Annotated in this window: 112 protein-coding genes and 2 pseudogenes (1 of these 114 running past the window's edge); 73 read left to right on the top strand and 41 right to left on the bottom strand. The window is 68.7% G+C overall.

Features of this window, described 5'->3' with window-relative positions; genetic code table 11:
• Together KU893_RS14210 and KU893_RS14205 are read right to left on the bottom strand one after the other, a co-directional pair.
• Positions 1-572, bottom strand: the 5' portion of a protein-coding gene (locus tag KU893_RS14210; protein ID WP_218235022.1) for a cytochrome P450. The gene continues 637 nt to the left of window position 1, outside the view; the window shows 572 of its 1,209 coding nt (coding positions 1-572); the start codon lies at positions 570-572; the stop codon falls past the left edge of the window.
• Positions 569-1,135 carry an MMPL family transporter gene (locus tag KU893_RS14205; protein WP_246592644.1) on the bottom strand — a complete coding sequence of 189 codons (567 nt, stop codon included), beginning with the start codon at positions 1,133-1,135 and terminating at the stop codon, positions 569-571. The genes KU893_RS14210 and KU893_RS14205 overlap by 4 nt, the downstream gene beginning before the upstream one ends.
• A gap of 403 nt (positions 1,136-1,538) precedes the next feature.
• Here KU893_RS14205 and KU893_RS14200 point away from each other — a divergent pair, with 403 nt between their 5' ends.
• The 3 genes and pseudogenes from KU893_RS14200 to KU893_RS22810 all read left to right on the top strand — a co-directional run.
• Entirely contained in the window at positions 1,539-2,162 is a 624-nt protein-coding gene (locus KU893_RS14200; RefSeq protein ID WP_218235021.1) for a TetR/AcrR family transcriptional regulator, read from the top strand.
• The gene (locus tag KU893_RS14195; protein ID WP_218235020.1) at positions 2,159-2,656 is read left to right on the top strand and encodes a PaaI family thioesterase; all 498 of its coding nucleotides are present in this window, start codon (positions 2,159-2,161) and stop codon (positions 2,654-2,656) included. The genes KU893_RS14200 and KU893_RS14195 overlap by 4 nt, the downstream gene beginning before the upstream one ends.
• A gap of 655 nt (positions 2,657-3,311) precedes the next feature.
• A pseudogene (locus tag KU893_RS22810) lies at positions 3,312-3,553 on the top strand (transposase); the annotation flags it as partial.
• A 91-nt stretch (positions 3,554-3,644) separates the two neighbouring features.
• On the opposite strand, the gene KU893_RS14190 reads toward KU893_RS22810, so the two are convergent.
• Positions 3,645-4,721: a helix-turn-helix domain-containing protein gene (locus KU893_RS14190; protein WP_218235019.1), complete on the bottom strand. Its 1,077-nt coding sequence runs from the start codon at positions 4,719-4,721 to the stop codon at positions 3,645-3,647.
• Between the two features lie 107 nt (positions 4,722-4,828).
• On the opposite strand from KU893_RS14190, the gene KU893_RS14185 reads away from it, so the two are divergent.
• From KU893_RS14185 to KU893_RS14065, 24 genes and pseudogenes are all read left to right on the top strand, one after another.
• Positions 4,829-5,149 (top strand): 2Fe-2S iron-sulfur cluster-binding protein, encoded by a 321-nt coding sequence (locus KU893_RS14185; protein WP_218235018.1) that lies wholly within the window; start codon positions 4,829-4,831, stop codon positions 5,147-5,149.
• Between the two features lie 22 nt (positions 5,150-5,171).
• A pseudogene (locus KU893_RS14180) lies at positions 5,172-6,557 on the top strand (cytochrome P450); the annotation flags it as partial.
• A gap of 11 nt (positions 6,558-6,568) precedes the next feature.
• Positions 6,569-7,771: an NAD(P)/FAD-dependent oxidoreductase gene (locus tag KU893_RS14175; RefSeq protein WP_218235016.1), complete on the top strand. Its 1,203-nt coding sequence runs from the start codon at positions 6,569-6,571 to the stop codon at positions 7,769-7,771.
• A gap of 134 nt (positions 7,772-7,905) precedes the next feature.
• On the top strand, positions 7,906-8,238 hold the full coding sequence (locus tag KU893_RS14165) for an oxidoreductase C-terminal domain-containing protein (protein ID WP_257441220.1): 333 nt from the start codon (positions 7,906-7,908) through the stop codon (positions 8,236-8,238).
• 376 nt (positions 8,239-8,614) lie between these two features.
• A complete protein-coding gene (locus tag KU893_RS14160) occupies positions 8,615-9,280 on the top strand; it encodes a TetR/AcrR family transcriptional regulator (RefSeq protein ID WP_246592643.1) in 666 nt (221 codons plus the stop codon).
• Between the two features lie 656 nt (positions 9,281-9,936).
• On the top strand, positions 9,937-10,803 hold the full coding sequence (locus tag KU893_RS14155; protein WP_246592642.1) for an MlaE family ABC transporter permease: 867 nt from the start codon (positions 9,937-9,939) through the stop codon (positions 10,801-10,803).
• A 1-nt stretch (position 10,804) separates the two neighbouring features.
• A complete protein-coding gene (locus KU893_RS14150; RefSeq protein ID WP_218235015.1) occupies positions 10,805-11,629 on the top strand; it encodes an MlaE family ABC transporter permease in 825 nt (274 codons plus the stop codon).
• A gap of 7 nt (positions 11,630-11,636) precedes the next feature.
• The gene (locus KU893_RS14145) at positions 11,637-12,821 is read left to right on the top strand and encodes an MCE family protein (RefSeq protein WP_218235014.1); all 1,185 of its coding nucleotides are present in this window, start codon (positions 11,637-11,639) and stop codon (positions 12,819-12,821) included.
• Positions 12,818-13,861 carry an MCE family protein gene (locus KU893_RS14140; protein WP_218235013.1) on the top strand — a complete coding sequence of 348 codons (1,044 nt, stop codon included), beginning with the start codon at positions 12,818-12,820 and terminating at the stop codon, positions 13,859-13,861. The genes KU893_RS14145 and KU893_RS14140 overlap by 4 nt, the downstream gene beginning before the upstream one ends.
• Positions 13,858-14,850: an MCE family protein gene (locus tag KU893_RS14135; protein ID WP_218235012.1), complete on the top strand. Its 993-nt coding sequence runs from the start codon at positions 13,858-13,860 to the stop codon at positions 14,848-14,850. The genes KU893_RS14140 and KU893_RS14135 overlap by 4 nt, the downstream gene beginning before the upstream one ends.
• Positions 14,847-15,920, top strand: coding sequence for an MCE family protein (locus KU893_RS14130; RefSeq protein ID WP_218235011.1), 1,074 nt, complete (start codon positions 14,847-14,849; stop codon positions 15,918-15,920). Before KU893_RS14135 ends, KU893_RS14130 begins: the two co-directional genes overlap by 4 nt.
• Positions 15,917-17,173 (top strand): MlaD family protein, encoded by a 1,257-nt coding sequence (locus tag KU893_RS14125; protein ID WP_218235010.1) that lies wholly within the window; start codon positions 15,917-15,919, stop codon positions 17,171-17,173. Before KU893_RS14130 ends, KU893_RS14125 begins: the two co-directional genes overlap by 4 nt.
• Positions 17,174-17,181: 8 nt before the next feature.
• Positions 17,182-18,522: an MCE family protein gene (locus tag KU893_RS14120; RefSeq protein ID WP_218235009.1), complete on the top strand. Its 1,341-nt coding sequence runs from the start codon at positions 17,182-17,184 to the stop codon at positions 18,520-18,522.
• A gap of 1 nt (position 18,523) precedes the next feature.
• Positions 18,524-19,054: an Rv1363c family protein gene (locus tag KU893_RS14115; protein ID WP_218235008.1), complete on the top strand. Its 531-nt coding sequence runs from the start codon at positions 18,524-18,526 to the stop codon at positions 19,052-19,054.
• Positions 19,051-19,605, top strand: a complete 555-nt coding sequence (locus tag KU893_RS14110) for an Rv1363c family protein (RefSeq protein WP_218235007.1) — start codon at positions 19,051-19,053, stop codon at positions 19,603-19,605. Before KU893_RS14115 ends, KU893_RS14110 begins: the two co-directional genes overlap by 4 nt.
• A gap of 430 nt (positions 19,606-20,035) precedes the next feature.
• A complete protein-coding gene (locus KU893_RS14105; protein ID WP_218235006.1) occupies positions 20,036-21,496 on the top strand; it encodes a cytochrome P450 in 1,461 nt (486 codons plus the stop codon).
• Positions 21,493-22,218 (top strand): transglutaminase-like domain-containing protein, encoded by a 726-nt coding sequence (locus KU893_RS14100; protein ID WP_218235005.1) that lies wholly within the window; start codon positions 21,493-21,495, stop codon positions 22,216-22,218. The genes KU893_RS14105 and KU893_RS14100 overlap by 4 nt, the downstream gene beginning before the upstream one ends.
• The gene (locus KU893_RS14095; protein ID WP_218235004.1) at positions 22,215-23,744 is read left to right on the top strand and encodes an aldehyde dehydrogenase family protein; all 1,530 of its coding nucleotides are present in this window, start codon (positions 22,215-22,217) and stop codon (positions 23,742-23,744) included. Before KU893_RS14100 ends, KU893_RS14095 begins: the two co-directional genes overlap by 4 nt.
• Positions 23,741-24,577 (top strand): SDR family oxidoreductase, encoded by an 837-nt coding sequence (locus tag KU893_RS14090; RefSeq protein WP_257441212.1) that lies wholly within the window; start codon positions 23,741-23,743, stop codon positions 24,575-24,577. The genes KU893_RS14095 and KU893_RS14090 overlap by 4 nt, the downstream gene beginning before the upstream one ends.
• A gap of 42 nt (positions 24,578-24,619) precedes the next feature.
• Positions 24,620-25,687, top strand: a complete 1,068-nt coding sequence (locus KU893_RS14085; protein ID WP_218235003.1) for a BtrH N-terminal domain-containing protein — start codon at positions 24,620-24,622, stop codon at positions 25,685-25,687.
• 76 nt (positions 25,688-25,763) lie between these two features.
• On the top strand, positions 25,764-27,395 hold the full coding sequence (locus KU893_RS14080; RefSeq protein WP_218235002.1) for a long-chain fatty acid--CoA ligase: 1,632 nt from the start codon (positions 25,764-25,766) through the stop codon (positions 27,393-27,395).
• Positions 27,396-27,452: 57 nt separating this feature from the next.
• Entirely contained in the window at positions 27,453-28,028 is a 576-nt protein-coding gene (locus KU893_RS14075) for a PaaI family thioesterase (RefSeq protein ID WP_257441207.1), read from the top strand.
• A gap of 396 nt (positions 28,029-28,424) precedes the next feature.
• Entirely contained in the window at positions 28,425-29,042 is a 618-nt protein-coding gene (locus tag KU893_RS14070; RefSeq protein ID WP_257441205.1) for a lysophospholipid acyltransferase family protein, read from the top strand.
• A 222-nt stretch (positions 29,043-29,264) separates the two neighbouring features.
• Positions 29,265-30,092 carry an adenylate/guanylate cyclase domain-containing protein gene (locus tag KU893_RS14065; RefSeq protein WP_218235001.1) on the top strand — a complete coding sequence of 276 codons (828 nt, stop codon included), beginning with the start codon at positions 29,265-29,267 and terminating at the stop codon, positions 30,090-30,092.
• A gap of 145 nt (positions 30,093-30,237) precedes the next feature.
• Here KU893_RS14065 and KU893_RS14060 read toward each other — a convergent pair whose 3' ends face one another.
• Positions 30,238-31,395, bottom strand: a complete 1,158-nt coding sequence (locus KU893_RS14060; protein ID WP_218235000.1) for an acyl-CoA dehydrogenase family protein — start codon at positions 31,393-31,395, stop codon at positions 30,238-30,240.
• 95 nt (positions 31,396-31,490) lie between these two features.
• On the opposite strand from KU893_RS14060, the gene KU893_RS14055 reads away from it, so the two are divergent.
• The 31 genes from KU893_RS14055 to KU893_RS13905 all read left to right on the top strand — a co-directional run bounded on the left by KU893_RS14055 (position 31,491) and on the right by KU893_RS13905 (position 62,299).
• Positions 31,491-32,162 carry a TetR/AcrR family transcriptional regulator gene (locus tag KU893_RS14055; RefSeq protein ID WP_218234999.1) on the top strand — a complete coding sequence of 224 codons (672 nt, stop codon included), beginning with the start codon at positions 31,491-31,493 and terminating at the stop codon, positions 32,160-32,162.
• Between the two features lie 285 nt (positions 32,163-32,447).
• On the top strand, positions 32,448-32,894 hold the full coding sequence (locus tag KU893_RS23795) for a helix-turn-helix domain-containing protein (protein ID WP_218234998.1): 447 nt from the start codon (positions 32,448-32,450) through the stop codon (positions 32,892-32,894).
• A 368-nt stretch (positions 32,895-33,262) separates the two neighbouring features.
• Positions 33,263-33,892 carry an SAF domain-containing protein gene (locus KU893_RS14045; protein WP_246592639.1) on the top strand — a complete coding sequence of 210 codons (630 nt, stop codon included), beginning with the start codon at positions 33,263-33,265 and terminating at the stop codon, positions 33,890-33,892.
• Between the two features lie 3 nt (positions 33,893-33,895).
• On the top strand, positions 33,896-34,735 hold the full coding sequence (locus KU893_RS14040) for a MinD/ParA family ATP-binding protein (RefSeq protein WP_218234996.1): 840 nt from the start codon (positions 33,896-33,898) through the stop codon (positions 34,733-34,735).
• Complete coding sequence (locus tag KU893_RS14035) at positions 34,732-36,411, top strand: TadA family conjugal transfer-associated ATPase (RefSeq protein WP_218234995.1); 1,680 nt, start codon at positions 34,732-34,734, stop codon at positions 36,409-36,411. Before KU893_RS14040 ends, KU893_RS14035 begins: the two co-directional genes overlap by 4 nt.
• Positions 36,408-37,349, top strand: a complete 942-nt coding sequence (locus tag KU893_RS14030; RefSeq protein ID WP_218234994.1) for a type II secretion system F family protein — start codon at positions 36,408-36,410, stop codon at positions 37,347-37,349. The genes KU893_RS14035 and KU893_RS14030 overlap by 4 nt, the downstream gene beginning before the upstream one ends.
• Positions 37,346-38,257 (top strand): type II secretion system F family protein, encoded by a 912-nt coding sequence (locus KU893_RS14025; protein WP_218234993.1) that lies wholly within the window; start codon positions 37,346-37,348, stop codon positions 38,255-38,257. Before KU893_RS14030 ends, KU893_RS14025 begins: the two co-directional genes overlap by 4 nt.
• A gap of 78 nt (positions 38,258-38,335) precedes the next feature.
• Positions 38,336-38,539, top strand: a complete 204-nt coding sequence (locus KU893_RS14020) for a hypothetical protein (RefSeq protein WP_218234992.1) — start codon at positions 38,336-38,338, stop codon at positions 38,537-38,539.
• A 17-nt stretch (positions 38,540-38,556) separates the two neighbouring features.
• Positions 38,557-38,952: a TadE/TadG family type IV pilus assembly protein gene (locus KU893_RS14015; protein ID WP_179530381.1), complete on the top strand. Its 396-nt coding sequence runs from the start codon at positions 38,557-38,559 to the stop codon at positions 38,950-38,952.
• The gene (locus KU893_RS14010; protein WP_218234991.1) at positions 38,949-39,410 is read left to right on the top strand and encodes a TadE/TadG family type IV pilus assembly protein; all 462 of its coding nucleotides are present in this window, start codon (positions 38,949-38,951) and stop codon (positions 39,408-39,410) included. The genes KU893_RS14015 and KU893_RS14010 overlap by 4 nt, the downstream gene beginning before the upstream one ends.
• Positions 39,407-39,856, top strand: a complete 450-nt coding sequence (locus tag KU893_RS14005) for a TadE/TadG family type IV pilus assembly protein (protein WP_218234990.1) — start codon at positions 39,407-39,409, stop codon at positions 39,854-39,856. The genes KU893_RS14010 and KU893_RS14005 overlap by 4 nt, the downstream gene beginning before the upstream one ends.
• Complete coding sequence (locus KU893_RS14000; RefSeq protein WP_218234989.1) at positions 39,853-43,113, top strand: LysM peptidoglycan-binding domain-containing protein; 3,261 nt, start codon at positions 39,853-39,855, stop codon at positions 43,111-43,113. The genes KU893_RS14005 and KU893_RS14000 overlap by 4 nt, the downstream gene beginning before the upstream one ends.
• A 22-nt stretch (positions 43,114-43,135) precedes the next feature.
• The gene (locus KU893_RS13995; protein ID WP_218234988.1) at positions 43,136-43,408 is read left to right on the top strand and encodes a hypothetical protein; all 273 of its coding nucleotides are present in this window, start codon (positions 43,136-43,138) and stop codon (positions 43,406-43,408) included.
• The gene (locus tag KU893_RS13990; protein ID WP_218234987.1) at positions 43,405-43,968 is read left to right on the top strand and encodes a hypothetical protein; all 564 of its coding nucleotides are present in this window, start codon (positions 43,405-43,407) and stop codon (positions 43,966-43,968) included. Before KU893_RS13995 ends, KU893_RS13990 begins: the two co-directional genes overlap by 4 nt.
• An 83-nt stretch (positions 43,969-44,051) precedes the next feature.
• Complete coding sequence (locus KU893_RS13985) at positions 44,052-44,846, top strand: hypothetical protein (RefSeq protein ID WP_218234986.1); 795 nt, start codon at positions 44,052-44,054, stop codon at positions 44,844-44,846.
• Positions 44,846-45,337, top strand: a complete 492-nt coding sequence (locus KU893_RS13980; RefSeq protein ID WP_218234985.1) for a hypothetical protein — start codon at positions 44,846-44,848, stop codon at positions 45,335-45,337. Before KU893_RS13985 ends, KU893_RS13980 begins: the two co-directional genes overlap by 1 nt.
• Before the next feature lie 444 nt (positions 45,338-45,781).
• A complete protein-coding gene (locus KU893_RS13975; protein WP_218234984.1) occupies positions 45,782-46,735 on the top strand; it encodes a hypothetical protein in 954 nt (317 codons plus the stop codon).
• Positions 46,736-46,796: 61 nt separating this feature from the next.
• A complete protein-coding gene (locus KU893_RS13970; RefSeq protein WP_218234983.1) occupies positions 46,797-46,955 on the top strand; it encodes a hypothetical protein in 159 nt (52 codons plus the stop codon).
• Positions 46,952-47,803, top strand: coding sequence for a P-loop NTPase family protein (locus tag KU893_RS13965; RefSeq protein WP_218234982.1), 852 nt, complete (start codon positions 46,952-46,954; stop codon positions 47,801-47,803). The genes KU893_RS13970 and KU893_RS13965 overlap by 4 nt, the downstream gene beginning before the upstream one ends.
• A 38-nt stretch (positions 47,804-47,841) precedes the next feature.
• A complete protein-coding gene (locus KU893_RS13960; RefSeq protein WP_203048687.1) occupies positions 47,842-48,135 on the top strand; it encodes a hypothetical protein in 294 nt (97 codons plus the stop codon).
• Positions 48,135-49,016 carry a hypothetical protein gene (locus KU893_RS13955; protein ID WP_218234981.1) on the top strand — a complete coding sequence of 294 codons (882 nt, stop codon included), beginning with the start codon at positions 48,135-48,137 and terminating at the stop codon, positions 49,014-49,016. Before KU893_RS13960 ends, KU893_RS13955 begins: the two co-directional genes overlap by 1 nt.
• 13 nt (positions 49,017-49,029) lie before the next feature.
• On the top strand, positions 49,030-49,827 hold the full coding sequence (locus tag KU893_RS13950) for a hypothetical protein (RefSeq protein WP_218234980.1): 798 nt from the start codon (positions 49,030-49,032) through the stop codon (positions 49,825-49,827).
• Between the two features lie 20 nt (positions 49,828-49,847).
• The gene (locus KU893_RS13945; RefSeq protein WP_218234979.1) at positions 49,848-51,827 is read left to right on the top strand and encodes a type IV secretion system protein; all 1,980 of its coding nucleotides are present in this window, start codon (positions 49,848-49,850) and stop codon (positions 51,825-51,827) included.
• Positions 51,828-51,912: 85 nt separating this feature from the next.
• Positions 51,913-53,418, top strand: a complete 1,506-nt coding sequence (locus tag KU893_RS13940) for an SCO6880 family protein (protein ID WP_218234978.1) — start codon at positions 51,913-51,915, stop codon at positions 53,416-53,418.
• Positions 53,418-54,962 (top strand): putative type IV secretion/conjugal transfer ATPase, encoded by a 1,545-nt coding sequence (locus KU893_RS13935; RefSeq protein ID WP_218234977.1) that lies wholly within the window; start codon positions 53,418-53,420, stop codon positions 54,960-54,962. Before KU893_RS13940 ends, KU893_RS13935 begins: the two co-directional genes overlap by 1 nt.
• A gap of 21 nt (positions 54,963-54,983) precedes the next feature.
• The gene (locus KU893_RS13930) at positions 54,984-58,139 is read left to right on the top strand and encodes a VldE C-terminal domain-containing protein (RefSeq protein ID WP_218234976.1); all 3,156 of its coding nucleotides are present in this window, start codon (positions 54,984-54,986) and stop codon (positions 58,137-58,139) included.
• A gap of 63 nt (positions 58,140-58,202) precedes the next feature.
• Positions 58,203-58,805, top strand: coding sequence for a hypothetical protein (locus KU893_RS13925; RefSeq protein ID WP_218234975.1), 603 nt, complete (start codon positions 58,203-58,205; stop codon positions 58,803-58,805).
• Positions 58,802-60,265 carry a type IV secretory system conjugative DNA transfer family protein gene (locus KU893_RS13920; RefSeq protein WP_257441184.1) on the top strand — a complete coding sequence of 488 codons (1,464 nt, stop codon included), beginning with the start codon at positions 58,802-58,804 and terminating at the stop codon, positions 60,263-60,265. Before KU893_RS13925 ends, KU893_RS13920 begins: the two co-directional genes overlap by 4 nt.
• Positions 60,262-60,960, top strand: coding sequence for a hypothetical protein (locus KU893_RS13915; RefSeq protein WP_257441182.1), 699 nt, complete (start codon positions 60,262-60,264; stop codon positions 60,958-60,960). Before KU893_RS13920 ends, KU893_RS13915 begins: the two co-directional genes overlap by 4 nt.
• Entirely contained in the window at positions 60,957-61,328 is a 372-nt protein-coding gene (locus KU893_RS13910) for a hypothetical protein (protein ID WP_218234973.1), read from the top strand. The genes KU893_RS13915 and KU893_RS13910 overlap by 4 nt, the downstream gene beginning before the upstream one ends.
• A 146-nt stretch (positions 61,329-61,474) precedes the next feature.
• On the top strand, positions 61,475-62,299 hold the full coding sequence (locus KU893_RS13905; RefSeq protein ID WP_218234972.1) for a M48 family metalloprotease: 825 nt from the start codon (positions 61,475-61,477) through the stop codon (positions 62,297-62,299).
• Positions 62,300-62,351: 52 nt separating this feature from the next.
• On the opposite strand, the gene KU893_RS13900 is transcribed toward KU893_RS13905, so the two are convergent.
• The 6 genes from KU893_RS13900 to KU893_RS13875 form a co-directional block, all read right to left on the bottom strand.
• On the bottom strand, positions 62,352-62,567 hold the full coding sequence (locus KU893_RS13900; protein ID WP_218234971.1) for a helix-turn-helix transcriptional regulator: 216 nt from the start codon (positions 62,565-62,567) through the stop codon (positions 62,352-62,354).
• The gene (locus tag KU893_RS13895; protein WP_218234970.1) at positions 62,564-65,683 is read right to left on the bottom strand and encodes a type I restriction endonuclease subunit R; all 3,120 of its coding nucleotides are present in this window, start codon (positions 65,681-65,683) and stop codon (positions 62,564-62,566) included. The genes KU893_RS13900 and KU893_RS13895 overlap by 4 nt, the downstream gene beginning before the upstream one ends.
• The gene (locus KU893_RS13890; protein ID WP_218234969.1) at positions 65,680-66,897 is read right to left on the bottom strand and encodes a restriction endonuclease subunit S domain-containing protein; all 1,218 of its coding nucleotides are present in this window, start codon (positions 66,895-66,897) and stop codon (positions 65,680-65,682) included. Before KU893_RS13890 ends, KU893_RS13895 begins: the two co-directional genes overlap by 4 nt.
• A complete protein-coding gene (locus tag KU893_RS13885) occupies positions 66,894-68,837 on the bottom strand; it encodes a type I restriction-modification system subunit M (protein WP_218234968.1) in 1,944 nt (647 codons plus the stop codon). Before KU893_RS13885 ends, KU893_RS13890 begins: the two co-directional genes overlap by 4 nt.
• A 145-nt stretch (positions 68,838-68,982) precedes the next feature.
• A complete protein-coding gene (gene mobF / locus KU893_RS13880) occupies positions 68,983-74,889 on the bottom strand; it encodes a MobF family relaxase (RefSeq protein ID WP_218234967.1) in 5,907 nt (1,968 codons plus the stop codon).
• Between the two features lie 216 nt (positions 74,890-75,105).
• Positions 75,106-76,242, bottom strand: a complete 1,137-nt coding sequence (locus KU893_RS13875) for an IS110 family RNA-guided transposase (RefSeq protein ID WP_218234966.1) — start codon at positions 76,240-76,242, stop codon at positions 75,106-75,108.
• Positions 76,243-76,746: 504 nt separating this feature from the next.
• On the opposite strand from KU893_RS13875, the gene KU893_RS13870 reads away from it, so the two are divergent.
• Positions 76,747-77,136, top strand: coding sequence for a hypothetical protein (locus KU893_RS13870; RefSeq protein ID WP_218234965.1), 390 nt, complete (start codon positions 76,747-76,749; stop codon positions 77,134-77,136).
• Positions 77,102-77,641, top strand: a complete 540-nt coding sequence (locus KU893_RS13865) for a hypothetical protein (protein WP_257441175.1) — start codon at positions 77,102-77,104, stop codon at positions 77,639-77,641. The genes KU893_RS13870 and KU893_RS13865 overlap by 35 nt, the downstream gene beginning before the upstream one ends.
• A gap of 63 nt (positions 77,642-77,704) precedes the next feature.
• Here KU893_RS13865 and KU893_RS13860 read toward each other — a convergent pair whose 3' ends face one another.
• The 5 genes from KU893_RS13860 to KU893_RS13840 all read right to left on the bottom strand — a co-directional run bounded on the left by KU893_RS13860 (position 77,705) and on the right by KU893_RS13840 (position 80,187).
• Positions 77,705-78,079: a hypothetical protein gene (locus KU893_RS13860; protein WP_218234964.1), complete on the bottom strand. Its 375-nt coding sequence runs from the start codon at positions 78,077-78,079 to the stop codon at positions 77,705-77,707.
• The gene (locus tag KU893_RS13855; RefSeq protein ID WP_218234963.1) at positions 78,076-78,327 is read right to left on the bottom strand and encodes a hypothetical protein; all 252 of its coding nucleotides are present in this window, start codon (positions 78,325-78,327) and stop codon (positions 78,076-78,078) included. The genes KU893_RS13860 and KU893_RS13855 overlap by 4 nt, the downstream gene beginning before the upstream one ends.
• Complete coding sequence (locus KU893_RS13850) at positions 78,324-78,629, bottom strand: hypothetical protein (RefSeq protein ID WP_218234962.1); 306 nt, start codon at positions 78,627-78,629, stop codon at positions 78,324-78,326. Before KU893_RS13850 ends, KU893_RS13855 begins: the two co-directional genes overlap by 4 nt.
• Entirely contained in the window at positions 78,629-79,090 is a 462-nt protein-coding gene (locus KU893_RS13845) for a hypothetical protein (RefSeq protein ID WP_218234961.1), read from the bottom strand. The genes KU893_RS13850 and KU893_RS13845 overlap by 1 nt, the downstream gene beginning before the upstream one ends.
• A gap of 80 nt (positions 79,091-79,170) precedes the next feature.
• The gene (locus tag KU893_RS13840) at positions 79,171-80,187 is read right to left on the bottom strand and encodes a DUF932 domain-containing protein (protein ID WP_218234960.1); all 1,017 of its coding nucleotides are present in this window, start codon (positions 80,185-80,187) and stop codon (positions 79,171-79,173) included.
• A 253-nt stretch (positions 80,188-80,440) separates the two neighbouring features.
• Here KU893_RS13840 and KU893_RS13835 point away from each other — a divergent pair, with 253 nt between their 5' ends.
• The 5 genes from KU893_RS13835 (at position 80,441) to KU893_RS23295 (ending at position 84,564) form a co-directional block, all read left to right on the top strand.
• On the top strand, positions 80,441-81,577 hold the full coding sequence (locus tag KU893_RS13835) for a hypothetical protein (protein ID WP_218234959.1): 1,137 nt from the start codon (positions 80,441-80,443) through the stop codon (positions 81,575-81,577).
• A 211-nt stretch (positions 81,578-81,788) separates the two neighbouring features.
• On the top strand, positions 81,789-83,465 hold the full coding sequence (locus tag KU893_RS13830) for a hypothetical protein (RefSeq protein WP_218234958.1): 1,677 nt from the start codon (positions 81,789-81,791) through the stop codon (positions 83,463-83,465).
• Positions 83,466-83,574: 109 nt separating this feature from the next.
• Entirely contained in the window at positions 83,575-83,874 is a 300-nt protein-coding gene (locus KU893_RS13825; protein ID WP_218234957.1) for a hypothetical protein, read from the top strand.
• Complete coding sequence (locus tag KU893_RS23790) at positions 83,846-84,106, top strand: protein kinase family protein (RefSeq protein WP_218234956.1); 261 nt, start codon at positions 83,846-83,848, stop codon at positions 84,104-84,106. The genes KU893_RS13825 and KU893_RS23790 overlap by 29 nt, the downstream gene beginning before the upstream one ends.
• Positions 84,103-84,564 (top strand): phosphotransferase, encoded by a 462-nt coding sequence (locus KU893_RS23295; RefSeq protein ID WP_218234955.1) that lies wholly within the window; start codon positions 84,103-84,105, stop codon positions 84,562-84,564. Before KU893_RS23790 ends, KU893_RS23295 begins: the two co-directional genes overlap by 4 nt.
• Before the next feature lie 103 nt (positions 84,565-84,667).
• Here the strand turns inward: KU893_RS23295 and KU893_RS13810 are convergent, their stop codons facing one another.
• The 6 genes from KU893_RS13810 to KU893_RS13785 form a co-directional block, all read right to left on the bottom strand.
• Positions 84,668-85,510, bottom strand: coding sequence for a hypothetical protein (locus tag KU893_RS13810; protein WP_218234954.1), 843 nt, complete (start codon positions 85,508-85,510; stop codon positions 84,668-84,670).
• A gap of 403 nt (positions 85,511-85,913) precedes the next feature.
• Complete coding sequence (locus KU893_RS13805) at positions 85,914-86,513, bottom strand: cadmium resistance transporter (RefSeq protein WP_203048836.1); 600 nt, start codon at positions 86,511-86,513, stop codon at positions 85,914-85,916.
• Positions 86,510-86,869 (bottom strand): Cd(II)/Pb(II)-sensing metalloregulatory transcriptional regulator CmtR, encoded by a 360-nt coding sequence (gene cmtR / locus KU893_RS13800; RefSeq protein WP_218234953.1) that lies wholly within the window; start codon positions 86,867-86,869, stop codon positions 86,510-86,512. Before cmtR ends, KU893_RS13805 begins: the two co-directional genes overlap by 4 nt.
• Before the next feature lie 183 nt (positions 86,870-87,052).
• Positions 87,053-89,149, bottom strand: coding sequence for a tyrosine-type recombinase/integrase (locus tag KU893_RS23635; protein WP_203048837.1), 2,097 nt, complete (start codon positions 89,147-89,149; stop codon positions 87,053-87,055).
• Complete coding sequence (locus tag KU893_RS13790) at positions 89,146-90,273, bottom strand: tyrosine-type recombinase/integrase (RefSeq protein ID WP_218234952.1); 1,128 nt, start codon at positions 90,271-90,273, stop codon at positions 89,146-89,148. Before KU893_RS13790 ends, KU893_RS23635 begins: the two co-directional genes overlap by 4 nt.
• A gap of 29 nt (positions 90,274-90,302) precedes the next feature.
• Positions 90,303-90,920 (bottom strand): ParB/RepB/Spo0J family partition protein, encoded by a 618-nt coding sequence (locus tag KU893_RS13785; protein WP_246592637.1) that lies wholly within the window; start codon positions 90,918-90,920, stop codon positions 90,303-90,305.
• Positions 90,921-91,253: 333 nt separating this feature from the next.
• Here KU893_RS13785 and KU893_RS13780 point away from each other — a divergent pair, with 333 nt between their 5' ends.
• The 6 genes from KU893_RS13780 to KU893_RS13755 all read left to right on the top strand — a co-directional run bounded on the left by KU893_RS13780 (position 91,254) and on the right by KU893_RS13755 (position 95,931).
• Positions 91,254-91,709, top strand: coding sequence for a hypothetical protein (locus KU893_RS13780; protein WP_218234951.1), 456 nt, complete (start codon positions 91,254-91,256; stop codon positions 91,707-91,709).
• Positions 91,710-91,952: 243 nt separating this feature from the next.
• The gene (locus tag KU893_RS13775; protein WP_218234950.1) at positions 91,953-92,342 is read left to right on the top strand and encodes a single-stranded DNA-binding protein; all 390 of its coding nucleotides are present in this window, start codon (positions 91,953-91,955) and stop codon (positions 92,340-92,342) included.
• Between the two features lie 21 nt (positions 92,343-92,363).
• The gene (locus tag KU893_RS13770; RefSeq protein ID WP_218234949.1) at positions 92,364-93,392 is read left to right on the top strand and encodes a DUF4192 domain-containing protein; all 1,029 of its coding nucleotides are present in this window, start codon (positions 92,364-92,366) and stop codon (positions 93,390-93,392) included.
• Positions 93,393-93,406: 14 nt separating this feature from the next.
• On the top strand, positions 93,407-93,571 hold the full coding sequence (locus KU893_RS13765) for a hypothetical protein (RefSeq protein WP_218234948.1): 165 nt from the start codon (positions 93,407-93,409) through the stop codon (positions 93,569-93,571).
• The gene (dprA, locus tag KU893_RS13760; RefSeq protein WP_218234947.1) at positions 93,568-94,605 is read left to right on the top strand and encodes a DNA-processing protein DprA; all 1,038 of its coding nucleotides are present in this window, start codon (positions 93,568-93,570) and stop codon (positions 94,603-94,605) included. Before KU893_RS13765 ends, dprA begins: the two co-directional genes overlap by 4 nt.
• 300 nt (positions 94,606-94,905) lie before the next feature.
• The gene (locus tag KU893_RS13755) at positions 94,906-95,931 is read left to right on the top strand and encodes a hypothetical protein (protein WP_218234946.1); all 1,026 of its coding nucleotides are present in this window, start codon (positions 94,906-94,908) and stop codon (positions 95,929-95,931) included.
• Positions 95,932-96,081: 150 nt separating this feature from the next.
• On the opposite strand, the gene KU893_RS13750 is transcribed toward KU893_RS13755, so the two are convergent.
• Positions 96,082-97,605, bottom strand: coding sequence for a hypothetical protein (locus KU893_RS13750; protein ID WP_218234945.1), 1,524 nt, complete (start codon positions 97,603-97,605; stop codon positions 96,082-96,084).
• On the bottom strand, positions 97,595-97,960 hold the full coding sequence (locus KU893_RS13745) for a hypothetical protein (RefSeq protein ID WP_218234944.1): 366 nt from the start codon (positions 97,958-97,960) through the stop codon (positions 97,595-97,597). The genes KU893_RS13750 and KU893_RS13745 overlap by 11 nt, the downstream gene beginning before the upstream one ends.
• A 234-nt stretch (positions 97,961-98,194) precedes the next feature.
• On the opposite strand from KU893_RS13745, the gene KU893_RS13740 reads away from it, so the two are divergent.
• Complete coding sequence (locus KU893_RS13740; RefSeq protein ID WP_218234943.1) at positions 98,195-99,049, top strand: hypothetical protein; 855 nt, start codon at positions 98,195-98,197, stop codon at positions 99,047-99,049.
• 211 nt (positions 99,050-99,260) lie between these two features.
• Here KU893_RS13740 and KU893_RS13735 read toward each other — a convergent pair whose 3' ends face one another.
• The 14 genes from KU893_RS13735 to KU893_RS13670 all read right to left on the bottom strand — a co-directional run bounded on the left by KU893_RS13735 (position 99,261) and on the right by KU893_RS13670 (position 111,589).
• The gene (locus KU893_RS13735) at positions 99,261-99,491 is read right to left on the bottom strand and encodes a hypothetical protein (protein ID WP_218234942.1); all 231 of its coding nucleotides are present in this window, start codon (positions 99,489-99,491) and stop codon (positions 99,261-99,263) included.
• Between the two features lie 119 nt (positions 99,492-99,610).
• Positions 99,611-100,018 (bottom strand): hypothetical protein, encoded by a 408-nt coding sequence (locus KU893_RS13730; protein ID WP_218234941.1) that lies wholly within the window; start codon positions 100,016-100,018, stop codon positions 99,611-99,613.
• A 25-nt stretch (positions 100,019-100,043) separates the two neighbouring features.
• Positions 100,044-100,601, bottom strand: coding sequence for a thermonuclease family protein (locus KU893_RS13725; protein WP_218234940.1), 558 nt, complete (start codon positions 100,599-100,601; stop codon positions 100,044-100,046).
• Positions 100,598-100,918 (bottom strand): helix-turn-helix domain-containing protein, encoded by a 321-nt coding sequence (locus KU893_RS13720; RefSeq protein WP_257441161.1) that lies wholly within the window; start codon positions 100,916-100,918, stop codon positions 100,598-100,600. The genes KU893_RS13725 and KU893_RS13720 overlap by 4 nt, the downstream gene beginning before the upstream one ends.
• Positions 100,888-101,451 carry a hypothetical protein gene (locus KU893_RS13715; protein WP_218234938.1) on the bottom strand — a complete coding sequence of 188 codons (564 nt, stop codon included), beginning with the start codon at positions 101,449-101,451 and terminating at the stop codon, positions 100,888-100,890. Before KU893_RS13715 ends, KU893_RS13720 begins: the two co-directional genes overlap by 31 nt.
• An 8-nt stretch (positions 101,452-101,459) precedes the next feature.
• On the bottom strand, positions 101,460-102,173 hold the full coding sequence (locus KU893_RS13710) for a hypothetical protein (RefSeq protein ID WP_218234937.1): 714 nt from the start codon (positions 102,171-102,173) through the stop codon (positions 101,460-101,462).
• Between the two features lie 678 nt (positions 102,174-102,851).
• Positions 102,852-104,201 (bottom strand): ATP-binding protein, encoded by a 1,350-nt coding sequence (locus KU893_RS13705; protein ID WP_218234936.1) that lies wholly within the window; start codon positions 104,199-104,201, stop codon positions 102,852-102,854.
• A gap of 98 nt (positions 104,202-104,299) precedes the next feature.
• The gene (locus tag KU893_RS13700; protein ID WP_218234935.1) at positions 104,300-104,614 is read right to left on the bottom strand and encodes a hypothetical protein; all 315 of its coding nucleotides are present in this window, start codon (positions 104,612-104,614) and stop codon (positions 104,300-104,302) included.
• Between the two features lie 172 nt (positions 104,615-104,786).
• Positions 104,787-104,984 (bottom strand): hypothetical protein, encoded by a 198-nt coding sequence (locus KU893_RS13695; RefSeq protein WP_218234934.1) that lies wholly within the window; start codon positions 104,982-104,984, stop codon positions 104,787-104,789.
• The gene (locus KU893_RS13690) at positions 104,981-105,550 is read right to left on the bottom strand and encodes a hypothetical protein (protein WP_218234933.1); all 570 of its coding nucleotides are present in this window, start codon (positions 105,548-105,550) and stop codon (positions 104,981-104,983) included. The genes KU893_RS13695 and KU893_RS13690 overlap by 4 nt, the downstream gene beginning before the upstream one ends.
• Before the next feature lie 144 nt (positions 105,551-105,694).
• Positions 105,695-107,002 (bottom strand): tyrosine-type recombinase/integrase, encoded by a 1,308-nt coding sequence (locus tag KU893_RS13685; RefSeq protein WP_246592636.1) that lies wholly within the window; start codon positions 107,000-107,002, stop codon positions 105,695-105,697.
• A gap of 105 nt (positions 107,003-107,107) precedes the next feature.
• Positions 107,108-107,383, bottom strand: coding sequence for a helix-turn-helix transcriptional regulator (locus tag KU893_RS13680; protein ID WP_218234932.1), 276 nt, complete (start codon positions 107,381-107,383; stop codon positions 107,108-107,110).
• 392 nt (positions 107,384-107,775) lie between these two features.
• The gene (gene glnA, locus KU893_RS13675) at positions 107,776-109,197 is read right to left on the bottom strand and encodes a type I glutamate--ammonia ligase (RefSeq protein WP_218234931.1); all 1,422 of its coding nucleotides are present in this window, start codon (positions 109,195-109,197) and stop codon (positions 107,776-107,778) included.
• 214 nt (positions 109,198-109,411) lie between these two features.
• Positions 109,412-111,589, bottom strand: a complete 2,178-nt coding sequence (locus tag KU893_RS13670; protein ID WP_218234930.1) for a glutamine synthetase III family protein — start codon at positions 111,587-111,589, stop codon at positions 109,412-109,414.
• A 163-nt stretch (positions 111,590-111,752) separates the two neighbouring features.
• Here KU893_RS13670 and KU893_RS13665 point away from each other — a divergent pair, with 163 nt between their 5' ends.
• Complete coding sequence (locus tag KU893_RS13665; RefSeq protein WP_218234929.1) at positions 111,753-112,148, top strand: RDD family protein; 396 nt, start codon at positions 111,753-111,755, stop codon at positions 112,146-112,148.
• Between the two features lie 91 nt (positions 112,149-112,239).
• Here KU893_RS13665 and KU893_RS13660 read toward each other — a convergent pair whose 3' ends face one another.
• The 4 genes from KU893_RS13660 to KU893_RS13645 form a co-directional block, all read right to left on the bottom strand.
• Entirely contained in the window at positions 112,240-112,740 is a 501-nt protein-coding gene (locus KU893_RS13660; RefSeq protein WP_218234928.1) for a PKD domain-containing protein, read from the bottom strand.
• Positions 112,741-112,973: 233 nt separating this feature from the next.
• Positions 112,974-113,561, bottom strand: coding sequence for a DUF6318 family protein (locus tag KU893_RS13655; protein WP_218234927.1), 588 nt, complete (start codon positions 113,559-113,561; stop codon positions 112,974-112,976).
• A 105-nt stretch (positions 113,562-113,666) separates the two neighbouring features.
• Positions 113,667-114,383 carry a DUF4191 domain-containing protein gene (locus tag KU893_RS13650; RefSeq protein WP_218234926.1) on the bottom strand — a complete coding sequence of 239 codons (717 nt, stop codon included), beginning with the start codon at positions 114,381-114,383 and terminating at the stop codon, positions 113,667-113,669.
• Between the two features lie 36 nt (positions 114,384-114,419).
• Positions 114,420-114,908 (bottom strand): lipoyl synthase (locus KU893_RS13645; protein WP_218234925.1); only part of this gene is annotated, 489 nt, incomplete at its 5' end.

Here is a 114,908-nt window from a genome sequence, read left to right as displayed (position 1 = left end):
GCGAAGTACTCGTAGAGCGCTGAGGCGGCGTCCAGCCCGGGGCCGAACTCTCCGCGGATGGGGCTGGACTGGATGAGGGTGGTGGACCAGGTTCGGAACCGGTCGCGATCGTTGCGCGGCACACCGAGCATGTCGGCGATGACGATGGCCGGGAGCGGTCCGGCGAACCCGGAGACGAAGTCCCAGGTCCCGGTGTCGGGAGCCTGGTCGAGGAGGTCGTCGACGAGGGCTTGGATGCGCGTCTCGAGTCCGGCGATGCGGCGCGGGGTGAAGGCCTTGCTGATGAGGCGGCGAAGCTGGGTGTGCCGGGGTGGGTCGCTCATGATGAGCATGGGCAGGAACAGCTCGGTCATGTCGACCCCGGGTGGGGTGGGGAAGATCCCGGACGCCGAGGAGTATGTCTCCGGGTCGAGCAGGGCCGCGGAGACGTCGTCGTAGCGGCTCAGCACCCAGGTGCTCGCCGCTGGCGACCAGAAGAGGGGAGCGTTCTCGCGCAACTCGCGGTAGACAGGGTAGGGGTCTTCGATCACCGCCGGGTCAAAGGGGCTGTAGGTCAGCTGTTGCTGGTTCATCGGGGGGTCCCCTCGGTTGTTGAGCTCGATGCCGGTGCGTCGGCCGTGTCGGCTGGTTGCGGTCTCGTGCCTGTTGTTGTCGGGTTCCGGTGTGGCCACCAGCTGCGTTCCTCGAACAGGGCGGCGCAGGCGGGGACGACCAGGGTGCGGACGATGAAGGTGTCCAGTAGCAGTCCTGATGCGACGGCGAACCCGGTCTGGGTGAGTGCCTCGACCGGTGAGAACAGCAGCGCCACGAAGGTGGAGGCGAAGATGACGCCGGCGGCGGTGATGACGGTGCCGGTGGCGGTGACTGCGCGGGCGACCTCGCTACGGGTCAGGGCGAGCCCGCTTTCGCGCATCCGGCTCATCAGCAGGATGTTGTAGTCGGCTCCCACCGCGACCAGCAGCACGAACGTGATGACCGGCACGGTGAAGTGGATGTCCTGCCCGAGGAGGTGCTGGAAGACCAGTGTGGTCAGGCCGAGCGCGGCCGCACAGGAGACAACGACCGAGGGCGAGCAGGTACAGCGGGGCCGCGAGTGCGCGCAGGGTGAGGATGAGGATGAGGAGGACTGCGGCAAGGACCACGATGAGGACGAGGACGGCGACCCAGATCGGACCCGAACCGGATGTAGCCAAGCGTGTGGCCCAACAACGGCAGACCCTGGTCGCCCCGCACCGCTGCCAGACCGCTGCCGGCCGGCGCCTCGGCCAGCGGCCGGACCGGCCAGGACCGACTCAGCGTGCGCAGCCCCTGATCCACTCGACCGGGCAGTCGCGTCAGCACGACCGAGGAAGTACGGCGCCGCAGGGGGCCTCGCAAGGGGGTGAGCAACGCGTTCATCGAGTAGCTCCAGACGTCCGTGGGTCGTGCGCTCAATGGCCGGACTCAGAGTTTGTACTGAGAGTTCAAGATAGAATTCTGATCCAGCAAAGGAATGACGTCAACCGTGGGTCTCAGAGGCCGAGGGAAGGGGAAGCGAAGTGCGACAGGTACCTGCCAAGCTGGCCAGCAAGCTCTACGGGGCGGCGGAGCTCATCGCCGAGCGCGGCCTGGCTGACGCCAAGGTCGACGAGATCGCCGACGCAGCCGGCATCCCGAAGGCCACGCTGTACTACTACTTCAGCGGCAAGGACGAGGTCCTGGCGTTCCTGCTGGCCGACATGCTCGAGCTGATCGCCGGCGAAGGCGGAACTGCGGCGTCGGCCCCCGGCAGCGCTCGGGATCGCCTTGAGTCGGCGGTCGAGGCACAGCTCGCAGTGATGCTCGATCATCCGGCCGTCTGCCGAGCCCTCGTCGGCGACCTGGGTCGCGCTACGCGCCTTCCGGAGCTCGCCGCAGCGTTACAGGAGGCATTCCACCGGCCCATCGCGAGCCTGCTTGCCGAAGGCGTCAGCGACGGCACCCTGCGGCCGGTGGAGGACCCGGGTGCAGTCGCGCTGAGCATCTTCGGTGCGATCACCGTGACCGGCCTCAGCGTCGCGGTCGAAGGATCGTCGAACGACTCGGCCACGGACGCTGCGCGCATCGCTGCTTCCATCTGCGACCTCATGCTCAACGGCCTCGCCACGACTCCTGCGAACACAGGCCTGGAAGGGGACCGATGAACAGCATCCTTGGGAGCTGGGCGGACAAGTTCCGGCCGCACCCGGACGGCACCAAGCTTCCACCACACCACGGCCACTGCCTCGGCTGCGGACCCGACAACCCCCACGGGCACCACCTCGTGGTCCAACGCCGCGGCGAGGAGGTGCACGCCGTATACCGGTTCAGCGAACGCCACATGGGCGCTCCGGGCATCGCACACGGCGGCGCAGTGGCCACCGTCCTCGACGACCTGTTCGGCTTCCTGCTCTACCTGACCGGGACGCCGGCGGTAACCCGGCAGCTTGAAGTGCGCTACGACGCCCCCGTCATCCTCGGCACCGCCTACGAGCTTGCAGCGCGCGTCGTACGCGACGACGGCCGCAAGCTGTTCGTCGAAGCCGAGATGGCAGAGGCCGGCGGCACCGTGGTCGCCACTGCGTCAGCGCTGTTCCTCAAAGTGGACATAGCCCACTTCGACCGCGGCGCGCCGCCGGCCCCGGTCGACCCCGACTGAAGATACGAGCGGTCAAGGAACGGCGTTGGCCGCGAATGCTACAGGAGCCTCGCACGCTCCCACACACCTGATCGAGGCTGGCCGCGATTCCGCCCACCGGACCGCCCTCATCTGTTCCGCTCACGCGTCGCGTGCGTCCCTCTAGGAGCCAGCCCGCGTACCGCATGGCGGCACCCGTCAGCGGGAGGCCGCACTGAAGGATCCACCGCGAGTGATGCGGCTGCCCGGTCCAAGCCAGATTCGATCGGGGTCCATCTAGTGGCCAGATTGCGGCCGTCCCACTCGTCACTGGACGGGTATCCTGAGACAACGGAAGCGAGGGCGAATCCCTCACTACACCGATCGAATCGGTAGCTTTCGGTACTCCGTAGTTGTCGCAGGTGCCCCGATCTCGTCCAGAGGTCGCAGGTGCAAATCCTGCCCCCGCTACAAATGTGATGTCTCAGGACATCGCGGACACCCGGACCCACGGAAACGTGGGTCCGGGTGTTCTTCATTTGGGTGTTCGTGGCTGGTAGGCGGGCGGGATCCGCGAAGGAGCGTCCGCTGGGGTGGTGGGTTTGAGGGTCGACGGCGGGGCTGCGTGACGTAGGCGGCCATCGGCGGGATCTTCGGTGTGAAACGGCGAAGAGACACACTGAAGGAGACCCGGCCGATGGCCTTGTCCCAGTCTGCCCTCTCCGGGCTGCTCGATGCGTTCGTGCCGGTGATGGCGTGGATCTGGTCCGTGAGCCGGTCCGGGTGGTAATGCAGGAGCTGATTGAAGCCGATGCCGCCGAGCGGATCGGCGCCGATCCCTACGTGCGCACCGAGACCCGCACGACCGAACGCAACGGGCACCGGCCGCGGCTGGTGACCACCCAGGCCGGCGATGTGCAGCTGCGGATCCCGACGCTCAGCGATTGTCGGCCGTCCATGGCTTCAGTTGCCACGGGTGTCCAGCGCGACGCCGCGCTGCGTTGCGATGAGGTCGACGCTGTCCACGGTCTTAAAGGTTGCGGTTGCCACTGGCGTGCGTCAGAGGTGGGTGACCACTCGCCTCCGCATCCGTCTGGATGCGGCTACCCGCTCGGCGGAAGGCGACCGGTGACTGCCCTGTCCAGCGTTTGAAGGCATGAGAGAAGTTGGCCAAGTCGCTGTAACCGAGGTCGATGGCGATCTGGCTGATGGGAAGCGACGGGTCAAGGAGGCGCACGATGGCACGTTCGCGGAGAACCGCCTCTCGCAACTCACGAAAAGTCGTGCCCTCGGCGTCAAGGCGCCGCTTCACTGTGCTGACCGACATGCCCAGCATGGCCGCGACCTCGTCGCGGCCACTGTGAGCAGGGTTCTCCTCGATCGCCCGCCTGATGGTCTCGGAGATGCTGGTGGGTTCCCTATCCCGCTCGAGCGTGCGGCGCAGCTCAGTGATGGCGAGGCGATAGGCGACCGGGTCCGGGAATCGGCAAGGTGCTGAGAGGGACTCGAGGGGCACATCGATGAACGACGTGTGTGCGCCGAAGACCAAGCGTCCGGCCACGGCGTCGGGCCCCAGCGCCGGAGTCCTGGGGGCCTCCCAGGCGAGATGCAGCGTCACGGCGGGTAGTTCTCCGGCCAGCATGTCGAGCAGCCGTAGCAGTGCTGCTCCACCGTATGCGATGACGAGGCAGTTGAGAGCGGGGTCGTCGGTCTGCCCGGTGAGACCCACTGTCAAGCTTGTCGGACTCTGGTGGAAGTGAGGCCGAAGGCTTCCCGAGATGACCGGTAGATAGCCGAGGAGGTCGAAGACTTCAGCCACGGAAGCGGCACTGATCAGGGGCAGGCTCAGGGGGCCAAAGGACGTCAGCTGCGCCTGTTCGGCGAAGGCGAGCCCGAAGCGGGTCGCGCTGTCGGGATCGAGGTCGGCGAACACCTCGCGAAACCATCGGATCGGCACCTGCCGGTCGCGCCTGACCAGTTCGAGTTCCGACCAGCCCTCGCGGCGCACGAGACGTCGGAACTGCGCGACCGCATCGGGTTGGAGGGCATCGCTGTTCAGCAGTTGGACAAACGCGAGGGGAGGGACACCGGCTTCCTCTTGCCTCAACTACGTCTCCTGAGCCGAATTCACAAAAAGCTGACGCGGGTGACCATAGCCACTGGGCCGAATCGACGACAACACTTGGGACCCAGTTTCGAGTGAGGAGTTACGCGATGTCAGTAGTCACCTTCATCTCTCACGACGGAGAGAAGCACGAGGCCCCGCTGGAGGATGGCGAATCCCTCATGCAGATCGCCGTGAGCAACATGGTCCCCGGCATCGACGGCGACTGCGGCGGGGAGGCGGCATGCGGCACCTGCCACGTTATCGTTGACGACTCGTGGGCCGACGCGGTCGGACGGGCGACCTCCGTCGAGGAGGAGATGCTGGCGATGAACCCTGAGCGCGAGCCGACCTCGCGGCTGTCCTGCCAGATGACGATGAGCGAGAACTGTGACGGCTTGGTGGTCCGGCTCCCAGAATTCCAGATGTGATCAGCGAAAGGACATCGACACCATGGCGACACTGACGGTCGTGACCGACGCCCTGACCGAGCGAGCGCAATCATTGGTCCCGATGGAGCTGCAGATCCGCGGCGCCCACCTGTACGACAGGGCCCGCCGCTTCGTGACGCGGACCAACGGGCAGAAGATCTTCGTCGAGCGGCCCATCCCGCCCGTGGAGGAGGTCGCTCTAGCCGACATCGACCTGAGCAACCCGTTCCTATACCGGCAGGGCAAGTGGCAGTCGTACTTCGAGCGGGTGCGGAACGAGGCGCCCGTCCACTTTCAGGCCAACAGCCCATTCGGTCAGTTCTGGTCGGTGACTCGACACGCGGACATCATCGCGGTCGACAAGGACCACGAGACCTTCTCGGCTGAGCCGTTCATCATCATCGGTGAACCTCCGCGGTTCATGGACGTGGCCATGTTCATCGCCATGGATCCGCCCAAGCACGACAGGCAGCGTGCAGCCGTGCAAGGCGTCGTGGCTCCCAAGAACCTCCGCGAGATGGAGACGCTGATCCGATCGCGCGTCAGGGAGGTCCTCGACGACCTTCCCGTGGGCGAGCCTTTCAACTGGGTGGATCTCGTCTCCGTCGAGCTGACGGCGCGGATGCTGGCGACGCTGCTGGACTTCCCCTACGAACAGCGACGCAAGCTCGTGGAGTGGTCAGACCTTGCCAGCTCCATGGAGCAGGCCAACGGTGGACCCTCCGACAACGACACGATCTTCCGAGGCTTCGTCGACGCGGCGCGCGGCCTCAGCGCCCTGTGGCGCGACAAGGAGGCGCGCCTCGCTGCCGGCGAAGAGCCAGGCTTCGACCTGATCACGATGCTGCAGAGCAACGAGGACACCAAGGACCTGATCGACCGCCCGATGGAGTTCCTCGGCAACCTCGTCCTGCTGATCGTGGGAGGCAATGACACCACGAGGAACTCCATGAGCGGCGGGGTGCTCGCGCTGAACCAGTTCCCGGACCAGTTCGAGAAGCTCAAGGCGAACCCCGAACTCATCCCGAACGCGGTCTCGGAGATCATCCGGTGGCAGACCCCGCTCGCCTACATGCGCCGAGTGGCCAAGAAGGACACGATCCTCAACGGCCAGTTCATCCGCAAAGGTGACAAGGTCATCATGTGGTACGCCTCGGGCAACCGGGACGAGCGCGTCTTCGACCGACCCGATGACCTCATCATCGACCGCAGCAACGCACGCAACCACATCTCCTTCGGATTCGGTGTCCACCGGTGCATGGGCAATCGGCTCGCAGAGATGCAGCTGCGCATCCTCTGGGAGGAGCTGCTCCCTCGCTTCGAGAAGATCGAGGTCGTTGGCGAGCCTGAGTACGTCCAGTCCAACTTCGTGCGCGGGATCAGCAAGTTGATGGTCGAGCTGACGCCCAAGACCGTCGGGTGACCCGGGGCAGGGCTCTCGTCGTGGGAGCCAGTCACGCGGGCGCCCAGGTGGCGGCCAGCCTGCGGCAGGAGGGCTGGGACGGAGAGGTCGTCCTGGTCGGGGACGAAGCGGCGCTGCCCTACCAGCGCCCTCCGCTCTCCAAGGCGTACCTCGTAGGCAGGAGCAGCCGGGAGGAGCTCGCGATTCGCAAGACGGAGTTCTACGCCAAGCAGGAGATCCGACTGGTGCGAGCAACCGTCACCAGCATCGATCGTGCCGCCGGATGCGTCGTGACGAGCGAGGGCGAGACACTGGCGTACGACGGTCTGGCGCTGTGCACGGGCGGCCGCGCACGCAGGCTGTTCCTGCCCGGCAGCGACCTTCCGGGGATTCACTACCTCCGGACCTTTGCCGACGTCGAGACGATCCGCGAATCGGCCTTGCCCGGTCGCCACGCCGTCATCATCGGCGGCGGCTACATCGGTTTGGAGACAGCCGCGTCCCTGCGGGCGCTGGGCCTGGAAGTGACCGTCCTGGAGGCTGCCGAACGCGTGCTCGAGAGGGTCACTGCACCCGAGGTGTCGACCTTCTACGAGCGGGTGCACAGAGAGGCAGGTGTAGACATCCGGACGCGTGCTCTCGTGGAGAGTCTGGTCGGCGACCTGCGCGTCAGAGAGGCGATCCTGGCCGGGGGTGAGCGGATCCCGACCGATCTCGTGATCGTGGGCGTCGGACTGGTCCCCAGCACCGAGCTCGCTGTCGACGCGGGACTGGAGGTGGAGGACGGGATCGTCATCGACGACCACGCTCGCACCAGCGACGGCCGGATCGTGGCCGCGGGGGACTGTGCCAGCCATCGGATGGCTCGCTACGACCGACTCGTCAGGCTGGAATCCGTGCCGAGCGCCGCCGAGCAGGCAAAAACTGCGGCGGCCACGCTGTGTGGCCGAGAACGACCCATCGCGGCCCTGCCCTGGTTCTGGTCCGACCAGTACGATCTCAAGCTGCAGATCGCCGGCTTGAACACCGGGTACGACGAGGTCGTGATCAACGGCGACCCAGCCGGTGACCGCGACTTCTCCTGCTACTACCTCCAGCGGGGCCGGTTGATCGCCGCGGACTGCGTGAACCGGCCTCGAGACTTCGTGTGGGCCAAGCAAGCGCTCAGCAAGGGGCTCGAGGTCGACCGAGAGCAGCTTGAAGATCTCGTTGCGTCCTGATCCGTCTCGCAGCACACGCGTCGTGTGAGCGAATCCTCCCTCCTCACCGTTGCCCGCCCACCCAGTCGAAGGAAGCTCTATGCGCAGCACCATGATGACCGTCCCCTTCACGACCGCAGCGATCCTCAGGCACGGTGAGCGGGCGCACCCGACGGCCGGTGTGCGCACTCTGCAGCCAGACGGTTCGGTTGGAACACGCGCTGCGCGCGTGCGGGATCAACAGCGACGAGCGGGTCGCGACGCTGATGTGGAACAACCAGGAGCACGACATCAAGCTCCAGATCGCCGGAATCAACACAGTGCATGACGAAGTGGTCCTCAGCGGCGATCCGAGCCGGGACCGCGACTTCACCTGCTTCTACGTCCGCCAAGGCCAGTTGATCGCCCCGGACTGTGTCAACCGCCCCCGCGACTTCATGTTCAGCAAGCTGGTCCTTAATCCAACGAACCCCGGTCGTGCGGGCTGAGCTCAGTCTCACCACTACGAGTTGACCTGAAGGCGCAGTGGCGGCCGCATCAAACCCCCGGCTTGATTCAACCGGCGCAGGATGTCCGGAAAACTCCGGCTCTTCAGCACGTCGGGTGGACCACTGGGCTCCCGGCCGAAGAGGGGTTGCGGTGGCTGGTGCCAATGCGGTGGCGTTCCGCAATGGGCGGTTCGGCGACCAGATTCGCCACGGTCCCTTGCACTTGTTGGTCGGAAGGTCCAGATCCTCGGCGACCCTCGCGACCGTGAGCAGATCGAGTCTCGGCGACCCCGGGGGACTCGGCTAGGTCTGCACGGGCCCGACAATACCTGACGGTGACACTGTCGCAGTCGCGACAATCGGATAGAGTTTGTCCATGGCCACCGCGTTGAGGGAGTCCTATCGAGCTCACCTGCGTCAGCGGGCATTGGAGGCCGCATACGCCGAGACCGTTGAGAAGGGGTGGGACAAGGTCAGGGTAGGACACATCGCCACCTCGATTGGGGCCCCGCGCGCCATGCTCTACAAAGAGTTTGGAGACAAGCAGGGCTTGGGTGAGGCGTTGGTCCTTCACGAGGCCGAACGATTCCTGGCAGGAATCCAGAAAGTCCTCACCCACTTTCCCGCGGATGCCGCAGGCGGGATCCAGGCGTCGGTTCGCTATACCCTGGCCGAAGCCGAAAAGAGCCCGTTGCTGCGGGCGGTGCTGGTGTCGCACCGGGACCCGGCGCTCGACACAGCGGTGCTCGGCACGCCCACTGGCATGCTGCCCCTGATCACCACCTCCAGACGGCTCCTCGACGTCGCAAGTGAGACCTTGGCGGCATGGCTGCACGAACAGTTCCCCGAACTCGATGGTGCGGATGTCCAGGACGCCACAGACGCCCTTGTCCGCCTCGCTGTCAGCCATCTCGCGCTCCCCGGCGCCGACGCCGACACCACCGGCAGGCGGATCTCCGAGATGGCTCTGAGGTACCTGGGACTTCGCGGGGTCAAGTGCCGCGACACCGAACCTGCTGCACGCCTCGCCCGCCGACGCTAGGCGGCGGAATTTGGTTCAGGACGGCCCACCAGTGGGTCCGTGTCTCGTTCGTCGCGGATCGGGCGACGTCCCCTCCGCCCGCAGACAACACGGCGGGTTCGTAGCGTAGCAGCGGGGAGCGTTCCAGCGAGTGTGCCGTTGCTTGTCGTCTGGAAGGCCCGCTCGATGGACCAGCGCGCCTTTGTAGATATGCGTGTCCGTGGATGGGCGGCAGTCGACCCATCCACTGCGCCGGGCGGATGCCGGACAGCGCTCAAGGCGTTCGAGGCCGTCGTCGGCCCAAATGGGCGTGATGCGGCCCGGAGAGACGCACGCCCGCGTCCCACGGTCGACAATGACCGCCTCCCGGCATGATCACGAGCGCAGATTCTGTTCTTCTGTTGACATTCAGATCCAAAATGTCGCACCCTGCACAAGGCGTCACCTTCTGTTACCCCGAGGATGGTTCCGCCGCCTCCCCATTGGACGCAGTGGAGGTCGACGAGGCCAGATGCGGCCTCGTGCGGGAGGACGCCGGCTCGCGGCGCGGCACACCCTGCGGCCGCCCTTAGGGCAGGTAAGACGACTCGCGACCGTGCGATGCCACAGCGGCGGACTCGTGGTGCTCGCCCGGACGAGAAATGGCCGGATATCCAGCGGATGACAGAGGTCAAAGTATGAGTACTGCTCCCGAGCTCACCCCAGCAGCGCCGTTACGCAGGCCCGGCCCGGCAGGCATGTCGGCGGGGTCGCGGAAGATCGCGAACGAAGCGCTTCGCGGCTCGGTGGCCTTCAAGGCCTTGTCGACCTTCGGCGACTTCTACACCTTCGTCGGGAAGGTGTTCCGGACCATGTTCACCACGCGGTTCCGGTTTCGCGAGTTCGTCTCGCAGGCGTGGTTCATCACCACCGTGTCATTCGGGCCGGCACTGCTCGTGGCGATCCCGTTTTGCGTTGTGATCATCTTCCAGGTCAACCAGCTGCTGATCCAGATCGGTGCGGTCGATCTCGCCGGTGCCGGCGCCGCGGTCGCGGTGGTGCGCGAGATCGGTCCGATCGTGAGCGTGTTGGTCGTCGCCGGCGCGGGGGCGACCGCGATCTGTGCCGACCTTGGATCGCGGAAGATCAGGGAGGAGATCGACGCGTTGGTGACATTGGGGATCGATCCGATCGAGCGGCTCGTCGTCCCACGGGTAGTTGCCTCGATGCTGGTCGGCCTGGCACTCAACGGGATGGTGACGGTGGTCGGTCTTGTCGGCGGCTACTTCTTCTCCGTCGTGCTCCAGGGCGCGACTCCAGGGCTCTATCTTTCCGACCTGACCCTTCTGGTGGGTTTGCCGGACTTCCTCGCTTCGGAAGCCAAGGCTGCGATCTTCGGCCTGCTCGCCGGCCTTACCGCCTGCTACCTCGGTCTCAACGCCAAGGGCGGCCCGAAGGGCGTGGGCGAGGCCGTGAACCAGACGGTGGTGTTCGCCTTCATGCTGCTCTTCGCGGCTAACAGCGTCATCAGTGCCCTCTTCCTGCAGATCAAGTTGGGAGCCTGAGATGCCCCAGATCGCCAAGCAAGTCGCCAAGCCCGCAGCATCGCTGCGTAGCTTGGGTGACCAGCTCAGTTTCCACGGCAACGCGTACTCGCGCATACCGCGGGTGCTCAGGCAGTACCCGAAGGAGGTCGTCCGTCTGCTAGCGGAGGTGTCCCTGGGCACGGGCGCCCTGGCGCTCATCGGTGGGACGGTCCTGGTCATCGGCTTCCTCACCGCGGCGTCTGGTATCGAGGTGGGACTGCAGGCCTACACCTCGTTCGACAACATCGGCGTGTCAACGCTCTCGGGGTTCTTCTCCGCCTACTTCAACACCCGCGAGGTCGCCCCGATCATCGCCGGCATCGCCCTCACCGCCACGGTCGGGGCTGGTTTCACCGCCCAGATCGGCGCCATGCGGGTCAGCGAAGAGATCGACGCCCTCGAGGTGATGGCGGTCCACCCGGTTCCCTACCTGGTCACTACTCGGATCATCGCCGGACTGATTGCCGTCGTACCGCTGTTCGCCATTGCGCTGATGATGTGCTGGCTGGCCACTTACCTCGTCGTCACCGTCGGCTATGACCAGGCGCCCGGCACCTACCAGCACTACTTCGACACCTTCCTGATCCCCAGTGACCTGTTCCTGGCGATGGTCAAGGTGGTGCTGATGGCGCTCGTCATCGTGTCCATCTGCTGTTACCACGGGTTCCGTGCCTCGGGCGGCCCCGCGGGCGTGGGCAATGCAGTCGGCAAGGCGGTGAGGTCCGCACTGATCTCGACGATGTTCATCGACCTGATCTTCGCCATCGCTGTCTGGGGTGGACCCTCGGTCCACATCGCGGGGTGACTGGCCGATGACGACTACCCACTCGCACCGGATCGACCGTCAGGTCGTATACGGCTTCGTCTTCCTCGCGCTGATGGTGACGCTGGTCGCGGGCACGATCGCGAAGTACCGCGGTGCCTTCGAGGACACCGTCGAGGTCACCGTCGAGGCCGACCGGGCCGGTCTCACCCTCGCGTCGGGCGCACCGATCAAGCTCCGCGGCGTCGAGATCGGGACCGTCGGCGACGTCGCCACAGATGGCAAGCAGGTGACCATCACCTTGGAGATCGACAGCGACAAGGTCGAGCGGGTCCCGGCCGACGTCACTGCCCAGATCGTGCCTCCGACAGCGTTCGGCGCGAAGTACGTTCAGCTCACGCCGGTGGGAGACGGCAGCGGCGAACGTATCCAGGCCGGGGCCGTGATCCCGGCCGACAAGGTCACCGTCGAGGTCGACGAGGCGTTCGAGAACCTCACCCAGGTGCTCGACGCGGCCCGCCCAGCCGAGGTCAACGCCGCCCTCACCGCAGTCGCGGGCGCAGTCGACGAGCGCGGCCGGCTCATCGGCGACCTGATCTCGCAGACCGATATCTACTTGCGGTCCTTCAACCCCTCGCTACGAACGCTGAGTGCCGACCTTCGCGTCGCCGACGACGTCGCCGACGTCTACGACATCGCCCGCCCCGACCTGGTCGCCTCCCTCGTCCAGACCGGGACCGTCTCCCAGACCCTGGTACGCCAGCAAGCGTCGCTGCGCGCGTTCGAGGAGAGTCTCACCGGCTTCAGCGTCGAGGCGGACACCCTGCTGCGCAATTCCGAGCAGGGACTCGTTACCAGCCTCGACCTGCTGAGCCCGGTCACCAAGGTGCTCGAGCGGTACTCACCCGAACTGCCCTGTGTCCTTCTCGGCCTGGCTTCGGCCAACAAGCTCGCCGAGGACGCAGTCGGCGGCACCCACCCGGGTATCACCACCATTACCCGCGTCATCCCGCCCCGTGATCCCTACACCTATGGGGAGAACCTCCCGATCGTCGGAGACGACCGGGGTCCACGCTGCTACGGGCTGCCCTACGTCGACGCACAAGAGGCTGAGCAGCAGGTTCCGGACTTCCAGACAGGTGCCAACCCCTACACCGGGCCCCAGCCCACGCCCGACCAGGCTGTCTTGGACACCCTTCTCGGCCTCATCAAGGGAGGGACACAGCTCCGATGAGCCTCAGTCCTCAAAAGCGCACGGAACGCGCCGACCTGATCAAGTTCAGCGCCTTCTTGACGATCGCGGCGGTGTTCACCGTCTGGGTCGCCGCCGTGACCGGCGAGATCCGGCCCGGTGACCACGACGCGTACAAGGCGGTCTTCGACGACGTCTCCGGCCTCGCGGCCGGCGACGAGGTCCGGATCGCCGGCGTCGACGTCGGCAAGGTCACAGAAATCGACGTCCAAGCCGACAACACGGTCCTGGTCACCTTCACCGTCGACAAGGGGCAACAACTGACCACAGGGACCTACGCCACGATCCAATACCGCAACCTGATCGGCGACCGGGTCATCCAGCTCACCCGTGACGAGAAGACGCCTGGCGAAACGATGGCTCTCGGCGGCACGATCCCAGCGACCCAGACCGCATCTGCCCTCGACCTTGACACGCTACTCAACGGTTTCAAGCCTCTCTTCGCGGGCCTCAACCCGACGCAGGTCAACGAACTATCCGGGCAGCTGATCCAGGTACTTCAGGGCCAGCAGTCCTCGGTAGCGACGCTGGTCAACCACGTCGCCTCGTTCACCACGACCATCGGCAGCCGTGAGGAGTTGATCGGAGAGGTCATCCGCAACCTCAACAGCGTGCTCGGCACGTTTAACGACCGCAAGGAGACCGTCGGGTTGATGATCGACAGGCTCGACGCCTTGCTGACCGGTCTCGACAAGCAAGACACACAGATCCTCGACGCCGCCGCGCAAATCGGCGCATTCGCTGACCGGACCTCAATCCTGGCAACCCGCGCCCGTGGTGACCTCCGCGCTGATCTTCAGGGGCTTGCGGTCACGGCCCGCGGAGTGAACAAGAACGCAGACACCCTCGATGCAGTCCTCGACAAGCTCCCCATCCACTACGACAAGCTCCAGAACACCTCGTCCTACGGCAACTTCTTCAACTTCTTCCTGTGCGGCGTCAGGGTGCAAACCGGTCTGAGTAGCGAGCAACCGATCCAGACGCCGTGGGTCTACTCCGACGCGCCGAGGTGCAAGCGATGAGCAGAGCAATCAGTCCGGACCGCCTCGCGATCCGCGGCCTCACGGGCACGCTGATGCTCGTAGCGGTGGTCATGGCGGCGATGAACCTCAACACGCTGCCGCTCGTCGGCAACAACGACGTCATCAAGGTCGAGTTCGCCGAGGCCGGCGGTCTCAAGGGCGGTGACGCCGTAATGATCTCGGGCGCGAAGGTCGGCAGCGTCCGCGAGGTCGGAATTGATGGCGACCACGTCGTCGCGAACATTGTCCTCACCGATGAGTCAGTCACATTGGGCGAGCTCACCGAAGCGCGGATCATCACCATCACGCTGCTCGGGCGAGCTGCGGTGGAGCTCGAGCCACGCGGCACAGGTGAGCTCAACGCGGGCGACACCATTCCAAAGGAACGAACATCCTCGCCGTACAACCTGACCGCGACGCTCAACGAGCTGACCGACACCACCGCGGCCATCGATAAGACGCAACTGGCCGCCGCCCTCGACCAGGCATCCACAACCCTCAACGCCTCAAGCCCAGACCTAGGTCCGGCGCTGGAAGGCATCACGGCGCTCTCACGGGCAATCTCCTCCAACGACGGCGAACTGCGCTCCCTCCTCGCCCGAGCCAACGGGGTGACCGACGTGCTCGCCAGCCGCGACGAGCAGATCGCGTCACTGCTCGGGTCGGGTCGCTCACTGCTCGCCGAGCTCGATGCCCGTCAGCGGGTCGTTACCAGCCTCCTCGCGAGCGCGCGTGAACTCTCCGTGCAGTTGCGCCTGTTGTTGAGGGACACCGACGACGTGCTCGGTCCGGCCCTTGATGAACTCGACAGGGTGGTCGACCTTCTCAACAGGAACCGGAGGAACCTTCAGGCCAGCATCACTGGGCTCCTCGGCTACGCGACCGGCTTCAACGAGGCCGTCGCCACCGGACCTTGGTTCGACGCCTACATCCAGAACCTCACCTCACCGTCCACGTTGGCCCCGATCCTCTCCGGAGTGACCCCATGAGAAGTCTCGTTTCTGGGCGCAGGGTCCTCACCCTGCTGATCGTCGCAGCGTTGGTGCTCAGCGTCTTCCTGTGGAACCGCGACTCCAGCAGCACCAGCCTGCACGCCTACTTCTCCAGTGCGGAGGGCCTCAACATCGGTGATGACGTCAAGGTGCTCGGTGTGCGGGTCGGCGAGATCACGGACATCAAGAACACGCCCGATGGCGTCTACGTCTCCATGACGGTCGACTCCGACCAGCCGATTCCAGCCGACGCGAGCGCCGCGATCGTGTCGCCCAGCCTCGTGAGCGGCCGGTTCGTGCAGTTCGAGCCCGTCTACACCGGTGGCAAAAGACTCGAGGACGGCGCCACCATCTCGCTTGAGGACACCGCCGTCCCGGTCACCTTCGACGACGTCAAGCAGCAGCTGACCGACCTCGCCACCACCCTCGGCCCGAACAATGGCAACCAGAACGGCGCCTTGTCCGAGGCGATCACCGCGATCGAGAAGGGATTGCGCAACGGCAACTCGACCGACCTGCGCGAGGCGATCACCGAGCTGCAGAGCGCTGCGACCGCTCTGTCCGATGGCCGTTCCGACTTGTTCAGCACGATCGAGAACCTCAACACATTCACGAAGAATCTAGCCCTCAACGACGCGGCGCTACGTGGCTTCACCACCGAGCTCGACGATGTCAGCGGCGTCCTGGCGGAGAACCGCAGCAACCTCACCGGGGCTATCCGCGACCTCGCCACCGTCTTGAACTCGGTGGACAAATACTTCACGAAGCACCGCGGCCGGATCAAGGCGTCAGTGGCCGACCTCAACGTCCTCGCTGCCACCCTTGCCGACCGCTCCAACGAACTCGCCGGCATTCTCCACGTCGCGCCCTTCCCCATCGTCGGCCTCAGCAACACGCTCCAGAACGAAGCCATCACCGGACGGGCCACACTCAGCGGCCTCGACAACGTCGCCCAACTTGTTTGCGGCGCCATCCTCGGAGCTGGCGGCACCAGCGAGCAATGCACCACCGCGCTCCAACCGCTGCTCGGATTGCTCGGCCTCAGCACGATCGGAGGCACTCAGTGACCACACGCCCCTTCGCGACCCCATCGCGCTGGTTCGCCATCACGCTCTTGGCTGCCGCACTGCTCAGCTCTGGCTGCGCCCTCCAGCCGAACGACAACACCCTGCCCGGCCAGGTCGCCGTCGGCGACGACGGCTATGAGATCAAGGTGCACTTCAACCAGATCGAGAACCTGGTCCCGAACTCGACCGTCCAAAGGGACAACGTCGTGATCGGCACCGTCGGTCAGATCGATGTCGAGGGCTGGGAGGCCGTTGTCGATATGCACCTCCTCAAGAGCGTTCCGCTGCCCACCGACGTCACCTTCTCAATCGGCCAGAAGACCCTCCTCGGCGCCCAGTACGTCGAAGTCTCGGTCCCCGATAGCAGCGACTCCAGCGAAACCGGTGGGACCGAGCAGGTCACCCGCGCCGCGGCTCGCCCGCGGGGCGCCATGCTGGAGGAAGGAGACGTCATCGGCGTCGACCAGACCGGCACGTACCCGGCGACCGAGCAGATCCTTGGCGCTGTCGCCCTGCTGCTCAACAACGGCGGCCTCTCGCAGATCAGCACTATCACCGGCGAGCTCTCCACAGCACTCCGGAACAAGGTCCCCGACACCCGTGGCCTGATCCGCCACGCAAACGAGCTGCTCGCGGTGCTCGACTCCAACCGGGGCGAGATCGTCGCCGCTTTGGAGTCACTCAACAACCTGTCCAGCGGGCTGCGCGAAGACCAGAGGTCGATCGCCACGGCCATCGACCGGATCACACCCGGGCTCAAGGTGCTCGAGACCGAACGGACCCGCCTAGTCAGCGCACTAACCCACGCCGGGCGCGCCGGCGACCGCGCGGTCCGGGTGATCCGCGTCAGCGAGACCGCGCTACTGGCGAACCTCGACTCCCTCGGCCCGATCCTGACCAACCTCGGACGCGTCAGCGAGTCCCTCCCCGAGGCACTCAAGATCGCAGCCACCATCCCATTCCCGGCGATGACGACGACGAACATCCTCGCAGGCGACTACGCCAACCTGTTCGCCACGATCGACCTCGGTACGACCGCACTCGCCGAGAGCTGGCTCGGTGGCCTTCCCCCAGCCCTACAAGCCGGTGACCCGATCGAGAACCCCCTCGCGCCGGCACCCAACCCAGGGGCCGGCGACGACGTCGGGTCTGCGGACTCGGACACGTCCGACGACGACGGCGAACCCACCACACCGACGCCGACCGAGGAACCGACGTCCGGCTGCCTGCTCAAACTCTTGGGACTCTGTTAGGAACGCGGATGCTGCTCACACCACTGATCAAGCGCCAACTGCAAGTCTTCGCAGTCCTCGCGACCGTCGCGCTCGGGTACGCATTCATCCACTACGCACGGGTTCCCGCGATGCTGGGCGTCGGGGTCTACAACGTCACCGTCGACTTCGAGGACGCCAGCGGGCTCTACCCCAGGGCCGCCGTCACCTACCGTGGCGTCAACGTCGGTGTCGTCTCCGAGCTCGACGTCACCGGCGACGGCGCGATCGCCACCCTGCGCATCGACAGCGGCACGGACATCCCTGCCGGAGTCTCAGCCGAACTGCACAGCACTTCAGCCATCGGCGAGCAATACATCGACCTCGTCGACCCGGTCGGCAGCGACACCAGCGGCAAGGGAGGCTACCTGGCCGAGGGCGCCGCGATCCCGCAGGAGCGGGCCGTGGAAATGCCGCAGATCACTCCAGTCCTCGACTCGGTCAACCGACTGCTGAAGTCGATCCCGAAGGAGAAGACCAAGGCCGTCCTGTCCCAGCTCGACGAGGGCCTCGGCGGCTCGGGGACGGAGCTCAACGAACTCGTCGACTCCTCCGGCAAGCTGCTGACCGAGGCCCAATCGCAGATCGATGCGACGACGTCGCTGATCGCCGCGCTGCGGCCGGTGCTGGGTACCCAAGCTGAGCTGGCGCCGGAGACGCAGTCGTACGCCGACGCGCTCAACGACGTCACCAGCGCGTTGGCAAGGAATGACAGCGCGGAGCTCAAGACGCTGCTGAACAATGCCCCCGAGGGCCTCGATGCCGCCACCGCCACCGTCGCTGACCTCCAGCAGGTGCTGCCGATGATGCTGGCCAACCTGACCACGAATGCCGAAGTGCTCAACACCTACCTGCCCAACGTCAAGCAGATCCTCGTTCTCTACCCATCCCTCGTAGCCCGGCTCCAAGCGGCAGTGAATCCCCGCGCGGGCCTGGGTGACGTTCAACTGGATTTGCGGGCAGGGGTCAACAACCCCCCGACCTGCCAGACGGGCTACCTGCCGGCCAATGAGCGCCGTAGCCCGGGGATCACGACCACACGCGACGTGAATCGGCTCGCACACTGCGAGATTGCACCCGACAACCCGACCGCCGTACGCGGTGGCCGCAACCTGCCCTGCCCGCACTCAAGCACCCGCGGTCCTCTGCCAGCGACGTGCGGCATCACCTTCCGCGGCGGGATCTGGCCCGACTCGAGCGGCACCGTCGCCTACGACATAGCCGTCGGACGCGGCGACGACGCGGCGGCCAGTGACGTGACACCGGACCAGCAGGCCGACGATGAGGATCTCTGGAAGGTCCTCGTGCTGGTACCCCTGGAGAGGAGCTGACATGGGCGAGCGACCGAGACTGTCCCTTGGGGGCGGTATGAAGGGCCTCGATGTACGGATCACGCTGCGGGTTGCGGTGGTGGCTGTGACAGTGCTGGGCCTGCTCGGCTTCGCGGGCGAACGGGAGCTGGCTTGGCGAGACGCGCGGAACCAGCTCGCCGATGAGAAGTCGGCGGCCGCCGCGGCGAGCGCCGAGGTCGAGGGGCTGATCGACATCAGCGGCTCATCGTCTGAGAAGGACATGGCCCGGTTGCTCGACGGCGCAACCGCCGACTTCCGCTCCGAGCTCGAGGGCCAGGCCGATCGGCTACAGAAGGCGCTGGCCGACAACAAGGTCAAGGCCACCGGCGAGGTGGTCTCGACCGGCGTCGTGAAGTTCGCGGATGACAAGGCAACAGTCATTGTTGCCGCCACAGGGACGGTGCAGAACAGCAGCACGAAGGAGGCCGAGCCGCGCAGCTACCGGCTCAAGGTCGATCTCCTCAGGAGCGATGGCAAGTGGCTCGTCTCGGGATTGGAGTTCGTGGCATGAGTGCCGACGTCGAGCAGGAGGTCAGGGACATAGCCGATGAGAGGGGAACGGGCACTGCTGGGGGGACGGCGACCAGCGCGGGAGGAGGGACTCGCCTGGTCGCCGTTGGGCTGGTCTTGTTGGCGGCGGTGGCCGCGGTGTTATTCGGGTTCCAGGCGCACCGTGCGGCGGCCGACGCCGACGCCCGGAGCGACGCACTGGCTGCCGCGCAGGAGCGGGTGCCGGAACTGCTCAGCTACGACACCGCTACGCTCGACGAGGATCTTGCGAACGCACGGGCGCAGACGACGGGCGACTTCACCGCTGACTACGGCGAGATCCTTGAAGCGGTCGTAAAGCCGCAGGCGAAGGCACGCAAGATCAGCACCGTCGCCACGGTCAGCGCCGCCGGCGTGGTCCGGGGTGACACCGACGAGGTCGTCGTCCTGCTCTTCCTCACCCAGACCACGACCTCCGGCAAGGAAGGCACGACCGTCGCCGGCAGCCGGGTTGAGGTCACCATGACGCCGGTCGACGGCGACTGGAAGATCGCCAGCCTCAAGCCAGTATGAGCCCGCGGCCCACACCCTGGGCGGTCATCGCCTGCGGCTGGGCTTCGGACCGCAGCCACCTCGCCTGATTTGAGCACGTCCAGATCGGTGCGGCGCCCGACGTTCCTATCCCGCGCCCGAACCTGCTTGGCGACACTGGCAGGCCGGACGACAGCGGGACCTCCGCATGGTCGTGCGAACGCTGCTCGACGACTCGGTGCAGACACTGGGACTCTCGAGGCCTACAAAAAAACAGAACTGTCTATGCATTGACAAAAGCGACGAGAATGTCTCATTCTTGTGGATGTCGCCGTGACTGCCAAGGCAGGCCGAGCTGAGGCAAAACGGCACACGGAGCCAAAGGCCTGACCAAACTCCCGGTCCCTGAACGCACGAGTCCTGCTCCGCGGCAAGGGAACGTCGAGCTGGCCGCTCATGGAAAGGGAATTCAATGACGAACCTCCTCTCGTCGGCGTTGCCGAAGCGGCGCGATCGACTCTCGTCAGTGCTCCTGGCGCCGCTACCGGTTCGGGTGGACGCGGCCCTGCGTGGGCTCAGCGACCAGTGGCCGATCCATGAACTCGCCCCGGCTCCGGCCGGTTCCGGCCTCAAGCCGGTTCAAGGGACCGCCGGCCTTCCTCTTCTCGGCCACACCTTGGATTACATCCGGTTCGGATCGGACTTCACGCGTGCCAGGTACGAGCGACTTGGCCCGGTCTCCTGGATGGGCGCCTTCGGCACCAAGATGGTGGTCGTAGCCGGCCCGGATGCCACACAGGAGGCGCTGACCACCAAGGCGAAGTCCCTTTCCCAGGACGGGTGGACCTATCTCATCGACGCCTTCTTCCACCGAGGCCTGATGCTGATGAGCTTCGACGAACACAAGATGCACCGACGCATCATGCAGGAGGCGTTCACCCGTGATCGGCTCGCCGGATACGTCAACCAACTCGGACCGACGCTGGAGGCCAACATCCCCGCGTGGACCACAGGCAAGTCCACGCGCATCTACCCGCTGCTGAAGAGTCTGACTCTCGACATCGCCACCGAGGTCTTCATGGCAGGGCGGGGCGGGAGCGAGGACACCGACGCCATCAACGCCGCCTTCGTGGCCACCGTCCGCGCAGCGAGCTCGATCGTCCGCGTCCCGCTGCCGGGGACCCGCTGGCGAGCCGGGGTCCGTGGGCGGGCCTTGCTGGAGGCCTACTTTGCACGGCACTTGCCCGCGGCCCGCAACGGCCAAGGCGGTGACCTGTTTGCCGGCCTGTGTCATGCGCGGACGGCTGAAGGCGACGCCTTCACCGACGAAGACGTCATCAACCACATGATCTTCTTGATGATGGCGGCCCACGACACCTCGACCATCACCACTGCGGCCGCCGCCTACTTCCTCGCCAAGCACCCGGCGTGGCAGGAACGGGCTCGGGCCGAGTCTGACCAACTCGGCGAGCGTACGCCGAACATCGATGACCTGGAGTCTCTGGCGACTCTCGACCTGGTGATCAAGGAGACCCTGCGCCTGGTCGCGCCAGTGCCGATCGTGATGCGCAAGACGGTCGAGGACGTCGAGATCGCAGGACACCACATTCCGGCGGACACCCTGGTGGCCGTGGCTCCGGCGGTCAATCACTTCGACGAGTCGTACTGGACCGACCCCGACACCTTTGACCCTGCCCGCTTCAGCGAGCCGCGGCGTGAGGACCAGCAGCACCGCTTCGGGTGGATCCCGTTCGGCGGCGGGGTGCACAAGTGCATCGGTCTTCACTTCGGAACCCTTGAGGTCAAGGCAATCCTCCACCAGATGCTGCGCAACTACACCTGGACGGTTCCGGACGACTACGAAGCAAGGTGGGACAACACCTCGCTACCGATTCCCGTCGATGGGCTGCCGATCACACTGGAGCGCAGGTGAGTCAGGCGCCGGTGTCGTTCCTGGAGGCGACCGAGTTCCTCGACATCGAGCATGATGCCGTCCGCACGTTCGCCGCGGCCGCGATCGGTGATGCGAGTACCGACAAGGAGAAGGCGATACGGCTCTTCACCGCCGTACGCGACCGAGTCTGGTACGACCCGTACTCCGTTTCGGACGATCCGGCCCATTACCGGGCGAGCTTCGTCCTCCAGGCCGGCCGCGCCTACTGCGTTCCGAAGGCGGTGCTATTGACCGCGGTTTGCCGTTCGGCAGGGATTCCGGCGCGGCTGGGCTTCGCCGATGTCCGCAATCATTTGCAGACCGACGCATTGCGAGCGCGCATGGGCGGCACCGACCTCTTCGTCTATCACGGATACAGCAGTATCTGTGTCGACGGCACGTGGCTCAAGGCGACACCGGCGTTCAACACCGAGTTGTGTGCGCGTTTCGGTGTTCCTCCAGTGGAATTCGACGGCGAACACGACGCACTGATGCACGCCTTCACTGCGGACGGCACCCAACACATGGAGTACATCCGCGAGCGTGGTGTCTTCGACGACCTGCCCTTGGCCGCCATCCTGGCCGAACTTCGGGACACGTATGGACCGATGGTGGATACCTCCGCGCATCCGGTCGATGACGCCTTCGCCACGCAACCCATAAGCCAGACCGGGCCCGATGGAGCTTCCCGCGGGTCCCACTGCCCCCAGGAGGCCCGATGAGCACGACGACCACAGCAGCCACCCTGGAGGTGCGGAACCCCTCCGACGGCCGGCTGGTCAGAACCGTCCCTGTGGACGATCGGGAGACCGTGAACCGTATCGCGGCCGAGCTCCGCCTCGCCCAACGCGCATGGGCCGAGGCTGGGCCGCGGCAGCGTGCGCGGTGGATGCGTCGGTGGCGCGACTGGATCCTGGCTCACACCGATGAGCTCACCGATTTGTTGCAGGCCGAGACGGGCAAGGTGCGCCCTGACGCACTCGTGGAGACCACTGCGTCGTGCGAATTCATCACCTACTACGCCGACCATGCCGCGGACTTTCTCGCCGATGAGAAGGTCCGGTCCTCGGGTCTGCTGAGCCTGCCGAAGCGGCTGTCCAAGACCTACCAGCCCTACCCCCTCGTCGGCCTTGTCACCCCGTGGAACTTTCCGATCACCCTCTTCCTCATGGACGCAGCACCCGCCTTGGCTGCCGGCTGTGCAGTCCTGGCTAAGTCCTCGGAAGAGACTCCGCTGACCTGCGCGCGGGTCATCGAGGGTTGGCAAGAGATCGGCGCCCCACCGGTTCTGGCACATGTCGTGGGCGCCGGCGATACCGGTGCAGCGGTGGTCGACGCCGCTGACTTTGTGCAGTTCACCGGTTCCACTGTCACTGGTCGTGCGGTCGCCGTCCGCTGTGCTGAGCAGTTGAAGCCGCTAAGTCTGGAGCTGGGCGGCAAGGACCCGGCGATCGTGCTCGAGGACGCCGATCTTGCTCGTGCGGTGGAGGGTGTCGCGTGGGGCGGCCTGTTCAACGCAGGGCAGGTCTGCATCTCCGTCGAGCGGGTCTACGTGGTGGCAGAGATCTACGACGAGTTCGTGTCTCGCCTGGCCCAGCGGGTGCAAGCCCTGACCCAAGGTGCGACGCCAGGAGACGACGTCGGCGCGATGGTCACCGCGAGGCAGGTCGACATCGCGGATCGCCACGTCAGCGAGGCAGTCGCGGCCGGTGCCAAGGTCCTGGCCGGCGGCATCCGGGGCGCGGCCGGGAACTACTACGCGCCGACCGTCCTGGTCGACGTGGATCACACGATGGACTGCATGACCGAGGAGACCTTCGGCCCCACGATCCCGGTGATGTGCGTCGCCGACGAAGACGAAGCCATCCGACTGGCCAACGACTCGCCCTACGGATTGTCGGCGACGGTGTGGACGCGCGACCACGCCCGCGGGCGGCGCGTCGCACGACGCTTGGATGCGGGTGCGGTCAACATCAACGACGTCTTCAGCAACCTCTTCGCCATGACGCTGCCCCACAGTGGCTGGAAGGCCTCGGGGATCGGCGCCCGGCTCGGAGGAGCCTACGGGCTGCACAAGTATTGCCGGGTCCGAGCGGTGACCGAGCCGCGGCTCCCCGTGCTGGCACGAGAACTCACGTGGTACCCGTACTCCTCCCGGCGTACGGCCATCGCCGGAAAGGTGTTGCGCGCGGCCGCCGGGCGCGGCTTGCGTCAGCGCCTCGGCATGAACAAGGAGCACAGCAAGTGACGACGCCCACCACACCTATGGCAGCCAAGACGATCGCGATCACCGGCGGAGCCCGCGGCATTGGGTACCAGACCGCTAAGGAGCTGATCCGACGAGGCCACCGTGTCGCGATCGGTGACGTCGACGAGGCACGCGCAAAGGAGGCCGCAGCCGAACTCGGGGTGACCGTCGTCACTCGTCTCGACGTGACCGACCCCGACTCGTTCCGGACCTTCCTCGACACGGTCGAGAAGCAGCTCGGTCCTCTCGACGTGCTGATCAACAACGCGGGCATCATGCCCACCGGGCACGCACACGAGGAGGACGACGCCGTCACTCGCCGCCAAGTGGAGATCAACGTGCTCGGAGTGATCTTCGGAACCAAGCTCGCCTTGCAACGGATGCTGCCCCGCCGTACCGGACACATCATCAACACCGCGTCGCTGGCCGGTGAGCTCTCGGTGCCGGGCCTTGCAACCTACTGTGGCACCAAGTTCGCAGTCATCGGATTCACCGAGGCCGCCCGGCAGGAATATCGCAAGTCCGGGGTCCAGCTGTCCACCGTTCGACCTACCTTCACCAACACCGAGCTCGTCGCCGGAACGGCCGGAGCCAAGGGACTGCGCAACGCCGAACCCCAGGAGATCGCTCGGGCGACGGCCGACCTGATCGAGCGCCCTCGCCCGTTCGTACGCGTCACCCGCCTCGCCGGCGGCATGGTTGCGGCGATGAAGTTCGTGCCTGGACGGGTGGCAGCCGGGCTTGGCTCGGCCCTGGGCACGGACTCGGTGTTCCTCGACGACGTCGACATGGGTGCCCGCCAGGCCTACCTGGATCGAATCCGGAACAACTAACCCCCATCTCCGAACCATCCGGCCACACGAGAAGGACATCACATGCACCAAAGGACCCTGATCCAGGACTACCCCCATCGGATGGGGGGGCACTGCGGTTCGGGTGCGATGCGGGATCTTCTGCACTGGCACGGTCTGGGGTGGGACGGACCGCCCGATGAGGGCCTGGTGTTCGCGCTCGGCGGCGCATTGGGGCTGTCCTACCTCCGATCGAGCGACCTCGTTCCCCCGCTGTATCTGGTGGGACGAGGCGCTGACTTCGAAGTCGACTTGCCTGTACGCCTCGGCGGGCTGGTGCAGGTTCTCACCACCGACGATCCCGATGAGGGATGGTCGTGGGTTCGCGACGAAGTCGACGCCGGCCGACCCAGCCTCGTGTGGGGTGACATCTCCGAACTGCCGTACCTGCGGGTCCAGCTCCAAATGAGCCGCCACGACATTGTGGTGATCGGCTACGACGAGGCCACGAATGTCGCCTTCGTCGTCGACAACGACCGTGCCGAGGTGCAGGAGGTTCCACTCGAAGCGTTGGCTCGGGCACGGGCCTCGGTGGCTTTCCCGCAGCCGACGCGCCACTGCACGTACCGCATCACCTGGCCCCGCTCGCTCCCCGCGATTGAGCGTGTGGCCGCAGGCGCGTTCAGTCAGTCTGCGGTCAACATGCGCGATCCGTCGCAGCACGGCATCGCCGATCCCACGACGGCGGCGGTCGGCGCCGAGGGTTTGGCAGCGGTCGCTGAGTTGGCGGACGACGTCGAGACCTGGGGCGACCTTCCCGACGACGAACTTGAGATCCTCCTGTTCAGCCTCGGCGCGTTCATCGAGAAGGCAGGCACCGGTGGCGGGCTGTTCCGGCGCCTGCTCGCCGATGGGTGCGCGGACGTCGCTCGGCTGACCGGCGACCCCGCGACCGCAGAGCTTGCGGTCGCCGCCGCGCGTTGTGCGCAGACCTGGACCGCCACCGCACGCGCCGCGATCCAACGCGAAGCCCCTATTCGAGCTCGGGTCGACACGGTGGCCTCGATGGCGAGTCAGCTGCCGGAGGTCGAATTGCGTCTGGTCGAGTCCCTGGAACGTGCCGCACGTTCGTTGAACACCACAGATCGCTGATCGGCGCTGTTTCCGGACGCGTAGCGAACGCTCCGAATCGCTGTCCGTTCGAATGTACTCACGATGAAGGAATGTCATGCAGAGCACGATGATGAATGTCCCGTTGACGACCACGGCGATTCTGCGCCACGGCTCGAGCGTCCATGGCTCAGCGACCGTGCGGACCCTGCAGCCCGACGGGTCCGTGAGGGTGGGCACGTTCGCTGAGGTCGGCCGCAGGGCTGCACAGTTGGCCAACGCGTTGCGAGGCTGTGGGATCACGGGCGATGAGCGCATCGCGACCTTCATGTGGAACAACCAGGAGCACGCGGAGGCCTACTTGGCGGTGCCCTCCATGGGAGCGGTGCTGCACACCTTGAACCTTCGCCTCACCTCGGAGCAACTCGTCTATATCGGCAACCACGCCCAGGATCAGGTCGTGATCGTCGATGGCAGTCTGGTGCCCCTGCTGGCTCCCGTGTTGCCACAGATCAGCAGCGTGCACACCGTAGTGGTGACCGGTGGCGCCGATCTCGCCCCTCTGCGCCGCGAGGGGGTCACCGTCGTGGGCTACGAGGAGTTCATCGCTGCTCAGCCCGAGACCTTTGACTGGCCAGACCTCGATGAGCATTCGGCAGCGGCCATGTGCTACACCTCCGGCACCACCGGCAACCCCAAGGGCGTGGCCTACAGCCACCGGTCGACCTACCTGCACTCTATGGCGGCCTGCGCCGCCGACGGCCTCGGAATCGGCTGTGGTGACCGGATCCTCGCGATCGTGCCAATGTTCCACGCCAACGCCTGGGGCCTGGTTTACGCGGCATTCATGGCAGGTGCCGACCTGCTGATGCCTGAGCGGTTCTTGCAGGCCGAACCGCTGGTGCGACTGATCGATGCAGAGCGGCCGACGATCGCCGGTGCGGTCCCGACGATCTGGAACGACGTCTTGAACTACCTGGAATCGAACCCGGGCCACGACGTTTCTTCGCTCGACCTGGTTGCCTGCGGTGGCTCAGCGGTGCCTCTGCACCTGATGCAGAGCTTCGAGGAAAAGTACGGGGTCCAGATCCTCCAGGCGTGGGGGATGACCGAGACCTCGCCGTTGGCCGCCGTTGCGCGACCTTCTGCGTCCCTCGACGAGCAGGAGCGGTGGCGTCTGCGTGCCACCCAGGGCCGTCCGGTGGCTGGGGTGGAGTTGAGGATTGTCGACGACGCCGGCCATGAGCTTCCTCACGACGGCGAGGCGGTGGGGGAGCTGCAGGTGCGCGGGCCGTGGATCACCGGTGCCTATTTTGGTGAGGAGGACGACGGGGAGAAGTTCCACGACGGCTGGCTCCGCACCGGTGATGTCGGTCGCATCGATTCACGGAGCTTCGTCACGCTGACCGACCGGACTAAGGATGTGATCAAGTCCGGTGGAGAGTGGATCTCCTCTGTTGAGCTCGAGTTGCTGCTTGCCGGCCATCCTGACGTTCTGGAGGCTTCCGTGATCGGGGTCCCGGACGTGAAGTGGCAAGAACGGCCCCTGGCTGTGGTCGTCGTCCGCGAGGGCAGAGAGCCCACGCCGAGTCAGCTCCGCGAGTTCCTCGAGGACAAGGTGGCCAAGTGGTGGCTGCCCGAACGCTGGTGCTTCGTCGCCGAGGTGCCCAAGACCTCGGTCGGCAAGTTCGACAAGAAGCGCCTGCGCTCCCTGCATGCCGACGGCGAGCTGGCCGTCATCGAGATCTGAGAAACCTTGGCCCATTCGGAGAGCGCGAGACTGGACGGCAGAAGAGGAGTGATATGCGTGGCGGCAGTGTTCGACAATGGCGACCGGCAGGTGCCCGCCGGCGGCGGCGAAGGGAATCTGCCCGGTGACGTGGGAGTGATCTCGCGGTGGACGGAGCACCTCGCAGGTCAGGACACGGTGGAGATCGGCCAGAGGCTGCCACCCCATTCCCCGGACTGCGCCGGGTGCGGGCCCCGCAATCCCGCCGGCCTGGATCTGCAGGTCGTGCGCACCGCGACGGGCGTCGAGGCGGTCCACCGCTTCTCCGATGCTCAAGTGGGTGCCCCTGGCATTGCGCACGGCGGAGCGGTCGCCCTCGCTTTTGACGACCTCTTCGGATTCGCCCTCTACACGGTCGGTTCGCTCGCCGTCACGCGCAGCCTCACCATCGAGTACCACGCCCCGTTCCGGCTACACCGTCCCTACACATTCTCCGCACAGGTCGCCCAGCGCGAAGGACGTCGACTGCTACTCCATGCTGACGCCTGGGACGACGCCGGCCAGAAGGCGGGGTCGGCCGCGGCCACCTTCGTGGTGGTCGGTCCTGGACATTTTGCCGCGGGCGCCGAACAAGGGATGGGTCGGAGCGATTGAGGATCGTTGAGGCGACATCCCGAGGTTCGCGGGGCTATGCCGGCTGGTCATCTGCGCTGAGGACCGATCGCGAACGCCACCGCGAGTTCGCGGAGGACGGCTGGCGGATGCGACTGGGAGAGCGCCGCCCGTGCGGTACGGCTACTGCGGCCGGGATTGGCATCGAGGAGCGGGGGCTGACCGACTCAGGTCTGCACTCATTCCCGAGGGCAGGCTCTTGTGCAGGATTTGCGGTGCGCCGCATGACGGCGACATCGGAGATGATCACATGACCGGCACCGACGTGAGCACCGACTACCTCTGGACCCAGCCCATGGCGGGAATTCGGTGATGTCGCCGGGAACGCGACCTGACTGGGGCGTGGCGTGGTGGGTGGCCTTCTTGGTCTGCAAGCCCGTGCTGATTCTGGTGCGACGTCGGGACTGGCGTGGACTTGACCAGATCCCACCAAGCGGCGGGGTGGTGCTTGCCGCGAACCACGTGTCTCATGTGGACCCATTGCTCATCGCCGAGATGGTGCTCGCGCAAGGCAGGACGCCGGCATTTCTGGCCAAGAGCAGTCTGTTCGGAGAGGGCATTGTCGGGCGGTGGTTCCGAGCCGCCGGGCACGTGGAGGTGGATCGCTCGCATGGCGGCGACGGATTCGGCGCCGCCTTGACTGCGCTTCGCGGCGGTGCACTTCTCGTGGTCTATCCCGAAGGATCGATCACGAAAGACCGTGACGGCCGCCTGCTGAATCTGAAGACAGGAGCTGTGCGGCTGGCGCTCGAGTCCGGGGCACCACTCATTCCGGTGGCGCAGCGAGGTGCCCAGGACATCCTGCCCGCCTATAGCCGGCGCCCGCGGCTGCTCAAGCGGCCCACTGTCACCATCAACGTCGGTCGCCCCCTAAACCTGACCGACCTAAGGCAGCGCGGACTTGAGCCGGAGGCGGTCCGCGATGGTACACGACGACTCGCCGACACTCTGGGGCAGATGGTTGAGGAGCTGGAAGGCGGGCAGCGTGCGGACTGATCGCCAGGCGTCGGTTTCGGCGCGATGGGTCATGGGGTACCGACGAGCGCGGGATAACTCGCCACGGGCAGCAGTTGCGATATCAGGATGCGACGCGGGCGTGGTTGGCCGCCTCTTCGTCGAGCCGACCGGCAGTCGGTCAGTGCGAACGCCGGCCGCGGCCGGACTTCGGGTCACGATCCTGGCCCGGCACAGCCGCCCCCGTGGGGATCGGTGAGTACCGTGCCCGTCGAGCTTGCCGCCATCGTCGGTCTAACCGGGCTGCTGACGCTGACACTCCTCTCCCTAGTTGTATCGCGGCTACAACTGCGAAGGGCCCGAGGCCGGGTTGCCGAGCTTGAGAGCGAACTCGTAGGGAGCACCGGGTCACGCAGCCGCCGGGTCACCGGGATGGCGGTGAAGGCGGTGGTTGAGACTGCGACCCGTGTCCGCGAAGGCGGAATCAGCGGTCTTCTCGTCTCCTCAATCGAGGACATCACCCGGTGGGTGACCGAGGACCGTGCGACGATCCTGCGTAACGCGGCACCCGACGGCACCGTCACGATCTTCTTCTCCGACATCGAGGACTCGACCCTTCACAACGAGCGGCTTGGTGACGATGAGTGGGTGCGGCTGCTCGGGGATCACGACCGCATCGTTCGCGAGCAGATACGTCGTCACCGTGGCCACGTTGTCAAGACGCAGGGCGACGGCTTCATGGTCGTCTTCCGCGGACCGGTCGACGGTGTGCGAGCAGCGATCGACATCCAGCGCAGGCTCGACTCGTTGACGGCGAGCGAACTGCGGCATACGCAGGTCAAGGACCGAATCGGTCTCCACGTCGGCGCGGTAGTGGCCAGGGGCGGCGACTACTTTGGCCGCAACGTGGCGATGGCTGCCCGGGTGGCGGGACACGCCGCAGGCGGCCAAGTCGTCGTGTCGGACGACTTGCGGCGCTGCCTGGGCGAGGTCGCGGATTCCGACTTGGAGTTCGACCTAGAGCCGGGACCCCGGACCGACCTCAAGGGCCTGTCCGGGGTCCATCAACTGTGGTGGGTGCGCTGCGCTTGAGGCCCGAAAACTCGGGCTTTCGCTGGCCGACCAAGGCTGGCAAACACCCCCCGCACGTCCACTCACCATTCTCTTGCGCCACCGACGCGGCAAACACCGTCCGATCCCAGGTGAGGCGTTGCGAACGCGCGAGTCGAGACCCAAGTCAGCTGGGCTTGGGCAGAGACCGGGCGATGATCTCCTTCATGATCTCGGTGGTACCGGCGTAGATCTGACTGATCCGCAGGTCGGTCCACGCTCGCGCAATCGGGTACTCCTCCATGTAGCCGTAGCCGCCGTGGAGTTGCAGGCACGTGTCGGCCACCTGTTGAGCACGCTCCGAAGCCCAATACTTCGCCATTGCAGCGGTCGGGATGTCGAGCCCACCCTGCACATGAAGGGAGATGCATTCGTCGACGAAGGCGCGTGTCACGCGGGCCTCGGTGGCAACCTCGGCAAGCTTGAACTTCGTGTTTTGAAACCCGAAGATCGGCTTGCCGAACGCCTCGCGCGACAACGTGTACTCATGCGTGAGATCGAGCATCAGATCCATCGATGCGGCGCAACTGACGGCGACGAGGAGGCGCTCCTGAGGGAGCTGCATCATGAGCTGAATGAAGCCCTGACCCTCCTCGGCGCCCAGCAGGTTGCTGGCCGGGACGCGCACGTCGTCGAAGAACAGCTCGCAGGTGTCTTGTCCCTTGAGGCCAATCTTGTCCAGCACCCGGCCGCGCCGAAAGCCCTCGGAGCTGGTCGGCACGATGACCAGCGAGACGCCGGCCGCGGCCTCGTCAGGATTGGTCTTGCAGGCCAGCAGAACCATATCCGCGTGGTAGCCATTGGTAATGAACGTCTTGGCGCCATTGATGACGTAGTCATCGCCATCGCGAATGGCACGGGTCTTGATTCCCTGCAGATCCGACCCAGTGCCGGGCTCGGTCATCGCGATAGCGGTGACGACCTCGCCGGATGCCATCTTGGGAAGCCACTCCTGCTGCTGCTCCTCGGTGCCGTAGTGCAGCAGGTAGTGCGCGACGATGCCACTGTGCAGCGACGCGCCCCAACTGCTGTCGCCGACGCGCGCCTGCTCCTCGATCAGAATCGCCTCGTGATAGAAGTTGCCGCCGCCGCCGCCGTACTCCTCCGGAATGGACGTGCACAGCAGACCGAGCTTGCCCGCTTGTGTCCAGAGCTCGCGGTCGACGCGCTTGTTCTTGATGAAGCGGTCGATGTTGGGCTTGATCTCCTTCTCGCAGAAGGTTCGGGCGAGATCGCGGAAGTCGTCGAGGTCCTGGGTCATCCAGGGCGAGCGGCGGCCGGGCATGGGTCCTCCAAGGGGGTCGTGGGTGCGGGTACAACCTGTACCACCCTACGGGTACAGGTTGTACCGGCGCTAGTGCGATGGGTTAGATTGCGGCCGTGGATGTCGCGAAGTGGGTGGACACGGCGGTCGTGCGTCGATCGACTGCGCACGACTCCCACCGCGCCCCACGACGCGAGCAGATCGTGGTCGCTGCGGCTGGTGCGATCGAGCAATATGGCGCAGGGGTAGGCACCGCCCAGATTGCCGAGCGAGCCGGGGTGGCGAGACCTCACGTTTATCGCCACTTCGACAGCAAGGACGACCTCGAGAGCGAGGTGCTGCGATTTGCCGCTACCCAGCTAATCGAGACCGTGCGTCCCGCGATGCGGCACAGCGGCACCGCGCCAGCGATCATTGAAGGTGTGATCGCGGCCGCTGTGAGGTGGGCTGCAGAGAATCCGAACCTGTATCGATTCATGGCCGCTCGCCAGCAGACCAAGGCAACTCATCGGGCTCGGCTGGGGCGCACGCGATTCCTGGGAGAGGTGGTGGCCGCAGCTTCGGCGTACTTGCGCACCCCTGACGTCCAGGTTGAACCGCCCGACGGCGTCATGGCGGGGCTGATGGGCATGGTCGATGCGGGCATCATTTGGTGGCTCGACCACCACGACGAGTCCCAGGATGAGGTCGTCACCCGTATCGCCCACCAAGTTTGGTTGGTCATGCGCGACCTCGCCCAGAGTGTCGGGCTCGCGATCGACAACGACAGTTTGCTCACCGTCCCTTGAGGACCGAAGCCTTTCGCCTTGCCCATCGACTTCGCGGGCCCGTCAGAAGTTGGGTGTAGAGCGGGGGAGCATGTGTTCTGTTGAGAAGTCCTGGAGGGCGAGCCAGGCGGTCCCGGCGTTGGCCCCGGTGCTTCTGCGCGCCTTCAGGGACGCACGTCCTGCAGCCGACCCCGATGATTCGCATGACGACACGGCTTGCGGAGACGGGCGGACTCGGGGGTCGTTCAACGATGAGGAGATTCGCGGCGGCGGCTCCCCGCATGCTGCGACTAGTGTCTGTCAGCGATGGTTTCCGGACTCGACCCCTCAGTGCTGCGCGCCGCCCGCGAGAAGGCAGGCTTGACCCAGCATGAGTTGGCGCGTCTCGTTGGTGCCGCCGGTGGGGAGCGCATATCTCGATGGGAGCTGGGCGCGTCGGTCCCTAGGCCGGATTTCTTGGTGAAGCTTGCTCGAGCCCTCGACATCCCGACCCTTCGTCTCATTCACCTAGACGGTGAGGTTCCTGATCTCAGGGCACTGCGTTTGAACGCCGGGCTGACGGTGCCCGAGCTGGCTGCGGCCGTCAACGTGGCTGTGCCGACCTACTACGCCTGGGAGCAAGGCCGTTGGACCCGACTCCCAGCAGCCACGCAGCTTGAGAGCCTCGCGCGTGGGTTAGCGGACACTGTTGACGTCGTCGCCACGGCCTTCCAAGAAGCCCGGCAGCAGCGCCTTCGGCGCGGGCAGGTCTAGCGACCCACACGAGCGGGTGGCTCCTGAGTTTGTCCGTAATCCACAAGTGGAAATTCCTACCGGAAAGTCCGCATGATCTGTGGTCCCATGGACCTGGGCGTTCGGTGCGTGCAAGCGCTCAGTCCCATCGGGGGGACTGAGCCACGCAACCAGTCCCGTCAGGACTCGGGCGATGACATCTCGGAATCGGTCAGTTGTGGATGACGATCCGGTCGATAGAAATGCACTAGTGTTTTTCTATCGAGTCGGGTTGGCGATGACCGCTCCCGGCACGTCTTGACACGTAGGTGATCGAGACAGGAGAGGACTCGGGATCCGTGTCGATGAACACTGCTCAACAACCACGGGACGAGAAGCGCGCCAGTATCATGGCACCTCCCGACCACAACCACTTCCCACGGCTGAGGCGCCGCCGCAGTCGTTGGGTCCTGGCACTCTGCGCGGCCCTTGTTGCTGCCGGCGGCCTGGGGACCGCGTTCGCGTTCACCTCGGTCAACGACACCCAAGAGGTCCTCGTCGTCAGCAGCGACATCAAGCGCGGCGAGACCATCGAGGCCGGCGACCTCGCCGTCGTGCGGGTCAGCGTCGACCCGGCGCTGACCCCGGTTCCCGGCAGTCAGAAGGCCGAGCTCGAGGGCAGCCGCGCGGCCGTCGACCTGTGGGCCGGCACCCTGCTCACCGAGCAGGCAGTCACCGACAGCCTGGTGCCGGGGGAGGGGGAGTCCCTGGTGGGCATCAGCCTCACGCCCGCCCAGATGCCTTCAGAGCCCCTCTACAGCGGCGACGAGGTCCGGATCGTCACCACGCCCGGCGACCAGGGCGAGGTGACCGACGAGGAGCCGGTCACCATCGAGGCCACCGTGGTCGGTGTTAGCCGGATCGTGGAGACGGGGGAGACCGTCGTCGACGTCTCGGTGCCCGAGCGCGAGGCCGCCGACCTGGCCGCCCGCGCCGCCACCGGACGCGTGGCGCTCGTCCTGGACGCCCGGGAGCGCTGAGCCATGGCGCTGATCGTCCTGGCCTCCGCGAGCGGCTCGCCCGGCGTCTCCACCACCGCGCTCGGGCTCACCCTCAACTGGCACCGCCCCGTCCTCCTGGTCGACGCCGACCCGACCGGATCGTCCGCGGTGTTCGCCGGCTACTTCCACGGCACCCAGGAGCCAACCGGCGGGCTGATCAACCTCGCGCTGTCCCTGCGCGAGGGGACGCTGGCCGACGCCCTGCCCCGCGAGACGCTGCTGCTGGACCCTGAGGCGCCGGCCGAGCGGTCGGCGTGGTTCCTGCCCGGCATCCGGGCCCACGAGCAGGCCCCCAGCCTGCTGCCGCTGTGGGATCCGCTCATCGAGCAGCTGCGGGCGCTGGAGAGCAACGGCCAAGACGTCATCGTCGACGCCGGCCGGCTCGGCCTCGCCGGATGGCCCCAGCCGCTCATCGCGGCTGCCGACCTGACCCTGCTCGTCACCCGCAACTCTCTGCCGGCACTGGCCGGTGCGACCAGCTGGGCCAAGACCCTGCGGGCCCAGTTCGCCGCGGTCGGTGGCCTCTCCCGCCTCGGAGTCCTCCTCGTCGACGAGGACCGCCGCTGGCCCACGGTGCCCACCGGAGCCCGAGTCCGGCCCTACACCGCACGCCACATCGCCAAGGCCCTGCAGATCCCCGTGGTCTCCTCGGTCGACTGGGAGCCCGAAGCCGCGGAGGTCTACTCCCACGGCGCCCGCAAGCCCCGCAAGTTCGAGTCCTCCGGCCTGCTGCGCGGCTACCGGGCCAGCGCCGCGGCCATCCAGTCCATCCTCGCCGCCAACCAAGCCGCCCTCGCCCCCACGAACGGAGGCCGAGCATGAGCACCAACGGCACCAACGGACACCAGCCCGGGACCAACGGCCGCGACCCGCTGCGCGCCGACGAGTGGCTCGAGGCACGTCACGCCGCGACCAGCGACCGCACCTCACCATTCGCCCGCGGCCGCAACATCCAGCCGCCCCCGCCCCCGCCGGCCACGGAGGACCACGACCCGACCTCGCTGCCGATCTTCGCCTCCGCCTGGACCAGCGAGGAGCAGCTGCCGGGGCGGGCTCGGTCGGAGTTCAGCCTGCGGCCTCTCGTCGCGCATACCCCGGAGGAGCACCACCACACCCAGGGAGCGGAGGGCGAGGTCGAGCTGGACTGGGAGCTGATCGCGCAGTACCGCGCCGAGATCTCCTCGCGCCTGACCGCCCGGCTCGACAAGGAAGGCGGCCGCGTCACCGAGGAGGACCGCGAGCAGATGGGCCTCGACGTGATCGAGGAGCTCATCAAGTCCGAGGCCGAAACGCTCGTCTCCACCGGCCGCCCGGCGTGGACCAAGGACCAGGAGAAGGCACTCAAGACCGCCCTCAAGGCCGCGCTGTTCGGCCTGGGGCGGCTGCAGCCGCTGGTCGAGCGCACGGACGTGGAGAACATCATCGTCATCGCCCGCGGCCCGGTGGTCTCGGTGTGGCTCGAGCTGGTCGACGGCACCCTGGTCGAGGCTGACCCGATCGCCGACTCCGAGGACGAGCTGCGCGAGTTCCTCGCCGACCTCGGCTCTCGGCAGAACCGGCCCTTCACTGAGGCCCGTCCGCACCTGGACCTTCGGCTGCCCGGGGGAGCGCGGCTCGCGGCCGGCTCCTGGGTGATGGCCTACACCTCGGTGGTGATCCGCCGCCACGGCATGCGCGAGGTGTCGATGGACGAGATGGTCTACGACCGCAAGGCCTGCGGCGCGGTGCTGGCCGACTTCCTCGCCGCCTGCGTGCGAGCCGGCAAGAGCATCGTCGTCTCGGGCGTCCAGGGCTCGGGTAAGACCACCTGGGTCCGCGCCCTGTGCTCGTGCATCCCGCCGTGGGAGATGATCGGCACCTTCGAGACCGAGTTCGAGCTGCACCTGCACGAGCTGGTCGACCGGCACAAGATCGTCCATGCCTGGGAGCATCGGCCCGGCTCCGGTGAGGTCGGCCTCGACGGCCGCCAGGCCGGTGAGTTCAGCCTCGAGGAGGCCATCCACCACTCCTTCCGGTTCAACCTCGCTCGCCAGATCGTCGGCGAGGTCCGCGGCCCGGAGGTCTGGAACATGCTCAAGGCGATGGAGTCCGGCCCGGGCTCGATCAGCACCACCCACGCCCGCAGCGCCGAGCACACCATCGAGAAGCTCGTCTCCTGTGCGATGGAGAAGGGCCCGCAGGTCACCCGCGAGCTGGCGATCAGCAAGCTGGCCGCCGCGATCGACATCGTGATGTACCTGCGCTCGGAGGTCGTCCCGAACGACGACGGCACCTTCCGCAAGCAGCGTTGGGTCGAGGAGGTCCTGGTCGTCCAGCCCAGCATCGACGCGGCCCGCGGGTACGCGACCACCCCGATCTTCGCCCCCAACCAGCTCGGCCATGCCGTGGCCACCGGGAAGCTCGACAACTTCCTCGCCCAGGAGCTGGCGCGGCACGGGTTCGACCTCGAGGCGTACAAGGCCGAGTCCCAGGCCAACCCGGGGGTGGCCACGTCATGAGCACCACATCGTCGGCGTTCCTGCCCGCGGTCTTCGGCGCCTGCATCGTCATCGGCCTGATCGGCATGGCCTACGCGCTGATCCCGGCGCCTCCTAAGCCGCCGCGGCCCGTGCGGACCGTCACGCCGTTCGGCCGGCTGGGCAGCAGGTTCGGCCGGCTCGACCGCCGTATTCGGCTGCTGGTGGTCGGCGGCGCCGTGACCGGTCTCCTGGTGGCGCTGGTGACCGGCTGGGTGATCGCGATCGTGCTCGTGCCGGCCGCGATCGTCGGTATCCCGGTGCTGCTGACGCCCCCGCCGGCGGCCGCGAGCATCGAGAAGCTCGAGGCGCTCGAGGAGTGGACCCGTTCCCTGTCGGGCAAGTTGACCGCCGGCCAGTCCCTGCGCTCTGCGCTCATCAAGTCGCTGCAGTCGACGCCGGAGCCGATCGAGCGCGAGGTCGGGCTGATGGTCTCCCGGCTGTGGAACAACACCTCCTCCACCGAGGACGTGCTGCGCGCCTTCGCCGAGGACCTCAGCGACTCCACCGGCGATGTCGTGGTCAGCCAGTTGATCCTCGCCGCCAGCGGCCGCGGTCAGGCGGGTCTGTCGAAGGCTTTGGACGCCCTCGCTGAGACCGTCGCGGCCGATGTGCGCGCACGTCGCCAGATCGCCGCCGATCAGGCCAAGCCCCGCACCACTGCACGCACCGTCACCGTGATCACCCTCGGTGTGCTGGGCATCCTCGCGTTCACCGGCGACTACATCGAGCCGTACGGCACCCCGCTGGGGCAGGTCGTGCTCGCGGTTCTGCTGGCGGCCTACGTGGCGACGCTGCTGTGGATGCGCCGGATGGCTGTCGCCAAGCCGCTCCCGCGGTTCCTCGACCTCGACGCCCGCACCGCGCACCGCGCCGCCCAGCGCACAGCATCGGGCGAGAAGGAAGGAGCGCTCGCATGACCGGGCTGCAGATTGCGCTCGCCAGCGGCACGCTCCTCGGGCTGGCCCTCGCTCTGCTCGTGTGGCGTCTCGCTCCGTCGGACCCTGATCTGGTCGACGCGCTGGACCGTCTCTCGCCGGACCACGTCGTGTCGCGCCGCTCCGCCGGCCTCGACGACGCCGGCGCCGACGCCGGATCGGCGGTCGACCGGATCGGCTTGTGGGCGATGAAGAACCTGCCCGGGGGAGCCTGGGCGCACACGCCGCGCAAGGACCTGGCCATCCTGCAGATCAGCGAGGCCCGGTTCTACGGCGAGAAGGTCGTCTGGGCGATGCTCGGCCTGATCATGCCGCCGCTGCTGGCCGGTTTCTTCACGATGATCGGGCTCCCGCTGCCGTTCGCGATCCCCACGCTCGGCTCGCTGGCCCTGGCCGTCCTGTTCTGGTTCATGCCCAACTACAACGCCACCGACGAGGCCAAGAAGGCGCGCATCGAGTTCAACCGCGCCCTCGGCGCCTACATCGACATGGTCGCCACCGGCGTCCGCGACGGCTCCAGCGGCCAGCAGGCGCTGCGCTCGGCCGCCGAGGTCGGCGACACGTGGGTGTTCAAGCGGATCGAGAGCGAGCTGCGCCGCGCCCGCTACATGACGCGAGCACCGTGGGACTCCCTGCACGGCCTGGCGGACGAGCTCGGCGTCCCCGAGCTCGACGACCTCGCCGACATCATGCAGCAGTCCGGCCAGGACGGAGCGCAGATCTACAACAACCTCCGCGCCCGGGCCGCTGCCCTCCGCTCGGCGATGCTCAGCGCCGAGCTCGGCAAGGCCAACGCGGCCTCCGAGCGCATGTACATCCCCGCCAGCCTGCTCGGCATCGTCTTCATGGCGATCCTCGTCACCCCCTCGATGCTCCGATTCGCCACCTGACGCCCCTAACACCGACCCCACCCACCGGCACGGGTCGCCCAAGACCGCAAACCGAACGACCAAGGAAGGAACAACCCGATGTTGAAGCTCTTCATCGCCCTCCAGCTCGCGGTGCTCACCGTGCGCGATGCCCTCGAGGACCGGGCCCGGATTCAGCGCGACGAGCGCGGCTCCGTCACGATTCAGGAGGTGCTCTGGGCAGTGGCGGCCATCGCCATCGTCGGCATCGTCGTCGCCGCCATCAGGGCCTTCGTGACCAGCGAGTCCGGCAAGATCAAGTAGGCCGGAGCCAGTTCGTCATGTCCGCCACCTCTCAGCGCCGTCGCCGGGACGAGCGCGGGTCGGTGACCATCCAGATGGTCTTCTTGATGCCCGCCCTCTTCCTGCTGATGTTCCTCGGCCTCCAGGGCGCGCTGTACTACCACGCGAAGCAGGTAGCGCTCGCGGCCGCGCAGGAGGGCGCCCGCGAGGCGGGCAGCGAGACCGGCACCCGAGAGTCCGGTCTGGCAACGGCGAACACCTTCCTCAACCATGCCGGCGGCTCCGACGTGATGACGTCGACCAGCGTCTCGGGGTCACGCACTACGACCACCGCCACGATCACGGTCACGGGCAAGTCCCTGAGCGTGATTCCGGGGTGGCACGTCACGGTCTCCCAGAGCGCCAGCGTGCCGGTCGAGAGGCTCACCGAATGACCAGCCAACTCCACGGGTGGACCCGGTGGCGGCGCAGGCGCCGGGACGAGCGAGGATCGGTGGCGATCGAGGCCGCGATCGGCGTCCCGGCGTTCGGCCTGTTCATCGCGATGATCATCCTCGGCGGCCGCGTGGAGATCGCCAAGCAGTCGGTGGAGGCAGCCGCCTACGAAGCAGCTCGCGCCGCCTCGATCGAGCGGACGCAGAGCGAGGCGATCAGCTCCGGCAAGTCCGCGGCCACCAGCAGCCTGCACGACCAGGGCCTGCAGTGCGCGACGACCAGCGTCACGGTCAACGCCGCCGCGTTCAACGCGCCACTGGGCACCACCGCTCAAGTGACCGCAACGGTGACCTGCAAGGTCGACGTCGCCGACCTTGCCATCCCCGGTGTGCCGGGGACCAGGACGATCACCGCGACCGCCAGCAGCCCCGTCGATGCCTACCGGGAGCGCCGATGATCAGCCAGCTGTGCCGCCTCCTGGCGGGTCGCACCCGTGACGAGCGGGGCTCCATCAGCGTGTGGTTCGCCACCGCCTCGTTCGCGATGATCATCCTCGTCGGGATGGCCGTCGACCTCGGCGGCAAGGTCCACACCCAGCAGCAGGCCCGCAGCGCCGCCGCCCAGGCCGCCCGCACCGGCGCCCAGGAGGTCCAGGGCTCGACCGCCGTGCGCGGCGAGGACCTCCGCGTCGACATCAACGCCGCCAAGGCGGCCGCGATGGACTACCTCCACGCCGCCGGCGTGGAAGGCAACGCGCGCGTCGTCGACGGCGACACCCTGATCGTGACCACCACCGACACCTACACCAGCAAGTTCCTCGGGATCATCGGCCTGGACACCATGCAGGTCACCGGGGAGGCGTCTGCGCGGCTCATCCGCGCCGAAGGAGGCATCGAAAGATGACCACGCCCACCCACTCCACTCTGGGCCAGCGGCTCACCGGCCTCGCGGCCTCGGTCGCCGTGCTCGGCATCCTCGTCGGGCTCCCTGCCCTGTTCGTCGCCATCGGCGCCAGCCCGATCCCCGACCAGGTCCCGACCCTGGACAGCATCAAGGACGCGCTCTTGGCGCCCGACGACGGCACCCTCGTGCTCGGCCTGTTCAAGGTGATCGGCTGGGCCGCGTGGGCCTTCATGGCGCTCAGCCTCGTCGTGGAGGCCATCGCGCGGCTCCGCAACATCCAGGCACCCCAGCTGCCGGGCCTCCGGCTCCCGCAGGCCGGCGCCCGCAACCTGATCGGGCTCGCGGCCCTGTTGTTCATCGCCGCACCCATCGCGACGCAGGCAGCCACCGCCGCTCCGGCCGCTGCCGCCCCGGCCGCGGTGGGTCATGTCCACGCCAGCGCCGTCGACCAGGCGCCCGCTCCGCAGGGCGTCACGGTCGAGACGAAGCAGGAGCGCCAGGCGCCCAAGACCGTCGACCACGCCGTGAAGCCGGGGGAGAGCCTCTGGTCGATCGCCGCGGACCACTTCGGCGACGGAGCCAGGTACAAGGAGATCGCCGAGCTCAACCGCGACCTGCTCGGCACGCAGCCGAACTTCCTCGAGCCCGGCTGGGTGCTCAAGCTCCCCGCGCACCAGGTCAAGGACGCCCCCGCACACCAGTACGGCGTCCAGGCCGGCGACACCCTCAGCGAGATCGCACACGAGCAGCTCGGCGACGCCGACCGGTGGCCGGAGATCTACCAGGCGTCGGCCGGCATCGCCCAGCCCGGCGGAGTGCAGCTGACCGACCCCGACGTCATCGACGTCGGCTGGACCCTCAACATCCCCGGCGCCGAAGACCAGCAGCAGCCACGTGAGGTCGAGCCCGAAGACCCCGCCAGCCCCGAGGACCAGCAGCCCGTCGACCCGCCGGCCGAGGAGAAGCCGCCGGTCGTCCAGGAGCCCGACGTGCCTGAGGTGTCAGAGACTGCGGCGCCTGAGACTGAGGCGCCCGAGGTCGCGCCGCCCCAGGCCGCGGAGCCGGCGGCGGCCGCTGCCGATGTCGACCAGGTCGACGACAGCGACGACTCGATCCTTGAGGCACCCTGGGTCCTCGCCGGTCTCACCGGCGGGGGCGTGCTGCTGTCCGGGGCCCTGCTGATGGCCCTGCGCTCGCGCCGACGCGCCGCGTTCCGCAACCGGCCGCCCGGCCGTGCGATCGCCGCCCCGTCGCCGGAGTTCGCGCCGGTGGAGATGACCCTGAACGCCACCGGCGCCGCCGCGGCCGCCACCGTGGAGTTCGCCGACGAGGCGCTGCGTCGCCTCGCGGCCGCCGTCGGCGCCCAGGGCACCACGATGCCGCCCCTCGCCGCGGTGGAGCTCGGGCACGGCAAGCTGACCCTGCACCTCAGCGCCCCGGCCACCGTCCCCGCGCCCTGGGTGGGCAGCCCCGACCAGACCCACTGGCACGTCACCACGGACACCGACGTCGACCAGCTCGGTCCCGACACCGACAACGTCGAGCCGCCCTACCCGCTGCTGGCCACCATCGGGATGAGCGACACCGGCGAGACGTGGCTGCTGAACTGCGAGGAGCTGTCGACCCTCACCATCAGCGGAGACCCCACCTACGGTCGCGACTTCGCCCGCCACCTCGCCGCCCAGCTGGCCGTGAACCCCTGGTCGCGGCGGGTGCAGGTCGACTGCATCGGCGTGGCCGAGGAGACCGTCGCCATGGACGAGCGGATCAGCTTCTACCCGACCGGAGCAGCCGGGTCGCCGGCAACCGCGGAGATCCTCGCGGCCGCGGTCACCACCGTCGACCGGGCCAAGCGCCACGACACCGACGTTTCCACGGCCCGCACCGGCAGCGTCGACGACGACACCTGGCCGGCCCGGATGCTCCTGGTCGACGCTGCAGCCGGTGATCCAGAGGACATCGAGCAGCTGCTGCAACTGGTCAACGACCACGTCGGGCAGTCGGCAACCTCCATCGTCGTCGCTGGCGAACGCCCCAACACCCCGGGCGCGGTGCTGCACATGACCAACACCGGCCGCGTCGTCCTCGAGCACGCCGGCCTCAACCTCATCGCCGTCGGACTCACCAGCGACGAGGCCCGCGGCTGCGCCCTGGTCTACGCCCAGAGCGAGACCCCGGAGTACGTCGACACCCCGGTGGACGAGACCGCCACCGACGGTTGGGAGGCCTACACCGACTCCTCCGGGGCGCTGCGCCGCGAGTACACGCTGCCGCGCAACACCCCCGAGGACGCCGTCGACGAGCCGATGTCCTCCCTCCTCGAGGGTCAGGACGAGGAGTACATCCGCGAGAGCGCGATCGTGCAGGAGGACCTCGAGGCGCTCGCGCCCAAGGTGCCGGCTCACGTTCGCGCCGAGGTCGAGGAGAAGGACCCCGACCTGGACCAGGACGTCGCCGACTGGTTCTCACCCAGTTGCGACCGGCCCCGGCTCACCCTGCTCGGTCCGGTCGCAGCCCGGGCCTACGGCAAGGCGCTGGCCAAGCGCAAGCCGTACTTCACCGAGCTGCTGGCGTTCCTCGCGCTGCACCGCAAGCACGGCGCTTCCCGCGAGCAGATCCGCGAGGCGTTCTCGATCTCCGACGGCAAGGTGCGCGACTACACCAACATCGTCCGCGACTGGCTCAGCACCAACCCTCGAACCGGCGAGGACCACCTTCCCTACGCTGACAAGGCACCGGCCGCGAGGGTCACCGGCGTCAACGTCTACCAGGTCGACGACGGCCTGCTCGTCGACCTGGACCTGTTCCTCCGGCTCCGCAAGCGCGGCCAGGCCCGAGGGGGCGCCGAAGGCGTCGCGGACCTGTGCACCGCGCTCGAGCTGGTCGGGGAGGCCCAGCCGTTCAGCCAGCTGCGCGAGGAGGGATGGTCCTGGCTGGCCAACGAGCCCGACCGCGTCGACCTCATGGCCGCCGGGTGGATCGCCGACGTCGCGCTCATCGTCGTCACCGAGGCACTTGCGGCCGGCGACCTGGTCAAGGCCCGCTCTGCGGCCTACGTCGCCAACCGGGCCGATCCCGACGGCGAGAGCACCCGCCTGTGCCTGGCGCATGTCATGAAGGCCGAGGGCGACCAGCTCGAGGCCGACCGGATCCTCCGCGAGGAGATCTGCAACCGCAGCGACGACGGTGATGCGCCTATGGAACTGTCGGAGCGCACGAAGACCATCATCCGTACGCACGGCTGGCTCGCGAGCTGACTCGGGAAGGGAGCGCCAGCGCATGACAACGTTCGATCAGGAGCTCACCGGCCGCTACGTCGCGGCCGGCGGAGACCGTCCCGACCCGGACGCCCGCCGTATCGCCCGGGCCGTGTTCGTGCGAGACACCATCCGGACCCTCTACAACGCCGACAAGAAGTTCGGCATCGACCCGGCCGACAACGGCTCGCTCGCCGAGCTTGTCGACGCCGCAGAAGAGCACCTCGAGCACATCGCCAACGACGTCAGCAGATCAGTCACGACGCTGCCCAACACAGGAGGAGACACCGCATGAGGAAGCACCACTCCGTACTCGGGGGAGTGGCCCTCGCGCTCGCCTTGGCCCTCAGCGGTTGCGGCGGCGACGACACTGACCCCGAGGTCAAGGAGACCCCCAGCGAGTCGCCCTCGCCGACGCCCACCAGCACGCCGACCCCGATGACCCCGGAGGAGAAGGCCGCGGCCCAGCTGGAGGCCTACCTCGAGGTGAGAGACATCGCCTACCGAAAGCGGACGATCGACTTCAAGACTCTGAACCCGGTCGCGACCGGCGATGAGTTCCTGCAGCTGCAGCACGCGGTGGCGAGCATGAGCCTGAAAAAGGTCACGGTCGAGGGCGAGTACACGCACACGCTCGACGAACCGCGGAACCGGGGGAAGGAGATGCTGATAATCGACTGCGAGGACCGCACGGGCGTGACGTGGAAGAACGATGGGGCGGTTCGGCAGCCCGATTTCACTGATCCGAAGGGGAAGCCGCTTCGCAACCCGGCGCCGGTGGAGTACACGCTGGTGAAGGACAAGGGCGTGTGGAAGGTCTCCGACTCGGACCTGCTCTGGGACCAGCCATGCTGAGGCGCGTCGTAGCGCTCATCGTTGCGTTGGCGGGATCGGTCGTAATCGTGTTCGCAACCGCGTCGATCGCCAGCGCTGACTGCGTGGCAGATCCGGTCACCGGCGAGGTTCACTGCGAAGAGGGCGAGGGTGGCAACAACGGCGGCGGCAACGGGAACACCGGCGGCTCGTCGACCTGCAAGTACGACGGGAAGGAGATCCCGTGCACGGGCCCGGGCGGGTCGGTCTGGAGCAGCAAGTATGCGTGCTGGATCGGCGAGCGCGGTCCGGACGCCATGGTCCCCCCGGATGGTCAGACCAAGGAGGACGGGTGGTGGCATGTCTGCTACTTCCCGCCGCCGGGCTCATCGTGGGAGTACATGTGGATCGAGGCCGGCGAGGTTGGAATCGACCCGGTGGTCCTCGCCGAGCGTGCGATCGCCTCGATGGACCTGGACCCGATCGAGATCGGCATCGTTCCCGAGTCCGGCGCGAACCGTGCCGGCCTGGTCGGCTTGCCGGTGTGGATGTGGGTCGACAGCCCGACTGAGGACACGTTCGGTCCGATCACCCGCTCCGCCAGCGAGGGATCGGTTTCGGTGAGCGCGACGGCCAGCGTCTCCAACATCGTGTGGAACATGGGCGACGGCACCAAGGTGACCTGCACGGGCAAGGGCACGCCGTACGCAGATCACTACGGGAAGCAGCCCTCGCCGACCTGCGGCCACCGCTACGCGAAGATGTCGTCGGACCAGCCCGACGGCGCCTACCAGGTCACCGCCACGAGCCACTGGGTGGTGGAGTGGACCGGCGGCGGCCAGTCCGGAACCATCGAGTTCGACCTGACCACCGACCCGCTGCCCATCCGCATCGGGGAGGCCCAGGTGCTCACGCAGTGATGGGCGTAGACGTGGAGAACGTGTGGGCGCGGCTCACTGTGCTGCCGAGCATGCCGCCCCGGATGGGCCTGTTCACGAGCCTGTCCGAGTGGCTGAACCGGGGGATCGACCCGCGGCCGCAGATGTACGACATGGCCCCCACCTGGCGGGCCTTCAAGGCCGGCCTGCTCCAGCCCGGGAACCCGGTTCAGTACCCCCGGCTGACCGGGTGGGCGCTGGACGTCGGCCGAGCTCGTGACGTCAGGATCATCGAGGCCCCGGAAGGTCGGTTCGTCGCCGAGCCCCCGGTCGTCGTGGAGGGCGAGCTCGTCGACGACCACCCGGCGGCGTGGATCGAGCGCCTGGCCAGAGACGGCGAGGCGATCGTCGCGGTGGGGGAGCAGGGACCGGATGCGTTCTCGAGCTTCGCCGAGTGGAGCGGGACCTGGCACATGGGCGTCATCACCGTGGCGACTTACATGAGTCCACGAGGGGTCGGCGTCACCCCGTAGAGTACCGATCACAAGAAGCAGGTCCCCGTCCTCGAGCAGGACGGGGACCTGTTTTGTTCCCCCGGCCGTGGTCTGCTGCTGGACGCGAAAGAGCCCCAGGCGTCTCGGGTCACCTGGGGCTCTTGGGCCAAGTAGAGCACGCACCCTGCGGGCGGCGCCGGGGAATCGGAAATCGCGGGCAGGGTCTCTGCGGCCCGGGCCGCGAGGCCGACGCCGAGGCCGCGACAGCCTCCCGCGCCCGGTCGATCGCCGCCCGCAATCGGGGCGCGCAAGGAGGTCGGCCGAAACTTCTTGAACTTTCGGGGGGACGCCCTCTGACCTGCGGAAACGCGCGTCCCCCCTCAGCGTCCCCCCTCCAAATCAGGGCTTTGGGGGGACGGATGCGGGGACGCCCGCTCGCGACCTTTCTGCCGTGCTCAGCCACGGACGAAAGGAGCGAGTGCGATGAGTGTGGGCGACCAGCTCGGCCTCGACGACAACAGCGAACTGCTCGACCAGGCCCGCCAGAAGTGGCCGGCCTGGGTGGCAGCGGATCCCCGGCTCGGGGTCGTCGAGAAGTTCGACGACCTGCGTGCCTGGCTGCCCTCGGTGGACAGCTCAGCCTCTGACGAAGTCCTCCTGGCGCTGGCCATGCTCGCGGCCCCCGACGGCGGTGACGACATCGCCGCGGCGGCCGCGCTCGCCAAGTGCCTGCTGCCCGGTGCGTGCCGGCTCGCCGGCTGGCTGAGCACCCTGCCTCCCCGCGAGGTCTTCCGGGACAGCCAGCCCGTCGCCGCCGGCTCCTGGTCAGCCGTCGAGCGGATCGACGAGCTCGTGGCCTCCCAGCTGTGGATCGAGGTGCGGACCTTCAAGTGGCGCCGTCTGCGCAAGGTCGCCGCGAACATCCTGATCAACACCCGGGTCGGGGTGCTCCGCGAGGTCGGCGACTTCTTCCACGTCTCCCGCGCAGACCGCACCTGGGCGAACACCACCCTCGTCGAGTCGTTCTCGACCGGCGACCTGGACGCCTCGGACGGGGCAGCGTGGAGCAAGGGCGAGCTGCCGACCGAGCCGGTCGCCGGCGCACTGTTCCACCGGCCCGAGATCCTCGCCGACGCCGGTCCCGAGCAGGAGGAGCCGTCGGCCACCGAGGAGCTGCTGGAGCTGCTGGCGTGGGCCTGCGAGAACCAGGTGATCAGCGCGGCCGACCGCTACCTGCTGCTGTGCCTGGTCGACGAAGCCGACCGGATCGAGACCCGCAACCTGACCCGCGGCTACGGCGGCCTACTCAGCAACGAGGTGTCCAGCCGCGTCGCACCCCGCATCGGGGTCTCGGAGGCAACCGTCCGTCGCCACGGATCGCGCACCGTGCGCGCCCTCGCCGCGGCCGCTCCGAGGAAGTTCGGCCATGACGAATGAGCGCAATCGTGATCGCTCCCACCGCCCCGCGACACATAGGCGACTGGAGGTGGTGAAGCCCATGACAAACACCCAGGACGCCGGCGAGAGCCGGACGCCGGAGCAGATCGCCCAGCTGCACGAGGTGCAGGCCGCCAAGGCCCAGCTGGCCAGCCTCACCCCGGCTGAGGTTCGCGCCGCGCTCGAGTACCGCCGCGGCGGCATCGGGGAGGCCCAGTGAGCACCCAGACCTCGAGCCGCCCGGTCGGCGTCGACGAGCTCAAGCGGGCCTGGAACGCGGTGAGCGCCGGCGAGTTCCGGACCGGCCCGGGCGCCGGCAAGGGACCCCGCGGCCGCGGCACCGCTGCCGCCGACAACTGGACCCCGTCCGCCGGCGAGCACACCATCGCCGTGATCGGCTGCGCCGGTTCGGTCGGGGCCAGCACCGTCGCCCTGGCCGCCGGCCTGGCGGCCGCCAGCCCGGTGCGGGTCATCGAGTGCTGCTCGGTCACCGCATCCGGTCTCGCCGCGGCCAGCACCGCCGAGCTCGGCCTGCACCCGACCGACTGGCGCCAGGGCAAGCGCGACCACGTCCTGCTCGAGCGCGCCAGCGAGGTCCTCGCCGGCGTCGACGAGGTCCCGCTGCCCACCGACGCCGAGCACGAGACCCAGCTGACCATCCTCGACATTGGCTGGGAGGCCGGCCAACTGCTGGCCACCGACTGCTGGCTCGCCGAGGCCGTCCGCACCGCCGACCAGATCGTCCTGGTGACCACCGCCACCGTCCCCGGGATGCGCCGCGCCTCAGTCGCGCTCGAGCTGCTGGCCAACCACTGGCAGCCCGAGCAGATCACCCTCGCCGTACGCGGTCCGCGCCGCAAAAAGTGGCCCCGGGGCCTCGAGCACGCCGGCGGCCCCGCCGTACGGCGCGCCCTGGTCGCAGACCGGTGCGTGGAGATCCCCGAGGACCGCGAGCTCGCGGTCAACGGCCTGGACTCCCGGCCCGTCCCGGCCCCCCTGATCTCGGCAGCCCGCCAACTGCTCGAGCCCGCACACCTGCCCACCACCGACACAAGCGAAAGCGCCTGACCCACCGGGGGTCAGCAACCCAGAAAGGAAGTCCACCCATGGACGTCATGACCGCTGTTCTCCCGATGGCCGCCCAGGTCTGCCCGAAGGCACCCCCGGGTGCTGTCGGACCCACCAACGAGATCACCAGCTACGTGCTGTGGGGCGTCATCGTCCTGTTCGGTCTCGGCATCATCATCGCCATCGGCGCGATCATCGCCGGCCGAGTGTTCTCCCTGCCGCACGCCTCCAAGGTCGGCGTGATCTCGGTGGTCGTCGTGTTCGCCTGCGCGATCGCCTACCTGGTCCTGCCCGGCATGCTCAACGGGATCCTCGGCAAGGGCTGCATCTGATGCGGCGCGCAGCCACGAAGAAGGCCGAGGCCACCACCGAGTGGGGCCGGCGCCGGCTGCTCGGCGCCGCCGCCGCCGTCGCCGTGGCTGTGCTCCTGCTGGTCGGCCTCGTCTACGCGGTGTACCTGGCGATCGCCGGTATCGGGGACGAGGCGAACGCGAACACCGGCGTGGCCACCGGCGAGACCGACCACTCGACGGTGGCCCGCGGTGCCGCACACCGCGACGACATCGCGGCCGAGCCGATGCTCAGCGTTCCGGAGAGTGCGGCCTTCCCCCCTGCAGATCCTGGGACCGCCAGCACCAAGGCCCCGGAGATCAAGATCCCGGCCGGCGCCGGCGTCAACGGACCCGCTTTCGTGATGACTGGGTTCCCGCAGACCCCCGAGGGCGCGATCGGACAGCTCGCCCAGATCGACCTCGCGGTGCTGCAGTCGATGAGCCTGACCACCGCCGAGGAGGTCTACAACGCCTGGGCGCTGCCCGGCGGCGTCCGCGCGGAGGACTGGTGGATCACCGCCAGCGTCCGGGCCTTCCTGTCCAGCACCGGCATGGGCGAGGTCAAGGACCCCAGCGCCTCGGTCTCCCTCGAGCCGGCCGGCGCGCTGATCAAGGGAACCGACGGCCCCGACTGGGCCACCGTCTGCGTGCTGATGAAGGTCAGCGCGACCTACAAGTCCGAGGGCCAGATCGCCTTCGCGCACTGCGAGCGCATGCAGTGGGTCGGCGGCCGCTGGATGGTCGCCCCCGGCACTCCGCCGGCACCCGCACCCGCCACCTGGCCCGGCACCCAGCTGGCCCACGAGGCCGGCTGGCGCACCTGGTCCACCGACCACACCACCGAACCCACCAACCCCGGCGACCACGAAGGGGAGCACTGAGATGCGCAACGAGATGAGCGACCGAATCAACGGCCCGATGGGGGAGTCCCGCACCACCTTGCTGCGTGTGGGCGTCCTGGTGGTGATCGCCGCCCTGGTGGCCACCGCCGTGTGGCTCGGAGCTCGAGGACGCGCCGACGACAACGGCGGGACCGACACCGCCTCCGGCGGCTCGAGCCAGTCCAAGGGGCAGAACGTCTCGGTCGAGCAGGTGGCCCCGGACACCGCTCCCGCGGACGGCGTGGTGATCCCGACCGGCGCCGAGGTGGTCGACGGCCACCCCGTCCGGTTCCCGGCCACGGACCTCGGTGCGGTCGCGCTGCAGGTCGAGGTCGCCAAGGCACAGCTCGGGTTCGACTACGACCAGGCCGCCGCCGTGGCCGGCCTGTACGCCGCCCCCGAGGACAAGGCGGTCTTCGAGCAGCGGGCCCGCGACGCCGTCGCGCTGCGCCGCCAGCAGGCCGGCGTCCCGAAGGAGGGCGACGTCCCGCCGCCCGCGTCGTACGCCGTGACACCGATCGCCTACACCCTCGAAGAGCTCGCCGCTGACGACGGGGGCTACTACGCGGTGAACCTGCTCAGCTACGTCACCCTCACCACCGCCAACGGCAAGGTCAGCGATCGCCTCTACGCCGGCACCCAGCTGATGCGCTGGACCGAGGTCGACGGAGTAGGGGACTGGCGCCTGGTCCAGGGCAGCGATGAGGACATCGACCACCTGGTCTCCACCGGCCAGCCACAGGCGGTCGCGCCGGGCACCCCGGAGTACAAGCAGGCCGGCTGGATCCCGATCAACGGAGCGCCCCAGTGACCGCCGCTGTCGTCGACCGAGTGACCAGGCTGGGCCACGTCGCTCGAGCCGCGCTGGCCGTCCTCGTCCTCACCACGCTCCTGGGTGCCGCCACCGCGCTGCAGCCGCCCGCCGCGGCCGCGGCCAGCGAGCCGGCCGCCAGCTCGGCGAACCTCGCCCCGGTCGCGACGACCGGCCAGCTGCCGGCCCGCAACGTCAAGATGGGCTGCCCCGGGCCCGACGCGCTGTGCGACCTCGGCGGCGACGCCGTCGACTGCGCCAAGGACCCGATCGATTGCGGCAAGGACGCCGCCGACGACGTCAAGAACGGCGCTGGCAATGTGCTCGACGGCGCGGGCAACGTGGTCGACGGCGCCGGCGATCTGCTCCCGGACGGCTGCGGGATCCTCGACGCGATCTGCGGCAACATCGGCGGACTGCCCGGGCTTCCGGGCGTCCCCGGCCTGCCCGGAATCCCCGGTCTGCCCAACGTCGGCGACCTCTTCGGCGGTGGCATCCCCGGGCTGGGCGACATTCCCAACCCGTTCGAGGCCATCGGCGACGTCATCGCCAAGGCCGCGGCCGACGCCTGGACCGCGGCCATGCTCGCGATCTGGAACTCCGGCCTGTTCGTGCTGCGCATCGTGCTCACGTTCAGCGAGCTGTTCTTGACCCCCGACCTGAGCGCCGACGGACCGGGCAAGGACGTCTACGCCTTCACCCTGTGGCTGGCGCTGGCCCTGGTGGTCATCTTGGCGATGATCCAGCTCGGCGCCGCGGCCTTCAAACGCGAGGGCAAGAGCCTTGCTCGGGCGTTCATCGGCGCCGGCCAGTTCGTCGTGGTCTGCGCCTGCTGGTTCGGCTACTGCGTGATGATCGTCGCCGCCTGCGGCGCCATCACCAAGGCGCTGATGAAGTCGCTGCTCAAGGTGCAGACCTGGCCCGACTGGGACCCGCTCGGGGGACTCGGCATCGACGACATCACCGACGCCGGCGTGGCCACCGCGCTGGCCTTCCTCGGGATCTTCCTGTGGCTGGCAGCGATCGGGCACGTCCTGGTCTACCTCGCCCGCGCCGCGTCGCTGCTGGTGCTGACCGCCACCGGCCCGCTCTCGGCGGCCGGGCTGGTCTCCGACTTCACCCGCTCCTGGTTCTGGAAGTCGCTGCGCTGGTTCCACGCCGCGGCGTTCACCCCGGTGCTGATGGTGATGGTCCTGGGCATCGGCGTGCAGTTCGCCGACGGCGTCGCGGCGCACCTGGCCGAGGACGCGGCCAAGGCGTTCGGCACCGCGCTGCCGGCAGTGATGACGATCCTGATCAGCGTCGTGGCGCCGCTGGCGCTGTTCAAGCTCCTGGCCTTCGTCGACCCGGGCACCCCCAGCGGAGCGTCGTTCCGCCAGGGCATGGCAATTCAGGGCGGCCTCCAAGGCCTGCTCGGCGGCGGTGCCGCCGGCGGAGGCTCCTCGGCCGCGTCGACCACGGACGCCAACGGCCGGTCTTCGGGTGAGCAGAGCGCCGAGGCCTCGACCGGTGACCGGTTCAACAAGTCGACCCAGGGCCTCCTCGGCAGCTTCGGCCCGGTCGGCCAGGCGCTGTCGACCGGCATGGGCTGGATCAACTCCGCCGGCGCCAAGGCGACCTCGCTGATGTCGGACGAGACCAACCAGGCCGGCGTCGGGCAGAGCACCTACGGCCCGGACTTCAGCGGCATGGGAGGCCGCCAGTCCGGCGGCCAGTCCGGCGACCAGAGCAGCGGAACACACCCCGGTTCGCAGAGCGGCGGGGACCCCAGTGACACGGACCCGCAGATGCCGACTCCGCCCATGCCGCCTGCTCCGCCGACACCTCCGACGCTGCCCACCGGCGGTGCACCTGGTGGCGGCTCGGGTGGCGGCCAGGGCGGCGCCGGTGGAGCCGGAGCAGCTCCCAAGACCCCAGCCGCCGGTGGCGGTGGGGGAGCGGCGGGCGGCGCCGGTGGTGCCGGCGCGGCCGCCGGCGGAATCCCCCCGGTGGCGGTGTAGCGATGCGCCGCCCGATCCGCCTCACCCCCCTGCCGACCAACCCCGACCTCACTGACATCCAGATTGACCCGGAAGGAAGCCGACGATGACCATCTACGCCGACTACCAGCGCGACCGCATCGGCTGGTTCTTCGGCCTCTCCGGAGGCCAACTGATGTTCCTGGCGCTGGCCAGCCTGCCGGCGTTCTGGGCGATCAGCCGCGGGGCGTGGTTCTCCGCGTTCCTGTTCGCCCTGGTCTGGCTGTTCCTGCTGGCCATCACCGTCATCCCGGTCCGGGGCCGCTCGGCCACCGGCTGGGTGTTCGCCTCGACGGCGTACGCCGTGGGTGGGCTGCTGGGCTGGACCTCGTTCAGGGCCAAGGCCACCCAGGGCCGCGGCGATGACCTCGACACCCCGGACCTACCCGGGGTGCTGCAGGGGGTCCAGATCCACGACGGCCCGCCGCACGGCTCGCAGCTGCAGCGCGTCGCGGTGATCCAGGACCACGCCACCAAGACGTGGGCGGTCACCGCCGCGATCGTGCACCCCGGCATCGGCATGAAGGACGTCGAGGAGCGCAACCGCTACGGCGAGGCGCTCGCCGGCCTGCTCGACGTCGCCGGGCGCACCGAGAAGGTCGACGAGATCCTCTTCATGGTTCGCACCGTCCCCGAGGACGGTGCCGAGCGCGATCTGTGGGTCACCAAGCACCGCCGCGCCAACGCCCCGGAGCTGGCCGAGGTCGTCAACAGCGACCTGGCCCACGGCCTCACCCAGGCGTCGGTGCGCACCGAGACGTTCGTGACGATCGTCGTCCCCGAGACCCGGATCGCCCGGTCGGCCAAGGAGTCCGGCGGCGGCTTCGAGGGACGCTGTCGCGAGATCTACCTGCTCATGGCCGAGATCGAGGCACAGCTGCGCGGCCCGATGGGCATGACCTCGGTCCGGTGGCTCACCTCGCCCGAGCTGGCGCTTGCCTGCCGGACCGGGTTCGCCCCCGGCGATCGCGCCGGCATCGTCGAGGCCCTGGCGATGCGGGAGAAGGAGCCGGGCGTGAACGCCGACGTCCCGTGGGCGATGGCCGGCCCGTCCGGTGCCGACGCCACGGTGCGGCACTACAGCCACGACGCCTGGAACTCGATCAGCGCCACCATCAAGCTGCCGACCCGCGGTGTGGCGATGGGCGCACTCGCGCCGATCCTCACCCCGAGCGAGTCCGGCGAGCGGCGCTCGTTCGTTGTCGCCTACCCGATCGTGTCCCAGTCCAAGGCCGACCGGCAGTCGGGCAACGCCGAGTGGGCCGCCGACCTGGCCGAGGGCATGAACGAGAAGCTCGGCCGCAAGACCCGCGCCAAGCAGCGCGACGAGGCCCACAAGGCCCGCGGACTGGACGCCAAGCTGGCCCGCGGCAACTCGCTGACCCGCCCCTACGCGGTGTGCACGGTCACGGTTCCCAAGACGCTGCGGATCACGGAGTTCGGCCGACGCCTGGACGCATCGGTCCGCCGCGCCGGGTTCGCGCCGCTGCGCCTCGACCTCGCCCAGGACACGGGGTTCGCCGCCTCGACCATCCCGCTCGGAACGAGCCTGACCCGGAGCGGAGACGCCTGATGACCACCTCTCGCCGCAACCGCCGCAACCGCCGCGGCGGCCGCGACATGGCCGCCCTGCTGTCGGACTTCGGTCACGACCTGCCCACGATCCCCGCCCTCGAGCCCGAGGCCAGGGAGCCCCGGATCTTCAAGTACACCCCGCGCCGCGGCGCAGCTCGTGGCGGCCGCGGCTGGGCGGCCGCCACGGCGCCGGCGTCGGCCTGGTGCATGACCAGCGACCAGGCGCCGGTGTTCTGGCCGTTCGTCTCCGCGCCCGCCCTGCCTCCGACCGGCGCGCAGATGGGCGTCGACCAGCTCTCGGGCGGCTCGTTCTACTGCGACCCGTTCGGGTGGGTGCTGCGCGATGACGTGCCGGCGACCAACCCCAACATCTTTCAGTTCGCCAAGCCCGGCAGTGGCAAGTCCGGCACCACCAAGGCGTTCTGCACCCGGATGATGCCCTTCGGCTACCGCACCCTGGTCACCGGCGACGTCAAGGACGAGTACGAGTCCCTGTGCCGCGCGCTCGGGGTCGAGCCCTTCGTCATCGCCCCCGGTTTCTGGGCCCGGGTCAACCCGCTGGACATGGGCCCGCTCGGCGACGGCTGGAAGGACCTCTCCGCCGAGGAACAGCAGCGCCGCGCCACGATCATCTTCAAGCGCTGGCTGGTCCTGGTCCGCGGCCTCGTCGGATCCATGAAGATCGACGACGAGCGCCGGGTCCCGTTCGGTCCCGACGAGAGCGACGTCGTTCGCAACGCACTGCAGATCCTCACCGGCTACGCCGCCGGCAACACCGTCCTCAAGGAGACGACCATCCCGCGTCTGTGGGACCTGCTGCGCAAACCCACCGAGGAGCTCGTCCGGGCCTGCGAGTACGCGAACACCCGCGTGTTCCTCGACGACACCCGGCTGCTGCGCAACGCACTCGGCGAGCTGGTCACCGGCACCCTGGCCGGCCTCTTCGACGACTTCACCAACATCGAGGTCGACTGGCGCGCCCCGATCCAGTCGTTCAGCCTCTCCCGGCTCGACGGCCTGGGCGATGAGGCGGTCGGCATCGCGCTGCTGTGCATGAACTCCTGGGGCCGCGGCCTGCGGGAGATCGCCGAGCCCGGCGACCTGCGCATCGTCGTGCGCGACGAGGTCTGGAAGCAGATGCGTCTCGGAACCGCCGCGGTGGCCAGCTTCGACGCCGACCTGCGGCTCTCCCGCGGCATGGCCGGCAAGGGCGGCGACATCCAGTTCTGCAACCTCCACAAGCCCTCCGACCTGCTCTCGGTCGGCGACGCCGACTCCCAGGCCGCGATGATCGCCAAGGACCTCCTCGAGCTGGCCGACATCAAGATCCTCGGCGCGCAGAAGCCGCGCGTCGCCCGCGAGCTCGACTCGATGCTCGGGCTCGGCCCGATCGCCCAGGACCTCGTCTCCGGGTGGGCGATGCAGGACAAGGGCCGCGCGCTGTGGTGCATCGGCGACGCCACCTACAAGGTCCAGACCGTGCTGCATCCGCTGGAGAAGAAGCTCTACTACACCAACGAGGCCATCGAGACAGCGGCCTGAGCCGTCCGGGACTGACCTGTCGTGAAGAAGCTGCTGCTCGCCGGACTGCCGGTCCTGATCGTCTTCATGGGGCTGCCGTTCGTCGTGACCCTGATGGTCGTCATGACCACCACGGCGGCCGCCGAGTGTCGTACCCAGACCACCCAGTCAGCACCCACCCAGCTCGGCAACCTCGGTGCCATCGACGGCCCCGTGGGCGGCCCCGTCAAGGGCAAGATCACCATGGCCCAGGCCAACATCCCGCGCCGCTCCGGCCTCGACGGGTTCCGGGCCTCCATGCCCAAGGTGCTGTCCAAGAACCCCGACTTCGTCACCCTGAACGAGGCCGGCGGCTGGAGCCTTGCCCAGATCGAGGCGGCAGCCCCGGGCTACGACGCCTTCCGAGTGTCGACACCGTCGGAGTCCGGTGCCGGTGCCGAGCAGGCCATGGGCAACGTCGTGCTCTGGAAGCGGTCGACCTGGACCAAGGCCAACGGCGGCCGCGTCCAGCTCGTCGACGACGACAAGACCTTCTACGACGGTCGGCCGGTCACCTGGGACCGGTTCGCGACCTGGGTGATCCTCGAACGCGCCGACGGCCACGGTGGTCGAGAGGTGGTGTCGGTGGTCTCCACCCACCACATGACCAACCCGCACCGCTGGCCGAAGCAGCACGGCAACCCGCCGCTGACCCGCCCCCAGCAGTACGGCGCCGGGATGGACATCCTGCTGCAGCTGCGCAACTCGCTCGCCGCGCACGGCCCGGTGCTCGTCGGTGGCGACATGAACACCCAGGCCTCCTACACCGACCTGCCGTGGGCGGCCGCGGCGAAGATGAAGGGCGCCGGCTACGCCTGGCACAACCACGGCGTCGACTTCATCTTCTTCCCCCAGCACCAGGGCGTCCGGCTCGAGCAGGGCTGGGACGGGACCATGGTGTCGGACCACCACTGGCTCTCCGCGCGCATCGCCATGAACGGCGCCGGCCCCGAGAGCGCCCCCGAGCCCGCGGCCACCACCGACGGTGTCGTGAACGTTGCCCACACCTCGAGGACGTCCGCCGAGCCGCCGGCCGGCGACGTACTCGCCCAGCTGATGCGGCTGCGGTTCGCCTCTGGCTACCCGACCATGACGAGCGAGCAGGCCCGCAACGCGATCACCATCGCCCAGGTCGCCCGCGACCTCCAGATTCCCCGCCGCGGCCTGCAGATCGCGATCGCCACGGCGATCCAGGAGTCCAAGCTGGTCAACCTGAACAGCGGCGACCGTGACTCCCTCGGCCTGTTCCAGCAGCGCCCGTCCACTGGGTGGGGGAGCCGAGCCGAGATCACCAACCCGGTGCTCGCCGCCCGCGCGTTCTTCGGCGAGGCCCAGCACACCGGGAACCCGGGCCTGCTCGACATCCCCGGCTGGCAGAACATGACCCTCACCCGGGCCGCGCAGGCCGTGCAGCGCTCCGGGTTCCCCGACGCCTACGCGCAGTGGGAGGACGTCGCCGGCGACATCACCGGCCTGCTCGGTGGCGACCTGCCCGACCTTCCCGACGACGGCTCCACCACGAACGTGGCCAACTGCCAGGGCGACACCGTCAACCCGATCACCGTCGGCACCCTCAACCTGCTCGGAGCCGGCCACACCGATCAGGCCGGCGAGCGGCCGGGCTACGACACCTGGGACAAGCGACTGCCCGGCGCCATGCGGACCATCGAGAACGCCGGCGTCTCGATCGCCGGCCTCCAGGAGGTCCACCCGCCCCAGGCCAAGGCCCTGGCCGACCAGTACGCCGCCAAGTGGGGCATGTACCCGGCCACCGGGAAGGCCCAGAACCGGGTGGTCTGGGACCGCAACGAGTGGGAGCAGACCGACGCCCGTCTCGTGGACATCCCCTACTTCGGCGGCAAGGACACCGGCATGCCGCTGGTGCAGCTCACCGGCACACCGGGCGGCCCCAGCGCCGGGCAGGTGATCTGGGTCTGGAGCATCCACAACCCGGCCGACACCCAGGGGAACGCCGCGGGGCACCGCAAGGAGGCGCTCCGCCGCCAGCTGGCCACGATGACCGAGCTCTCCGGTACCGGCGTCCCGGCGGTGATCCTGGGTGACTTCAACGACGGCAAGGACGGCAACGACTCCTCGCATTGCGCCCTGACCCCTGAGCTGACGAACGCGTTCGGCGGGTCTGCCGAGCCCTGCAAGAAGCCCAAGCAGGACGCACCTATCGACCACGTCTACGGCACCAACCTCACCTGGGCCAGCGCCGAGGTCGACAACAGCACCAAGGCCAGCAAGCTCGCCGACCACCCGCTCGTGACCGCCACCACGGCCGGGAGCAGCGCCGGGTGCGCCGTCGCCACCGAGACCAACTACAACCTCGGGCCGGTCAAGCCCCAGCTGACCCAGCTGGTCAACATCCTCGGCCCCATGTTCGGCATCAAGACCGTCGGCGGCTACCGCGCGAGCGCCACCGACCCCAACGGCCACCCCGCCGGCCTCGCTGCCGACTTCATGGTCCCCCTCACGCCCGCCGGCAAGGCCCAAGGGGACGCGCTCGTGGCGTACGCCCAGGCCCACGCTCGTGAGCTCGGGATCGACTACATCATCTGGTACCAGCGCATCTGGTCGGTCGCGCGCGCCGACGAGGGCTGGCGGCGGATGGAGGACCGAGGCTCGGCCACCGCGAACCACATGGACCACCCGCACATCAACGTGCTGCCCGACGCCAAGGTCACCCCGATCGGGCTCGATGGCGCGTCCTGCGACGAGGTGGTCTACCCGGTTCCCGCGCAGTACATCGGAACGGACCGGAAGAACTGGCACGCCACCGGGCCCTACTGGTCCAACTGGCACACCGGGACCGACTTCTCCGCGCCTTGCGGCACGACGGTCTACGCCGCGCACGCGGGCACCATCGAGATCGACACCAGCCAGGGCTGGGCCGGCCCGCAGCTGGTCAAGGTCACCACCGGCCCCGGCTCGCTGACCACCTGGTACGCGCACATGCAGAGCGTCAGCGTCAGCCGCGGCCAGACGGTCGCCGCCGGCGAGCCGATCGGCCAGGTCGGCAAGGAGGGCAACGGGAGTGGCTGCCACCTCCACTTCGAGGTCCACCTCAAGAACGGCTCGATCTACGGCCCCGACAACGTCGACCCCTCGGCCTGGCTGGCTGAGAACGCCTCAAAGCCGACCCGCGCCGTGTGATCGCTGCCGGGCACTCCCGGCACATAGGTGACCAGCCAGAAGTTCCGACCACGAGGTGAATCCATGCAGAGAGAGCGCCGACGCGACCCGTACCCCTGGACCTGGGAGATCCCTGTTGCCGTCGCCCTGGCGACGCTGTTCGTCATCGTCATCGGCATCCAGCTCGGCCGATCGGTCGCGAACCTGCTCGCCGGCGCCGGGTGGACCTGGCCGGACGCCAACGCCGGCGCGTTCCCCTCGCCGATCGGGACCGCCTTCTGGACCAGCCTCCCCGGCGTGCTCGGCGGCCACGCCGACGCCGGCCTGCCCGCTCCCACCCCCGACGGACTGGCTGGTCGTGGCCTGGTGTGGGTCAGCCTCGCGCTCACGGAGGCCGCGCTGCTGACCGCCACGATCTGGGTCGGCGTCTGGGCCTACCAGCGCTGGGGCCCGGGACGCATGCGCGGCATGGCCACCGCCGCCGAGGCCGAGAAGCTCCTGGGCGTCACCCGGCTGCGCAAGGTCGCCGGCATCGTCCGCCCCGACATCTACGGCAAGCACGCCACCGCCACGGCGGCGCCCGTCCTGCGCACCGCCGGCGACCTCACCGAACAACCCGGGCCACAGCTCGGCCACGGGCTCAGCCCGTGGCTGCTGGACGGCCGCCGCACGAAGGAGGAGCGGTGAAGCTGAGGTTCAACCCGCTGGACGTGGGCTGGCGCATCGGCGACGCGCACGAGCCGCGTGGCGGCGAGCTGTGGGTGCCGTGGGACCGCACCGCCGGCGTGATCGGCCCGCAGGGCTCCGGTAAGACCCTCGACCTGCTCACCCCGGCGCTGCTCGGCGCCCCGGGCGCTGCCCTGGTGACTCTGACGAAGGTCGAGGACCTGCTACTCAGCCTGACCGAACGTTCCCGCGACGACCGGCCGTGCGTGGTCCTGGACCCGTTCGGGCTGGCCGAGGGCGTCGTCGACGAGCTGATCTGGGATCCGATCGCCGGCTGTGTCGACCCGAAGGTCGCCGAGCGGCGAGCCAAGGCCTTCACGGCCGGCACGGTCAAGGGTGCGATCACCGGCGGCACCGGTGACGATGCTGCCCGGTTCTACGCCGCGGAGTCCGCGAAGGTGCTGCAGGGCTACTTCCACGCCGCGGCGCTGACCGGGAAGACCCTCGAGGACGTCCTGCAGTGGGTTGCGAACCCGACCGCGGCCACCCAGCCGATGGAGATCCTGCGCCGTCACCCTCACGCCGAGCCGTTCTGGCACGGCCTGCTGCACGGTGCACTCAACGGTGACGACCGCACCGCCGGCAACACCGTCACCACGGTGCAGCAGGCGGTGTCGCTGTTCTTCCAGGCCGACATTCGTCGCCGCTGCGTACCCAGCCCGGGGCACCCGGCCACCGACCTGGCCGATGTCATCCGCCGCCGCGGCACCATCTACCTGCTGGGCCGCGAAGACCCCTACGCCTCGGCCAGCCCGCTCATGACCGCGGTGGCCGAGCACGTCCTGGACACCGGGCTGTTGCTGGCCAACAACTCCCCGTGGGGTGGCCGGCTGTGTCCGCCGCTGGTCTCGGTGCTCGACGAGCTCCCGTCGACCGCGCCGCTGCCTACCTTGCGGACCCGCATGGCCAACGAGCGCGCCCTGGGGCTGTCGTTCATCTGGGCTGCCCAGATCCGGCCCCAGCTGACCAGCATCTTCGGTGAGCACGAGGCCCGGGCGCTGCTCGGCCTCACCAACACCCTGGTCATGTTCGGTGGATCCAAGGACGTCGCCTTCAACCAGGAGATCTCCGACCTCCTCGGCCAGGTCCGGATCGGCCGGCGCACGCACCGCGGAGGTGGCAGCGGTTACGAGGGTGACGACATCGCGATCATGCGGCCGGAGGAGGTCCGCCAGCTCCCCGAGCGGCGTGCCCTGGTGATCGCTGAGAACGGCAAGCCGATCATCGCCAAGCTGCACCGATGCGTGGAGGGCAAGGCCGGCGAGAGGTTGCTGGCCGACCAGCGGGCGCTGCGTGCGCGGTTGACGACCGACCGTCGCATGGTCATCACCCCGGAGGCCCGGGCGACCGCTGCTCTCGTCGAGGCGCGTCGCCTCGGCTTCGTCGACGACGAGACCGAATCGACAAGGAGTGAGCTGTGACGACCGAGCAGGCCCGACGGGCCGCACCCACCCCGATGGTCTACGCGTTCCCCGTGCCGGGGGAGCACGTCCGGCTGGCCTACCGCGAGCTCCACATCGCCATCAACGGCACCGAGGAGCAGAAGAAGGCCCTGGGCAACCACGCCCTGCTGCCCCGGCCGTGGGAGCCGGCCACGTGCCTGGACGCCGAGCTGCGTCACCAGCTGTGGGAGTGGCTCGAGGACGTCGTGATCTGGCTCAACCGCGAGTACACCTGGGACGTCTCCGGACTGATTCCCAGCTGCTGGCCCGTGCACCCGCACCTGGTACACGAGATCGCGGTCCTGGCCGACCAGCGCCGCCGCGCCGGACTCGCGATGACCAGCGACGCCCTCGAGGAGTGGCACCGCTACTGCCTGCCGGCGTTCGCCGACCGCATGCGCAACCGGCTGCGGACCCACTGCGACGACGAGCACAAGAGCTGGCCGGCCAAGCCGCGGCATAACGAGCACCTGGGCGAGGCCAGCACCCAGCGGCGTGAGAACGCCTTCGCCCACGACGTCGACGCGCTGCCCGTCAACCGACGGGCCTACGAGCAGCCCGAGCCGACTGGTCGACCACGCCTGGTCGAGGTCGACCTGGACACCGGCGAGATCAAGGAAGACCCGCTCGGTGCGCAGCCGCGCACCCGAACTGAGAAGGGACCATGCGAATGAGCGAGGCGACGATGCAGATGAAGGAGCGGTCGGAGGCCATCGGGCGCGCACAGCGCGCTCTCAAGGCCCTCGGCGAGCACCCACGCTCGAGCAAGAAGGAACTCGGGCACGCGCGCGAGCACCTCAACGCCTGCTACTCCCACGGCTCCGGCGAGTACGTGTGGAACGCCGTTGCGCAGGTCGAGGCGATGGCCGAGCGACGCTACGGCGTCCCCAGCACCGAGGAGCACCGCCGGCTGGTCGACGCAGCCGGCGACCTCGAGGAGCCTGCTACAGCCGCCCGGGGCCGCGAGGCCCAGGACCGTGCCGTCGCGCCGGCGACATCGTCGGCACCCGATGTGGGACTCGCGCCCACCGCGTCGAGATGACGCCGAAGGCCCCGCTCGAAGCGCGAATCGGGCTCAGAACGCCGCTGAGCGACCGGAAACCGGGTCTGATGAGCGCCGTGGAGCGGCCGCGTTGTGTCAGAACGATTCTGAGCGGGCTCGCCATCGCAGCCAGCAAGGCGTAGACCATGTCCGGCACGGTGGCCTACGCACTCCTGATCGTCGTGGCGATCGCCTACCTGGGCGGCGCGGTCCTGGTGGTCGCGGCGCTGGCCAAGGTCATGGCCACCTGGTCGCAGGGCTGGCGCACCCGCCGTGCCGCCGAGCCGGTCGACCAGGCGCTGCAAGAGCGGGCCGCGGCAGCGATGGCGGCCGTCGCGGAGCGCGCGAACGCGGCAGCGCCCGCCACCGACGTCGTCGCGATCCTCGGTGCGCCCACCGGTGCCGCCGACCGTGGCGTGGGTGACGGCGGGCTGGCCGTGACCCGCTTCCGCGCAGGACACACGGCCACCGTGGTGTTCGCGCAGGTCGCACTCACCGGGCTCAGCTGCGCCGCAGTGCAGAGCCTGGCTGCTCACGAGCTCGCTCACGTCATCCGACGGGCTCGGACCTCGGCCGCGGCGCGCTACGCGTGGGTGCTCGGCTACCTGGCGCTCGTGCTCGCCGGCGCCGGCCTCACTGTCACCGCGGTCGTGGCCGCACCGCAGCTGGCAGGGCCCGCGATGCTGGCCACGATGACTGCCGCCGTGGCGTTCCTGGCGTTGCGCGTCGCTTTCGATCGCCGAGAGGAGATCGCGGCCGACCTGTTCGCCGTCGATCTGATGCGCGACCTGGACGCGGCAGCCGAGTTGATGCGGTTCTACGAGGACAACGTCGTCCGCCAACTACCCGAAGGTGTGCTCGGCCGCGTGTGGGCACGCCTTGAGCGGCGCTGGTTCGCCAGCCACCCTGAGCCGCGGGCGCGGCTCGCCGCCATGCAGCGCCACTTGGCCAGCGAGGCAACCGACAGGTAGTCGCCGACAGGCTCGGCGTCCCGTATGAGGGGGGCATTTCCAGCCGAGGGCGTCAGCCCCGGTCGGTCAGCTCGAGGGTAAGCCCAAGCGCTCGGGCGATCTTGCTGATGGTGGCGGTAGTGACGTCGCTGTCCGCTTCGACCCGTGCGATCGTCGGGCGTGAGAGCCCGGCGGCCTGCCCGAGCTCCTGCTGCGACCACCCGCGCTTCTTGCGGGCCTCCCGGATGATCTCGCCGAATAGCGGGCGGACGGGCTCATCGGCGCTCATGACTGCGATCCGTTCGACTCGCCCCCGGCAGATCCGCCGTGGTGGCGGGAGTGCAACGCATCCGCCGCAATGTTCGAGATCTCGGCGATGAACGCCGGGTCGGTCATGTAGGACTGGATCTCCTGCGACTCCTGGCAGGTCTTCAGCACGGCCAGGCCGACGGCGTTGCTGAAGCCCTGGGACGCCTTCAACTGGGCCACGGTGTTGTTCTTCGCCATGGCCACGGCCTCCTCGTTGGCATCCAGGAATCCCCAGAAGGTTGTGATGAAGCCCGCGACGCTGCCGGGATTCACCTCGACGCCCTTGGCCTTGAACATCTCGTTGACCCGCTCGATGGCCTCGTCCAGCGGGCCCTTGACGGGCGCGGCCGATCCTCTGCGCTCGCCTTCGAACTCGGGGAGCTTGATCCCGTCTGTGCTGCCCTGGGCCAGCGAGTGATCCTCGTTGATCGCCGACGGCACGAGCTTCACGCCAGACAGCTGGACGCCCTCGAGGTAGCTGTCGTCGCCCTCGTTCCCGTCGACATGCAGGTTGCGCGCGAGCAGCGTCGCCAGGATCGCCCTGCGGTGCAGCTCGGGGTCCTGGTAGTCGACGATCTGGCTCAGGAACTGCCAGGCGTTGCGGTAGGCGAGCACGTCGGCGCGGAACTGCTCGAGCGCCTCGCGCTTGACCTTGTCCTTCGACAGCCGGGCCTCGCGCCACTGCGTCGTCCAGTTGTGCTTCACCGGCGCGAGCGCTTTGGCGATGGCCTCGCCGCCGGCATCGGCTAGGAACGCGTCGGCGACCGCGGTCATGTCGCCCTGGCCGTAAAGCCCGGCCGCGTCCATGCGCTCGCCGAGCGTGTACAGCGCGTTCGGGTCGACGTCGCCGTCGACGTGGGCGTCGGAGTAGTAGAGCTGGAAGTCCTTCTGGACGCTGGCCGGGGTGTTGCGGAAGTCGACCACCATCGGCGCTGTCTTGCCCGGGTGGATCCGGTTTAGCCGCGACAGCGTCTGCACCGTGGCGACGCCGGTCAGTTTCTTGTCGACGTACATCGCCATGAGCCGCGGCTCATCGAAGCCGGTCTGGAACTTGTTCGCGACGATGAGGACCTTGTAGACCCCCTCCTCCCGGAACGCCCGGGCGACGTCGCTGTGGCCGTTCACCGAGATCTCGGTGACGTCCTCGCCGGACTCGTCCTTCAGCGTCCCGGAGAACGCCACGAGGGTGCTCATGTCGTCGTAGCCCTTGGACGCGATGTAGTCGTCAATCTTCCGCGACCAGTTCAGCGCCTCCATCCGCGAGCTCGTGACGACCATGGCCTTGGCCTGGCCGCCGAGCATCCCCATGACGTTGCGCCGGAAGTGTTCGACGACGACGACCACCTTCTGCGCGATGGCGGTCGGGTGCAGTACCGCGAACCTGACGATCCTTGAGACGGCCTCGCCGGTGTTGACCTGGATCTCCTCGCCCTCGCCGCCCTCGAGCGTGTTCTTCACCCGCAGGAACATGTCGTAGGTCGAGTAGTTGGTCAGCACGTCGAGGATGAAGCCCTCCTCGATCGCCTGGGCCATCGTGTAGGTGTCGAAAGCCTCCCAGCGCCCGTCCCGCTCGGTGCCGAACAGTCGCAGGGTCTTCGCCTTCGGCGTGGCCGTCAGCGCCACGAAGGTGATGTTGCTCGACGCCGCGATCGCCGAGTCCTTGGCGGCCAGCAGGTCGTCGGCGCTGATGTCCTCGTCGTCGTCCAGCTCGACGTCGGCCAGGAGCTCCTTCAGCTGTCGCGCGGCCGACCCGGACTGCGACGAGTGGGCCTCGTCGGCCACAACCGCCCAGCGGCGGCCCCGCAGCTCCTCGGTGTCCTCGATCAGCTTCATGACCTCGGGGAAGGTCTGCAGCGTGCAGGTGACGATGTGGTCGCCGTCCAGGAGCGCCTTCTTGAGTTGCGGCGACTTCGCCTGCGACTTCTTCTCCCCAACCGTCACCACCAGGCCCTGGCTGGACTGGACGAGGTTCATGTCGTGGCGGATGTTCTCGTCGAGCACGGTGCGGTCGGTGACGACGATGACCGAGTCGAAGGTCGACTTCGAGTCGGCACTCATGTGCCGAATCAACCGGTGGCTCAGCCACGCGATCGTCTTGGTCTTACCCGAGCCGGCAGAGTGCCAGACCAGGTAGCGCCGCCCGGTGCCGTGGGCCTCGATGTCGGCGACGATGCGCTCGACCGCGCGCAGCTGGTGGAATCGCGGGAAGACGAGGCGGCCCCCGTCCTTCTTGCCTGTCTTGCTCGGCTCGAACAGCGCGAAGTCCTTGAGGATGCGCATGAACATTGGCCGGGCGAGGATCTCGCGCCACAGGTAGTTCGTCGACGAGCCCGTCGCCGAAGGCGGGTTGCCCTCGTGGCCGTCGTTGCCCTGGTTGAAGGGCAGGAAGACCGTGTCGCCTCCCTCGAGCTTGGTGGTCATGTAGACGAGGTCGTTGGACACCGCGAAGTGCACGAGCGCCCGTCCCGGTGTCAGCAGCGGACGGTTCTTGCCGGGCTTGCGGTCCTCGCGGTACTGCCGGATCGCGTGCCGCACCGTCTGCGTGTTGTCGGTCTTGAGCTCCAGCGTCACCACCGGGATGCCGTTGGCGGTGAGGACGACGTCGATCGTGTCGTTGCTGGTCGTGTCGAACCGGACCTGGCGCAGGATCCGCAGCCGCACGGCATCCGCGGCCTCGACGACCTCGGTGAGGTTCGGGTTGGCTGGCGGGAACTCCATCATCGGGCCGAACTTGGCGGCGGGGCGGCCAACCTGGGCGTAGGCGAAGCCCTTGCGCAGCACGCCGAGCAGACCGCCGACGGGGTGACCCGTCGTGGCGTCCATCTTGGTCGCCTTCGCCAGCTCCTTGGTGACGTGCAGTAGCAGCTTCTTCTCGGCGTCGGTCTTCTGGCCGTTGACTAGATCCGCCGGCACGGCCTTTTCGTACTCGTCGGGGTACTGGGTGCTGAGCCAGTGCAGGACGTCCTCGGGCACCATCGCAAGGCCGACGTCCCAGCCGGTCGGCTTGCCGTCGTCCTCGTACAGCCAGCCGCGCTCCGACAGCTCTGTGCAGAGGTTGGTCTCGAACTCGAGTTCCATCAACTGTGCGTGGCTCACGCGACTTCCTTCCGTCCGGTCACGACGTCAATGAGGAACGCGGATGAGCGCTCGATGAGGACCTCCCGCAACCGCGCCACCTTCGCGAGCATGTCGTCGACACGCCTCGCGACTTCATCGAGGTGATCAGCGATGCGTCGCTGCTCACCCATGGGCGGCACGGGCATGGGCATCATGTCGAGCGTCGTCTTCGTGACCCGCTGGGCATTCGGGCGTACGCCGGTTCCGATGCTGCCGAAGTAGTCGACGTAGCGAGGGCTGCGGAGAAGGTGGTGGACATAGCGCGGGTAGAACCGAGGCGAGATCCAGAAGGCCTTGTAGTCCGGGCTGATGTAGCCGGTGAGTGACGAGACGCCGAGACCGCCGTGGTTCAGCCACATCATGTTGGCGGCCAACTGGTCCGGCCGAACAACCCGATAATTGGACACGTCCGACGACGCCTGCTGGCCGTCGGTTCGATTGTTGATCTCGACGCCCCGGTACTCCGAGATCGAGAGCAGCGGCCCCGGCGGGCTGTCGCCATTTCGCTCCGTGCTCTCCATGAAATCGTGTCCGAACTTCGTACGATTCCAGTGGTCAGGGATGCCGGACAACGGGGAGTGAGCATCTTCTGCGTGCCCCGGATGGCCCTCCGCGAGCCCGAAGATCAAGGCCGTATCCGTCGACCGCTGCCGGAGGACTTCGGCGAGCTCGTCGAGCTTCTTGACCATCCTCTCGGCTTCGTTCAGTCGCTCAGCGATGCGATGCTGGACTTCCAGCGGCGGCAACGGCACCCGGATGCGGGACATGCGGGTGAAGTTCGTGGACCACAGGTCGTCGACAATCCCAGTGCCCCAGCGGAAGAACTCGTCCTGGAACGCCGTGCTGCGCAGCAGGTGGTGCCCGTACTCCGCTAGCAGGAGACCTGGTTTGGGCGTCATGACCGTGTAGACCGGGGAAACGGCGCCATCCAGTCGAGACAGCCCAGAAGCCCCTCGGCGGTCTGAACGGGAGTTGATGACCAGGTCGCCGGCGCGCACCAGTTTGCGCTCTCCCTCGGCCTGGGTCTTCGCGACTCCAGCGAGCTGCGGCGTCACCCCGAGCTTGCCCACCGACAGCGGCGGGAAGTCGGTTTCACTGACCTTCTCGGTGCGCTCGACGACGATCGACCCGAAGGGCACGAGCGGGAACGTCGACGCCTCGAGCGGCGACTCATGGACGGCCTGCGCGGTCATTGGTCGCTCACTGCGCTGAACATTTCGCTGAGCTCACTCATGAGCTTCTCCACCTCCGCGTCAATCTCACTCAGAGGTCGGGGCTCGGTGGGAACGTAGAAGATTCGGGTGAACGGGATTTCGTTGCCGCGCTTGGCCTTGCTCGCATCCCACATCGCGTCGGGGGAGAACGGGAGTACCTCGTGCTTCATGTGCTCCGCCAGATCTTCGCTAAGCGGAACGCGCTCCGTCATCTTCCAACCGCTGGCCGGGACCGGTTGACCCTTTCGGTCGATCGCTAGGGGTGCGGCCTCGTCGGGCACCGCCATCGCCTTCATGACGGCGTCGACGAGCCCGACCGGGCTCTTCAGGCCGGCGGCCTTCGCCGCCGTGGCGAAGGTTGTGGGCAGGTCGTTCCACGGCGTGCCGTCGAGCTGTTTGAGGAGATCGACGTGCTCGGCGGTTGAGTCCTTGCGGCTACGAAGAGCTTCCACGACGTCTTCGGTGAAGCAGGCGGCGAGTCGGGCCTGCCTGACGACCGGAACGTCCTGGAACATGAAGTCCTCGGGCGTCATAACCCGGGAGATGGTCGGGTCTGCGTGCTCGAACGCCTGATAGGCCTCGACGATCGTCTTGCGATGATCGCGCCGTAGCTCGCGCCGCTTCTCGCCCATCGGCCTCCGCAGGAGCGCCCATTGTCCAGAGCCGTCGATCAGCTGGACCTTGCCCACGCGCTCTTGGTCCTTGTTCGTGTCGAGAATCCACACGTAGGTCGGGATGCCGGTGCCGTAGAACATGTGCGGCGGAAGAGCGATGATCGCGTCGATCAGGTCCTCCTCGAGCAGCCACTGCCGGATGGCGGTCGGTCCGTTGTCGCCGTTGAACAGCGGCGAGGCGTTCGAGACCACCGCGGCGCGGCCGCCCTGTCCGTTTCGTGACGCGGGGGTGAGCTTCGAGGCGCAGTGGGCTAGGAACAGCATCTGGCCATCCGTGGTGCTCGGCAGGCCGTGGCTGAACCGGGAGCCCGGCACCTTGGCCTGGTCGCGCACGGACTTCTCGTCGGCCGACCAGTCGGTTCCGAACGGCGGGTTCGACAGGACGTAGTCGAAGGTCTGTCCCTCGTAGAGGTCTTCGACCAGCGTGTTGCCCTGCTTGATCGCGTCCGGCCTCCCGCCCTGGATCAGCAGGTCGGCCTTGCCGAGGCCGAACGCCGAAGGCATCAACTCCTGGCCGTACAGCGTGACGTCGATCTTGTCGTTCATCCGCCGCAGGGCCTCCTGCGCGACGAGCAGCATGCCGCCGGATCCGGCGGTGGGGTCGTAGATCGAGCGGAGCGCGCTGTCGCCGGCGAGCGTCTCATCGTCGTTGGTGATCAGGATGTCAACCATCAGCTTGATCGCGTCGCGGGGCGTGTAGAAGTTGCCGGCTGCCTTCCCCTTCTTGTTGAAGGCGCGGTACATGACGTCCTCGAAGACGTCGCCCATCGCGGTGTTCGGCAGGCTGCCCGGCGACAGGTCCAGCACCGAGAAGTGTTTGACGACGGCGTGGAGGCGGTTCGAGTCGGCGAGGATCTTCGCGCGACGGTTGAAGTCGAAGGCGACCCAGATGTCCGCGATGTTGTTGGAGAAGCCGTCGATGTAGGACTTCAGCGACTTCGCGACGTTGTCGTCGACCGAGGCGATCGTCCTCAGGTCAAGGGGCGAGACGTTGTAGAAGCTGAGGTCGAACCGGTCCTTGACCGCGATGTCGATGAGGTGCGGCGGCATCTCTCCCAGCGACGCGACGAACTTGGTGACCTCGTCCTTGGTGTCGGCCAGCATGCACTCGAGCCTGCGCAGCACGGTGAACGGCAGGATGAAGTCGCCGTAGTCCTCCTCGTCGACGACGTTGCGCAGGAACTTGTCCGCGGTGTCCCAGACGATACGTGCCGTCGTGGTCGTCGATGCCGCCGGTTTTGCCATGCTCAACTGTTCCTCGATTCCGCGCTCGTGTATCAGGAACATTACACAGATCGATGTATCAGGAACGTGGCATTTCGGAGATCCTTCGGGCACCTTTGATTTTCGGCGACCAAGGCCACTGACCGCCGCTTGGGCAGCCGGGCCATCAGCGCCGAGGAGTGCCGCGGCTCGGCGGCCGCGGACTGTTGATGTCCTGCCGGTCGCGCGCTGCTCCCGGCGCCGTGGTCGGCGCCGGCGTGCCCTCGCCGGTGTCGATCGGGATCTCGAGACGGGAGACGATCCGGTACCGCAGATCGCGGGCGGGACTATCACCCAGAGGCTTCTCGGTGACGATCGCACGGGTGGCGGCACCGACGTCGTGACCCTGCTCGTGGGCCTGCTGCAGCATCGCTGCGGTGGCCGGCCAGTCGCCCTGCTCGAGCAGGCGCGGGTCGAGCTCGCGGGCCAGCGGCGCCCACCGCTCGGCCGGGCTCTGCTCGGCCGCGGCCGCGAGCCGTGCGCGGACGTCGCTGCTCTTGTGCAGCTCGGCCAGAGCCGCCTTCCGCGGGTCGGCATCCCACGTCTTGACCGCGTCGCGCAGGTCGCGGCGGGCCTGCATTTGGGAGAGCTGCAGCCGAGCCCGCACCTGGTTCACGCCCGGCTCCCAAGCGCGGCTGGGACGGGCCGACAGGATCCGCATGGCGGCCACCCTCGCCTGCTCGGGGGCGAGGTTGTCGAGCCGCTCGGTGAGCAGATGGTCTCCCAGCGATCGGAAGGCCGGCTGGCCGCTGGCCACCGCGGCGGTGAGCGCGGCCGGCCCGCGCTGGGCCAGCAGGTCGGCAGGGTCCAGGCCGTCAGGGAACCGGGCGAAGCCGGGGTCCAGTCCGTGCGGAGTGAGCATCCAGAAGTCGCGCTCGGCCGCGACCTGGCCAGCCAAGTCGGCGTCGGTGGCCACGATCGGGTCACGCCCAATGGAGGCCAGCTGGGCGGCCTGCTCGTCGGTCAGCGACGTGCCCAGCGGGGCCACGCCGACGTAGAGGCCGGCGCTGGCGATCGTCACGGCCACTGCGTCCATCGGGCCCTCGACGATCACCGGGACGGCACCCTCGGCGAGCAGCTCGTCGACGACGCCGAACAGCTGCGCGCCCTTGTGGAACAGCGGGGTGTCGGCGGTGTTGAGGTACTTCGGTCCGGCCTTGTCTGCGTCGGTGAGGTCGGGTCGGCGGCGGCCGACGAAGCCGAGCACCTCGCCCTGATGGATCACGGGGAACATCACCCGGTCACGGAACCGGTCGATCAGACGGCCGGTGCTGGCCTCGGTCGCCACCCCGGTGGCCAGCATCTCGGCATCGCTGACGCCGCGGCCGCGCAGGTGGTCGACCAGGTTGGTCCACCCCGCCGGCGCCTGCCCGGGACGGAACCGCTCGTCGCCGGCGAGGTCGACCCCGAACCGGCCGGTGAGGTAGTCGCGACCCCACGAGTCGGCGAACCGGGCCTCGAAGAACGCCTGCGCCATGTCGTTGATCTCGACCATTCGCTCACGCGAGACGGGGGAGGACTGCCACTCCTCGGCCCGCTGGTACATGAGCCGGATGTCGGCCTCGGTGGGCTCCAGACGGGTGCCGCCCAGATCGCGGAGGTAGGCCGCCAGCGTGAGGTCGGGTTCGACGTACTGATCCTCGTCGGCCGCCTCGAGCGCGTTGACCAGGTGCTCGTCGTACTGGCCCTCGTCGACCGGCTCGTGCTCCGGGCCGGGGTCCTCCGTCAGCGGCCACGGGACGTCGTCGGGGTGGTCGACGAGCGCAGCCGGGTCGGGATCCACGCCCTCCCACAGGTCGGCCGGCGGCTCATCGAAGTGGACCTCGTGCCCGTGCTCGTCAGGGGCAGTCTCCAGCGCGATCGAGGTCCGCCAGACCAGCGCCTGGCACTCGTCGACGCCCTCCCAGCCGTCGCTCGGCATCGCCCGCCCGGCACCCAGCAGGGCGTCGACCTGCCAGCCGCGCTGAACGCCGTGGTCCACGTTGGAGACAAGAGCGGGCCACCAGGTGCTGGCCTGGATGCTCGCGGCGCGCTCGGGACCGAACAACTCCACGAGGCGCGGAGTCCACTCGGTGGTGACGCTCTCGCCGTGGGAACCGTCACCGATCTGGGCGGCGACGGCCGGGGTCAGCTGACGGGCCATGCGCCACCACACGGCCGCCGCGGCGTGCTCGTCGGGCAGCGGGCCGGCCGGGTGGTCGGCGGCAGTGGCGGTGCGCAGCAGTTCGTGGGCGGTGACGCCGGCGCGCGACATCGCGGCCAGCCGCTCGGCCAAGAGCGGGGTGAACTCGTCGTCGCGGACCTGCGGGGCCAGCGAGTAGAGCAGCTGGCGCCATTCCTTGAGCGCCGGCGTGTGATCGCCAGTGACGGCCCGGTTGAGGCGCCGCTGGTAGGTGGAGGAGATCTTCTGCAGCTGCGGAGCTCCGGTCGGTCGCCGGTCGTCGACGGGTACCTGCATGGCTGCGCGCCAAACCTCGACGTCGGCCACCGTGGCAGCCTCGGGACGGATGCCGTTCTGCGCCCACACCGGCAGCGCACCCTTGTCGGCCTGCTCGGTCGCGCGGGTGCTCACCTGGTCGGCGAGCTCGGTGACCAGGTGAGCACGCTGGGCGAGGTAGGCACCCCAGTGCGGGTCCTCGGCGAGGCGGGCCGGGACCGCGGGCATCCAGGGCAGCGGGCCGGCACCGGCGTTGCGTAGCCCGGAGGCGTCCAGGCGCCAGTCCAGGACCGCGGCGCGGTCGTGCGCGGTCTCCAGCTCGCGGTCGCCGGCGGCGGCCCGGAGCGCGTCGACGGGGTTCTCTCCGGCGGCGCCGAGCAACAGCAGGTGGGCCCGCAGGGTCGGCCACGCCGCCTCCTCCGAGAGCCCCGGGACGAGCGTCTCGACGGCGCTGTCGAGCGCGTCGACCACGTTGAGCGTCGTCCCGTCGGCCGCGGTGATGGTCTCGTGGCGCAGCAGGTCCTCGGCGGCGACGTAGAGGCTGTCGAGGTAGCGCTGGGCGGCCTCGCCCAGCCTGGTGGCCGGGTCGGCCTGCTCGCGGATCAGGCTCGTCGCGGACCGCTGGGCGTCGTCGCGGGCCAGCATCGACTCGAGGATGTCGGTGGGGGTGAGCGGCCGAACCAGCGTCGGATGGATCACCGAGTGCGGGTCACCGTCGCCCACGACCTCGAGGTAGACGTGGTTGGCGTGCGCGCCGCGGGTCATCATCGTGTAGAGCTGCTGACGCGACTCGGCGCCGGTGGCCAGGCCGTGCATCGTGTCGGCGGTGACGCCCTGGGCCGTGTGCACGGTGCACGCGTAGCCGAGCTCGGTGGAGCGGGCGACGTAGTCGGCCGGCAGCCGCACGGTGCGGCCGTGCTGGGTGTGCTGGACGGTCAGGTCGCCACCATCGTGGATCTCCAGGACGGTCCAGCGATCGCCGTTCTTCACCCAGTCGGTGGCCGAGGTGCGCAGCCGGCGGTCGTTCTCACGGGTGATGATCAGCTCGCCGATCGAGGCCTCGTTTCCGTCGCCCAGCCGGCGCACCGGGCCGCTGGCGGCAACGTCGGCCGGGTCGATCCCGTCGAGCCGGTGCGCGCGGGCCTGCTGGTTCAGCTCGCTGACCAGGTCGCGGGTCGGGGCGAGCATGATCGAGTCGAGCCCGGCGGCGCGGTCGGCCTGCCAGGCGGCGAAGACGTCCTCGGTCATGGTGGCCAGGTCGCCGACGTGGACCCGGTCGCGGTCGAGGTAGAAGCCGAGCGCCTCTGCCTTGCCCTCACGCAGCGCGAGTGAGGCGGCGCCCTCGGCGGGGTCCTTGAACCGGACGAGCTCGGTCAGCTGCAGCGCCCCGTGGGTGGCGCGGATGTCGCGCAGCACGCCGCCGGCGCCGATCGCGGAGAGCTGCTGGTCGTCGCCGATCAGCCGAACGCTGCCGCCACGCTCGAGGATGTAGGACACCGCAGCATCCAGGGAGAGGGTGTCGGCCATGCCGGCCTCGTCGATGACCACGAGCGTGGAGGAGTCGATGCCGGCAACCCACGCGGGAATCGCGGCTCCGGTCTCTCGGGCCTGCTCGAGGGAGTGGGTGAGCTTGGCCAGGGTGTCGGTCTGGGTGTCGATCTGCGAGCGCAGCGCGTCCGCGGCCGCGGCCGACGGTGCGAGGCCGATGATCGTGCCGCCGCCGTCCGCCCACGCGCTGGCGAGCGCCCGCATCGCGGTGGTCTTGCCCGATCCGGCGGGCGCGATCGCCAACTGGAGCCGTGCCCCGGAGGTGGCCATCTCCTTGACGAGGGTGGCCTGACCGGCGTTTAGGGTGATGCCGTTGGCGGTCGACTCGAGCAGCGCCAGGTCGACCGAGGATTCCTCGACGGCGTAGCCGTCGTGGCGGCCGGCGGCCGCGACCAGGCGCTTCTCGGCGCCCAGCACCTTGCTCGAGGTGAACAGCTCGGCGCCGCTTTGGGTGTAGACCGAGGCGCCGTCGGCTCGGCGCAGCTCGGCCGGCTCGCTGATGGTGTCCCACGGGCGGGCCATGCTCACCGAGCGTCCGTCGAGGACCTCGCTGACCAGCAGGTCGACCACCTGGGAGACCTGGTTGGTCGGCACGTGGGCGCCCCGGACCTGCCGCTGGGCCTCGGCGTAGACGTGCCAGTACTGCCACGTGCTGCGGCCGCCCTCCATCGTCGCCACGATGCGATCGGTGGTCTTGGCGAACCACGCGGAGTCGGCCAGGGACCGGGCCGCTGCCTTCGGGTTGAGGGCGCCGTGGACCATCTGCTTGACCCGCTGCGGGGCGCCGAGGACCTCGACGGCCTCGCGGTGCCACGCCTCGCGCTGCTCGGCCAGCGAGCGCGGCTCGTGCTTGGCCTCGCGGGTCTCCAGCGTCGCCTGCTGGGACAGCTGGATCGTCTCCACCGGCGTCGGCGGCCGCCCGTGGGTGGCCTGGAACGCGGCCGCGAGGACCTTGCGGCGGTCCTCGACGCTGGCGCGGCGCTTGGAGAACCGGCGGTTCAGCTCGGGGTCGACGCCGACGATCTCGCGCACCGGCCGCTTGCGGGCGTCCTCGTTCGGGCGCTCCTCGAAACGCATGCCGAGGGCGTCGACCAGGTGCCGCTCGAGCGCGGTGTTGTAGGTCTCCGAGGCCGAGACAACTGCCTTGTGCAGCGGCCGGCCGTCGATCGCCAGCCACTTGCCGTCGAGGGTCTGGACCTTGTTGGCCACCGCGACGTGGGTGTGCAGGTCGGGGTCGCCGGCACGGGAGTCGCGGTGGGTGAACGCGGTGGCGACCAGGCCGCGGACGTCGACCTGGCGCACGCCGTTGGTGCCGCGGCGGGTGAACAGCGCCTTGGACTCGATGAAGTCCAGGGCGTCCTTGATCGCCGCCTGGTGGGACCGCTCGATCACCGCGGCGGTCTTCGGGTCGGAGATCGCCCACAGCACCGAGACGCTCTTGACCGGCGAGAAGGTCAGGTCGTAGCCGGCCACCGCGTTGGTCTTGGGGCGGGAGTGCTTGGCGATCGTGGCGGCCAGCTCGCGGGCGTCGGCGGGTTCCCGGCCGTGCTCGGCACGGAAGAACTCAGCCGCGACCTCGGTGCGGACCTTGGCCCGATCGGCCGCGGGGACCGGCCAGTCGCCCGGCAGGCCGGCGGCCTCGTTGAGGGCGGCGATGCGCTTGGCGACCTCGATCCGGAACGGGCTGATGTCGTTCTCATAGACCTTGTACGGCGTGCCGAGCTGGCGGGCGGTCTTGTAGTCCGCCTCGGTCGGCCGGTCGACTCCCTCGCGGCCGATGCGTAGGTCCAGATCCTTGGTCCGCTGCGTGGCCAGCGGGTGGTGACCGGAGCCGAACAGGCTCTGCATGTGGTCGGCGGTGACGATGTCGCCGGCGTCGAGGCCCTCCAGGCCCTCCATGCCCGAGCCGACCCACACCCCGGGGGTTTCGCCCTTCTCGGTGTAGTAGCTCGCCAGCCCGGTGTGGCCCTTGTCGGTGGCGTCCAGCGCTGCGACCTGGCGGGTCAGGTAGTCGTACCCGGACCCCGCCGTCAGCTTGTGGAGGCTCATCGTCACGGTCCCCTACGTGCGCGCGGGCGCGCGGTGCGATCACTTCCGGCCGGATTTCTGGTGTGTTCTTTCTATTCGGCGAACCGAGAATGGGCCTCTATGTCCAGCGTTCTTCGAGGGGTGTTTCCGGAGTAGCCTCGATTGCAGGTGGATGCGGGGCGAACGCCTCAGCGAAGAGCAGGATCGGGGCTGGAAGTTCTGCCACGCCGCTGGCTGCTAGGCCGTTAGTCGTGCCTCGTTTGCGTCGCCCGCATCCACCGCCAGCGGCTCCCGTTGTTGCCCGTTGAGACCTACCGATGCCCATTGGTCCACGTTGTTCATCCCGGCGGCGTCGTTGCGCATGCGGCGGTAGACGACGTCGGAGAGCCGCCGCTTGAGGCAGCGCAGTGCTTCGCGTCGGGTCTTGCCCTGGGCTCGTTTGGTTTCGTAGTAGCGGCGGCCTTCGGTGTCGGCGCGGATCTGGGTGATCGCGATCGTGTAGAGCGCCCGGTTGAGTTGCCGGTTCCCGCCGGGGTTGAACCGGTGTCGCACGGTGCGCCCTGAAGATGCTGGGATCGGGGCGGTGCCGTTGGCGGCGGCGAAGGTGTCGCGGTTGGGGTAGCGGCGTACGTCGACGACTTCGGCGATGAATCGAGCCGCGATGAGCGGCCCGATCCCGTACTCCTCGGTCAGCGTTGTTCCGGTGTCCTCGACCAGATCGGCGATGGTCTTGCGGAGCTGGCTGGCTTCGGTGTCGATGGCCACGATCCGCTCAAGACGTCGACGGGCGAGGTCGGCACGGACGGCGCCGTGGCCTGCGATCTGGGCGAGCAGCTCGGTGGCGCGGTCGATCCGGGCTCTGGTGGTCAGGGAGCCGATCTGGTGCTGGTAGCCGGGCAGCAGGCCGGCGAGCTCGGCGTGGACGCGGTTGGCCAGGGCGGTGCGTTCGGCGATCAGTTCGTCGCGGTAGTCGAGCAGGGCGCGCATGTCTGCGGCCGGCCCGACAGTGAGTCGCACCGGTGGCAGTGCGGGTTCGCGGGCGGTGATTCGGGCGATCGCGAGGGCGTCGACGGGGTCGGTCTTACCCTGTCCGGGCTTGCTTCGTCGCTCCCGGGAGGTCATCAGGGTGGGCACTTCGACGACGTTGAGTTGCTCGTCGGGGTGCTCGAGAGCGAGGTGGACCGCGACAGCGCGACCGTAGGCGCCGGAGCCTTCGATGCCGACCCGTTGGACCTGATGGTCGCTGAGGAGGCGGGTCAGTTCGGTGAAGCCGGAGGTGGTGTTCGGGAACTGATGGGAAGCAACGAGCAGTCCCGTTGGGTCGGTAACGGCGACCGCGAGGGTGTCCTTGTGGGTGTCGATGCCGGCGTACAAGTGCGGTGCCTTTCGCTAGCGGTGTGCCTGGGGTCCGCGGGGTCGGCGACGCGCAAGCATCTGCTGAACAACCGTGCTGCTGGTGGTCCTTCATGCCTCTATCGGGCGTCACCGCCGACCCGGGGGACGCCGCCGGGAGGCAGCCATTCTCAGAGCCTCGGCCCCAGCTTTGGGCGGGGGAGGGGCAGCAAGAGGTAGAGCCTTCCCGGCGGCGCTGCGGCCCCGCAGGGCGTTTATGACGGACGAAACTCTGCCGCAGATGCAAGAGGTGTGTGGCACTTGGGAGGTCGCGGAAATCTGGGGGGACGCTGGGAGGCGTCGGTGACGGCGAGGTCGTCGGGTTCGGGCTGGCTGAGTTGGACGGGTCGGGCTGGGTTCTGGCTGGGCTGATTCGGGGTCGAGGTCGTCGGGTTCGGAAGTTTCTTGGCCGGTGGTGATCGCACGGGCACCGGGACTTGTCGTAGGTGACTGTCAGAGTCCATGTCGACACGGAGTGAGGACCGGATGAGTCAGCAGACGATCAAGCAGCAGGCGCGGCGTACGGCGCGGGAGATGGCCGAGAAGCGGCGCAAGGAGCGTGAGGAGCGCGAGCGCCGGGTGACCGACCTGGCCGAACAGGTCATGGTTGCGATCGGTCAGCGGGACGCGGCGGTGACCGAGACCGAGAAGCGCGCCGGTGAGGCGCTGCGGGAGTTGACCGAGGTCGAGGGGCTGTCCCTGGGCGAGGCCGTGGAGTGGTGCGGCGAGACGGTCACCGTGCGGGAGGCGACGCGGCTGCGGCGGCTCGCGGTCCCGATGCTGGACGAGGTCGCGGGTACGCCGGACTTCCGGCCTGCGGCGGCGGCAGCCTTGGCTGAGAGTGAGGGAGCGGGTGCCGGTACGTCGGCTGGATGACGCCGGTCTCGCGGCGGTCGCGGCAGCGATCGCGGACCCGGCGGTGCTCACGCGCTACCGGGCGAAGGTCGCCACGGTGCCGGGCAGTGAGTGTCTGTGGTGGACCGGGGCGGTGGCCGGTCGCTCCGAGCGGGAGCGCACGAACGGCGGTGGCCATGGCCGGTTCTGGTACGCGCCGGGGCGGGTGATCATCGCCCACCGGTTCGCGTACGCAGTCATGCACGGCGTTGACGCGCTCGCGGAGGCGCGGCTGCTTGGGCACCGCTGTCACAACCCGCTGTGCCAGCGGATCGCGCCGGACCACGTCGTGGTGTCGAGCGCGGCGCAGAACCGCCGTGAGTGGTCGGTACAGCGGCGGCTGCCGTACAGCCCGCTGGCCGACCCGCGCGGCCCGCGTAAACGTGCGCGGGAACTGCGCGACCTGGCGCGTGAGGACCCGCAGCTCGTAGCCGACGACCTCGCTCGGCTCCAGGAGCTGCTGGGCGAGCAGCTGACCTTGTGGTGACGCGCCACCCAGAAGGACGCCCGCAGCGATGAGCGCTGCGGGCGTCCTTGCGGTCGGCGTGGGTCAGCCGGGTTCGCCGTCGAGGAGCCGACCGAGCGTCTCCCACAGGTCGAGGTAGCCGTCCGCGTCCTCGGGTGCCTGCTCGCCCCACCGGGCGTGAAGGTCGCGGATGCGGTCGAGCCGGTCCAGGCGGTCGGGCAGCGCGGTGCGGGCAGCGGCCATGAACTCCACGTCGGGCGCGTGCTCGAGGACGTCGCCTCCGCGTGGGTATGTCTTGAACCCGAGCCGCTGCCAGTGAGCACCGGCGTAGGCGACGAGGATGTTGTCCGGGATCAGGGCGTCGGCGGCGGTGGCGCGGATCTTGTCGCCGTTCGGAGTCCAGGGGCCGGGGGGTCGCGCGGCCTCCAGCGCACGCAGCGCGGCGTCGTCGGCGCTCATGCTGGCTGGTCCTGCCGGGCGGTCGCGGCGGCGAGGTCGAGCCGTCCAGCGGCGGCGGTAGCCGCGGCGGTGATCCGGGCGGCGAGCGCCCGCAACTCGGCGGGCGTGCCCTGGATCGCCACCACGTCGTCCCAGGCCAGCGTCAGGACCGGCTGGCGGTGCTCCCCGGCTCCCACCCAGTCGTCGCCGGGGGTGAATACCTGGACGCTGGTCTCGCGGGCGGCAAGCCACTCGATGTGCGCGCTCACGGGGTCACCTCGGCGGGTGCGGTGCCGATGAGGCGGCGGAACGCCTCCACGTCGGCCTCGAGGGAGAACAGACGGCGGCGGTGCTGGTCGTTCTCCGTGCCGACCTCGGTCAGGACCCCGGCGAGGCCGTCGAGGAACGCCACGACGGCATCGGCGGTGACCGTCTCGCCCATCGCGGTCCACGGCTTCGGGACGCGGCTGCTGGCGGCGTACGGCATCTTCATCATGGCGGCGACGATGCGGCGCTGGTCGCGCTCGCTGATCACGGTGCCGGTCGGGTCCGGCTGGGTCTGCTCGGTCATCACTGCTCCTGTTCGGTGGTGCGGGTGGCGTACTCGGCGTGCAGGGCGTCCAGCGCCGTGGCGACGCTTGACAGGGCCGCGTCCAGGTGGGCGCGGGCGGTCTCGGGGGTCCACCGGCCCACGTCGCGCAGCCGGTGCTCGATGACGATCAGGTCGCAGGCCGTCTCGCTGAGGTTGTGCCGGTCTGTGGCGGTGTTCGCCTCGACGTCGGAGGCAGCGCCAGTCGGCACGTTGTCCCGCTTCGCGATGGTGACGAACTGGTTGAGCGGCAGGGTGCGGGCGCCGAGGACCAAGGCTGCGATGTGGACCTCGCGCCCGGCGCGGCCGGGTTCGTCCACGGTCACCGTGATGATGGGGAACGCGACTCCGGTGTCGGGGTCGACCAGAGTGTCGGTGGGTCGGAGATCCCACGCGCGGACCTGCTCGGTGGCGAGGTCAGTGTGGGTGGTCGTGTCGGCCATGGGCTCCTCCTTCGTTTGGGCCGGTGGCGGGCCGGACTCGGGGTCTCAGCCCGCCACCGGAGGACTTGCGGGACGGACGGTCAGGCGGTGGCCAGCGCGGTCCAGGCGCGGCGCTTGATCCGGTCGGGGTCGTCGCTGGTGAGGACGCGGGTGGCGCGGGCGGTGTTCTCGTCGCCTCCGTGGTTCTTGGCGGTGCGGACCGGTGCGTAGTGGTCGACGTACTCCGCGACGGCCTGGTAGCCGGCCCACGCGGTGTCGCGGATGCCGGCCTGGGTGTCGGCGTCGGCGAAGAGCCAGTGCAGCCGGGAGCGGCGACGGCGCTCGGTCTCGCGCACGCGCTTGGTCGCGTGGGCCTCGGCCTTGCCGAACGTGGCGTCGATCAGGGCGTCGAAAGCGGCGTCGGTCATGGTCTGCTGGATCAGCCGCTCGGCCTCGACCTGGAACGCGTCGACGTAGGTGAAGGTCAGGCCGAGCGCGTCGCGGGCGGCCTGCACGGCGGCCTTGGCGTTGCGGGTGTGCCGGATCGAGAACGACGACTCGTGGTTGCGCAGGGCCGCGCTCTGGGTGTTCGCGCACACGACGCGGACCGGGGTCACGAGGATGCGGAACGCGCTGGAGCCGTCGTGGCTGTTGAGCGCGGCGATGTTCAGGTCGACGCGGTCGGTGCCGCCGACGGTGAGCGAGTTTGGCAGCTGCATGGTGATGAACACCTGCCGCCCGCCGCGCAGCGACCCGGCGGTGTCGAAGATCGCGCCGGACTCGTCGGCCAGCAGGTTCAGGAACTCGGCGTGGTCCTCGTTCTGCAGCGGCGTGTAGCCGCCGCCCACGACGCCGAGCGCCTCGGGCTCGCCGGTGAACGGGTTGGTGCGCACCGTCGCGAAGCCGGGGACCTCGATCGCGGTGACGCCGCCCTCGCTCACCTCGGCGGTGGTGAGCGGCAGCTTGCGGACGTCCCAGCCGCCCAGGTGACCGAGCCGCATGGCCTCTTCGGCGGTGAACGCGCGGTCGCGGACGGTGGTGCCCAGGCGGTGCCAGGCGTCCTTGCGGGCGAAGACGGCGGCGGCCTGTGTGCCGTGGGTCTCGATTTCGTGTGACATGTCGGGGTCCTCCCGGGTAGCGGATCAAACGAACTGGGTTCATTCTATGGTTTCTATTCTACTGAGGGCGGTTCTCCACCGGGAGAACCGCCCTCGGGTTGTCGAGATGCAGCGAACTTTGACAAGTCGCTGTCAATGTCAAGATCTACCTAAGGGGTAGACATTGGGGTTCGTCCGAGCGGCACGCTTGTCACCTGTGGCGCCACGTCACAGAAGCGAGCCCTCCCAGAAGGGATGGGCCTACGGTTCGATCATGTACCCGCCGCCCGATGGGCAGGACCTCACCGAAGAACAGGCTCGCGAGCTCGATGACACGTTCCTCGCTTCGGACCCCTTCCAATACTTCAGCTCGCGCATTGCCTCGCTGCTGACATGGCACGAGGGCGCACCCATGTCGGACGTCCCCTTGCCGGAGCCTGAGCCCGGCAGCATCCGCGCCGAGTTCAACCAGCACCTGCAACGCCCCGCCGCCGACGGACCGTTCAAGGAGCTTGACGTGCATGCGCAGGTGGCCGCCGACGCGCTCGCGGTCCGCCACCACGCCGCCGAAGCCCTCTTGCGGCTTGCGTGCGCCCGTCTTGCCCCTTCGATGGGCGCCGGCGTGAGGTGTCTGTGGGCGGAGATCGCCGCGGGACCGACACAGATCGCAGAGGTCATCGAGCGCCTGAATGCAAGTGCCCAGGAGGCGGACCCGGGCGAGCGGATGCTCCGCGCGCTGGTTGAACCCGGAAGACTCGAGACTGCTCGCGGCAGCCCTGAGATCGTCGATGCCTGCAACGTCCTCGTCGAGTGGCTCGGCTACGCGGCACGGCTGCTCAGCCCGGCCGAGATCGACCTCCAAGCAGGTCACAACAAGGTCAAGCATGGCCTCGCCGTCCGGGCCAGGTCCGACATGCGGGTCACTTTCCTGACGACACCACCTAACGCGGACGGCTCGGTTCCACTCAGCGCACTCACCGGACCCGACGCGATCGACATCTTCGACCAGCCCGTCCTCGAGCTCCTCGCTCGCGGCCCCAAGGTCGATGGGCACCGTCAAGGCCTGGAGGTCACCCAACTCCGCCTCAAGCCGTCGGCACTGCTCGCCGAGGCCTACATGCTCGCCATGGCGCACGGAGCGCTATTTCATGTCGCGGCCGTGGAGCACTTCAAAGACCGCGACGACCTCCGTGAGTACCAGTTGCCGCCACCGTTCCCCGGCTACCCGGTCGGCGGCCCGAGGCCCAAGAACATCGACGCTCACGCGCCGCTCGGGATGCGCTTCCCGCTGACCACGCCACCCGGAGGCGGCCAAGTCAGACGCGAGGCTGGCATCGGTTTCCGCGACCGCTTCCAGATCCTCGACATCGACCACGCCAACCGCAGCAGCGGTCGCGTCGTCGATGGCTGAGTGAACGACTGTCCAGGCCCGCCTTCCGACGTGAGGCGGCTACCGCCCTCCATGCCTCCGACTCGCCCGGGAACGCTGGCCACCGACCGGCAGCTCGCCCGCACGATGTCGGGCCGGGAACCGCCAGACGACGACGGCCCGGCGCGCGACGGAGAATCCTCGGGCTTGTCGGGAGTGCCTGGGAGAATGGGCGGGACAAGGGAGGAGCAGCGTGACCGCCGAAAGTGACGACCAGGACGCGGGCATAGCCGTGCCCGGGGACGAGAGTGCCCAGGACACGACCGACAGGGGCACCCCGGTGCTCGATCTGGACACGCTCGACGACCTCACCGCCGACGAGGCCGCCGAGGTCGCCGCAGCTGCGGCCCGTGCCCTGGCCATCACCGAGGGCTCACGGGAACGGCTCGGCGAACTCGTCCAACCGGCGGTTGCACCGCAGATCTTCGAGACCACCAAGCGCATCAGCGAACTCGTCGCCGGCAGTGCCTACAAGTCCATCCTCGCGAGCGGTGCGCTTGCGCAGACCAAGACGCTGAGCGACCTCGTCGCCGGCAGCGCGTACAAGTCCATCTTGGAGAGCAACGCCTTGGCGCGGACGAACGCGCTGAGCGGATTCGCGGAGGTACTCGGACGGTCCACCGCAGACCGCGCTGCGTTCTCCTTGGCGTCCGGTCTGAGGGCGTCGGACTCGGTCACCTCGGTCATCGGGAAGCTCATGGCTGATACCGAGGGCCTCGGCATTGCCAGGAGCACCCTCGCGGCGACCGTGGGCGAGTCGCTGAAGGGGTTCAGGGCCGCGGATCTCGGTCTGACCGCGTCCTCCACCCTGGCAGCGTTCGCCAAGGACCTCGGCCCGAAGGTCGACGTCTCCGGTTTCCAGGCCGCGCTCGGGCAGTCCGAGGCCGTCCGTAGCATCTTCAACGGGCTCGCCGGCACCGAGATCGCCCGCACCCGCTCCCTGGCTATGCAGCAGCTCGTCGCCACCAGCGGCATCGCCGACCTCATCGGCAGCGACAAGATGGTCGCGTCTTGGCGGCAGTCCCTGCTGTCCGAGGCGACCGCCCGCTCCCTCATCGGCACGATGGCCGTCCCTGAGACCGGCGCGTCGCTCCTGCGCGACATCGTCGCCGCGAACACGGCTACCGCCCGGGTCGTAGGCCGTTATGCCGAACTCAACAAGGCCTCGGTCCTCGCCCCGACGGTCAGCGCCCGCCCGACCCGCGAGCTCCGGTCGTTCCTCGCCGGAATGTCGGTCGCACCCGACCTCGACGAGCTCACCTTCGCTGTCCGGGCCAGCAGGAGCGTCGCCGGCATCGCCGCTGCCGACCTCCTGGTCGCAGACGGCACCATCGAGGACGAAGCCGGCGAGCTGTTCGAGGCCGAGATCGTCGAACCGTGGCTCAACGGCCCCGAAGCGTTGCGCGGCTTGCTGTTCTCCCGTCTCGGCGCGCTCGACCCGCACGTCCCTGACCTGCTCCGCGGCGCCTGGGCACAAGTCGAGCAGGACGGCCCCGCCGCGACCTCGATGGCGTCGCACGCCGTCCAGGAAGCCATCGACCGGACCCTCCGCGCTCTCGCGCCGTCCGACCTCGTCCTGCGGCTCTTCGCCGCAGGGCGCCTCCCGAAGAACTCCGTGCACGAGAAGAACGGCGAGCGCCACCCCACCCGTGCCGGCCGCATCGCGGCCGCGTTCCACGAGCGCCACCCCGGCGAGACCAAGCTCATCGCCGCGCAGGCCAAGGCCATCGCCGCATCGGTGGCGTACCTGACCGAGAGCCTTCAGGGCGGCAAGCACGCCTCCAACGGCACCGTCGGTCTCGTCCGCACCTGGCTGGTCTCAGTCGAGGCGACCTTCACCCAACTGCTTTACGAACCCGGCGACGGCTGAGCGGCGGACTACTTCGACTTCGACACTAGGTACGTCCCGCGCATTGAGCCGAGCAGGTTCCCGCCCCGAGCGACCGCCATCCCCGTTCACCTGTGATGGGATACGACCCGTGGTCGAGTCGCACGCCCCGGCGCTGGAGATGTTGTGGGAGGCGCACGACCCCGATGAGGCGCTCGACGGAAGGTTCGGCTTCAGCGATGGCGAGTCAGCGACTCGCTGGGTAGCCGCCATGCTGAACGAGCACTGGGGTGTACGGATCCATTCCTGCGATCGGATCGTGATGAGCGACCACAAAGCCTTGGCCTGGGTTCATACGCCGTCCGGGCGCATGCTCGCGAAGTGGTCGGTCGTGCCTCGCCGTTTCCAGCAGCTGTCGGGAAATGGCGCGGCTCACGCCCTGGCTGGATGACCGTGGCCTGCCAGTATCAGCCCCGGTTCCGGCCACGGATGGGCGCCTCCAGGTCGAGGTCGACGGAGTCTCGATGGGCCTCCAGCACGAGATCCGGGGCGAGCTACTCGACACCGCCGATCAGCGCCAGGTGCGAGCGGCCGGAGCGGTCTTGGCCGAGCTGCACGACGCGTTGGCGGCATACCCCGACAACGACCGCGTCGCTGCGCTCGAACGCCCGTCTGAGCCGTGACGGCCCGGAACACCAGCTGGCTCGACTCCGGCGCCGAGCACCTACCCGCGACAGCTCGCGACACCCTGCGCCGACTGGTTGTCGGCGCACCACCCAACCGCCTACCAATGCAGCTTGTCCACGGCGACTTCCGCTCCGCCAATATCCTGTACGCCGGGGCCGAGGTCGCCGCGATCCTCGACTTCGAGGAAGCCGGGTTCGACCACGGCGTCGTCGAGCTGGCCCGGTCAGCGGTCATGCTCGGCACGCGCTTCCGGAACTGCGGACCCGTCTCGGGCGAGGTCCGCGCGGAGTTCCTGTCCGGCTACCAATGCGCACGTCAACTCACCCCCGTCGAGGCCGGCTGGTGGGATGCCCTCGTGCTCTGGCACGCCCTCGCGCTGGTCCCTCCCGGCGGCGACCCGACCGGATGGGGACCGTCGGCGCTGAGCCACCTGGCCGGCCTGACGAACCGATAACTTTGACCACGGCCGCCATCAGAGCCGGTTTCGGCCAAGTGCGTCGCGTGCGGTCCGTCAATCCTCGCGGTATCTCGACACGGGTGGGGGAGGGGGTGACGGATCAGGCGGCGCTGTCGCTGGCCTCATCGGCGTTGTCGTCGGCGTTGTCGCTGGCGTCCTCGGTGGTCGGCTGCTGTTCCTCGCCGAGGAGGATCCGCTCGACCTCGCTGGGCTGGTAGCCCCACTCCACGAGCGCGCCGAGCACGCGGGCGTCCCACGCGCTCGGGTTGCGCCACGAGTGCTTGCCGGTCGTCGCCTCCCACGCCGCGACGACCGCCGCGAGCGTGGTCATGGTCGCGGCCTTGGGCGTGCTCGCCTTGTTGGCGATCTTGCGACACTCGTCGTGGCCAGCGCCGTAGTAGCCGGTCGGCCGCTCGACCCCCAGCAGGGTGAAGAGCATCGGGTGGCGGTGGTCCATGGCCTTGCTCAGCGAGTGGTGGCCGGTGACGACGGCCTCGCAGACCAGGGCCTCGGCTCCCTTTGGGGCGGTCTTGCGAGCGACGAACGCGGTCAGCCACTCGCGGCGCACCGTCTCCGCGCTGGCCCACGCCTTGTTGTTGGCGATCACGCGGCGTCGCTCCTGGCGCTGCTGCTCGCGCTGCGCCTCGGCCTCCTCCTCGTTCTCGCCCTCCTCGGTGCTACTGCCGGAGCCGCCGCGACGACGCAGACCGGAGGCGGCGAGGTCGGTCACGACCCAGACCGGCACGTACTGCTGGTAGGGCTCGGCGGGCTGGTAGTCCTCGTCCTCCGGCTCGTCGCTGCCGTCCTCGGACTCCTCGTCGTACTCGTCCTCGGGGTAGACCCACTCCTTGACGACGTGAACGCGAGCGCCGGGGACGTTGGGCCACTCCTCCTCGGCCAGCGGCTCGCCGTCCTCGGTGACCAGCCGCTCGATGCGCAGCACCTCGCCCGACTGCTCGGCCTGCTCGACCTCCTCGGCGGTCAGGACCGGCAGGCCCTCGGCGCGCAGCCGCTCGACCTCGGCGGCGTCGGCCTCGCGCTCGGCGGCCTCGTCGCGGAGCCGCTGGGCCTCGTGGGCGAGCGAGCGCCGCCACCGCTTGGCGTTCTCCAGCCGCTCGACGGCGTCGGGGTGGTGCTCGATTATGTGGACAGTCGTGGCCTGTCAAGCCGCATGACAGGACGTAAGGAGCCATTCGCGATGGTGGAGCTGTAGCGGTCGCGGTCAGAGTTCACCAGACCAGGCCCTGCGCGCGGAATGCGGCAGATCCGGATGGCCGCACCGATCGAAGAATGCCACCTGACAGTCGCCATGGTCTTCAACCGACAGTTCAACTCCGTTGGTCAGATCAAAGGCCGAAGGCTCCGCCGCTGTAGAGAATGACAATGCCGAGTCCGATGAGGACGATCGGGAACAGCACGTGCTCCCAGCGTTCGAGGACTTCATCGATCCCTGGCCGAGTGGCAACGAACTTGGCGAGCAGGACCAGGGCCGCAACGAGGACGAGGAAGACGACGCAGTAAGCGGCAGTCGCGGCGGGGCCAACACTGAGGAACACCGGAACGTAGACGCCGATGTTGTCCCCACCGTTGGCGAAGGTGACTGCGGCGACTGTCCAGACTGCTACTGACTTGCCCGCGACCTTCGCCTCGTCATCGTCATCGTCGCCGTTACGCCAAGCCTGCCATGCCGCCCAGAGGCCCAAGGCCAACGGGATGAGGCCGAAGTAGGGAATCGCCTCCTCAGGCAAGAAGGCCCCTGCCCCCAATGAGACGAGCACCGCTGCGGCCAAGATGCCAGCGAAGCCGAGGTACTGACCAGCCAAGATTCGAGTTGTGGTCCCGCTTCGTCCGGCCCCTCGGGCAAAGAACAGCGAGAGCACGATGATGTCGTCGATGTTGGTGGCAATGAACAACCCGATCGCCTGAAGTGCGGAAGTCAGCATCACGCGCCGACCCCTCCGCTGCCGCACTCGGGCAAGGAGCAGGCCGGGTCGATGCACGGTGCACTCTCGTCGACCGCGAGGGTGACCTCCACCAATGCGGTGAGTGCTCGCGCCAGGTGCGGGTCAGCGATGGCATAGCGCATCTGGCGACCCTGCGGTTCCGCCACAACGATGCCGCAGTCCCGCAGACACGATAGGTGATTCGACACGTTGGACCGGGTCAAGCCAAGATCGGCAGCCAGTTCGGCGGGATACGCGGGCCGCTCCAGCAGGATCATGAACAAACGCGAACGGGTCGGATCGGCCATTGCTCGACCAAGCCGATTCATCACTTCCAGGCGCGTGGCGACGGTCAACATGGCCGAGACAGTACAGCAGTCGCTGAACTGTTCGTCTGTGAGGGTTGCGCCCGGCCGACGTGACCCGCTGACCTCGATGCGCATCGGCGAGTCTGACCGGCAGAATGCCGACGCGCTCTCATCGGCATGTCCGTGCACACAGTCTGGCTCCGGCTAGCGCGGGCATCCCGACACGCGCAGCAGTCAGGCCAGGTCGTGGAGGAGCTGCTCCAGACGTCGTTTGGTTGCTTCGTGCCGCTCGATCTCGCGTGGCCAGTTGCGGGTGGTGGCGTCGTCGATGAGCTGCTGCTCCATGTCAAGCCGCGCCCGGAGGCGGGGTGCGTAGTCACTGGTGGTGAGGAACTTCGAGCAGGACAACACGAGATCGCACTCGCACGGCCCCTCGGCTGGCGTGCGCAGGCAGTGGCCAAGCTCGAGCTCGGTCTTGAGAAAATTGGTCTGTAGCCAGGACACGGCTTCGGGGTCGAGGCGGTGTTCACGCAGCGCGTCCGCGGCCGGACCAGCCAAGGCGATGTCGGGGCCAAGGTGGCGATCAAGGGCGTCTTGGTACTGCTGCTTGACGGTCGGGTCCGACAAAGTCGAATAGATGATCGACATGTTGGGCGTCGCGTGCCCGAGCACCGCCATGATCGTCTGGATCCGGGCTCCACCTTCGGCAAGCTGGGTACCGATGGTGTGCCGGAACCGGTGCGCGGTGATCGTCGCTTTGCCGGCCGAGTCGACCAAGCCCGCCGCGGTGCAGGCCTCGGCGAGGGCCATGTCGAACAGCAGCGACTTGGACAGCAGCTTTCCGCGCACCACGAAGATGTGCTGGACCTCCCGGCCGGCGCTGGGGTCGTAGCGCCGACGACCGCCCTGCCGGCGGGCCTCGTCGATGAGCGGCTGCAGCGCGTCCGCGGCCTGTGGGTGCAGCGGGATCATGCGTTCGGCGTAGCCCTTGCCGACCGGGATCCGCAGCCGCGGGTGCCCGTCGGGGTAGGTGTCGAGGCAGTCGACGGCGAGACGGCGGATCTCGTCGCGACGTGCGCCGCTCCACCGGGCCACTATCAGCGCCGCCCGCTGGTAGCGATTGGGCAGCTGCTCCACCGCGGTCATCAGCTTGGCGAGCTCGTGGTCGGGGATGAACCGCGGCAGCGGCTTGGGGATCTTCGGGATGTCACCGCGGGTGAACAGCACCCGGGCCGGCACGTCGTCCCAGCCCCAGGCGGCGGTCTCGGTCACGAACCGGGTGATCAGCGTGACCACGGTTCGCCGGAAGCTGATGCTCAACGGAGCGCCGGTCTGCTGGTTGCTCTGGGTGCCGAGCCAACGTAGGAACTGCTCGGCATGCTCGCGGTCCAGGTCGGCCAGGCTGGCCATTTCCGGATGCGCCTCGCCCATCCAGGTCACCAGGCGGCGCAGCGCGTCCCTGGCGTGGCGCACGGTCTGTGGCCGGTCCAGATTGGCGTCCAGGTGCAGACGAAGGTAGCGCTCGATAACGGCGCGAATCTTCGGCGGCGCCTCGGGCGGGGCGAGCCGGTCCACCCAGCTGCCGGCGGTGACGCGTCCGGTGGGTGGGCGGTCGACTTGACCGAGGTCGAAGAGCAACACGTGCACCGCGTGCAAGCGAGCGATCGCCGAGCGCAGGTACCCGTCGGCGACCTCGACCGGCGGTCGCTCGACTGGCGCCCGGGAGTAGAACTCTCGCACCGGGTCCAGACGCAGCCGGGCGGTGAAGGCGTCGATCGCGACGCGGAGCTCGTCGAGGTCGTCCACGCCCAGCGCAGTCAGGTTCGGGTCGCCGCGATGCAGCAGCATCCGGCCCAGCGGCCAGACCAGCTGCGCACGCGCCGTGGCGTAGCCGAGCTCGGTGAGCCGGGCCACGTGCCGGTCGAACAGGCCGGCGTCCACGCCGAGGCCGCCGTGGCGGGCCTGGAGCTTGAACGGGCTGGTGAACGTCCTGGCGAGCAGCACGGGGTAGTCCAGACCGACACCGCGCACCAGCGACATGTAGGTCAGGTAGGGCATGATCACGCTCGCGCCGCCGTGCGGATGCTGCCCGCGAACGCAGTTCTCCTTGTCCAGCAGGCGGTGCCGCAGCGGCGCATCGAACCAGTCCTGCAGCACCGGCCACTGTTCGACGAACCGGTCGTAGTTCTTCATCCGATCCCAGCGCGACGCGTAGCTGGTGCAGTGCTGATCGACCCACTCCTGGTAGGTGGCCCGGTCAGCGTGCACCCGCGGCACCACCACCGGTTCAGGTGCCGCCGTCAGATGCCGCGCGGGACCGGCCGCGGTCACGACCGGTCCCGAAGCGCGTGGTCGTAGTCGGCAAGCACCTGCTCGTCAGAGACGCGGGTGTAGATGCGGACCGACTCCGGCGAGGCATGCCCGAGCCGCTTCTGCAAGGCCAGCTCCCGCATCCCGCCCTCCCACATCGCGGTCGCATGTGTGTGACGCAGCGCGTGCGGCGTCTTGTCCGGTGACCGGATACCGAGCCGGTCCAGGCGGCGGGCAAACCCGCGCACCACGGCCTGGTAGCTCAGCGGCTCACAGCGGCGCGCGCCTGCGCCGCCGACCAGGAACACGAACGGGCTCTCCGCATCGAGTGGGCGTTCGTGCAGCACGTACCGGTTGACCGCGTCCAGCGTGCGCGGCTCATGCAGGTCCACCACCCGCTCGTGGCGCGCCTTCGCCCGGGCGCCACGAGGGTGGTCATCGCGCTTGCGGATCGTGACGCGACGGCGACCGTAGGAGATGTCGTCCAGCTGCAGGCACAACACCTCGCCTGGGCGCAGGCCGCCGTCGAGCATCAGCAAGAAGATTGCCAAGTCGCGCATCGTCGTCAGGCTTCCCAGCAGAGCGTCGATGTCCTCGCTGCTTATCGGCCGCGGCAACCGCAGCGGCAGCCGGACCCGCACCGTACGGCGGATCGGCTGCTGCCGGCTCGCAGCGCCCACGAACGGCTGGTGACGCCCCGGCACCCGGCCCAGCGCGTGGTCGATCCGCCGCAGCATCGGGTTCTCACCGGTGGTGTACTGCTCGGCCGCGATCGCCCAGTCGAAGAAGCTCGACGTCGCGGCAAGCACACGTTGCACCGTCGCCGGCGACAACAGCCGCCCCTGTTCGGTCGCCACCGTCAACCCGAGGCGCTGCGCCGGCCGACGCGACGGCACGCGCCGCAGGTAGCCCAGGAACTCCAGCGCCGTCGCCGGACGAAAGTCGTTCCAGCCCAGCGACCGATCGGCCAGGAACAGCGCCAGGTGCCGCAGGTCGTAGCCGTAGGCGCACACCGTGTTCGGGCTGTACCCCGAATCAACCAGATGGGACAGGAACCGATTGACCGGCACCACCTCGTCACCGGCCTCGTCGACCAGCACGACGCGACGGACGATGCCGCCCTCGCGCTCCTTGACCACCCGCACCCCGGCCTCCCTCGCCGGTGCCCAGCCCATCAGGCCGCAGTCCCCACCCTGGGAACGTCGCCACTCCGGCGTGTCGAGATAACAGAGAACTCGGCGAAGATCGCGGCCTCCTCCAGTGTCAGGTCGCCGGAGTCGAGTCGGTTGCGGCTCTGGTCGGCCTTGGTGACCGCCAGGGCGGCGTTCACGGTCGGGCGGTCGATGCTGGTGCGCTTGGCGATCTGCGCGGCGCTCACGCCGAGCAGGGCCAGCTGCTCCACGCCCGCGACAATCTCGGACTCGCGCATCCCGGCCCGATGGATGTTCTCGACCATCTGGTCACCGATCCGGTCGGCGTCGGAGGGCTGGTGTACGACGCGGGCCGGGATCAGCCCGGTCGGGGTGCCGACCTCGGCGGCGGTCACCGTACGCCGCTGGCCACGCAGCAGAACGTACTGCCCGTCCTCGTCGCGGTAGACCGTGACGGCCTCCAGCACGCCGCGCTCCTTGATCGACTTGCGGAACTCCTTGTGGTCGGGCCGCAGGTCGGTGCGGACGTTGGTGCCGATGATGATCGCGGCGGGGTCGAGGTGCAGGAACTCCTCGGCCTGGACGGCCTCGGTGGCCTCCTCGGCGGCGGTGTCGGCGGGGGTCTGGATGGTGTCGGTCATGCTGCTGTCCTCCATGTCTAGAATAGAAAGAACTGACATGACCTAGTCTCCTAACGGGGGCCGACACCTACCGGGCCGCAGGGCGAACCTGTGGAAAGGTGGGCACGTCCCGAGGGTGGGGAAAACCCCCTGCTCTCACCGGGCGCGGCCTCCGCTGCGGCGGCGCGTCGCAGCTGCACCTCGTAGCTGTCTGGACGGAAGGAATCGAGCGAGCGTGGGAACGGCTGAACACGGCCCCGCCCGGGAGTGCAACGGCGTTGGTGTTAGCCGCTGCAGCTTGTCGGCGATCGCTCCCGGCCGGCGGGGCAGGGGAGCGGCTGAGGTGGTGGCGGCGTGACGAGCCAGACCACGATCCCGGTCGGGATCTACTGGAAGCCCGGCGTGTGGGACCTCGCCCGCTCGGCGTACGTCGCCGACCTAGACATCGATCCCGAGTCGCCCGGTTCGTTCGTCGGCTGGCTCGCCCAGGCGCTCGAGCTGCACGCCCGACGTTCGCCCCAGCAGCGGGCCGAGCTCGCGGCCGCCGGCGAGAACCATCCCGCCCTGGCCAGCGTGACCCGCAAGAGCTTCAACAAGAAGCACGACCTGCCGGCCTCGACGATGGAGACGGTCGAGGACGCCCTGGTCACCGATCGCCAGGAGCTCGGCCGGATGCTCGCCCGCTCTGCGTTCGCCCAGGAGGCGGTCATTGCCGCGGCCGAGGACTCCCGCCGCCGACTCGGCCGCGAGCTGCCACCACCTCCGCAGAAGCTCAGCAACCGACCGCCACGGCGCCGGCCGGCAACGTAGCTCGCCGGAACCGCCGGAACGGTTGTGTCGGCGGCCTCGCCTAGCGTCCTTCCCAGCGCCCCGATCCGGTACCCGAGAGCCGGTCGGGGCGCTTCTTTGCGCCCGCCGGGTGAGCGCCCCTGGTCTCTCTGCGAGCTCGAGCAATCCGAAACAAGTTCGGGCGAGGTGATCGCTGCCGGGCCCCGAACGGACCTAGGTGACTGCGGGACCGATTTCCGTCTCGCCGTCACCTAGGAGGAAGTCATGTCCACCACCGTCACCTTCGCCGGCAACCTGGCCGAGGCTCCCGAGCTGCACTACACCCGCGAGAACAAGCCGTTCGTCAGTTGCCGGGTCCTGGTCAACCGGCGAGTGCAGAACGACGAGGGGGAGTGGGTCAACGACGAGCCCACCGCGCACAACGTCAAGATCTTCGGCTCGGCCGCCACCCACGTGCACGACAGCTGCGGATCCGGCGACCCGATCTTCGTCCACGGCCTCGAGCGCACCGAGAGCTGGCCGGACAAGGAGACCGGCGAGAAGCGCACCAAGGACGTCGTGGTCGTCGACAACCGCTTCGGCGAGGCCGGCCTGTCGCTCAAGTACGTCTCCGCGCGCATCGAGCGCGCGGCCCGCCCGGCCCAGGCCAGCTGAGCCGTAAGGAGGTTCGCTCCGATGGATCTCGTCGTACAGTCCCCGGACGAGCTGCTCGCCGCAGTGCCGCACGTCCTCGGCTTCAAGCCTGAGGAATCGATCGTCCTCGTGCCCTTCCGGCCCGGGCTCCCCATCACCCGCGTCGACCTGCCGAAGACGGCCGCTGACCGCGAGGAGGTCTGGGACGCCCTCAGTGGCCCCTACGGCCGACACGCCCGCCATGGAGCGCGCCTGGCGATCCTTTGCTTCACCGAGGACCGCCGCAGCGCCGAGCTGGCCAGCCAGCATCTGTCCAACCGCCTCGACACAGTGGGCATCACCACCCACGTCCGGCTGTGGGCCGACGGGGAGCGGTGGTGTGAGTTCAACACCGGCCAGACCGGGCTGCAGACCCAGGCGACCGCCGAGCGGATCGCGGCCGCGACCGTGCTGACCGGCGCCGCCCAGCCGGCGGCCAGTCGGGCCTCGCTGGCCGCATCCATGGTCGGTGACCGTGAGCCGATCGCCCAGCTGATCCCCGCGGCCCGAGTCGCGGCCGCCGACAGCACTCCCGCCGTCGAGCGGGACTGGGCACTGGACCGTCTCGAGCAGTTCCACACCGACGCCAATCGGCTCTCCGACGTCGATGGCGCTCGGATGCTCGTTGCGCTGGAGACGATCGGCACCCGCGACGCGCTTTGGGAGGACATGAACCGGGAGAACCACACCTCCCACATGGCGATCTGGAACGACCTCACCCGCCGCGCCCCGGACGAGGTGCGGGCGGTGCCGGCCTCGATGCTCGGCTTCGCCAGCTGGCTGCATGGGGACGGAGCCAAGGCCTGGTGCGCTCTCGACCAGGTGCCCGGCGACCGGCCCTACTCCATGGCCGCCATCGTCGCCTCGGCCCTGCAGAACGGCATCCACCCCCGCGAGTGGGAGCGATACCAGACGCAGATGCGCGACCTCGCCGGCGAGCTCGACGAGTCCTTCGTGCCCAAGCCTCCCGAACACCCGCGGGACCTGCCGAGCACGAAGCCAATCACCGACCGCCCCGCCCCGGGCCGCTGAGAAGGGACAGCGCGATGAACTACGACGATACCGACCCGATCGACGACGCCCAGACAAGCGCCACCGAGCGCCAGCTGCGCCGCCTGGTGGTGCCCGAGCCCGCGGCCTATGCCCCCGATAAGCGCCTCGACGTCATCCACGAACCCGACCTCGACCTGCTGCGGGGAGGCCAGGCATGAGCGCCACCCGCACCGACGTCGACGACGTTGACCGGGTCGCCCGCGTCACCCTCAGCAGGACCATCGAGCCCGGAGACGTCCGCGTCACCGGCCTGGTCAGCGAGCTCGGCGCCGGCAAGGTCCTCGGCTACCTCGAGGCCGCCGCGGACGTCGAGTCCCACTGGGGCTTCGCGCTCGCCCAGGAGCTCGGCCGCGTCGACCCCGCCCACGTGCTTGAGCAGGCCGCCGCCCGCGGCATCCGCTTCATCGTCCCCGGCGACGCCGAGTGGCCCACCCAGCTCGGCGCACTCCGCAATGCCGGCGCCCTCCACGAACGCGGCGGCGAGCCCGTCGGCCTGTGGGTCCGCGGAGCGCACGACCTGCGTCAGCTCGCCGGCAACTCCGTCGCGGTCGTCGGATCGCGAGCCGCCACCAGCTACGGCGCCGAGCAGGCAACCGAGTTGAGCCGCGGCCTCGCCACCGTGGGCCACACCGTCATCAGCGGCCTCGCCTACGGCGTGGACAAGGCGGCGCACCGCGGCGCCCTCATCGCCGGCGGCCCGACAGTCGCCGTCCTGCCCGGCGGCGTCGACCGGCCCTACCCGGCCGCACACGCCCAGCTTCTCGAGGCGATCGCCGAACGCGGCCTTGTCGTCTCCGAGGCGCCCCCGGGCGCCGGACCTGCCCGAACCCGCTTCCTGGCCCGGAACAGGATCGTCGCCGGCCTGTCTGAGGGGACGGTCGTCGTCGAGGCCGCACTGCGCAGCGGCGCGATCAACACGGCCCGCTGGACCACCAACCTGCACCGACCCGTCATGGGCGTCCCCGGCCCCGTCACTAGCGCGGCCTCCACCGGCGTGAACCAGTTGATCCGCCTCGGCCAGGCCAGCATGGTCATCAACGTTCAGGACGTCGTCACCGACCTCACCGCCCACGCGGCTGTCACGGCAACCGGCGGCTCTGAGCAGCTCGACGAATCCTTCGTCCCAGGACCCGTGCGATTGCCGCGGGCGGCCTCCACCACTGTAGGACCGGTGGCCGCGCCCCGCCGGTGACGCCTCTGTGGCACCTGTGGATAACCCGCTTCGGGTCGGAATCCGCACCTACTCTGCTGAGAGTCCTAGGTCGGGGCGACGACGTCGACCAGGCCGCACTCGGGAGGAAGTCACCATGAGAAATCCGTCGAAGAAGATCCCGCACCAGGACGCAGCGTCCCGCGAGCGCCCGGCTAGGCCGGACCAATGGCTGCTCGACCTTGACCTCGGCATCGAGGCCGTTCGCTGGCGCATGCTTGGCGCCGTGGCGGGCGCGCCGCTCATGCTCGGGGCGGAGGGGCTCACGACAAGGGGACGGAGATGAGCAGCATCCCCGAGGAGTCCACCGTTCCAGCGCAGGAGTACCACGCTGCGTATCAGGCGAAGCTGGCCGACGCGATCCGCGCGCTGACCGACGCTGCCCGTATTCCCCGGCCGCGGTTGCGGCGCACGGAGGATGGCAAGTGGGTCGATGACACGTTGGCGGTGCCGGATCAGACGGACTGGGCCGAGTTCGTAACCCTCGCGCTCGCCGGCGCCGCAGCCAACATTGGCGGGATCGACGCCATCCTCGACGGCCGGCCCGGGTCATGGGAGGCCGAAGGTGTCCGCCAGCTGCTCTTCTCCACCGTCGGCGCCGATGAGGCTCAACTGTGGGCGCACCGGACCGAGCCGATCGAGATCACGCTCTACATCGAGGAGCTGGTGGTCGACCGTGTCCACGAGGCCGTGGAGCAGTACGACGCCGCGGAGGCCGAGATCGACCGCCGCTACAAGGTCGCCGAGGCGGCCAGCGACATCGACGACGATCACTACCTGTGGCTCTACGACCTGACCGGATCCGGAGAGTTCGTCGCGCGCGATCCCGAGGCGCCAGCGTGGTCATGGGACGACTGGCGGGTAGGGCTGGACCCGAAGCACCCAGCGAAGGTCCACCAGGAACTCGAGGAGAGCCTGCGTTCCGGCTGGGCGACCGGCGCCGCAATCCCTAAGACTCCCGAGCTCGGGGCCGAGCACGACCGCCTTAAGGCACAACAAGACTCCCTCTGCGCTGTGATCGCCAACCTCGAGGAGCAGATGCAGCAGCAACGAGTCCATGAATGGACCGCCTACGGCGAGGCGCTCAAGACACGCATCGAGATGATGGCGGGCGCTACACCCGGACTCGACGTGCCGGTGCACGTGACGGTCAACGTCGATACCTACCGGATGGGCGCCAGTCGCCAGGAAGGCTTCTGGGATTCCCTGGAGTGCCGCCTGATCGATGCCGCGGTATTGGACACCCCGACCCCCGCCGACCTGCCGGGCACTCCACTCGAGCGGCTTCACGTTCGCGAAGAGGATTGACCCATGAAGAGGATTGACCCATGGCAACGTCCACCATGCCTTGCACAGCGGGCAGTCGGCAGTGGATCGGGGCCTCTAGTTGCCTATGAGGCGTGGCCATGAGCGGGACTCTGTCGATGGCCGTCCTGTGCACAACGTTCCAATCTGAGACTATCGAGGAGGACCGGAAGGCCGCGTGCGGGACATCGCGTGGGGCTCTCTGAAGTCACGACCCATGCACATACCCGAACCGACAGGCGACGTTCCTCCCCTCAGACCGTGCAGGGCCGCGACTGCGGAAGCGGCGATCGCGGCAGCACTCGTGGCGCTACTGGCTGCGCGCATCGCCTCCGAGACTGGCGCCGGGACAGGGACCAGCTGCTTGGTGAGGATGTCGGCGGGCGAGACCCAGACGACGTCGCGGCCGAACGCCGGAGCAGTTGCCAGGCCGGCCTCGACGTCGTTGTGCGCCCGACGGGACAATGCGCGGGCCGGCCCGACGAGGTCGGGTGCCTCGGCCTTCTCGGCGACAACGATCGCGAGCTCGGAGCCGGCCTCGATCGCCCGTAGCGTCGCGGAAACAGCTTGAGACAGCCCTGGGCGTCCGGCGATGACCTCGGGGCTGGCTAACGTGGTCTTGTCGTGGGTGGTCTGGCGGAATGCAGCGCGGACCTCCGCGGCCGCGCGAGCCAGCGGCTCCTCGAGGCAGACTCCCGGGGGAGCGAGGTCGCTCCAGCGGCTGGCCAGGTTGCTCCAGGACCGCCCTGCCTCGGCGATGGCGGGGACCAGGCGCTCGGAACACTCGAGCACGCCGACGGCCGCGGCCGCGTCGACGAGGACCATGGTCGCGCCGGCGATGAGCCCCTGGGTGCGGGTGATCAGCAGGATGTTGGAGGGCGCGGGATGCCGGGCCAGCGCGCGGTGGGTCTGAATGTCCCAGTTGGCCAGTGCTTGCGCCAGCCTGCCGGGGTCGTCGGCGGGCCGCATCGCCTCGCCGGCGAGGGCTTGGGGGAATCGAGCGGTCAGGTAGCTGTGGGCGGTGTTCTCGCAGGCGGACATCCGGTCGATCCAGACACCGGTGGGGGCGATCGCGTAGGGGGAGTGGTGCTGTGCGAGGTGGATCCGTCGGCCGGCACTGCGGGCGTCGTTGACGCGGTCGCGGCCGTGCTCGTGGAGCGCGACGTTGACGGCATGGGCGGTCAGGTAGAGCCCGTGCATGATCCGGGTGCGTGCTGCCTCGAGGTCGCGGTGAGCGTCGCGCTGCTCGTGGGGGATCTCGGCGCCGTAGCGGCGCACCAGGCCCGCGGCGTTGAAGAAGGTCTGGGCCATCTGGTCGAGGCGAGGGCTGGTCGGGCCCTGCCCTGGCCACGCCGTGCGGCCGGAGAGGCTGGTCTCGATGGTGGCGGCCTGGGCGGAGAGACTGGCGATGGGCCGGTCGCGCTCGTCGACGCCAGGACGTCGACCGGGCAGGGATGCCCACAGGTCCTCGGCGGCCGCGACCATCGTCGGCCAGCTGCGCAGCAGCGTGCCGGCGGCTTCGCCGTCGACGTCCATGAGGAGTTGGCGGGCCAGGTAGTCGACGTCGACGAGCATCTCGCCGACGCTGCGCACGTCGCGCGTGGTCATCGGGATCTGGTCGACGTCGAACAGCTCCTGGTCGATGTCGGCGTACGCCAGCCGCAGGTCAGTAGCCAAGACCGCGGGCTTCCCGGATGAGGTCGCACACGTCGACGACCAGCTGGGAACCGTGCACCAGGTCGGGGCGGTGCAGCGGCAGGGGACGGGTCAGTTCCTCGGCTTCGGTGAGCAGCTGCAGCGGCGTGCGCTCCTCGAGGTCGGCGTCCTCGTCGACGTCGGGCAGCTCGTAGTCGTCGGGCAGCATGGCGCTGGCCTGGGAGTGCGCGAGATAGACACCGAGTCCGAGGCCGTGCAGCGGCGAGTCGGCGGTGGCCCGGTCTGCGTCGCTCCACACCTGAATGGCGGCCTGGTGCAGCAGGAGGGCGATCGAGCCCAGGCGGTCCCAGGTGCCGTCAGGTTTGAGGGTGTCCACGGGTGTGTTCCTTTCGGTCGAAGGTCGGTCTGGCCTATGAACCCACTTCCGGGTTGGTCCTCGCTCCGCTGTGCGGCGGGCTGTGGATAACTCGGGGTCGTGTCGGCGGCTGGGCACAAACTGGTCTCGTTCGCCTATGTCGTTCGGCGGTTGCCGGACGATCACCGCGGGCAAAGTCAAGAGGTTCGCACTAGTGCTGGCAGACGGAGGAGGGTCGTGATGATGAGGTTCCCGATGACCGTGCTGAGGGTGGTGACGCTGGCGCCTGCGCTGCTGGTGAGCTTCGTCCTCACCGTGGTGGTGTGCGCCCTGCTCCCGCCGGCGCTCGGCCTGGTGGCGTTCCTGGCCGCCAGCGGCCTGCTCGTTGCGCTGGCGATCGGCCAGTTCGAGGTGCCGGCGATCGCGACGCTGACCGGTTCGCGGCCCGCGACCGCAGCTGAGCTCCAGGTGATGGCTCCGGTGCTCGCCGAGCTGGTCGGCCGCGGCGTCGACGTCGGCGCCCTGTTCGTGCGCCGGCGTCAGGGTCCGAGCACCCCGGTGGCTGTGGCGATCACGGATCGCGCGGTGGTGGTCACCCCTGGGCTGGTGGAGGCCACCTATGGCGAAGGAGTGACCGCTGCGGAGGCGGCCGCCGCGATGGCTCATGATGTCGGCCGGCGTCGAGCGGTCCGGCCGCGCCTGGAGCTCGCTGTGCTGGCGGCGACGTCGCCGTGGCGGCTGGTGGTCGCGACGTTCCGTGGCGCGGGCCGGGCGTTCGCCTGGCTTCCGTTCATGCGGCTGGCGTGGACGCTGCGGGGTGTCGTCGGGGTGATCTGCATCGTGCAGTCGGTCGCTGAGGGGCGGGCCGCTCCGGGGATCCTGGGCGGTGCGGTGATCGCGCTGACCTACCTGGTGCCGGCGGCCGGCCTGCGGGTCGAGGCTTGGTCGGAGGCCGCTGCCGACCAGCTGGTGGTCTCGCTCGGCCTGGGCTCGGTGCTGGCTGGTCTGCTCCGGCGTCATGGGCATCCGATGACGCTCGAGCGGCTGCAGCGCCTGGAGACGGCCGTCGAGCAGCCGCAGCGGCCGCGGCTGCATCTGGTGCACGGCTGAGGACATCTCTGGGCGCTGCAGGTCGGCGGGCTAATCGTCTTCCTGGAAGCCGGACGTGGAGTGGTGCACGCAGCCGCGGCCGTTGCCCTCGTGCGGCATGTGGTTCATGCAGGGAAGCGACCCCAGCTTGTGGGAGCAGTCGACCCAGCGGACCGTCGTGCGGTCAGAGCTGCGGTCCGCTGTTGCGAGTGCGGTAGCCATCGCGGACCTCCTAGCGGCGCGGGCCTCGGCGGCGGCCGAGTTGGGGTCGCTGGTAGGCGGCCGTGTCGGTGTTTTTGTGCTGGCGGCCGGATCGGTGGACCTGCGCAATCTCGGCGTCTGGGGAGGGGCCGGTGTCGGCGGCCGCGGCCAGGGCGGCGGCCTCCTCGGTGGCCCTGATCTCCTCGGCGCGCTGCCGGGCCTCTTCCTCGAGCGCGGCTTCCTCGCGAGCGGCGTCACTCATGTGAACTCCCATGGATCCCGTGGACCGGCACCGGCTGCGCCAGTCCTGGTCTCCTAAGTGCGACCCAGGGGTGGGAGCGATCACTTCGGCTGATTCCGTGTTGGCGCGCCCCGGGCCGCTCAGGCCGGCTGCGCAAGAAGCGTGGCGCCGAGCAGGTGCGCGGTCTGCTCGAGGAAGGCCAGGGATCCGTTCGCGCCCGGCCTGTCACACCACGGGTGGGTATCGAAGCCCTCGTCGACGACGATGCGGTGCAGCTGGCCACCGTACGCACGACATCGCCGGCCGGCGTGGGTGGGGCGGTGGTCGACCGCCACAGCGCAGGGCAGGCATGCTGCGGGCGGCGGTGGGCTCACCTGGAGGTCACGGTCCCAGTCGCGTCGCTGACGCAGCAGCGCGGCGGTCTGTTGCCACAGCCCTTGCTCCAGGTGCGCCGACGCGGTGCGACCGAGCGCCTGGTCGGCCGCCGCCTTGAGCAGCTGCTCACCGACGCCGAGGACTCGTTCGTCGACACCACGGCGTAGCACCACCGGGCCAGCGTCTTCGCGGCCATCGTCAGCTGCTCGTCCACGACCTGTCTCCTGGCTCTCGGCAGGTGCCCCACAGGCCGCGCTCAGTGCCCTGGGCATCGTCGGCGGTCGCGGAGTACGACTCTTCGCGGGCGAGCGCCTGGTCGGCTTCGTAGCGGCGGGCGGCACCGCCGGCCAGGAGCTCGCGGGCTACGTCGAGGCCGTCGTGGTCGACGTAGCGCACCAGTCGGTCGTAGCGGTCGCGGTTGGGCTGGGCGGTGTCGGTGACGAGCTCGACGGTGCTGCCGACCGGCGCGAGCTCCTCGAGCAGGTCGGTTGCCTGGTCGGCGTAACACTCGGCCGGCTCCGGTGGGTGGGCGACTTCGGGGGCGTCGATTCCGAGCAGGCGTACTCGGCCGAGCTGGCGGCCGCCGCGGGTCTCGACGCGGATCGTGTCGCCGTCGACGACCGCAGTCACACGCACCTGGGTGGTCTTGCCCTCGGCTGGTTCGGGGCCTGTCTGGTTTCGGGGGAGGGCGGCGTTGATCCCGGCGGCTGTCAGCGCGAGGATCACGGCCACGGCCAAGCCGAGCAGGGCCTTCACCGGGCGACCCTCAGTTGCGCACGCTCGCCGGCGACGGGGATCGCACGCTGCTGCTCGCGCAGCTCGGGGGAGCGGTAGCCGGTCTCGGGGACCTGCTCGTCGACGTCGAGCCGGCCGGCGCCGGTGCCTGCGGGCTGCTCGGGGAGATCCGCGGCGATCTTCGCGGCCAGGTCGCGCAGCGGCGGGGACTCCTCGATTCGGCGGGTGGCCTGCGGCACCGTGGTGTGGTCGCGGTCGAAGTGCCTCGCGATCGTGGGCAGGCTGTGGCCGTGCAGGCGGGCAGCGGTCATGGCCACCGCTCGGGCGTCCGCGGCCACCCGGCTCCGGTCGGCACCCAGGAGGACCTCGGGTGTGGTGTTGAAGGCCTCTGCGGCCGCCACCACGGCGTGCTCGACCGGGCCCTCGGGCCCGAAGGTTGAGGCCGGGGGCTGCTGGTGGAGGTGACCACGTTCTCCTCGGAGCGGGGAAGCCGGGCGGTGTAGCGGCTGTTGACGTGCTCGCTCACCCGGGCTGCGGCGTCGGCCAGCCGCGGCCGCTCGGCGGTGCAGCGGACTGCATGGATCACCGAGCCGTGGTCCTTGTTGAAGTGCTCGGCGCTGCGGATCGCCTCCGGGGTGGTGCCGAACATCGGCGCGGCGGCTTTGATGGCCAGCTCGCACACCGTGGCGGGGCCGGTTGCCGAGGAGGCGGGGACGCTCTGGTCGACCTGGACAGCCAGCACCGTCACCAGGGATCGCAGCTGCTCGGCATCGGGCGGTGCAATGAGGTCGGCAACCCGGTCGTGCTCGCCGCGGCCGGCCGCGTCGAGGATGAGGCCCGCCCGCTGGCGGCCGCCCTGGTCGAGGTCCATGGCTCTCCCTACCGACTCGGGGACCTGGGCGTCGGGAGCGAAGCGCTCGGGACCGGATCCCGGCTCTGCTCCGAGATCCGCCGTCGTGCGTTGTCGGTGATCTCGCTGGCAATCCCGGCCGACTCCCGGGCGCTGGCCGCGGCGTGATCGACGACGTTGCCGAGCAGGCGAACGTCCTCGTCGGCTCGGCCGAGCTCCTTGCCGGCGGTTGCGATGCTTCGCTCCAGGCTGACCGGCTCCAGCAGGCCCAGGGCAGTGACGTCCCGGCTGGCCTGGTGCGCGGTCTCGACATGCTGGGCGGCCAGCTGGGCGACCGGCTTGGCCAGAGCGACCATCTCGCCGACGACCGCGATGCGCGGCTTGAGCTGCGCGACCTCGCTGGCGATGACGGGATAGGAGGTGTCGGCCAGGTCGAGGAGGGTGCGGGCGTCGGTGACGGACTGCGATGCGCGGTTGAGGTGCACGAACAGGTCGTGGGTGAGCTCCGGCATGTCGTTGCACCGCGTGCGCAGCCGGCCCAGGTGCTCGCCGGCGGCCTCGAGGTAGAAGGAGCCGCGCTCGGAAAGCTTGGCCTTGGCCGAGTCGAGCTCGGCGTCGTCGAGCGCGCGGAGAGCGGAGGAGATCGTCTCTTGGAGCTCCTCTACGACCCAGCGGGCCCTGCTCACGGCCTGCTCGGCGTCGAACACAGCGTCGGCGGCGCTCAGTGTGGTGTCGGTGGTCATGCCGACTCACCGCCTCCGGTTTTCGGGCGGGGGAGCGGTGGGAGGCGGCAGTACCTCGCGGAGTCGATCGAGCGCGGCTAGGGCCTGCTCGAGGTGGGCGCGGGCCTCCTGTACCGGGTCACGGTCGGCCGCGGCGGACGGGGAATCGGCGGGTGTGCTCACGGGCAGCTCCTTGGTGGACCGGGGTCATCTCTCAGTCACCAAAGGAAGGTCGACCCGTCGGGGCGATCACCCGACCCGAAGGAATCTCGTGACGATCAGGTGGGGCCGGTCAGGGCTGGTCCCAAGGCATCGACTCCTGCCCGTCGTCGACGCCTTGGCTGATGATGTGCGCCGTGGCGTTGCGTGCGGCGTTGAGGTGCTTGTGGAGGTCGACCGCGAGACCGCGGGCCCCCTCCAGTGGCGGCGGGCGACGCCGATCGCCATCGCCGGGTCGGACTCGTCGGTCATCGCGTGCATGCTGAGCACCTGGTGAGTCAGGGTCTGCTCGAGCGTGCTGGAGAGCTGCGAAAGGCCTGGGGTAGCGCGGCCGCGAGGTCGGCGAACTCCGCCAGCTGGTCTGAGGTCTCGGACGGGATCTGGTCGCGGTCCGTGTCGGCCCGCTCCAAGCCTGCTGCACAGCTGCGTCCTGTAACAGAATGTATGCCGCCACCCTTCGGTTGCGGTGCGCGCCGCAGCTCAGGAACGCGGCCGCCCAGATCCGTCGCTGGGCGGTGGCAACTGGCGGGTTTCGTTCGGCTCGCTTCGGAGCAGCATGTCCGGCCCCGCGTGCGCTGCTGAGGGATCCAGCCCGGCGTTCGCGATCATCTCCTGCAGGCTCAGCAGTTCGGTCGCTGCCTCGGGCCGCGTGCGTTCGTAGTGGCTCAGAACGTAGCGGTTGAAAAGCGGGACCGCCATCGCCAGTTGGCCGCGCTTGGGTGCGTAGACGTCGCCTTCCTCGATGAGTTCCTCACGGAGCCAGGACAGCTCTTGCTGGGAGCGACCGACAGTGTTGGCGATGGCTGCTGTCGAGGCGCGCCCGCCGTGCAGGGCGAGGGCGGCAAGGAACTCCATTTGTCGATCGCTGATTCGGTCCCAGCGGGGGCCAAGGGTGCGGCGCTCGAGCATGCCGGCGATCTGGGGGAGTGCGGCTTCGACGTCGCCACGGGTGATCTGGTCGGGTCCGGGCGCGGATGTCCAGATGGCGTGGGCGAACAGCTGCAGGTGGGCCGGGTAGCCGTTGCTGGCCTCGACCACGGCTGCCGCCGCGTCGGGGGTCCACGCGACACCGGCCTGGCGCGCTGGCTCCACCACGGCGTAGCGGGCGTCGTCGCGTTCGAGGGTGAGGGGGATGGGCTCCAGCACGAAGAGGCGGTCAGGGTGGGTTACGCCAGCCTTGCGGAGCGCGTCGGGGGTGAAGGGCAGTCCGGTGCCGGCGAAGAGGACCGGCGCGGAGGGGTGGTCGACGTTGAGGCGGTGCAGTGTCGCCGCGAGCAGGGCGAGGTCGGGCCCAGAGGCGACCTGGAGCTCATCGACGGTGATCAGCAGGCCGCCGCTGTGGGCGTCCGTGCGGACTTCGGCCGCCAGCGTGGCCAGGGCGTCAGCGAGCGTTCCTGCGTCCAAGCCTGGTGCTGCGGCGTCGGATTGGCGAGTGGAGATCCCGGCACCGATGCCCGCGATGCTGAGGCTGACCCCACCGATCCGCTCGAAGGCATTGCGGGCGCGCTGCCATGGGCCGGCCTCCTCGGCCATGCGGGTGCGAGCGCGCTGGAGCAGCGCCTCGACCAGACCAGCGTGGCCCGAGACAGCCTGGAGATTGACCACCTCGAAGCCTTGCTCCTTGGCTAGGTCCGCGAACGCGCTCACCGTGACGGTCTTCCCCACGCCGCGCGGGCCAGCAAGGACCATGTCCTGGGCACGGACGCGGCCGCCAGTGACAATGTCGTTGAGCACCAAGTGCCAGTCACGGAGAAGGCCGTCGCGTCCTGCCAGGACGGGCGGGTTGTGGCCAGCACCGGGCGTGTATGGGCTCTGATCCACGAGCGCCACCTTCCTAGACTCACCTAGATTTGAAGAGTTTTCTAGGTCAGTCTAGGTCGCAGTCGGCTCACTCGGCCGGAGGAGCTCTCGCGCGTATAACCGGCGTGTCAACGGCCCAACCGGGGAGGCGGGGGAGGAGCACAGCCGGCAGCAGGCCGGTCCGCGTTGAGGCGTCGACGGGCTGCATGGTCGGGACTCTCGGGGACTTGGCCGGCCTCGCCGGCGACGAGGGATTCGGCGAGCTTGTCGGCAAGTACGGCGATGTCGGCCGACAGCACCTGCTCGAGGATGTCGGCGATGCCCGCGGTGGAGCCGTCGCAGTGGTCGACCAGATCGGCGGCGAGGCGATCGAGGGCGCGGTCGCCCTGCTGGGTGAAGGTGACGATGCGGGGGCCCGACTGCTCCGCGTGTGAAGTGCTCATTTGGTCCTCCTCTGTTTGGTCACCTAGGTGATCCCGGACCTTGGGAGCGATCAACTGTGCGAGGGCTTTCGCCAGATCGGCGCGCGGCAGGCGAGCCGACAGGTTCGCCTGCCGTCGTGCCGCAGAACGCGGAGCGCACCGCGGAGGGGCACGGGCGGCATCGGATCCGCTGCTAGTTGCGCTCGACTCGCAGAGCGATGATTCGCCACCCGTCACGAACGCGGCGTCGGGCGGCCGCGAGCGCTTGGTCGTAGTTGGAGTCCTCGACGGTCAACTCGTCTCGGCCGAGGGTGTTGCCGCCGCGGTGGTCGGGCGGGATCTCCTGCACCGTGGCGTACAGGGTGAGGACTCGTGCTTCGGTCTCGGTCACGCGCTCGACTCCTGCCCGGCCATAGTGCGCATCAGGCGAACGTCGCGGCGGAATGCTGATGAGAGCCCAGAACTCTCCTCCGGATCAACCTGATAGCCGATCAGGCCATCCTCCACCAGGTCTGCGGCGGTCTCCAGGATGCGCGCCACGCGCAGAAGAAGCGCCGGGGGCGTCTGGACCGACGGCTCATCGTAAAGGCCGGTCGTGGCCACCTGATCGTGGACCAGCAGTCCGAGATAGCTCTGCGCGTGTGCGATCTGAGCCACCCGATCGCGCGTGTGCTCGAGATCGTCGCGCTCGACGAGGAGGATGCGGACAACCTCGCCCAACCCCGCGAAGACCCTGCCGGCGAACCTCACGGGAACCGCGGCGGTCCGCGGTGCGCTCATCAGGTCCGCACCCGGTGTCTCTTCGACGAAGCCGAAGACGATCTCCCTGGCCATGCCTGCGAGGGCGTCGTCGGTGAGGTACCGGCGGGCTGTGGTGTCTGTGACACGCATCTGCTCGGCGACGAACTGAACCCGTTCGTCAAGCAACTCGCCCGCAGCGGAGCGGGACATCGTCATGCCAAGGTCGGAGACGGCCGCCAGGAGGTCGTCGATGCGCTTGTCGCGCTAGGATCGTGCAGCCACCCCGATCAGCCGGCGGCACTGGAGTAGGGGTCTGGCGTAGTCATCACCGGGATTCTGCCATCCAGGTGCGAAGGGGCGTCAGCGCCGATCGCGACGGGCGTGGGAGCTGGGAACGTTGTCGGACCGTAGGGCGGGAGCGACGGTGACGGACAGTGGGCGGGCGGCTCCAAGACAAGCCGTTGGCTCGGGCTGGCGCCCGCTAGCCGCGAGAGGGTTGCCCGAGTTCTCTGTCGACCCTTCTCTCACGTGGCGCCCGGATGCAAAGGCCGCATCCACTGCTGCCCGGGTTCGCTCCGTGCTGCTGGGCATGAGATGGGTATAGGTGCGCAAGGTGAAGCCGGGGTCGCTGTGGCCGAGGTACTCGGACACAGCGCGAATCGATTCGCCGGCGTCTAGGAGCACGGAGGCGTACCAGTGGCGGAGGGCGTGCATGCCGTTGTCACGCGATTGCTCGATGCCCACGTGGGCTTGGCCGGGCTTCCAGAGCCGTGTGTTGAAGTAGTTGCGGTTGAGGGCAGAACGCTCGCGTGTGGTGAGTATCAGTCCAGCGCTCGATTTCGTGTTCGCCTGGGGCGTCCCCCACGGGAGCGTGACGCTACGTCGCGGGTAGGTCGCGAGGTGGCTGCTGAGTTCCGTTGCGACGCTCTCGGGGAGTGGGACGGTGCGGGTCTTGTCGCCCTTCGGCAGGCCGAAGACCAGGCGGTTGCCGCCGAACACCTTGACTTGCCGCCTGACCTCCACAACTCCGCGGAGAAAGTCGACATCCTCGACCGCGAGCCCAAATACCTCGCCTTGGCGTAGTCCCAGCCCCGAACCCAACGTGACTGCGATCCTGTACTGGGGCGGAAGCGCGTCGTGCATGGAGGAGACCCACTCGGTCGGCCAAGGCACCACCTTGCGGCGCGACGTTGCGGGCCTTGTCACTGAGCTCGCCTTGCACGGATTCTTGGCGATCATGTCGTCGTCGACCGCAGCCGAGAAGATGGCAGACACGTTAGAGAAGATGACGCGCCGGTAGGTCTCGGCCATCTCCATCGACCGTAGGAGCTTCTGAATGGTCGACGGCTTGATCTGTCTCAGCTCGAGGTGTCCTAGCGTCGGGAACACATGAAGCCTGAGTCGCAATTCGGTCGCCTCGTAGGTCAGCGGACTGAAGGTCCGACTGTCGAGCCACTCCTCGGCATAGGCCCGAAACGAGATCCTGCCAGCGTCGACATCAAGGTAGGTTCCACGAAGTTTGTCCGCCTCGACCGTGTTGCGGAACGCAACCGCCTCGGCTTTGCGTCGGAAGGTCTTACGGCGCTGCCGCCCCTCGGGATCTCGGTAGTTGACGACGTAACGAGGGCTGCCGTCGTCGGCTGGTCTCCCAGAGCTAATACTGGCCATGGCTGTCCTCGGCAGAGTCGGACCGGGTGACCAACAATGCTGACGAGCATCTGCTCGCTGGTCGCGATGGAGTCGATTCCGGGTCAGGCTGATGGCCCGTCGGGATCACTGATTCTCCTCGAGTCGCACCGTCCAACTGATCACGGTTGCTGCCCGCCAGCGCAGGTGCTTGCCGACACGGAAGCCGGCCGGGCCGTAACCCGTCGTCCGCCAGGAGTAGATGGTCTGTTTGGTCACGCCAAGGTAGGAAGCGACATCGTCGATGTCCCACAGCTCTTGGGCCTCGACCAGCCTGGGTGCCCGGCTGCCGCGGTCTCCGCGACGCCGCGGTCCAAAGATTCCCGGTTCCACAGCCGGCACGTTCGAGTTCGTTGCCATCATCAAGCCCCTCCTTGCGGCGTTGACGGACATTCGGTCTACAGGCACCTATGTCGGACGGAGGCACGGGAGCGATCACGCAGGTGCAAATGATGTGGCAGCGAGCTGACCCGGGACTCACGGTGCTGGTCGCCGAAATGTGCGATGCGACGCTCGCGGCTCGGGCCACGGACCCAGTTCGAGACCGCTGCGGCGACCTACCCGGTCTGAGCCAGGCGAACCGTGCGCCGGGGGATGGCGCTTCTAAGATTTGTACCGGATTTGTAACAGACGAGCGGCTACCAACAGCAAACGCCGCCGAGCGACCAGAAGGTCGCTCGGCGGCGTTTGTGCAGGTCAGCGGCTGTTCTTCGTGGTTGTTCGGCGTTGTTGAACGACCACAGCCGGAGGCCCGGTTAGATGTCGTAATACAGCTCGAACTCGTGCGGGTGCGGCCGCAGCTGCACGGGCGCGATCTCCTGCTCCCGCTTGTACGACGTCCACGTCTCGATCAGGTCGGGGGTGAACACGTTGCCGACGGTGAGGAAGTCGTGGTCGGCCTCGAGCGCATCGAGTACGGCGCCGAGCGAGGTCGGGACCTGGGCGATCTCGGCCATCTCGTCCGGCGGGAGCTCGTAGATGTCCTTGTCGACCGGGGCGGGCGGCTCGGTCTTGTTCTGGATGCCGTCGAGGCCGGCGAGCATCAGGGCCGAGAAGGCGAGGTACGGGTTCGCCGACGGGTCGGGGAAGCGAGCCTCGACCCGCTTGGCCTTCGGGTTGCTGCCGGTGATCGGGATGCGGATCGACGCGGAGCGGTTGCGCGAGGAGTAGACCAGCGAGATCGGGGCCTCGTAGCCCGGCACCAAGCGGTGGAACGAGTTCACGGTCGGGTTGGTGAACGCGAGCAGCGCGGGGGCGTGGTCGAGGATGCCGCCGATGTACCAGCGGGCCAGGTCCGACAGGCCGCCGTACCCGGTCTCGTCGTAGAACAGCGGCGAGCCGTCCTTCCACAGCGAGGAGTGGACGTGCATGCCGGAGCCGTTGTCGCCGAAGATCGGCTTCGGCATGAAGGTGACCGACTTGCCCTGCTCCCAGGCGGTGTTCTTGATGAGGTACTTGAACTTCATCACGTCGTCCGCGGCCTTGAGCAGCGTGTCGAAGCGGTAGTTGATCTCCGCCTGGCCGGCGGTGCCGACCTCGTGGTGGGCGCGCTCGACCTGGAGGCCGCAGGCCTCGAGGTTCTTGACCATGTCGGCGCGCAGGTCGCTGTAGTGGTCGTACGGCTCGACGGGGAAGTAGCCGCCCTTGAGGCGGGTCTTGTAGCCGCGGTTGGTCTCGTCGGCCTTGCCGGAGTTCCACCAGCCCTCGACGGAGTCGATGTGGTAGTAGCCCTCGTTGACGCCGGTGGAGTACCGCACGTTGTCGAAGATGTAGAACTCGGCCTCGGGCGCGAAGAACGCGGTGTCCGCGATGCCGGTGGAGGAGAGGTAGGCCAGCGCCTTCTTCGCGATGTTGCGCGGGTCGCGGGAGTAGGCCTCACCCGTGATCGGGTCGTGGATGAAGAAGTTGACGTTGAGGGTCTTCGACTTCCGGAAGGGGTCGATGTACGCCGTCGTCGGGTCGGGGAAGAGCGACATGTCCGACTCGTTGATCGCCTGGAAGCCACGGATCGAGGAGCCGTCGAAGCCCAGGCCGTCGTCGAACACGGACTGGTCGAAGGACGAGGCCGGCACGGTGAAGTGCTGCATGATGCCGGGCAGGTCGCAGAAGCGGACGTCGATCATCTCGACGCCCTCGTCCTTGATGTACTTGAGCAGCTCTTCGCTGTTGTTGAACATTCGGTCCTCCTCGGCTGCGGCGCCGCGGCCCAGCCATCGGTTCAGCCTGTGGCGATCGGGGGCACCGGTACGGCGATGAGCCGGAACCCTCCCTGGCAACCTACCGAATGACCTGTTGCCGACGCAGTACCGGAGTGTTTCGTCCGTGTTAACAACGTGCGCATGCCGAACTGCCCCGACCCACGAGGGGGCCGGGGCAGCTCGGGACGCCGGATCAGCGGATGAAGAGCATCTCCTGGTAGGTCGGCAGCGACCACAGGTCGTCGGCGACGACGGCCTCGAGCGCATCGGCGGCCTCGCGGACCGCGAGCATGGCCGGGAGGACCGCGTCCCGGTAGTACGCCGCCTCCTCGAGGCCGTGGTGCTCCCCGGCGCCGGCCTGGGCGGCGACGAGCGCGGCGATGCTGGACCGGAGAGTGGTCACCAGATCGGTGACGGTGAGCAGGTCGGTGGTGTCGGCCTCGACGCCGGCCGCCTTGAGCGAGGCGACGTTGGTGGCGAGCTCGGTCTGGTAGCGGACCGCGGCCGGGAGGATCGTCGTGCGCGCGATCTCCTCGGTCAGGTTCGCCTCGACGTTGATCGTCATCACGTACTGCTCGACACCGACCTCGAAGCGGGAGTCGAGCTCGGCCTCGCTGAAGACGCCGTACGTCGAGAACAGCTTCTTGGCCTCGGGGGTCTGGTACTCCGGCAGCGCGTCGACCGTCGTGCGGAGGTTCTTCAGACCCCGCTGCTCGGCCTCGGCGTGCCACTCCTCGGAGTAGCCGTTGCCGTTGAACACGACCGCGCCGTGCTGCTCGACGACCTTGGCGAGCACGGCCTGGACGGCGTCGTTGAACTCCGTGCCCGTGGCCACGGCGGCCTCGAGCTCGGTGGCCAGGTAGTCGAGCGCCTCGGCCATGATCGTGTTGATCACGACCATCGGCGCGGCGACGGTCTGGTTCGAGCCGGCGGCACGGAACTCGAAGCGGTTGCCGGTGAAGGCCATCGGCGAGGTGCGGTTGCGGTCGCCCGCGTCCTTGGTCAGGTCGGGCAGCGTGTCGACGCCCACGGACAGGACGCCCTTCTGCTTCGACGAGGTGGCGCCGCCCTTGGCGATCTGCTCGAAGACGTCCTGCAGCTGGTCGCCGAGGAAGATCGAGATGATGGCCGGCGGGGCCTCGTTGGCGCCGAGGCGGTGGTCGTTGCCGGCGCTGGCGATCGAGAGCCGGAGCAGGCCGCCGTACAGGTGCACGGCGCGGATGACGGCCGCACAGAAGACGAGGAACTGCGCGTTGTCGTGCGGGTTGTCGCCCGGGTTGAGGAAGTTGCCCTGGTTGTCGTTGCCGAACGAGAAGTTCACGTGCTTGCCGGAGCCGTTGACGCCGGCGAACGGCTTCTCGTGGAACAGGCACTGGAAGCCGTGCGTCTTCGCGATCGACTTGAACGTCGACATGATCAGCTGCTGGTGGTCCGAGGCGAGGTTGGCGCGCTCGAAGACCGGCGCGATCTCGAACTGGCCGGGCGCGACCTCGTTGTGGCGGGTCTTCGCCGGGACGCCGAGCTTGAACAGCGCGCGCTCGGTGTCGTGCATGAAGCCCAGCACCCGCTCCGGGATGGCGCCGAAGTAGTGGTCGTCGAACTCCTGGCCCTTCGGCGGCTTCGCGCCGAACAGGGTGCGGCCGGCGTTGAGCAGGTCGGGACGCGAGTTCACGAAGGCGGTGTCGACCAGGAAGTACTCCTGCTCGGGGCCGCAGTACGACACGACGTTGTCGATGTCCTCGTGGCCGAACAGCGCCAGCACGCGCTTGGCCTGCTCCGACATCGCGTTCTGCGAGCGCAGCAGCGGGGTCTTGTGGTCGAGCGCCTCACCGGTCATCGAGACGAAGATCGTCGGGATGCACAGCGTGTTGCCGTTGGGGTTCTCGAGGATGTACGCCGGCGACTGGACGTCCCAGCCGGTGTAGCCACGCGCCTCGAAGGTCGCCCGGATCCCACCGTTGGGGAAGGAGCTCGCGTCGGGCTCGCCCTGGACGAGGGTCTTGCCGGAGAACTCCCAGACCGCCGTGCCGTCGCCGACCGGCTCCATGAACGAGTCGTGCTTCTCGGCGGTGAGCCCGGTGAGCGGGTAGAAGACGTGGGCGTAGTGCGTGACACCGCGCTCCATCGCCCAGTCCTTCATGGCGGAGGCGACGATGTCGGCGACCGCGGGGTCCAGCTTCTCGCCGTTCTGGATGGTCGCGAAGACCGACTTGAACACCGACTTCGGCAGGCGCTTCTGCATCACCGAGAGGGAGAAGACGTTCTCGCCGTAGATGGCGCCCGTCTTCTCGTCGGCGTCGAAGAACGCCGCCGGCGCCTCGTTCGCCTCGATGTTGCGGATCGCGCCCAAGCGGGTCGGGTTCGAAGTCATGCGGAACTCCCTGTGGTCTCAACAGATGCCGTCGTGCAGACGACTCACCGGTGACGGTAAGGCGTCCAGATTTCGCAGGGTTGCCCGAATGTTTCAGGCGTGTAACAGGTTCGGCGGAGACGGCCCTCGCGCAGACGCGGGAGGCCCCCGCTAGCGTGGGAGGGTGATCGAGAACGCTTCCTGGGGTCGCCGGATCCTCGCCCTGCTGGTGGACTGGCTGTTGAGCACCCTGGTCGTCATCGTGATCTTCGGCCTCGACGAGTACACCAAGCCCGGCTCCTTCGCCTCCGGCGCGGTGCTCATCGTCTTCGTCGTCGAGTCCGGCCTGCTGACCTGGCTGGGCGGCGGCTCGGCCGGCAAGCTGCTCACCGGGCTGTGCGTCGTACCCGCCGACGGGCAGCTGCGCCGCCTCAGCCCGGTCAAGGCCATCGGCCGTCAGGTCCTCGTCGCGCTGGTCATCCCGCCGCTGGTGTTCCGCCCCGACGGGCGCGGCCTGCACGACCTGTTCGCGGGGACCTCGACCGTCACCTTCGCCACCCTGCGCACGCTGACCAAGTAGCCACGGCTCCCGCCCCGGCCGTCGCGCGCGTGACACCCACAGCAGGTCGAGCAGCCCTCGGCCCCTGCGGGAGGTGTCACTCGGTGTCGCCTCAGTAGCCGACGAGCTTGGGCTCGGCCTCGATCGCGCGCAGCGGCTGGGCGGGCCCGTCGATGGTGACCGTGCCGGGGATGGCCTGCCAGGGCCCCTCGCCGACCCGGTAGCGACCGGTGTAGGTGGTCGACAGGCTCGGCCCGTACTCGCCCGTGCGTCGGTAGTCGTGGGTGATGGTGAGGTCGGGGTACGCCGCGCCGGGCTCGGTCGTGCTGGTCGACGTGCCGTCCCCGAAGTGCCAGGTGTAGGTGGCCGGGGTGGCTTCGAGGGTGACCTGTTGGCCCAGCAGGTTGACCGTCGTGGTGATCGGCGTGGTGCTGGTCGTGTAGAAGTTCGTCTTGAAGTTGACCAGGGTCAGGCCGTCGGGTGGCTGGATGACCAGGGTGCCGGGGGTGAGCTTGAGCTCCGCAAAGGCCTTCTGAATGTCGGCGAGAGTCGGTCCATCGGAATCGTCGTCGGTGCAGAACTCGTGGTCGACGAATTCACCAGTGACGGCCACCGCAGCCTGACACGCAGCACTGCCGGCGGTCGGTGAGGCGGGGATGCCCGCGGCGTCAGGAGGCGCGCCCTTACCTGGTTGGCCACTGCTGCTATTGCTGTGCGTCAACCAGAAGCCGTTGTCGTTGGTGCCGGCGGTCGGCATGCTTGTCGGCGTCGGCTTTGAGTCGGCCTCGGCCGTGGAGGCCGGGAGAATCGCGACGACGACTGCCGTGGCGAATGCAGCAGCGGCCTTCATTGCTGATCCATGACTTCCATGTGCCAGGTACCGGCGGACCACTGGCAAGCAACGGCTACCGATGCCGATCCAGCGGCGGACCTATGCTCGGAGCCATCGCCGTCAAGGACGACCTGCTCGACGTTTGTCACCGTAAGCAGTGCTTCGAATGCGGTCAGTCCCTTGCCCTGCAGACGGTTCAGCTTTACTACGACCGGGGTGTACTGCCCGCCTTGGATATGACCGCCGCCCTCGTAGAGGGACCGGATCGCTTCAAGGCCGGCGTTGCATCCCTCGCAACTCTTGCCCGACGCCGCCCTCAGCCCCTTCACGTCACCCGTGACCTGGGCGTAGTTGATCAGCTCCCAGTAGTACGCGATGAACGCCCGCGCCCCGGCCTCGCTGGCCTCGGTCGCCTCCACCGGCAGTTCCGGCTCGACCGGGGCGGCCGCGGAGGAGGTGGTGGGCGACTCCATCGTGCCGGTGGGGCTCCACGTGGGGGACGGATCGGCCGCGGGCGGGTCGTCGTCGGAGCAGGCGGTGAGCGTCGCCAGGGCGACCGACAGCGAGAGTGTCAGGGCGGCGACGCGGCTCGTCGTACGCATGGGTCCTCCCGAGAAGTGCTGCGCCCGGACCGGGGACGCGTTGCGACGCTATCCCGATCCGGGCGGAGGCGCCACCGGGAGGTGGCCAGGTGTGGAGAGAGCTCGTCAGCGACCACGGAGGTTGCCGCGCATGCCCTTCATCGAGGTCGGCACGGGGCCGCGGGGGAGCGGCACCTTCGGGCGCTGGGCGTCGAGGGCGCGCAGCCGCTGGCGGATCTCGGTGATCTCGGCCGGCTTGACCTGGCGGCCGAGCTTCTGGACGTGGCGCACCAGCTTGTTCAGCGGGACCTGGCCCTCGTCGTTGCCGACCAGGACGTCGTGGACCGGGTAGTCGCCGGCGACCCGCTCGTGCTTCTTGTGCTCGCTGATCATCAGCGCCTTGAGGCGGCTCGGGTTGCCCTCGCCGACCAGGACGATGCCGGGCGGGCCGACGATGCGGTGGACCATGTCCTGCTGCTTGGTGAAGCCGACGACCTCCTCGATGACCCAGCCGCGGCGCAGCATGGTGAGCGCGCGGGCGGCGGCGCCGAGCTGGCCGTCGAGGCGGGCGAACGCCGCCTTCTGGGCACGACGACCGAACACGATCATCACGGCGAGCAGGCCGATGAGGAAGGTCGCGACGCCGGCGAGGATCCAGCTGAAGACCGAGTCGTTGTGGGGCAGGACGAGCCGGAACAGCGCCAGCCCCAGGCCGCCGAACACCAGGAACGAGCCGAGCATCCACCAGCGGATGGCCGGGTCGACCTCCCGGGACATCTTGTAGGTCTCGAGGATCTGCCGGCGGCGGCTCATCGTGGACGGGTCGAGAGGCGTGTTCGACATGGGGTGCTGCGGTCTCCTCGGACGGAACGTGGAACTTCAGGCAGTCGCTTCGGCGCGCGAGTCCCGCGCGGCCATCGCCTGACGATACAGACGACCCGCCCGGTACGACGAACGGACGAGCGGTCCGGACAGGACGCCGGCGAAGCCGATCTCCTCGGCCTCGGTGGCGAGGTCGACGAACTCCTCGGGCTTGACCCACCGTTCGACGGGGTGGTGTCGGACGGAGGGGCGTAGGTACTGGGTGATGGTGACCAGCTCGCAGCCTGCCTGGTGCAGGTCGCGCAGGGCTTGGGAGACCTCGTCGCGGGTCTCGCCCATGCCGAGGATGAGGTTGGACTTGGTGACCAGGCCGAAGGCGCGGGCCTGGGTGAGGACGTCGAGGGAGCGTTCGTAGCGGAAGGCGGGGCGGATCCGCTTGAAGATGCGGGGGACGGTCTCGAGGTTGTGGGCCAGGACCTCGGGGCGTGCGTCGAAGACCTCGGCGAGCAGGGTGGGGTCGCCGTTGAAGTCGGGGACCAGGTTCTC

The organism is Nocardioides daeguensis (assembly GCF_019192965.1).
GTDB classification, from domain to species: domain Bacteria; phylum Actinomycetota; class Actinomycetes; order Propionibacteriales; family Nocardioidaceae; genus Nocardioides; species Nocardioides daeguensis.
Note: the sequence above shows the minus strand (reverse complement) of the source record. Positions and strands in the feature narration are given on the sequence as shown.

Bases quoted from the DNA above. Each gene is read 5' to 3' on its own strand.
- KU893_RS13670 (WP_218234930.1), bottom strand. From the start codon at position 111,589: ATGACTTCGAACCCGACCCGCTTGGGCGCGATCCGCAACATCGAGGCG.
- KU893_RS14095 (WP_218235004.1), top strand. From the start codon at position 22,215: ATGAGCACGACGACCACAGCAGCCACCCTGGAGGTGCGGAACCCCTCC.
- KU893_RS14085 (WP_218235003.1), top strand. From the start codon at position 24,620: ATGCACCAAAGGACCCTGATCCAGGACTACCCCCATCGGATGGGGGGG.
- KU893_RS13775 (WP_218234950.1), top strand. From the start codon at position 91,953: ATGTCCACCACCGTCACCTTCGCCGGCAACCTGGCCGAGGCTCCCGAG.
- KU893_RS14105 (WP_218235006.1), top strand. From the start codon at position 20,036: ATGACGAACCTCCTCTCGTCGGCGTTGCCGAAGCGGCGCGATCGACTC.
- KU893_RS14015 (WP_179530381.1), top strand. From the start codon at position 38,557: ATGTCCGCCACCTCTCAGCGCCGTCGCCGGGACGAGCGCGGGTCGGTG.
- KU893_RS13840 (WP_218234960.1), bottom strand. From the start codon at position 80,187: ATGTCACACGAAATCGAGACCCACGGCACACAGGCCGCCGCCGTCTTC.
- KU893_RS14110 (WP_218235007.1), top strand. From the start codon at position 19,051: ATGAGTGCCGACGTCGAGCAGGAGGTCAGGGACATAGCCGATGAGAGG.
- KU893_RS13850 (WP_218234962.1), bottom strand. From the start codon at position 78,629: ATGACCGAGCAGACCCAGCCGGACCCGACCGGCACCGTGATCAGCGAG.
- KU893_RS13650 (WP_218234926.1), bottom strand. From the start codon at position 114,383: ATGTCGAACACGCCTCTCGACCCGTCCACGATGAGCCGCCGCCGGCAG.
- KU893_RS14010 (WP_218234991.1), top strand. From the start codon at position 38,949: ATGACCAGCCAACTCCACGGGTGGACCCGGTGGCGGCGCAGGCGCCGG.
- KU893_RS13890 (WP_218234969.1), bottom strand. From the start codon at position 66,897: ATGACCGCGCAGGCCGTCCATGAGTCGCCGCTCGAGGCGTCGACGTTC.
- KU893_RS14005 (WP_218234990.1), top strand. From the start codon at position 39,407: ATGATCAGCCAGCTGTGCCGCCTCCTGGCGGGTCGCACCCGTGACGAG.
- KU893_RS14045 (WP_246592639.1), top strand. From the start codon at position 33,263: ATGGCACCTCCCGACCACAACCACTTCCCACGGCTGAGGCGCCGCCGC.
- KU893_RS13655 (WP_218234927.1), bottom strand. From the start codon at position 113,561: ATGCGTACGACGAGCCGCGTCGCCGCCCTGACACTCTCGCTGTCGGTC.
- KU893_RS13960 (WP_203048687.1), top strand. From the start codon at position 47,842: ATGGACGTCATGACCGCTGTTCTCCCGATGGCCGCCCAGGTCTGCCCG.
- KU893_RS14060 (WP_218235000.1), bottom strand. From the start codon at position 31,395: ATGCCCGGCCGCCGCTCGCCCTGGATGACCCAGGACCTCGACGACTTC.
- KU893_RS13940 (WP_218234978.1), top strand. From the start codon at position 51,913: ATGACCATCTACGCCGACTACCAGCGCGACCGCATCGGCTGGTTCTTC.
- KU893_RS13680 (WP_218234932.1), bottom strand. From the start codon at position 107,383: ATGATGGCAACGAACTCGAACGTGCCGGCTGTGGAACCGGGAATCTTT.
- KU893_RS14040 (WP_218234996.1), top strand. From the start codon at position 33,896: ATGGCGCTGATCGTCCTGGCCTCCGCGAGCGGCTCGCCCGGCGTCTCC.
- KU893_RS14000 (WP_218234989.1), top strand. From the start codon at position 39,853: ATGACCACGCCCACCCACTCCACTCTGGGCCAGCGGCTCACCGGCCTC.
- glnA (WP_218234931.1), bottom strand. From the start codon at position 109,197: ATGTTCAACAACAGCGAAGAGCTGCTCAAGTACATCAAGGACGAGGGC.
- KU893_RS13910 (WP_218234973.1), top strand. From the start codon at position 60,957: ATGAGCGAGGCGACGATGCAGATGAAGGAGCGGTCGGAGGCCATCGGG.
- KU893_RS14160 (WP_246592643.1), top strand. From the start codon at position 8,615: ATGGCCACCGCGTTGAGGGAGTCCTATCGAGCTCACCTGCGTCAGCGG.
- KU893_RS14195 (WP_218235020.1), top strand. From the start codon at position 2,159: ATGAACAGCATCCTTGGGAGCTGGGCGGACAAGTTCCGGCCGCACCCG.
- KU893_RS13980 (WP_218234985.1), top strand. From the start codon at position 44,846: ATGGGCGTAGACGTGGAGAACGTGTGGGCGCGGCTCACTGTGCTGCCG.
- KU893_RS14030 (WP_218234994.1), top strand. From the start codon at position 36,408: ATGAGCACCACATCGTCGGCGTTCCTGCCCGCGGTCTTCGGCGCCTGC.
- KU893_RS13685 (WP_246592636.1), bottom strand. From the start codon at position 107,002: ATGGCCAGTATTAGCTCTGGGAGACCAGCCGACGACGGCAGCCCTCGT.
- dprA (WP_218234947.1), top strand. From the start codon at position 93,568: ATGAGCGCCACCCGCACCGACGTCGACGACGTTGACCGGGTCGCCCGC.
- KU893_RS13905 (WP_218234972.1), top strand. From the start codon at position 61,475: ATGTCCGGCACGGTGGCCTACGCACTCCTGATCGTCGTGGCGATCGCC.
- KU893_RS13765 (WP_218234948.1), top strand. From the start codon at position 93,407: ATGAACTACGACGATACCGACCCGATCGACGACGCCCAGACAAGCGCC.
- KU893_RS13990 (WP_218234987.1), top strand. From the start codon at position 43,405: ATGAGGAAGCACCACTCCGTACTCGGGGGAGTGGCCCTCGCGCTCGCC.
- KU893_RS13735 (WP_218234942.1), bottom strand. From the start codon at position 99,491: ATGAGTGACGCCGCTCGCGAGGAAGCCGCGCTCGAGGAAGAGGCCCGG.
- KU893_RS13970 (WP_218234983.1), top strand. From the start codon at position 46,797: ATGACAAACACCCAGGACGCCGGCGAGAGCCGGACGCCGGAGCAGATC.
- KU893_RS14020 (WP_218234992.1), top strand. From the start codon at position 38,336: ATGTTGAAGCTCTTCATCGCCCTCCAGCTCGCGGTGCTCACCGTGCGC.
- KU893_RS13845 (WP_218234961.1), bottom strand. From the start codon at position 79,090: ATGGCCGACACGACCACCCACACTGACCTCGCCACCGAGCAGGTCCGC.
- KU893_RS14135 (WP_218235012.1), top strand. From the start codon at position 13,858: ATGAGCAGAGCAATCAGTCCGGACCGCCTCGCGATCCGCGGCCTCACG.
- KU893_RS14140 (WP_218235013.1), top strand. From the start codon at position 12,818: ATGAGCCTCAGTCCTCAAAAGCGCACGGAACGCGCCGACCTGATCAAG.
- KU893_RS13690 (WP_218234933.1), bottom strand. From the start codon at position 105,550: ATGACGATGTCCCGCTCCGCTGCGGGCGAGTTGCTTGACGAACGGGTT.
- KU893_RS14130 (WP_218235011.1), top strand. From the start codon at position 14,847: ATGAGAAGTCTCGTTTCTGGGCGCAGGGTCCTCACCCTGCTGATCGTC.
- KU893_RS14025 (WP_218234993.1), top strand. From the start codon at position 37,346: ATGACCGGGCTGCAGATTGCGCTCGCCAGCGGCACGCTCCTCGGGCTG.
- KU893_RS14115 (WP_218235008.1), top strand. From the start codon at position 18,524: ATGGGCGAGCGACCGAGACTGTCCCTTGGGGGCGGTATGAAGGGCCTC.
- KU893_RS13860 (WP_218234964.1), bottom strand. From the start codon at position 78,079: ATGAGCGCCGACGACGCCGCGCTGCGTGCGCTGGAGGCCGCGCGACCC.
- KU893_RS14155 (WP_246592642.1), top strand. From the start codon at position 9,937: ATGAGTACTGCTCCCGAGCTCACCCCAGCAGCGCCGTTACGCAGGCCC.
- KU893_RS14035 (WP_218234995.1), top strand. From the start codon at position 34,732: ATGAGCACCAACGGCACCAACGGACACCAGCCCGGGACCAACGGCCGC.
- KU893_RS13700 (WP_218234935.1), bottom strand. From the start codon at position 104,614: ATGAGCACTTCACACGCGGAGCAGTCGGGCCCCCGCATCGTCACCTTC.
- KU893_RS13885 (WP_218234968.1), bottom strand. From the start codon at position 68,837: ATGGCAAAACCGGCGGCATCGACGACCACGACGGCACGTATCGTCTGG.
- KU893_RS14150 (WP_218235015.1), top strand. From the start codon at position 10,805: ATGCCCCAGATCGCCAAGCAAGTCGCCAAGCCCGCAGCATCGCTGCGT.
- KU893_RS14185 (WP_218235018.1), top strand. From the start codon at position 4,829: ATGTCAGTAGTCACCTTCATCTCTCACGACGGAGAGAAGCACGAGGCC.
- KU893_RS13900 (WP_218234971.1), bottom strand. From the start codon at position 62,567: ATGAGCGCCGATGAGCCCGTCCGCCCGCTATTCGGCGAGATCATCCGG.
- KU893_RS13770 (WP_218234949.1), top strand. From the start codon at position 92,364: ATGGATCTCGTCGTACAGTCCCCGGACGAGCTGCTCGCCGCAGTGCCG.
- cmtR (WP_218234953.1), bottom strand. From the start codon at position 86,869: ATGTTGACCGTCGCCACGCGCCTGGAAGTGATGAATCGGCTTGGTCGA.
- KU893_RS13870 (WP_218234965.1), top strand. From the start codon at position 76,747: ATGAGTCAGCAGACGATCAAGCAGCAGGCGCGGCGTACGGCGCGGGAG.
- KU893_RS13755 (WP_218234946.1), top strand. From the start codon at position 94,906: ATGAGCAGCATCCCCGAGGAGTCCACCGTTCCAGCGCAGGAGTACCAC.
- KU893_RS13950 (WP_218234980.1), top strand. From the start codon at position 49,030: ATGAGCGACCGAATCAACGGCCCGATGGGGGAGTCCCGCACCACCTTG.
- KU893_RS13975 (WP_218234984.1), top strand. From the start codon at position 45,782: ATGAGTGTGGGCGACCAGCTCGGCCTCGACGACAACAGCGAACTGCTC.
- KU893_RS14145 (WP_218235014.1), top strand. From the start codon at position 11,637: ATGACGACTACCCACTCGCACCGGATCGACCGTCAGGTCGTATACGGC.
- KU893_RS13710 (WP_218234937.1), bottom strand. From the start codon at position 102,173: ATGACCACCGACACCACACTGAGCGCCGCCGACGCTGTGTTCGACGCC.
- KU893_RS13835 (WP_218234959.1), top strand. From the start codon at position 80,441: ATGTACCCGCCGCCCGATGGGCAGGACCTCACCGAAGAACAGGCTCGC.
- KU893_RS23790 (WP_218234956.1), top strand. From the start codon at position 83,846: ATGGCGCGGCTCACGCCCTGGCTGGATGACCGTGGCCTGCCAGTATCA.
- mobF (WP_218234967.1), bottom strand. From the start codon at position 74,889: ATGAGCCTCCACAAGCTGACGGCGGGGTCCGGGTACGACTACCTGACC.
- KU893_RS13925 (WP_218234975.1), top strand. From the start codon at position 58,203: ATGCAGAGAGAGCGCCGACGCGACCCGTACCCCTGGACCTGGGAGATC.
- KU893_RS13955 (WP_218234981.1), top strand. From the start codon at position 48,135: ATGCGGCGCGCAGCCACGAAGAAGGCCGAGGCCACCACCGAGTGGGGC.
- KU893_RS13715 (WP_218234938.1), bottom strand. From the start codon at position 101,451: ATGGACCTCGACCAGGGCGGCCGCCAGCGGGCGGGCCTCATCCTCGAC.
- KU893_RS13740 (WP_218234943.1), top strand. From the start codon at position 98,195: ATGACCGTGCTGAGGGTGGTGACGCTGGCGCCTGCGCTGCTGGTGAGC.
- KU893_RS14080 (WP_218235002.1), top strand. From the start codon at position 25,764: ATGCAGAGCACGATGATGAATGTCCCGTTGACGACCACGGCGATTCTG.
- KU893_RS13995 (WP_218234988.1), top strand. From the start codon at position 43,136: ATGACAACGTTCGATCAGGAGCTCACCGGCCGCTACGTCGCGGCCGGC.
- KU893_RS14120 (WP_218235009.1), top strand. From the start codon at position 17,182: ATGCTGCTCACACCACTGATCAAGCGCCAACTGCAAGTCTTCGCAGTC.
- KU893_RS23795 (WP_218234998.1), top strand. From the start codon at position 32,448: ATGGTTTCCGGACTCGACCCCTCAGTGCTGCGCGCCGCCCGCGAGAAG.
- KU893_RS13935 (WP_218234977.1), top strand. From the start codon at position 53,418: ATGACCACCTCTCGCCGCAACCGCCGCAACCGCCGCGGCGGCCGCGAC.
- KU893_RS13785 (WP_246592637.1), bottom strand. From the start codon at position 90,920: ATGACCGACACCATCCAGACCCCCGCCGACACCGCCGCCGAGGAGGCC.